A 110,722-nucleotide genomic window follows, 5' to 3' on the forward strand; every position below is an offset into this window, starting at 1 on the left:
CGCAAGCCCCGGAGAAGGCGGCCTGGGGCGTCGCTCTCGGCCTGACCGTCACCCTGGTCTGGCTCTACGTCGAGATCCTGCGACTGCTGACGTACTTCCAGAACGACTAGGCGTACCTCCGCCTTCCGCTCGGCCATACGCGGGCTGATGAGGACTCCGTCCGGCTGCATCACTTAGTGGCCGCGGTCGGACATCGCGGATGAACGCAAAGGCGGCCGCCGGGAAATCCCGGCGGCCGCCTTCGTCGTGCTGGGGAGCGTCAGCTCAGCCGCTCGATGACCATGGCCATACCCTGGCCGCCGCCGACGCACATGGTCTCCACACCGAACTGCTTGTCGTAGGTCTGGAGGTTGTTGATGAGCGTGGTGGTGATGCGGGCGCCGGTCATACCGAACGGGTGGCCGAGCGCGATGGCGCCGCCGGACACGTTCAGCTTGTCCTCGTCGATCTTCAGCTCGCGGGCCGAGCCGAGCACCTGTACGGCGAAGGCCTCGTTGATCTCGAACAGGTCGATGTCGTCGACCGTCTTGCCCGCCAGCGCCAGCGCGCGCTTGACGGCCTCGATCGGGCCCAGACCCATGATCTCCGGCGACAGGCCGGAGACGCCGGTGGACACGATGCGCGCAAGCGGGGTCAGGCCGAGTTCCTTGGCCTTGGTGTCGCTCATGATGACCAGCGCGGCGGCGCCGTCGTTGAGCGGGCAGCAGTTACCGGCGGTGATGGTGCCGTCCGGGCGGAAGACCGGCTTCAACTGGGAGACAGCCTCGTAGGTGACGCCGGCGCGCGGGCCGTCGTCCGTGGAGACCACGGTGCCGTCCGGAAGGGTGATCGGGGTGATCTCGCGCTCGAAGAAGCCGTTCTTGATGGCCTCCTCCGCGCGGTTCTGCGAGCGCACGCCCCAGCGGTCCTGGTCCTCACGGCTGATGCCGGTGGAGGAGGCGACGTTCTCGGCGGTCTGACCCATCGCGATGTAGGCGTCCGGGATCAGGCCGTCCTCGCGCGGGTCGTGCCAGACGCCCGCGCCGCCCTCGGCGGTCTTCGCGGTCCGGGCCTGGGCCTCGTCGAACAGCGGGTTCTGGGTGTTCGGCCAGCTGTCGGCCGAGCCGCTGACGTAGCGCGAGACGGTCTCGACACCCGCGGAGATGAACACGTCGCCCTCGCCCGCCTTGATGGCGTGGAACGCCATCCGGGTGGACTGCAGCGAGGAGGCGCAGTACCGGTGCACAGTGGTGCCGGGAACGAAGTCGTAGCCCAGCTGCACCGCGACGATCCGGGCGATGTTGAAGCCCTGCTCGCCGCCGGGGGAGCCGCAGCCGAGGATCAGGTCATCGATCTGGGTGGGGTCGAGCGCAGGAACCTTGTCGAGCGCCGCGCGCACGATCTGGGTGGTCAGGTCGTCGGGCCGCATATCGACCAGCGAGCCCTTGCGGGCCCGGCCGATGGGGGAGCGGGCGGTCGAAACGATAACTGCCTCTGGCATGAGGGCTCCTTCGTACGTGCTGCTCAGTTTTGTACTGGCACCTCTATGTGTACCGAACCTGTCGAGCGCCGGGAACGCCGCCCCGGCCATTGCGCGCTTCGGCGTCGTCCGCCTCGATGACGCCGGATTTCTGAGCAACCAGCCCGCGTAGCCGAGCCGCGAGTCCGCGGAGCGGGCCGCGCGTGTCGCGGTCGGTGCGCAGCCCGCGCTGTTCGAGGGCGGTGAGCAGGGCCGGAAGCACCCGCGCCGCGGCGAGTTCGTAGCCCGCGGCCGAGGGGTGGAAGCCGTCGGCCGAGAACATCTGCTCGGGGGCGGTGCGGAATTCCGGACCGAGCTCGCCCAGCACAACCGGGTGCCCGCCCGCCGCGGTGGTGACCGCGAACTGGGCCCTGGCCAGTCGCACGCTCCAGTTGCGCACGATGGTGCGCAGCGGTTGCGGGATCGCGGACACCGCGCCCAGATCGGGACAGGTGCCCACCACGACGACGCTGCCCGCCAGGTGCAGCCGGGCCACCGCGGCGCCGAGCCTGCGCGCCGACGCGCTGATGGAGTGCTTCTTGGTGATGTCGTTGGCGCCGATGAAGATCACCGCCGCGTCCGGCGGCGGTCCCGCGACGAACATGGCGTCCACCTGACCGGCAAGGCCCTTGGAGGTGGCGCCGGAAATCGCCTTGGTGCTCAACCGGATTCGCTTCCCGCTGGCGTCGGCGAGTGCCCGGGCGATACGCACGCCGGGCACCCCGTCCGCGGTCACGCAGCCGACACCGGCCGCGGTGGAGTCGCCGAAGATCATCAGGTGCAGGTCGGCGTGCTTACCGGTGCGCCACGGCTCGGGCGCGCCGCAGCCCGCGGTGTAGACGCCGTCCGCCTCCGGCGGTTTCGAGGTGTCGCGACCGATCACGCCGCGCGCCACGCCCGCCTGCGCCATGAGCAGCCGATAAGCGGCCCACGATGCGGTACCCGCCCCGGAACCGGCGAGCAACGTCGCAGTACCGGTGACGGCGGCCGTGCGCAGGCTGATCCGAGGTGCTCCCACGCTCCGGAATTTTACGGGTTGATCTACGGCCTCGGCGGGAACGAGTCCCCGAGGCCCCGGATCATGCGACGTCGAAGACGCCCCGCGCGGGGATGCTCAGTGCGTCGGTGGTGACGGTGACCTCGATGCGGCCCGGCCCGGTGTCCTGGAACAGCGCGTACTGAATGCTGCCGTAGATGCCGGTGACCACCGTGTTCTCGTAGGCGCCCGTCGCCCCGGTGTTCAGATTGCGCCACGCCACGGTGGTGCGCACCTCGCACAGCGGCGCCAAGGGGTGCTTGCCGGGGCCGATGCCCGCGACCGGCGGCGCGCGAACGTTCAGGATGGCGCGGCCCGGCCATTCGGGGCTGGTGTCGGCCCAGGTCTGGATAGTGGTCGAGCAGAGTCCGCCGTGCGCCATGGTCGGCACTTGCGGGAACGACACGGTGCCCGCGCTGGCCTGTGCACCGGTCCCGATCAGCGTCGCCGTCGCCGTCGCGGCGAGGACGATGGCGGCTCGGGTGATAGTGGGCTGCCTCATGTTTCCAGATCTTAAGGGCGGTCCGCCCGCCGCATGGCGTGTCGCCGACCTGACGCTCCGGACGGATGTGCGTGAATTCACAGCGCCCGGCATCGGCGCCCTTCCCGGGTCTCCGCGCGGTCGCGCCGCGCGACCGCCCTCCGGGACCGTCGCGCAGGTCACGGGGCGGCTTCTGCAACGATAGGGCTATGCGCATCGCGGATCATGTCGTGGACCTCATCGGCAACACACCCCTGGTCCGGTTGAACAGTGTGGTGGGGCCGACCGACGGACTCGTCGCGGCCAAGATCGAATACCTCAATCCGGGCGGCAGCGCCAAGGACCGGATCGCGGTGAAGATGATCGACGCCGCCGAGAAGGCCGGACTACTGAAGCCTGGCGGCACCATCGTCGAGCCGACCTCGGGCAACACCGGTGTCGGGCTGGCCTTGGTCGCGCAGCAGCGCGGCTACAAGTGCGTGTTCGTCTGCCCGGACAAGGTCTCCGAGGACAAGCGCAACGTGCTGCGCGCCTACGGCGCCGAGGTCGTGGTCTGCCCGACCGCCGTGCCGCCGGACCACCCGGACAGCTACTACAGCGTCTCCGATCGCTTGGTCCGCGAGATCGACGGCGCGTGGAAGCCGGACCAGTACTCCAACCCCGGCGGCCCGCAGAGCCACTACGAGACCACCGGCCCGGAGATCTGGCGCGACACCGAAGGCAAGATCACCCACTTCGTCGCGGGCGTTGGCACCGGCGGCACCATCACCGGCACGGGCCGCTACCTGAAGGAAGTCTCGGGGGGCAAGGTCAAGATCATCGGCGCCGACCCCGAGGGGTCGGTGTATTCCGGCGGCACCGGCCGCCCGTACCTGGTGGAGGGCGTCGGCGAGGACTTCTGGCCTTCGGCCTACGACCCGGCCGTGCCGGACGAGATCATCGCGGTCTCCGACGCCGACTCCTTCGACATGACCCGCAGGCTGGCCCGCGAGGAGGGCCTGCTCGTCGGCGGTTCCTGCGGTATGGCCGTGGTCGCCGCCATCGAGGTGGCGCGCCGCGACCCGGACGCCGTCGTCGTGGTGCTGCTGCCGGACGGTGGGCGCGGTTACCTCTCCAAGATCTTCAACGACGAGTGGATGAGCTCCTACGGTTTCCTGCGCAGCCGCCTCGACGGCAGCCCGGAACCGCTGGTCGGCGATGTGCTGCGCGGCAAGTCCGGCGAGCTGCCCGATCTGGTGCACACCCACCCGTCGGAGACGCTGCGCGACGCCATCGAGATCCTGCGCGAGTACGGCGTCTCGCAGATGCCGGTCGTCGGCGCCGAGCCGCCGGTGATGGCGGGCGAGGTCGCCGGCAGCGTCACCGAGCGCGACCTGCTCTCCGCGGTCTTCGAAGGCCGCGCGCAACTCACCGACTCGGTGGCCGAGCACATGAGCCCGTCGTTCCCGCTGATCGGCTCCGGCGAGCCCATCTCCGCGGCCACCAAGGCGCTGTCGGACACCGACGCGCTGATGGTCGTCGAGGACGGCAAGCCGGTCGGCGTCATCACCCGCCACGACCTGCTCGGCTTCCTGAGCACCGGCCGCATCGGCAACTGACCCGCGACACCGCCGCGTCCGGTTGACGCCACACAGCGTTCGAACGCCTCACAGCGTCGGTGCCTATGTGTGGCGTCTACGGGGTGTGTGCGACGTCCGTGGGCAGCCGCCGCCGCAGCACCCGCTCGGCGACGGGTGAAAGTGTGCTCTAGATCACATTCGATGTCGATGGGTATGGCTGCTGCCCATCGTCGCGCGGCGTGCTGGCAATGGGATCCGGTTCGCCCGAGGAGCTCTCGTCGGCGCGACCGCGGGAGCTCGGTCCCGAGGGTCGTCGAATGGCCTTCGACGCCGAATTCGACCGCCGTGGCGCGCCGGGCAAATTCTTCGCAAATAACGGATTTCCGGTGCCACTCGGAGGTATAACCGGGCCTGGACATTGCCACGGCAATCGCCATGGCGTAATCGGATAGCGAAGGGAATGGCGCGGTGAACACCTCCAGTTTGGCTATCGATTTCCAGCAAGGACTTTCGGACGCGTGGAGTTCGATCGCGACGTTCGTGCCCAAGCTCGCCGGTTTCCTTGTCATCCTGCTCATCGGCTGGGTCGTGGCCAAAGTGGTGGCGACGATCGTCGGCAAGGTGCTCGAACGAGTCGGCTTCGGCCGGCTCGTCGAGCGCGGCGGGGTCGAGCGGATGCTCGCGCGCAGCAAGTACGACGCCTCGAATCTGATCGCCAAACTCGCCTATTACGCGATCCTGCTGATCGCGCTGCAACTCGGCTTCGGCGTGTTCGGTCCGAATCAGGTCAGCGACGTGCTCGATGGCATCGTCTCCTGGCTGCCGCAGGCCGCGGTCGCGATCGTCATCGTGGTCGTCGCCGGCGCGGTCGCCCACGCGGTGCGCGAGATGATCGCCAGCATGCTCGGCGGCCTGTCCTATGGCGCCGTGGCCGGGAGGCTGGCGGCGATGTTCGTCTGGGGCGTCGGCATCATCGCGGCGCTGAACCAGATCGGTGTCGCCACCTCGGTGACCGTCCCCATCCTGATCGCGGTACTCGCCACCGTCGGCGGCATCCTGGTGGTCGGCGTCGGCGGCGGCATGATCCGGCCGATGCAGCGGCGCTGGGATGCCTGGCTACGCAATCTCGAGGCGGAGATGCCCGCGGTCAAAGGCCACGCGGACGCCTATCAGCGCGGCCGCGAGGACGTTTCCCGCGAACAGCAGTGGGCGCGTCGGCCCGTGCCGGCTCAACAGTGGGTCCAGGAAGCGGCCATGACGGGTGGACGTTCGCAGGGCGGCTACTCGCAGCAGCGGGCCGGTATGACTCAGGCCCCGAGCGGTGGCTACGGCCAGGGCGGTGGCTATCAGCAGGGTGGCGCCCATGCACTGGGCGGTCAGGCCGGTGGCTACGCCGACGGGTATCCCGAGGACGGCAATTACGCCGAGGGCGGGCAGCGCGGTTACCCCCAAGGGCAAGGCGCGAACAACCCGCAAAGCGGCGGCTACCCGCAGGGCGGGAACTACTCGCATGGCAACTACACCCAAGGCGGCGACGAGTTCACCGACTACAACACCGAGCCGCGCGACATGCGGTAGGACCGGCGATGGAAACGTCCGCCTCGGGTGATGCCTGGGGCGGACGTTCTTTCAGCCCTGTCGATCCGCGTCGTGCAGGCAGACTCCGGCGAGGCGCAGTTGCAGCCAGTCGGCGTTCAGCCAGCCGTGCGCGTCCTCGGGTGCGGCGCTGACGAACGGGTCCGCGGGGCCCGCGTGGTCGAGCAGCCCTCTGACGTATCCGGCGAGCAGCACCGTCGCGGGAACCGCGCTCGCCCCTTCGATGCCCATGTCGAGAATGTCGCGTACGGCGGCCGCGTGCTGATCGAGCGCCGCCGAGACCGAAGGAAACTCCGCGGCGGCGGTGCGGGCCCCGGCCCCGTGCGTCGTGTGCAGGCGGTTCAACAATCTGCGTGCCGACACTTCGAGCAACGCGGGGCCGAGCAAAAACACTCGTTCATGCTAGCAATCGGCGAGAATCCACAAAACTGCGCTGTCGCCCAATTGCTGGCATGGCTCCGCGGAATTTCTCAGCAAATTACCCGCTCGACCTCAGCGGAATGCGTTCGCGTCGGTGAGCGCCTTGCCGAGCACGAGCTGGTGCACCTCCGCGGTCCCCTCGTAGGTGAGCACCGATTCCAGATTGTTGGCGTGCCGCAGCACCGGGTAGTCGAGGGTGATGCCGTTGGCGCCCAGAATGGTGCGGCACTCGCGCGCGATGGCGATGGCCTCCCTTGTGCTGTTCAGCTTGCCCGCGCTGATCTGTTCCGCGCTGATCTCGCCGCGATCCTTCAGCCTGCCGAGGTGCACCGCGAGCAGCTGTCCCTTGCCGAGCTCCAGCGCCATGTCGGCAAGCTTGCCTTGGGTGAGCTGGTAGGCGGCCAGCGGCTTGTCGAACACCTCGCGGGTCCTGGCGTATTCGATGGTGGCGCTCAGGCAGTCGCGGGCCGCGCCGAGCGCGCCGAAGATGATGCCGAAGCGCGCCTCGCTCAGACAGGCCAGCGGCGAGCTCAGCCCGCGCGATGCCGGCAGCACCGCGTCGGCGGGCAACCGGACGTCGTCGAAATCGAGTTCGGCCGTGATCGATGCGCGCAGCGAGAGCTTGCGGTGCATCTCCCGCGCGGTGAAGCCCGGCGTGCCCGCGGGCACCAGGAAACCGCGGACCACGGGCTTGGCGTCGCCGTCCTCGGCGTAGGCCCACACCACCGCGACATCGGCCACCGAGCCGTTGGTGATCCACATCTTCGACCCGTTGAGCACCCAGTCGTCGCCGTCGCGCTTGGCCCTGGTGCGCATGCCGCCCGGGTTGGAGCCGAAGTCGGGCTCGGTCAATCCGAAACAACCCAGCGCGGCGCCCGCGGCCATCTCCGGCAGCCACCGCTGCTTCTGCTCCTCGGAGCCGAACTTGTGGATCGCGGTCATCGCCAGCGACCCCTGCACCGACACCATGCTGCGCACGCCGGAATCGACCGCCTCCAGCTCCTGGCAGGCCAGGCCGTACGCGGTGGCGGACATCCCCGCGCAGCCGTAACCCTCCAGGTGCATGCCGAGCAGACCGAGCTTGCCGAGCTCCGGCGCGACCTCACGGGCCGGGAACGTGCCCGCCTCGAACCAGTCCGCGATATGCGGGCGCAGCCGCTGCGCGGCGAAGGCCGCGACGGTATCCCGTATCTCCCGCTCCTCCCCGGAGAGCAGGGAATCGATCGCGAACAGTTCTTCGACAGTCACCATGCGCCCAGCCTAAGTCGCGGCGCCGCGCGCCCCGGGCGGATGCTCCGAAAGTGCCTCCCTTTACGCTGTCCCCATGAGTGAGCTGGGATTCTCCACACGCGCCGTGCATGCCGGATTCGATCCCGACCCCCAGACCGGCGCGGTCAACGTGCCCATCTACGCGAGCTCGACCTTCGCTCAGGACGGCGTCGGCGGCCTGCGCGGCGGCTACGAGTACGGGCGCACCGGCAACCCGACGCGGACCGCGCTCGAAGCGAACCTGGCCGCGCTCGAATCAGGCCGGTACGGAAGGGCTTTCGCGTCCGGCATGGCCGCCACCGACTGTGCGCTGCGCGCCACGCTGCGTCCCGGCGATCACATCGTCATCCCGGACGACGCTTACGGCGGCACCTTCCGGCTGATCGACAAGGTGTTCAGCCAGTGGGGAATCGAGCACTCGCCCGCGCACGTGTTCAACACCGACGAGATGCGCGCGGCGATCCGCCCGAACACCAAGCTCATCTGGATCGAGACCCCGACCAATCCGCTGCTCAGCATCGGCGACATCCCCGCGCTCGCCGACATCGCGCACGCCGCGGGCGCGAAGCTGGTGGTGGACAACACCTTCGCGACCCCGTACCTGCAGCAGCCGCTGCTGCTCGGCGCCGACATCGTGGTGCACTCGACCACCAAGTACCTGGGCGGACACTCCGACGTGGTGGGCGGCGCGCTGATCACCGACGACGCGGAGCTGGACGCGGCGTTCGGCTTCCTGCAGAACGGCGCGGGCGCGGTGCCGGGCCCGTTCGATTCGTTCCTCACCATGCGCGGCACCAAGACGCTCGCGGTGCGCATGGAGCGGCACTGCGACAACGCGGAGACCATCGCCGAGTTCCTCGCCAAGCATCCGGCCATCTCCCAGGTCATCTACCCCGGCCTGCCCGAGCACCCCGGACACGTGGTCGCCGACAAGCAGATGCGCCGGTTCGGCGGCATGATCTCGGTGCGCCTGCACGGCGGCAAGGAAGCGGCGCACGACTTCTGCTCGCGGACCGAACTTTTCACCCTCGCCGAGTCGCTTGGCGGCGTCGAATCGCTGATCGAGCATCCTGGTGCCATGACGCACGCGTCCACCGAGGGCTCGCTGCTCGAGGTGCCCGCCGATCTGGTGCGGCTCTCGGTCGGCATCGAGGACATCAGCGACCTGCTGGCCGACGTCGAGCAGGCGCTCGCGAAATAAGGACAGAAACAGGAATGGATACGACGAAGCGGCCGCACTCGGGATCGAGTGCGGCCGCTCGCGTATCGGTCGGGTTTTCTCGGTCCGGATCCGGTCGGCGACCGGATCGGCGCCCGCGCGCCGACGAGGGGCGCGCGGCGGGATCAGCTGTGGTACGGCTCGGCGCTGACCAGCGTCACCTTCATGGTGTTGCCGTTCGGCAGCGTGTATTCGCGGGTCTCGCCGACCTTCGCGTCGATGAGCGCGCCGCCGAGCGGGGAGTTCGGCGAGTACGTCTCCAGGTTGGAGTTGCCGCGCAGGCCCTCTTCGCGGGTGGCGATGAGGAAGGTCTCGGTATCGGACTCGTCGCCGTCGTAGTAGACCTTCACGACCGAGCCCGGCAGCGCGACGCCGGACTTGGTCGGCGCGACGCCGACCTTGGCGGTGTTCAGCAACTCCTGGAGCTGGCGGATGCGAGCCTCCTGCTGGCCCTGCTCCTCACGCGCGGCGTGGTATCCGCCGTTCTCCTTGAGGTCGCCCTCTTCCCGACGTTCGTTGATCTCCGCAGCGATGACCGGACGGTTGGCGATGAGCGCGTCGAGTTCGCCCTTGAGCCTGTCGTGCGACTCCTGGGTCAGCCAGGTCACGTTCGTCTCAGTCATCTCGATCACTCCCTAGTAGTTGTTCCCGGCGGGCCGGGATTCCCTGAGCACTGCTGCATTACCCACCCGAGGGCAGGCATGCACCAGCCGACGGCTAGAGCCATCCTGGGGGGTGGTCCTACGAACCCCGACAGGCCCGGCTCCGGGCAAACCCGAAAACCCGGAACGCGCAGCGCTGGCCGCCAATGCAGCAAACACGGCTCCGGGGTACGGAACCGTGTATCACGCCATTTTAGCATGAATCACAAACATGCAGGTCGGAGTTCATTTTGTCGGCGTCACGCCGCCGATTCGCCCCGCGAGACGACGATATGGACGGGCGATCACGCCATTCGGAGGCGTTGAATCACCGGCGCGGGGGCGTGGAAAAACCCATTGCGGAGCGCTGAATCACCCGGCGCGGAGATATTCGGGGACCTTGTCGGTGCATCCGTAGACGTCGCCCGCGGCGGCTCTCGCGGACGAGCGGACCGTAGTGGTGAGTTCGATCGTCCCGCTCGCCGACGGGCCGATCAGCACCTCTCGGCGGCCCACCTCGGCGCCGTCGCGGTCCATCGCGCGAACGAAGCAGACCACCGGTTCGCCGGGCTCGTCGCGGGTGACCTTCATCCGGATGCTCAGGGTGGAGTCGTCGACGATCGTGTAGCCGAGCTGCTCGGCGTCGATGTCCTCCGGACCGAACTTCTGGAACCCGAGAAACGCGACGCCCAGGCCCGCCGCAACCACCACGACGCCGAGCGCAACGGCCAGCCTGCGCCGCGGCGTGCGCGGTTTCGTCCCGTAGCGGTCGGCGTGTCGCCGCGCCTGCTCGGCGGCCGAGTCGCCGCTGCGCTCGGGCGTGGGATCGCTCGTCACTGGTCGCTCCCGGGGGGTACGTCGGAACAAAAGACGGTCGAATGGAACTATAGGGAACGAAGACCAGACACCCGCGACCGAGAGCGATGGTGAACGAGACGTGAGTGGCCTTCGCCTCATGGCGGTGCACGCCCACCCAGACGACGAATCCAGCAAGGGTGCCGCGACGACCGCCCGATACGCCGACGAGGGCCACGAGGTCCTCGTCGTGACGTTGACCGGCGGCGAACGCGGCAGCATCCTCAACCCGGCGATGGACACACCCGGGGTGCTGGAGCGCATCGATGAGATCCGGCGCGAGGAGATGGCGGCCGCGGCGCGGGCGCTCGGCGTGCGACAGACCTGGCTCGGTTTCGTCGACTCCGGCCTGCCCGAGGGTGACCCGCTGCCCCCGCTGCCGGAGGGCTGCTTCGCGCTGGTGCCGCTGGAGGAGGCGACCGAGGCGCTGGTGCGCGTGGTGCGTGAGTTCCGGCCGCACGTGATGACCACCTACGACGAGACCGGCGGCTACCCGCACCCGGACCACATCCGCTGCCACCAGGTATCGATGGCCGCGTTCGAGGCAGCGGGCGACCCGGAGCGCTTCCCCGACGCAGGCGAGCCGTGGACCCCGCTCAAGCTCTACTACGACCACGGCTTCAGCATGAAGCGGCTGGAGCTTTTCGCCGCCGAGTACGAGCGGATGGGTGAGCGCTTCCCGCTGCAGGAGTGGCTGGATCGCATTCGCGCCTACGCCGTGGAGCGCGGCGACGTCATGTCCAGGGTGACCACGCAGATCGAATGCGGTAAGTACTTCCCGCAGCGCGACGACGCGTTGCGCGCGCACGCCACACAGATCGACCCGAACGGCGCCTTCTTCGCGATCCCGCTGGAGATGCAGCAGCGGCTGTGGCCGACCGAGGAGTTCGAGCTGGCCAAGACCCGGGTGAGCACCGCCATCCCGGAGACCGACCTGTTCGCGGGCATCGAGGACGCGAACCGGTGATGTTGGAACTGCTCGCGCAAACCCCTGGGACGCCGACCGGCCCCGAATTCGGCAAGGCTTCGCCGCTGGGCCTGGCCATCATTCTGCTGCTGCTCGCAGGCACCTTCCTGCTGGTGCGCTCGATGAACCGGCACCTGAAGAACCTGCCGCCGACCTTCGAGCCCGAGCATCCGGAACCGGATCAGGAAGCCGACGAGGGGACCGATCACGGCGCTGTCCGCCGCCCCGACGGGCCCGACGACGCCGGCGCCGAGGGGCGACCGCAAGCCGGTTGAGCGCACCGGAGGACGAAAGGTTCTACCGGTGGGAGGAGACCGGCGTTGCCCTCTGCGCCCTGGTCTGCCGCAAGGTCTTCGCTGAGGCACATCCCGTCCCGCTCTCGAGGCGTGTCGGTGACAGCTCGATCGGGCGAAACATGAGCCTGCGACCACGCACGAGGCTCTGGCGCTGGTCACCGCATTTGCGCTACCACTGGTGCGTTCCTCTGCGACGGACGACAGTGGATAGAGCGGGGCAGTGCACGACACTGACCAGAACAGCCCGAACGGATTCCTGAACCGTCGACGGGTTCGACGCGCGTCGACGAGTTGGGCTGTGACCCACCCCCTCGATCAGGAAGGTCTCATCATGACCGTCACCGCGATCCAGATCGGGCTCGACCCCGACGTCATCGACTACGACTCGCCCGGCTTCGCCCAGTTCGCGGGCCTGACCAAAGCGACGTTGCGCAAAGCCGGCGACGATAATGTCGCCGCGCTCCGCGCGGCGGGCTACGACGCGGGCAACTGTCTCATCGACTTCGGCGAAGCTGGTGCAGAAAAGGCACGTCAATGGCTGACCGCCAAGCACTACGACGCGGTCCTGATCGGCGCCGGCGTTCGGCTCGTCGCCGGCAACACGCTGCTGTTCGAGTCGATCGTCAACGCCGCCCACAGCACTCAGCCGGGCTGCCGGTTCGTGTTCAACTACTCGGCCACCCCGACGCCGGACGACATCCGCCGCTGGTACCCCGACCCTACCGACGCCACCCCGTCGCATTGACCACCGAAGGCATCGCCCATGGCCACCCAGCACAGCGTCGACGTGCTCGTCGCCGGGGCCGGGCCGACCGGCCTGACAGCTGCCGGTGACCTCGCTCGGGCCGGCCGGACCGTCGTCGTTCTCGAACGATGGCCAACCATGAACCCCGCCAGCCGCGCGTTCGCCACCATGGCACGCACGCTCGAAGTGCTCGACGCCCGAGGGCTCGCCGACGATCTGCTCGCGCAGGCACACCAGGCCGGCGAAGTCAGACTCTTCGCGGGTGCCCGGCTCGACCTGACCCACCTGCGGTCGCGCTACAAGTTCGCGATGATCAGCCCGCAGACCAACGTCGATCGAGCACTCGTCCGCTACGCCACCGCGCAGGGCGCCGACATCCGGCGCGGTACCGAGGTGATCGCGCTCGACCAGGACCGCGACGGCGTGACGGTGACCGCACGGCCGAAGGACGACGACGCTCCTGGACGTCACAGCGTCTGGCGAGCCGCCTACGTCATCGCCGCCGACGGCGCGCACAGCACGGTCCGCGGTCTCCTCGGGGTGGACTTCCCCGGGAAGACGATCCTGTCCTCGGTCGTCCTCGCCGACGTCAAGTTGGCCAACGGGCCGACCGACGGCGGACTCACCCTCGGCAGCAACCGCGAAGTGTTCGCGTTCCTCGCCCCGTATGACCGGCACGATTCCGATGGCTCCTGGTACCGGGCGATAGCGTGGGACCGCAATCATCAAGTCGCCGACACCGTGCCTGTCGATGACATCGAGGTGATCGACATCCTCACCCGGGCGATGCGCACCGACCTCGGCGTCCGCGACATCGGCAGGCTTTCGCGGTTCCACTGCGACGAGCGGCAGGTCACGCGATACCGACACGGCCGGGTCTTCCTGGCCGGCGACGCCGCGCACATCCACTCGCCGATGGGCGGCCAGGGCATGAATACCGGCATCCAGGACGCGGCCAACCTGGCCTGGAAGATCGACGCCGTGCTCGGCGGCGCGCCCGAGCGGATTCTCGACACCTACCAGAGCGAACGACACCCCATCGGCAAACGTGTCTTGCGGCAATCCGGACTGATTTCCCGTGCCGTCACCGTCAACCCGCGCGTCGCCCGCGGCGTGCGCAACCTGATCGCCCCGGCGCTGTCGCACCTGCCTCCGGTGCGCGACGCGGTCTCGGGCAGCTTCGCAGGCACCTCCCTGCGGTACGCCCGCCGACGCGGCGGCAGTCGCCTGGTTGGCACCCGCGCCACCGAGATCCCGCTGGTCGAAGGCAGACTCACCACGGTGCAGCGCACACCGGGCTTCGTGCTGATCCGCGAGCACACCGCCCCCTCGATCGACACCGCGGAACTGCTGCAGGCCCGGCGAGCCGATCGAGGACCAGCCGTCCTCGTCCGGCCAGATGGCTACATAGCATGGGTGGGGGCATCGGCCGACCGATCCGGATGGTGGAGCGTTCTCGGCGCATGGACCGGGCAACAGAACGCCACCTCGCCGCGGCGAGACACACGTTGACCGATCGAGAACGACTGTCCCCGGTCTTCCTCCGGCGCTCGTGCGCGCTTTCGTCACCGACACGCCAACGCGGGCAACATCTTCCGATCCACCCCAGCTCACGGCGCCGCACAACGGCGCCCACAACTCGAACCACTTTCAATCATGGGCTAGCGCGAATTCGCCCGTCGAGCCCGGGATTTCTGTGTTCGGGCGAGGGTTGTCGAGTGGACTGACGCCCGATCGGGTGCCGAGTTCGTCACAGCGCCGGCGGGAACAGGTTTCCGAACCGGTGCTCCGGCTATCACTTCGTTGATGTTCAGTTCTGTTGTCGCACAATGCTTTTACCGAGGTAGATGCGATCGGGAGTGGTCGCCGATTCGCGACAGTCGTCGGGGCGCAATCGTTTTCGCCGCGGTTCGGGGTGAGCGCACCGCCTTGTGCGTCGGCCGACACCTGTCACCCGGTCGTGCTATCAATGCTCCAACTCCGCTCGACCGAAGGATGCCCATGGACACTCTGATCGGCCAGATCGACCGCGCTCTCGACATGACCGGCGCGATCGTCGCCGCAGTCGACGACGACCTGCTCGCCGCGCCGACGCCGTGCAGCGACTGGGATGTGCGGGCGGTGCTGAACCACACGGTGGGTGGGATGCACACCTTCGCGGCCGCGCTGAGTGGGAACGATCCGCGCGGCGCGCGCGGCGACGACTGGCTGGGCGGGGACCCGCAGGGCGCCTACGCGGCCGCGGCCGAGGTGGATCGTGCCGCGTGGGGCAGGCCCGACGTGCCGACGGCGACGGTGCAGATCGGCCTCGGCCCCATGCCAGGCCCGGCCGCGGCGATGATCCACCTCACCGAGGTGCTGGTGCACGGCGTCGACATCGCCCTGGCGATCGATCGGCCCGACCTGGCCGACGATGCGCTGTGTGCCGAGCTGCTCGCGACCATGCGGGCCATGGGCGGCATCGATGTCTTCCGTACGCCGGGGATCTACGAGGCCGAGGTGCCGATTCCGGACGACGCCCCGCCGCATCGCAAGCTGCTCGCCTACACCGGCCGGAAGTGGTGAATTCGGCGCGCGGACGATAGACCGCTGGCAGGCTGACGAACGGCAGCGCGGTCGATCAGCTCGACCGCCGCACCGGCTGACGAAGGATTGTCCTGGTGCGGCTGTCCGGACTCTTGTTCGGATCGGTCAGATAGATCTCGTGGTGCCGTCCGTGCGGGGTGAGTGCCTCGGCCACCATGAACGCCTCCATCCGCGCCAGCGTCTCCGGCTCCGTCGCGTAGGGCCCGGCGTGCAGCGCCTGCACCGAGTCGCCCTCGACCAGGCGCTCGAAACGCACGGCCCCCTCGCCGAGCATCGCCGCGGTGACCGCCTCCGGCATGCGGATCATCATGGTCCAGTGCCACTGCTCGCGCGGCACCGAGAGCGGCGGCTCGTCGGACTCGACCCACCACAGACCCTCGAGCTTCGGCACCACGAAATCCCGCCCGTCCGCCTTCGCGATCTTCTTGGCGCGGTAGGCGGCCTGATAGAGCAACTTGACGGCGTCGGTGTACGCCGGGCCGGTGGGCGCGCCGGAGCCGGTGATCATGGCGTAGTCGTAGCCGTCGAACGCGCGTAGGACCGGGTCGGCCGGTGCGGTGTAGTACTGCTTGTCGCTCTTGGCAAGATCGAGTTTCACGATGTCTCCTCCTGTCGGACTCGGATCGAGCCTCCGGTCTCCAGCTGCGGGAGAGTCAAGCGACGCGGTGAACGTAGCCGTCGGCAGCGCCTTGCACATCCGAGCGGCGGCGGTGTGCCGCCAGTCCATGGCGGTCTGCATGAGTCGAACTCTTGCGCGTAGGCCAGACACCGCAAACGGAGCGGCGCGCGGGGGCCGGATTGTGAGACCGTGGAAGATATGAACCGGCTCGGGAAAGCGACCTCACCGTATCTGCGCCAACACGCGGACAACCCGGTGCACTGGTGGGAGTGGGATGCCGACGCGCTCGCGGAAGCGCGGCGGCGCGACGTGCCGATCCTGCTCTCGATCGGCTACGCCTCCTGTCACTGGTGCCATGTGATGGCGCACGAGTCGTTCGAGGACGAGGCGACCGCCGCGCTGATGAACGACCACTTCGTCTGCGTGAAGGTGGATCGTGAGGAGCGCCCCGACCTCGACGCGGTCTACATGAACGCCACCGTCGCCATGACGGGCCAGGGCGGCTGGCCGATGACCAGCTTCCTCACCCCCGACGGCGAGCCGTTCTACTGCGGCACCTACTACCCGAAGCATCGGCGCGGCGGGATGCCCTCGTTCGCCGAGGTGCTCACCGCCGTCGGCGACACCTGGCGCAACCGGCGGGAGGACGTCGACAAGGCGTCGGCGCAGGTGGCCGAGGCCCTGCGCGCGCAGGCCGCCGGTCTGCCCGATGCCGACCTGACCATCTCCCCCGAACTGCTCGACCACGCGGTGGCGGCGGTGCTGCGCGACGAGGACGCCGAGCACGGCGGGTTCGGGAGGGCGCCGAAGTTTCCCCCGTCCGCGCTGCTGGAGGGACTGCTGCGCAGCTGGGAGCGCACCGGCGACCAGACCGTGCGCGACGTCGTGCAGCGCGCGGCCGACGCGATGGCGCGCGGCGGCATCTACGACCAGCTGCGCGGCGGCTTCGCCCGCTACTCGGTCGACAATCGTTGGCTCATACCGCATTTCGAGAAGATGCTGTACGACAACGCGCAATTGCTGCGCGCCTACGCGCATCTGGCGCGCCGGACGCCGCATGCGCAGGACTCACTCGCGCTGCGGGTCACTTGCGAGACCGCGCATTTCATCCTCGACGATCTCGGGACCGAGCACGGCGGGTTCGCCTCCGCGCTCGACGCCGACACCCACCTCGAACCGGGCGGTCCTGGCGTCGAGGGCGCGACCTACGTGTGGACGCCCGCGGAACTGGTCGGCGCGCTCGGTCCTATCGACGGTGCCTGGGCCGCGGACGTTTTCGGCGTGACGACGGCGGGGAACTTCGAGCAGGGCACCTCGGTGCTCACCCGCTACCGCGATCCACGGGACGCGGCCGAACAGGAGCGGTTCGACCGGATCAGGGAGACGTTGCGCGCCGAACGCGACCGCCGCCCGCAGCCGGCCCGCGACGACAAGGTGGTCACGGCGTGGAACGGCCTGGCGATCACCGCGCTCGCCGAGGCGGGTTCGGCAGTGGGACGGCCGGATTGGGTGGCGGCCGCGGATCGCTGCGCGCGGTATCTGCTCGCCGAGCACGTGGTCGACGGACGGGTGCGGCGGGCCTCGCTGGGCGGTTCCGTCGGCGCCTCGGCGGGCGTGCTCGAGGACTACGCCTGGCTGGTCACCGCCCTGCTCGCGCTGTATCAGGCCACCGGTGACCCGGAGCGGCTCGACCAGGCGCAGCGGCTGCTGGACACCGCCGTCGCACGCTTCGCCGATGCCGAGGCGCCCGGCAGCTGGTTCGACACCGCCGACGACGCCGAAACCCTCGTCGCCCGTCCGCGCGACCCGATCGACGGCGCAACCCCGGCCGGTGCGTCGGCCCTCGCCGAGGCGCTGCTCACCGCCGCCGCGGTCAGTGATGTCGAGCGGGCGGCGCGCTACCGCGAACTCGCGGAGGCGACGCTCCAGCGCGGTGCGGTCGTGCTCGCCCGCGCGCCGCGCTCGGCGGGCCAGTGGCTCACCGTGGCTGAGGCCGCGCTGCGTGGTCCGATCCAGATCGCGGTCGCAGCGGCGGCCGAGAATGCCGACACCGCAACGGAATTGCTGGCCGTGGCGCGTGAGCTCGCGCCGGGCGGCTCGGTCGTTCTGGCCGGAGCGCCGGATTCCGCGCCGCTGCTGGTCGATCGGCCGTTGGTGTCGGGTACGGCGGCGGCCTATGTCTGCCGCGGGTCGGTCTGCGACCTGCCGGTCACGACGGCGGAGGATCTGCGGGAGTCGCTGGCCCGCAGCTGAATTCGTGCAGCGGCTCCGAATCTCTGCGCCGCTCACCGCTGCTCGGTAAGACGTCTGCCGGTCGGCGCAGGCTGCTCAGGCGGGGACGGACTCCGGGGCGGCATCGTCGAAGGGCGGATAGCTGTCGCCGCCCATGCGCTCGGCCGCATCGATGTAGTCGGCAAGAGCGTCGCGGGATCGAGTGAGCCGGTCCATCTGATCGTTCAGTCGTTGCAGCCGCGACCGCATCGCGGTCAGCAACTCGGGACATCCGGGCAGCTCGGGCGCCTCGCCGACCGCGCACGGCAGTAGGTACGCGATGTCCTCGGAGGACAGACCGGCACCGAGCAGGTGCCGGATCTGCTTCACCCGCAGCACGGCGCTCTCGTCGAACTCGCGGTAACCGTTCGCGCCGCGGTCCGCCTCCAGCAGACCCTGGGCCTCGTAGTAGCGCAACTGGTGAGCGTTGACGCCCGCCCGACGACTCAATTCCCCGATCCGCATCGAATCCTCGCTTGACCTTCACACCGGTATCAACGTTGACGATGTTGCCATGAACAATACCGATACACCCGTGACAGTCATCGGACTCGGGCTGATGGGCCAGGCGCTCGCGGGCGCGTTCCTCAAAGCCGGGCACCCCACGACCGTGTGGAATCGCACGACCTCCAAGGCCGATCGGCTGGTGGCCGAAGGAGCCCGGCTGGCCCCGACGGTCGCCGACGCGCTCGCGGCGAGCTCCCTGACGATCCTCTGCGTCACCGACTACCAAGCCGTGTACGAACTGCTCGGCGGAAGCGAAATCGACCTGGGCGGAACGACATTGATCAACCTGACTTCGGGCAGCTCGGCCCAGGCCAGGGAGGCCGCCCACTGGGCCGGGCAGCGCGGCGCGCACTACCTCGACGGTGCCATCATGGCCATCCCGCCCGCGATCGGGACCGCCGAGGCGGTGATTCTGCACAGCGGTCCCCAGCCGGACTTCGACGCGCACAAGCCGGCACTCGACGCGCTCGGCACGATCACCTATCTCGGCGCGGACCACGGGCTGGCTTCCCTGTACGACGTGGCCGGGCTGGCCATGATGTGGAGCGTCCTGAACGCCTGGCTCCAGGGCACCGCCCTGCTCAGGACGGCCGGTGTCGACGCGGCGACGTACGCGCCGTTCGCACGGCAGATCGCCGTCGGTGTGGCCGAGTGGCTGCCCGGCTATGCCGAGCAGATCGACAGCGGCTCCTTCCCCGCCGAGGTCTCGGCACTGGAGACCGACGCGCGGGCGATGGCGCACCTGATCGAGGAGAGTGAGGCGGTGGGTGTCAACGCGGAACTGCCGATGTTGATCAAGGCGATGGCCGACCGCGCGATCGCCGCCGGCCACGGTGGGGAGCAGTATCCGGTGCTGATCGAAGAGTTCGGCAAACCTCGCAGCGCCTGACAGATACCGGCACCGGGATCGACCGCGCGCAGCCGGGCGGCGGTCTACTCGGCTTCCGTTGCGGCGCTGCGTATCTCGGTCATGGCGCTGATCGGTGCCGGGTCGTCGGTGTTATCGGCGGAGGGTTTGGGGGCGGTGTCGGCGACCCGTTCCGGGGCGGAGTCTTCGGTCGCACGGCTGTCAGCGCCGCCGAATACGGGTTCCGAGGTAGCGTCGGTGGGCGCGAGGTTGTCGGTGCCGCCGAGTGCGGTTGTCGGGGAATCCTCGCCCTGGGGCGCGGGTTGCTCGATGTCGGTCCAGCAGGCCGTCGGTTCCTGCATGCCGCGCAGCAGGATGCTGTCGTACCGGGTCCACTGCTCGCGTTCGTGCGGGGCCGCGGCCTCGATCACCGCGCCGCTCACCAGGATTCGGCGGGGCGCCTCCTTGGCCTCGGTGGTCAGGCGGGCGGCCTCATTGACCGCGTCGCCGATGACGGTGAACTCCAGGCGGGTGTCGGTGCCGACGTCTCCCGCGAACACCTGGCCGTGCGCGACGCCGATGCCGACGTCCAGCTCACCGCTCGCGGTCACCTCGTCGCGGATCCGGCGGGCCGCGCGCAGCGCCGGAGTCGCGTTGTCCCGCAGCGCGATCGGCGCGCCGAAGATGCACAGCGCGGCGTCGCCCTCGAATTTGTTGACTAGGCCGTCGTTCTCCTCGGTCGCGGCGACGACGATCGAGAGCAGCCGGTTCAGCTTGGCGACGAACTCCTGCGGCGACAGGCCGGTGGACAGCGCGACCGATCCGGTCACGTCAACGAAGAGCGCGGAGACGACGCGCACGTCACCGGTCAGGTCCATGCCTCCGGTGAGCGCCCGCTCGGCCACCTGCGCGCCGACGTGCCTGCCGAACACGGCGCGCATCCGTTCGCGTTCGCGCAGATTCGCGGCCAGCTCGTTGACCGAGTGTTCGAGCCGCCCGACCTCGCCGCTGCTGCCGACGGGCACCCGGACGTGTGTCTCGCCCCTGCTGATCAGATCCAGCGCCAGCCGCAGCGTTCGCATGGGGCTGGCCACCGCGCGAGCCAGGATGGCGGTGGCCAGCGCGCCGACGCCGATGCCCACCGCGGACAGATAGATGGCGGTGGGGATGCGGTCCGACGCGGGCGTGGCCGGGTCGGCGAGCACGACGATCAGCATGGCGAGCGGCATGGCGCCCGCGACAGCCCACGTCACGATGACCCGGACGAGCACCGAGGAACTCCAGTGCACGGTGTCGCTCAGCACCGCGGACACCACCGGAATGGTCGGCCGGATCAGCCGGTCCACGATCAGGAAGGTCACCGCCGCCGACTGCAACGCGCCGAGGGTGAACAGCGACGCCGTCACACCAGGGGTGTCGATCTCGGTCAGGTGGGTGAAGGTGGCGGTCACCACGACCACCCCCGGTATCCAGAGCGCGAGCGCCCGGACGGTGATCGCGATCGGCAGCCGCAGCAGTCTGCGCGCCTCCTCGGGCGTCGGCCTGCGCGTCTGGTCGAGCCAGCCGAAGTACCTGCCTCGGTCGCGCATGGCCAACCCGACACCGGCCAGGAGGCCGATCGCCGGATAGATCGCGACCAGGGCCATGGTGCGCATCCAGTCTTCGCCGAGCCTGCCGAAGAACCCGCTCAACCACAGCCCGATGACGATCACGGCGAGACCGCTGAGATTCGCGGTGATGATCACCGCAGACAGACCCCAGCGCGCCTTCAGCGCCCAGACGACGAGCTTGGCGATCACGACGCGCGACCACCTACCGAGGACGTCGACCGGGTACAGGTGGCGAGAAGTGACACGAAAGAGCAGCTTATCCGGCCGAATAGTGCCGGAGGGGCGGCAATGCGAAACTCGGCGCAGCGCGCTCTGCATGACTCGACGCAGCGCGCTCTGTAGAACTCGGCGCAGCGCGCTCTGTAGAACTCGGCGCAGCGCGCCCCGCAGAACTCAGCGCAGCACGACCAACCAGATCGCGACGTAGTGGCTCAGCGCCGCGAGCACCGTCGCCGCGTGGAAGAACTCGTGGTGCCCGAAGACCGTCGGCCACGGATTGGGCCACTTGGTGGCGTAGAGGATCGCGCCGCCGCTGTAGATCAGGCCGCCGATCAGCAGCAGGATCAGCGGCGCGATGCCGATCTGGTCGTTGAGCTGTCCGGCCACCGGCACGATCGCCCACCCGAGCAACAGATAGAGGGGCACGCCGACCCAGCGTGGCGCGGTCGGCCACAGGAGCTTCAGCGCGACGCCGGCGAGCGCACCCGCCCAGACCACCGCGAGCAGCGTCTGCCCGGTGCTTCCCGGCAGGCCGAGCAGCGCGAACGGTGTGTAGCTGCCCGCGATGAACAGGAAGATCATCGAATGGTCCGCGCGCTTCATCCTGATCCGGGTGCGCGGGGTCTGCCACGTGATGCGGTGGTAGACGGCGCTGATGCCGAACAACCCGCATACCGTGAGGCCGTACACCAGGGTTGACCAGCCCGCCGTCGCGGACACGGTGGCGGCCTCGGCGACCAAGGTGATCACCGCGATCGCGGCGATGCCGACCGCCCAGGTGTGGATCCAGCCGCGCATCCGCGGCTTCACCAGCGCGGCGAGCGCCTCGGCCGGCGAGGTTCCGGCCAGCTCCGCGTCGGCGGCGCCGACAGATTCGGACACGTGTGAGACCTCCTGGTTAACTGGCGAGTAACCTACGCAAGCGTAGGTTGACTCCGGCTGTCACTGTACCGGGGAATCGCGGCCGATGCCGTGATCGTGCCATCGAGGCGTACTGTTGGACGCCGTGGAGCTTCGGAGTCGGGTGCGTGGTCTGCCCTACCGCATCTACGAGGCGCGGCTGTCCAAGCAGCTGGCCGATAAACAACACCCACGACACGTCGCGGTCATGTGCGACGGCAATCGCCGGTGGGCCAGGGAGAACGGTTTCACCGATGTGAGTCACGGCCACCGCGTCGGCGCGCTGAAGATCGCGGAGCTGGTCGGCTGGTGTTCGGAACAGGGCATCGAGATGGTCACCGTCTACCTGCTCTCGACCGAGAATCTGCAGCGCGACCCCGACGAGCTGGAAACGCTGTTCGAGGTGATCACCGATGTGGTCGAGGAGCTTTCGGCGCCGGAACGGGATTGGAGCGTGCGCATCGTCGGTTCGCTCGACGGGTTTCCCGAGCTGATCGCCAAGCGTTTGCGCACCGCGGCCGAGCGCACCGAGGGACGCAAGGGTGTGCACGTCAACGTGGCGGTCGGATACGGCGGGCGTCAGGAAATCACCGACGCGGTGCGTTCGCTGGTGCGCCAGGAGATGGCGGCGGGGGAGACCGGCGAGGATCTGGTGCAGTCGATCACCGTCAACGCCATCGGTCAGCATCTCTACACCTCGGGTCAGCCGGATCCGGACCTGGTCATCCGCACGTCGGGTGAGCAGCGGCTTTCGGGCTTCCTGCTGTGGCAGAGCGCATACTCGGAAATATGGTTCACCGAGGTCTACTGGCCGGAGTTTCGCCGGGTGGATTTTCTCCGCGCCTTGCGCGATTACGCGGCTCGACATCGCCGTTTCGGGTTCTGAAACGGCCACATCCCAGTACCGTCCGGTCTGTGCATGTTCTGACGCAGACCCCGCCGACGCCCGCCCCGGCGCCGACCGGTGACGGACCGGGTCGGCAGCTGAGTTACGAGGAGTTCGGCCGCCGCTTCCTCGAGTACGCGGTGTCCGAGGAGCGCGTCGCCGCCGCGTTCGGTGAACTGACCGGCGCGGCCTTCGACGTCGGTCCCCTGCGTGTCGGGCCCGCCGGGCTGGCCAAGGTCGTCGCCCATGTGCGCCTTGGCATTCCGCGTGTGCACCGCCGCCTCGATGAGGTCATCACCTTCGAGCTGGTCCTCCCGCTGCGTGTCGGCATACTCGTCGACCTCGGCATCGACCGGCACCGCTTCGAGGTGGACGGCACGGTCCACCTGCACCTCACCGCCCGCACCGCCGAACCGCTCCGCGTACTCATCGACATCGCCGAACCCCGGCGGCGCGACGTGCGCGTCAACGTGGCCGCGGGCACCAAACGCGCCCAGTTCCTGCGCGTCCTGGTCGGGGTCGACCACGAGATCCGCCGCTTCGTCGCCCGCTACATCGCCACCGAAATCCGCAAACCGCACATCGCGGCGGTCCTCGACATCGACGTGGCGAGCCGGTTGGACCAAGCCTGGCGGTTGTAGGGGCGCGCGTTCAGAAAGACCCTGTCGCCCAGACGATCATCACGCTCAGTGCCCACATCCCCAATGTGAACGCGACCGCCTCCCGCCGCGCTTGTGGAACGACGAACCACACCGTCGCCGAGATAAGCATCGCAAGCACTGGCGCTGTCCGATACTCCCAGGGGAAGGGTATGAACCGATGCTCGAGTTGGATTTCGGTGTAGATGTGCAGGAACGGATAGGCGGCGCAGAACGCGGCCAGAAACGTCAAGGTCCGCCACAGGATTCGGCCACTGCGCCTCCGCGTTCGTTCGGCGTTACTCTTTGATGATGACAAGAGTTGTCCCGTCAACGTTGTTGTAGTTCATGTTTTCGGGTCGACCCTCGATGCTTCCCGCGCGTCGCGAATGTAGGTGTCGACGCGCTTGCCGGTTACCCTGCCGGCGTTGGCTCGCTTCATGCTTCGTCGTCGCAACGAACCGGATCTACACCCGCAGTGTCGGCCTTCATGTGGCGGGTATATCCAATGTCAGGAGCAACAGCGAAAAGCCAGGGCCGACGACGACGCAGCCAACCATCAATGAACTCGATGCGACTCCGAGCCGCGGAACCGAATACCGCAGGAGCGCGCCGAGTGCCAGCGGCGGCAGCATAGGCACCAACTATACGTCGATGCCGAAAGGCAGGTCTGTGTGAAGTAAGCTGATCTCCGTCTCGAGGACGACGAGGAGTGTGAACGAGTACAGGAATACGCCGATGGTCGCGCCGAAGACAACCTGGGCGGCAGTCTTTCCGATTCGGATGACCGGCGATCGGTGATTTCGAGGCGGTGGCGTCCCTATCGTCAAGGCCCGCCGCCATGTCAAGGATCCCGCCAATTCCCTTCGCGATTTGCTTGCATCGGCCGATCCTCGATTCTGCTTGCTGGCTGAAATTCCTGCACCCCTCGTGATACGCGAAACAAATCAGCGGCGCCACGGTATATCAGAAGTCATTGGTGAGATAGACGCGCAACACACTCAGTGCCACTATCCCAACCGCAAACGATGCTGCCTCCCACCGCGCTCTCTGGAAGCCGAACCACACCGCAGCCGAGACGAGAAGTGCCGCAAGCGGTGCCGTGCGATAGTTCCAGGGGAATGGGACGACGTGAGTATCCGGGTCCGTGTACAGCTGCCAGAACAGCCACGCGACGCAGAACGACATCGGTACTGTCAACAGCCGCCACAATGCTCGACGGCGCTGCACCTCATCACGGCCGGTATCAATCCTTGAGGATGACAAGCGTTGTCCCGTCGACGTTGTTGTAGTCCATGTTGTTCGGGTCGACCAATTTTGCGTCCTGCGCGTAGCGAATGCAGGTGTCGATTATCGCTTGTCTGTTCCCTTCCAGGCGTTCTCCGAGTTCACGGCCAGTGTGGTTGTTCCACTCGTCCATCTGTTTGGAGCCGTGCAGCTTACTCGGTTGGTCCTTTTCGTGTGCGTCGGCCATCCGTTTGGCGAAATCCGCATCGGTGGATTCCGTCATCAGCGCCTGCCAGATGCAATGTCGCGCGGCATCTTGCCGAGTCGACTCAGCGTCGCCGGGAAAAGCCTTCGCGGATTCCGTCCAAGCGATATCTCGGTCTCCGCTGTCGTTGGACTTCTTGCAGTCGAAGGGATTGTCCATGCAGACGTCCTGCTCGTTGTACCCCATCTCGCCGAGCTTTTTGCGCTCCTCGTCATAGGGCAACGCTTGCGGTTGTCCTACTGGCGTTCGTTCGGAACCAGGCAGATCATCGAAGGCATTGGTAATCGCTTGTGTGGCTGCAGTGTCAGCCGTGTTCGCTTGTGCGATGAGATTTTTGATCGTTGTCGTCTGTGTATCGGCATCGATCTCCAGTGCTGCCATTGCCATCTGGAGTTGACCCGCGTCGCTCACTGTGCCCAGCAGGGTCTGCTGTGTCGCAGCTGTAGGAGTGCATGTGCCGTCCTCTCCTACGGTATAGCCCTTTTCCTCGGCCACCCGTACCGCCGCGGAGAGACCAGCCTGTGCCGCGGCTAGCTCGGCAGCCCCAGTTCGCGCGGCTCCGGCACCAGCTTCCAGCGCGTTGCGGAGTTTTCCGGTGTCGGAGTGGAGTAGTTCGTATTGCTCGCGCATCGCATTGCCGGAGTCTCCCTGCCAGGTGCCAAGAGACCGGTCCACCGCACGGTACTGAATGTCCAAGGCTTCGGTCAGTTCGTGCGCCTGCTGCTCCCAGCGGTCGGCTTGAGCAGTCAAGGCGTCTGGCAGAAGCGTGAGAATCTGCGATTTCGTCAGCATCGTCACGGCAGATCCAGCCCGGTGGTGGCTATTTCGGCAGCGCGATCCCCGTCTTGGCTCAGGAATTGAGTAACTGTGGTGCTGGTAGCATCGCCGAGCGTCTGCATGCCGGCGGCAGCAGCGAGCACCGCGCCGAAGACAGCGGTGATGGCGTTATCGCATGCTCCGAGCACACGAGTTGCGGCTAGGCCGTAGGTGACGCCGTCAACGGGTCTGTTTGCCTTGCCCAGCACGCTGATCGTGGACGTCGTCGTGGCGAAGGTATCCGCCAGTCGTCGGACGTCGTCCGGGTCGAAGTGGAATTGCTCGAGCTTGCTCATCGTACCCCCCTGTCGCACATGGCGTTTCGTAGCGTCCACTATAAATGCCGCAATCTGCGCGTGCGATCGTCGTCGCTAGCGCTGCCCCACATCCCAGTCGTCCCAGGAGTCATAGAGTGGATAGAGGTCATCGTCGCCGCGGAGTTCGGGGAAGCGCGGTTCGAGCCACTCTGGCACGGCGGGTGGCTCGCCGGTTTCGGGGACCGGATCGGTTGGCGGACAGGAGGTCGGCGGATCATGCGCGAGGTGGGAGCGCGGAGGTGGTAGGGAAGTCCGATTCGGTTCCGGAACCGAGGTGGTTTCGGCGGGTGGCGGTGTCTGCCGAGGTCGCGGGCGCTGCGGTGTCGCGGTGAAGTAACAGTCATCGTCATCCGGACCAGCGAATGGCTGAATGACGTGGTGCATCGAATCGTCCTGTGTGGCACCATTTTCGATCCCAGGGGTGACTCCGGCAGGGTCTAAGCCGGAATTCGAGTCGGCGTCTGGGCTGTAGCCAACACCGGGAGGCGAGCCCGGATCGGGTTCGGCACTGGTGCTCGAGTCGCGAGCCGCAAGCGTGTCTGGTAGCAGACCATCCTCTGCGCCCAAGTTGGGCATCCGGCTCGAGCCGGAGTCGGAGGTGGTATTTCGGTTGGCCCTGTGATCTGTGTCGGCGCAGGAACGCGACCGCGAGTTACCGTTGTCTTGACGAGCAGCGTCCTCGGACGAGCCGTCCACTGTCTCCGCAGCCTCGCCGAGACCGGCGTCGCCTCCGGAGTCGGCCGCATCGTCGGCCGACCCGGCACCGTCGAGTTGCTCGACAGCCTCTCGTACCGCGTCTCCCGCTCGCGTGAAGGCGAGCTTGTGCAACTCCACCACGACATCGGCCAATCGGTGCACGCTCAGCGTCGATGAATCGCTCACCGTGATGGCGTGCAGTACGCCGTTCGCGCCGACCACGACGGTGACCGACCCATCCGCGGACGAGGCCGTCCCCCGAGCGCGCGCCATCGCGTCCTGCAGCCGCTCGATCCGCGCCGTCGCCGGTCCTTGATCCCCCAAGTCACCCCCTGATATCTGACCCGAGTTTAGTTGCGGGCAGCGCGGATTGGAATGCGAGCTGACTGGATTGGTGGTTGGGCTACTCTGGCGCGGGCAGACCAAGGTTCGTACAAGGGGGATAGTCGATGAGTCCACTGGAGAGCAGCCACCCGCATCCCGATGACGCGCGCATGCTCGCGGGTGCTTTCACGGCAGCGGGTTTCCGGGTTGCCGCCGCGGGTCGCCCGCCTGTCGAGGACATGCCGACCGCGTTGCCGGACACGGCGGTCCTGGAATCCTGCGGCGTCGCGGTGCGACTCGTGGATCGTGCGCTCCGAGAGACGGCCGCCCGACTGCAACGCTCAGGTGCAGCAAGCTTGCGCGGGGCCGACGCGGGAGGCGACTTGTCCCGCTATCCGTGCTGCTTCTGAGCATTGTCGGGCCGCAACGGCTGAAGCCCGTTGTGGCGACGAGTCACAACTTCCGCAGCCGGAGGCGGTTGATGCTGTGGTCGGCGTCCTTGCGCAGGACGAGGGTGGCGCGGGGGCGGGTGGGGAGGATGTTCTCGACCAGGTTGGGGCGGTTGGTGGAGTTCCAGATCTCCTTGGCGGTGGCGGTCGCCTGGTCGTCGGTGAAGCCCGCGTAGTGGTGGAAGTGGGCGGCGGGGTCGGCGAAGGCGGTCTCGCGCAGGGTGAGAAACCTTTGCACATACCAGTTTTCGATGTCCTCGATACGCGCGTCGACGTAGATCGAGAAATCGAACAGATCCGAAACCATCAGGCGCGGACCGGTTTGCAGCACATTCAGTCCCTCGACGATGAGGATGTCCGGCTGACGCACGCAGTGGAATTTGCCGGGCACGATGTCGTAGGAATTGTGCGAATACACCGGAGCGCACACCTCGGGCGCGCCCGATTTCACCTCGGTGACGAAGCGCAGCAGTTTGCGCCGGTCGTAGCTCTCCGGAAAACCCTTGCGGTGCATGATGCCGCGCCGGGTGAGTTCGGCGGTGGGATAGAGGAACCCGTCGGTTGTGACCAAATCCACACGCGGATGGTGGTCCCAGCGGGCCAGCAATGCCTGTAGCACACGCGCGGTAGTCGATTTTCCGACCGCGACACTGCCCGCGACGCCGATCACGAACGGCACCTGCTGATCCGGATGCTTCTCCCCGAGGAAGGTGGCGGTCGCGGCGAACAGGCGTTGACGGGCGGCCACCTGCAGGTGGATCAGACGAGCGAGCGGCAGATAGACCTCCGCGACTTCCTCGAGGTCGATCTGTTCGCCGAGGCCGCGCAGACCGATCAGCTCTTCCTCGGTGAGCACCAGCGGAGTCGATTTGCGCAGCGTTCGCCACTGCTTACGGTCGAATTCCACATAGGGACTCGGCTCGCTCATTCGTGCCACTTACCCGACGCTCCGTTTCGGCAAACACGCACACAAGCCGGTTCGGCCCTGTGAGATTCGATCTAGCTCTCGCCGCATGGTCGAATTCTCCTCCGCTTCACCAATGTGTGAAACGGGGGGTGCCGCTACCGACTGGTAACCACCTCGATACCGTGCGTTGCGCCCGCTAGTCTCGGCTGGCATGGAAGCGCATCCGCTCGTGACCGAGTACCTGCGACTCGGCTTGGCCTTCGACCGGCTCGAGGAAGGTTTCGTCGACGCATACACCGGCGATCCGCGGCTGCGCCGCGAGATGGACAACGCCCCCGCGCCGCAGCCCAGCGACCTGGCCCGGCGCGCCGCCGACCTGCGCGCCGCGCTGCCCGACGCGGGTCTCGCGCCGGAGCGCACCGAGTTCCTCGACGTGCACCTGCGCGCGCTGGAGTGCTCGGGCCGCAAGTTCGCCGGCGAGGACATCGGCTTCGTCGACGAGGTGCGCGCCTACTTCGACGTCGACATCGCGCCCGGCGATATCGAGGACTACCGCGACGCGCACCGCCAGATGGACGAGGTGCTCGGGGGCGACGGACCACTCGCGGAGCGGGTCGCCGCGCACCGCAAGGCCGACGAGATCCCGCCGGAGCGGTTGCGCGACTGCGTCGAGGCATTCTCCGGCGCGCTGCGCGAGCGGGTGCGCGAACGCTACACGCTGCCCGACCACGAGCACGTCACCTACGAAGTGGTCGGCGACAAGCCGTGGTCCGGATTCAATTACTACCTGGGCAACTACCGCTCTACGGTCGCGATCAACTCCGATCTGAGGCAGCTCATGGCGAACCTGCCGCACCTGATCGCGCACGAGTCGTACCCCGGCCACCACACCGAGCACTGCCGCAAGGAAGCCGGTCTGGTGGCGGCCGGGCAGGCCGAGCAGACGCTGTTCCTGATCAACACGCCCCAGTGCCTGATGGCCGAGGGGCTCGCGGATCTGGCGCTGCGCTCGATCGTCGGACCAGGCTGGGGCAAGTGGGCGCAGGAGATCTACGCCGACCTCGGTCTGCGTTTCGACGGCGACCGCGCCGAGCGCCTGTCCACGGCCTCGGCGAAGCTGCTCGCCGTGCGCCAGGACGCGGCGCTGCTGCTGCACGATAGGCGCCGTGACGAGACCGAGGTCGCGGAGTTCTTGCAGCGGTGGAATCTGGTGACGCCGGAGCGGGCGCGTCAGTCGCTGCGGTTCCTCTCCTCGCCGCTGTGGCGCGCCTACATCAGCACTTATGTGGAGGGCTACCGCCTGCTCGGCGGCTGGCTCGACCGCGCCGTAGACGCCGACGACCGCGCCGACCGCTTCCGGCGTTTGCTAGACGAGCCGCTGACCCCCGGCGCACTGCGCGCTCTGTGAGCGCGCCCGCACCTCCACTGGGCGCGGGCGCGCCTTTCGTCACTGGATGACCGCGCACCCTTCCCCGGAGGACAGGGAACACATCAGCAGGGACAGCGTCCGCAGCAGCGCATCGATCGGGTTGGTGGGGACGGAGATGAAATGCGGCATGGTGATTTCCTCGGTGGCTCGACGGGGACAACGTCACCCGTGAAACCGGTCCGCACCGTGCGCCTCGTTACGGGCCGTGTAGCCCCCAAAACCAGTGGCGGGGTTTACCGCACGGTCCGCGCGGCTCAGGCGGCCGAGAAGGTGACGCGCACCGAGATCGGTTCGGTCTCCAGCGCCTTGATCGTCCACGCCAGAACCGGCCGGGCGAACCTGCCGGTGGCGAAGCTGCGCGCCCTGGCCACCACGTCGTCGTCGGGGACGAACGCCGCGGTGCCGGTGTACCAGCGGTCACCACGGCGCAGCCGGACCCGAGGGTCGGCGGTGATGTTGCGCGCCCAGCCCGCACGCGGGCCGTGCTGGCAGATGATCCAGGCGCCGGTGTCGTCGAACGATGACCCGCTCCGGCGAGCCGGAGGACTGGGTCGGCGCGCTGGTCGGCTGGTGGAAGCAGGCATTGGAGTCCAGCGGCTACACCGACGGTTGCCCGGTCGTCGGCGCCGCGCTGGCCGCATCCGAGCCCGGTGTGCAGGCCGCCGCGGGCAACGCCTTCGCGGGCTGGACCGAAGTGCTGGCCGCCGCCCTGGCCGGCCGCGGCGTCGACGCCGCGCGAGCGAGCTCACTGGCGAGCTTCGTGATCAGCGCCGTGGAGGGTGCGATCGTCCAGGCGCGCGCGACGAGATCGACCCGCTCGCTCGACGACGTGCGGGACAACCTCCTGATCTTGCTGCGCGTCGACGAGGGGCCCCGCCAACCCCCTGCCGGGAGCCCGACCCTGCCCCAATAGACTGAGGCCCGTGACGCAGACGACCGCCTCTGTCAATACCCAGTCCCTCGGTGAGCTCGATCCCGAGCTCGCTGCCGCGATGGCAGGCGAACTCGCCCGCGAGCGCGACACCCTCGAGATGATCGCCTCCGAGAACTTCGTGCCGCGCGCCGTGCTGCAGGCACAGGGCAGCGTGCTGACCAACAAGTACGCCGAGGGCTATCCGGGCCGTCGCTACTACGGCGGCTGCGAGCACGTCGACGTCGTCGAGACCCTCGCCCGCGACCGCGCCAAGGAACTGTTCGGCGCCGAATTCGCCAACGTGCAGCCGCATTCCGGCGCGCAGGCGAACGCCGCGGTGCTGATGGCGCTGATGAACCCGGGTGAGAAGCTGCTCGGCCTCGACCTCGCGCACGGCGGTCACCTGACCCACGGCATGCGGCTGAACTTCTCCGGCAAGCTCTACGAGGTGCATTCGTATGGGGTGAGCAAGGAAGACCACCGCGTCGACATGGACGAGGTGCGCAAGATCGCGCTGGAGGCGCAGCCGAAGGTGATCGTCGCGGGCTGGTCGGCCTACCCGCGTCACCAGGACTTCGCCGCGTTCCGCGAGATCGCCGACGAGGTGGGCGCCTACCTCTGGGTGGACATGGCGCACTTCGCCGGTCTGGTCGCCGCCGGTCTGCACCCCTCCCCGGTGCCCTACGCCGACGTCGTCTCCTCCACCGTGCACAAGACCCTCGGCGGTCCGCGTTCCGGTCTGATCCTGGCCAAGCAGGAGTTCGCCAAGAAGCTGAACAGCTCGGTGTTCCCGGGCCAGCAGGGCGGCCCGCTCATGCACGCGATCGCCGCCAAGGCCGCCGCGTTCAAGATCGCCGCCACCGACGAGTTCCGCGACCGCCAGGCGCGCACCCTCTCGGGCGCCAAGATCCTGGCTGAGCGGCTCAACGGCGCCGACGTCAAGGACAAGGGCATCAGCGTGCTCACCGGCGGCACCGACGTGCACCTGGTGCTCGTCGACCTGCGCAACTCCGCGATCGACGGCCAGCAGGGCGAGGATCTGCTGCACGAGATCGGTATCACGGTGAACCGCAACGCCGTTCCGTTCGACCCGCGCCCGCCGATGGTCACCTCCGGCCTGCGCATCGGCACCGCGGCCCTGGCCACCCGCGGCTTCGGCGATGCGGAGTTCACCGAGGTCGCCGACATCATCGCCACCGCGCTCGTCGGCGGCTCCGACGCCGAGACCCTGCGCGGCCGCGTCACCAAGCTGGCCCAGAGCGTCCCGCTCTACCAGGGCCTGGAGGACTGGCGCCTGCTCGGCTGAGCCGTACCTTTCGCGAACGCCCTCGCGGGACACCGTGGGGGCGTTCTTTTTTCGGCTCTGTCTCATTTTCGGTGGTGACGGACCGTGCGCTATGCCAAGTCGAGTCGGGCCGACTCGGCCACATACTGGGCGGTGACGGCGCCGGGGCCGGTCCTCTTTCACTACTTTTTCACCAGGTTTTTCGCGGTCATGCTCTGCGCGGCGGTGATGATGGCGTCCTCGGGGTTGCGCGTCCGCCAGCCAAGTACGCGGCGGGCCTTCTCGTTGGAGGTCTTCTTGGCGTAGCCGAGGTCGGGCGCGACAGAACGCAGTTGTGTGGAGAACACGGCGCCGATCCGCACGATGATGTTCGGGATGCTGCGGGTCGGGACGTTGTCGGCTGCGTCGCCGAGGTGTGCCCTGATAGTGGCGGCGATCTCCTTCATCGGGATCGCCGGCCCGTTCGAGAGCAGGAAGCGCTGGCTGGCGGCATCCGGCGTCGTCATCGCCAGGATATGTGCCGCGGCCACGTCGCGTACATCGACAATCGGGATGAAAAGGTTTGGGAGGCCGGGCATTTCGCCGCCCAGCAGCGCCTGGATGAGGTGGTTCGAACCCGAGACGTCCGCGCCCATGACAGGCCCCATCGTGGCGACGGGGAGCAACGTGGACAGTTCCATCGAACCCCCCTCGGCGGCGATGAAGTCCCAGGCGGCACGCTCGGCGAGGGTCTTGCTCTTGGCGTACGCGTCGACGCCGGGGCCGTTGAGGAGGGTCCAGTCGGCCTCGGTGAAGACGTGGTCGTCGTGCGGGTGGCCCCAGCTGACGGCGTGGAACGCGGAGGTGAGGACGACGCGCTCGACGCCGGCGTCGCGGGCGGCGCGCAGGACTCGCAGGGCGCCTTCGCGGGCTGGGAGGACTAGGTCGTCCTCGTTGTGGACGTGTCCGGGTTGGACGGGGGAGGCGACGTGCAGTACGAAGTCGACATCGGCGACGGCTTCGGCCCAGCCGGCGTCGTCAGTGAGGTCGGCGGCCGCGAAGCTCAAGTTGTCGCCGCTCGCCATGCCCGCGTCGGTGAGCACGGATCGCACGGCGGGCTCGCGGCGCAGGGACCTGACCGTGGTGCGAACGCCGTAGCCCTGTTCGAGGAGTTGGAGGATGCAGTGACCGGCGATGAAGCCCGATCCGCCGGTGACAAGCACGAGTTGCTGGGTCATGGCCGCTATGTTTCGTGCCGGTCAGGCCGACAGCCAGCACCTTCGCGTTCCTAGGGGTGTCAGGACCAGTTACGTACCGGCCTCGCGGATTACGGTGGGGACGTGACCGGTGAACAGAACTTGCTGGGCGATTACCTGCGCGCCCGCCGCGAGCTCGTGACCCCTGAGCAGGTCGGGATCCCCGTCCTGGGTGTGCGGCGGGTCCCCGGCCTGCGCCGCGAGGAGGTCGCCATGCTTGCCGGCATCAGCGCCGACTACTACCTGCGCCTCGAGCAAGGCCGCGACCGCAAGCCTTCGGTCCAGGTCCTCGAATCCATCGCCCGCGTACTGCAACTCGACGAGGACACGAGCGCTTACCTGCTCGGGCTCGCCGCCGACAAGCCCCGACGCCGGCGGCGACCGGTCAAGGAGACCGTGCCACCCAGCATCGTGAAGCTTCTCGGAACGCTTCCGCTGCCAGCGTTCGTAGAAGGGCGCTACCTCGACGTCCTCGCCGCCAATCCGCTGGCCACGGCGCTGTCGCCGCGCCTCACGGTCGGAGCCAACAGGCTGCGCGACGTGTTCCTCGACCCCGCCGAGCGCTCCCTGTTCCCGGACTGGGAGATCGCCACCGAGGGTCTGATCGCGGGCTTCCGACAGTCGGTCGGCACCGACATCGACGATCCCCGCTTCATCGAGCTCGTCGGCGAACTCTCGCTCGCCAGCCCCCGCTTCCTCCGGCTCTGGGCCCGGCACGACGTCACACCGCGATAGGGCACGCTCATGCGCTTCGACCACCCCCAGGTCGGCCGCCTGGTTCTCAACCGCGAGAAGCTCCTCATCACCAGTACCAACGGAATGATGCTCGTCATGTACCACGCCGACACCGGAAGCGACGACGCCGACAAACTCGCGATCCTCGCCTCCGCCGCCCTGCCCCCAGCAACAGCTCGTGACGTGGCCACCGGCAAGGGTGCGGAAGCAGCTACCTGACCCGGCTGTTGACTACGCCGGCCACGGCACGAAGCCTGTTCGCCGCGTTCGACATCGCCGACGGCACTGTGATCGGCGAACTGTACCGCCGCCACCGCGCGACCGAGTTCCGTAAGTTCCTCACCAGCATCGACAAAGCCGTGCCTGCGCATTTCAGGCGACACTAGCCCGCAGGCATATCGATGCCCTTGGCTGCCGCGAGTTGCGTGAGCTTCTCCGTCTCGTCGATGGCCACCGCGACGTAGGTGTGCAGCCGTTCGTCGTCGCGCCGCAGCAGGTATTCGTAATCGCCGTCGGTGAGCAGGTTTCCGTCCCCGTCGTAGAAATGCCAGCGCACCCGCACCCGCGCGATGAGCGGCGTCAGGTCGATGTGCTCGAGCAACGTGTGGCCGACGCGAGCCAGTCCGAGCGCCTGATAGAAGGGATACGACTGCGCCAGCCCCTGCGCCATCTCGGCATGGCTGGACAATGTGCCGACGAAACCGTCACTGAGGATGGTGCCCGGCGTGCCCCACAGCGCCGCCGACCGTTCGGCGTCGAACGCGCTCAACGCGGCCTGATACTCGTCGAGAAACGACTCGATCTCATCCCGGGTTGTCATCCCTCCAAACTAGGCAAGCCGGGCGGCATCCATCGGAAAACCACCGCACATCCCGACGGAGTCGGTCAGGCCGACCGTCCGAAGCCCTCTACCGGCCGCCATGGTTGGTGCGCTCGGCGATGAGCGATTATCCGTCCATGCGGGCCCGCGACCGGATTATCGATTCGTCCAGATAGCGGGTGATGTCGGCGCTGGAGCCGGGGCGAATCATGAGAGCGCGGTTGGCGGGGATCTCGCAGTAGCGCCCGTCGTCGGTGTCGATCCAGCGAAGTTTGCCGGTGCGCAGCGGGTCGGCGTTGCGGGGGCCGAGCAGGACGGTCACGGTGCCGCGGGTGGTGCACGACTGCCGCCAGAAGCGGCGGTAGCGGTCCCTGGTCGCGGCGGCAGGTGCGGAGCCGAAGGGGTCGGGGCGGTCGTCGGCGAGATCGTCCAGGAGATAGGTCCTTTCGGCGACGGTGCCCGGTTTGTGGTCGGGAAGCAGCCGGACGAGTTCGGTGGCGAGCTGGTCGGTTCGGCAGCGGCGCAGGCGGATCTTCCCGCCGTCGGGTGCCGGGTTCTGCAACGCGACGACGCCGGATCCGCCCCGGTGCGCGCAGCCGACGGCGCGCAGTTCGGCCCCGCCCCGCCGGTTGTCGATGCCGAAAAGCTCGATGCGCCAATCGGGCCGGGCCAGCACGTCGATGGCGCGGCGCAGCGGCATGTGCTCGTCGTGATCCAGCTCGGTCCGGAAATCACGCTGGTAGGCCTGGTACTCGCGGAGGCCGGGATAGCGGCTGGTGAAGCGGAAGGGAAACGGCATCCGGTCGAGGCCGGTGCCGAACCACACCGCCGCGAACTGTTCGGCCGAGAGTGTCCACTGCCCCATCAGTCGGCTCCCAGCGCTGGCGGTACGGTCTTCGGCGTCTCGCCGATCAGTTCCTGGCCGTGTTCCTCGGAACGCAGGTACCTCGCCGTCCTATGTTCGCCGTCCTCCTCGGTGCGAGTCCGGGGAGCGGACGGCATCACGCCCGCGTAGCCGGTGGCCCCTGGACCGCCCGGGCGGGCCGGGACGCCCGGTGGCGGTGCCGTATTCGGGGTGGCCGCGGGCTGGGCGGGCACGGAGGAACCGGGTCCGGGCGGCGGTGTCGCCGGAGCGTTGGGTCCGAGGGGGATGGGTGCGGCGGGGCGCGCCGAGGCTTCGTGGAGCGCGCCGGGAGCAAGGGGAGACGGCGGACTCGCGACGGGAGATGCGCCGAGTGGTGTGGTGGGCGTGAGGGGAGTGGTCGGCGTCGAGAAGACGGGTGCGGGAGACGCCGAGGAGGGTGTAGGCGAAAGGGTCGGCGGTGCCGATGGGGCGTTCGTCTGTGACGAGACGGACTGCGCGGCGACGGAATCCGGGTCGGCATGGGGTTGCCGCGGAGCGTTCTCGCCGGACGACGGTTCATGGTTCGACTCGTCTCCCCGACCGGTCGCCGTCTCCGGCTTCGTCACCGCCGACCCGTGCGCTCCGGTATCCGAAGGCGCTCCGCTTTCGGGCTCGCCTCCATCGTCGGGCCGGGTTCCCGGTTCGGGCGGCGCGTCGCCCTCGGGCTGCGCCTCGGGCCGGGTACCGGTCGCCGATTGCACACCGGTCTCAGGCTGTGCTCCGTTCCCAGGTTGCGTACCACTGCCAATCGGGTCGCCCGCTCCGGGGTGTACTCCCGCGCCGGGGTGTGCGCCGTTGCCGGTTCGATCGCCCTGCGTACCGGCACCGGACTGCGCACCCGTGGACCCCTGCCCGTCGGCCCCGTGATCCGACGACGTCGACGAGCCGACCACCTCGTCGCGTTGCGACCCCGAAGCTCCGTCCGCCGCTTCGGTATCGGTGACGGGATGCGCTCCATCCGGCCGCCTCGCCCCGGGCGACGAGGACCCCGGCCGTCCATTCCCGCCCAGCAGTCCATCCATCAATCCCCCGCCGCTCGGACCCACCGGCGACGGCAACGTCGGAATGCGCGGCGCCGTCGCGCCGTACGGCTGGATGTAGAGCCGGTGCATGTCGTCACGCGCCTGCTCCTCGCGCGCGTTGCGATCCTCGGGCGCCGTCGAATTCCCGTTCGCCGCATCCGGTATGGCCGCTTTGAATTGGGCGGCGGCGCTGCCGGCCGCCGTGAGCGGCTCGGACTGCTTGCCGAGCGCGACTCCCAGTTCCCCGAGCTGCGCGACGAAGTCACGGACGCCGCGCACCGCCGCGTCGGCCGCCGCGCCCTCCCACCGCTGCTCGACCGCGCGTTGCAGCGCGGAGCCGAACTGTTCGCTCGCCGTACCGACCGCGGCGGACAGCGCGGACCACCCGGCATGGGCGCCCTCCAGTCCGGTGGGATTCATTCGGTCGGCGGCCTGTTTGATCTCTGAGTGGGAAAAGCTCTGCGCGTTCTCGGGATTGGTGATCGCGCGGCCGTCGGTGTCATGCACTGCCATCGCGGTGGCCCCTTCCGTCAGTGCTGTTTGAACGTAATAGACGCGCTCGCGTGCGGAGCGGTTCCATCGAAACTCGCGAAATCCGTTCAGCGGGCCGCCAGCAGGGCGGGGTAGTCGCGCAGGTCGATGTCGTTGGCGGCGTTGTCGCCGTACTTCGTCATCAGCGTGAACAGCCGCGATTCCAGGAACCAGTTGCGCAGCCGGATGCCGAACGCGGTGGTCGGTGCGAGAAACCGGCCCGCGTTGGCGTTGCCCGCGATCTTGGCGTATCGGCGCATGATCGTGTCGTAGCGGGCGAAGGCCGTGGCGTGGTCGCCGTCGGCGAGCGCGAGTTCGCCCGCGATCACGTACGCGCCCACCACCGCGAGCCCGGTTCCGAAGCCGCCCAGGGTGTTTCCGTACGCCGCGTCGCCGACGAGCGCGACCCGGCCCGCGGTGTAGCGGTCCATCCGCACCTGGCCCATCGAATCGAGGTACACGTCGTCGAACTCGGCCAGTTCGGCGAGCATCCGCGGCACCTCCCAGCCCAATTCGGCGTAGCGCTCGACGACGATGCGCCGCTGGGCCTCGGCGTCGTCGCGCGCGTAGTCCAATTCCGGTGCGGCGAAAAGGTACAGCTGCTGTGCCTTCGAGCCGCCGCTGATCGCGAGCAGTCCTGGCGCGTTGTAGCCGTAGGAGACGGCGCGCTCGCGCGGCGTCGCCGAGCCGGTCCACGGGCTCGCGCCCGCGACACAGTAGTAGTGCCCGAGGTGCCGCACGAAATCGCGCTCCGGTCCGAACGCCAGACGCCGGACCTGGGAATGGATTCCGTCGGCGCCGAAGACGAGGTCGAAGGTGCGCGCCGGTCCGCGCTCGAAGGTCACGTGCACGCCGTCGGCGGTCTCGGTGAGCCCGGCGATCGAATCCCCGAAGACGTATTCGCAGTCGCTCGCGCTGCGGCGGTACAGGATTTCGGCGAGGTCGCCGCGCAGGATCTCGACGTCGCCGCCGGTGAAATCGCCGGACATGACGGCCAGCCGCGCGCCGCGCTCGTCGACGAACACCACGTCGGAGGCGCCGGTGCGGTGTGCCTGGATCTCCTCCCAGACGCCCATCCGCTCCAGCACGGTGCGATGCGTGCGGCCCTTGAAGTCGATGGCCTGCCCGCCGGGACGTGGTGCTGCGGCGCGCTCGACGACGGTGACGGCGAAGCCGTAGCGGCGCAGCCAGTACGCGAGCGAGGGGCCCGCGATGCCGGCGCCGGAGATGAGAACGGACAGGTTGCGCACGGTTTCTCCCAAGTCAGAAATTGAGTCCGACGTATTCTGTTTCCGGCGGACGCAGATTAGCTTATGGTAGACACAGTTCCGAGTCAACGCGTCGGTTCTGGAGGATTCGCCAATGTCGTCACCGACCACCGTCGAACTGCTGTGGGGCACCAGGCAGCCGCCTCGGCGCGGGCCGAAGCCCTCGCTCACCCTGGGCGGGATCGTCGGCGAAGCCATCGCGCTCGCCGATGCCGAGGGCTTGGCCAACCTGTCCATGCAGCGCCTCGCCGAACGGCTCGGCTACACGAAGATGTCGCTGTACCGGTACGTGCCTGGCAAGGAGCAGCTCATCGCCTTGATGCTCGACGCGGCGCTTGGCGAGCCGCCCGAACCGCCCGGGGACGCCTCCGTCCCTGCGCGCTGGCGGGAGGCCCTGCGCGCCTGGGCGCTGGCCATCTTCGAGCGCTACCGCGCACACCGGTGGACGCTCGAGCTCGCGGTCGGAGCGCGCCCGATCGGCCCCAACGAGATGGGCTGGCTGGAGACCGCCGTGACCGCGATGGACGGGATGGGGCTCACCGGCCCCGAACGACTGGACACCGTGGTGTTGCTCAATGGCCACGTGCGCAGCCTCGCGCAGCAGGTCGGCGCGAGCGGGGACGCCGACCTCGCCGAGCAGGTGCTGCGGCAGTTCACCGAGACGATGGAGGCGGCCGCCGATCGCTATCCCGCGGTCAAGGCGGCTTTCGCGGAGGAGGCGGCCCGCTCGGCGCACCCGCCACACGCAGGCGATCCAGGCGACGCACTGTCCTTCGGGATCGAGCGCGTGCTCGACGGCCTCGCCGTCCTCGTGGCGCGCAGGGCCGCCGAAAACGACACCCCCACCGGCGGCCCGGCGGCCTAGAGTCGAAGCATGTCCGACGACGAACCCGAACTGCAGCAGGACGCGATCACCACCGTGCGGGAATTCTTCGCCGCGCTGGAGCTCGGCGCGGTCGGCGAGTCGCTGGAGTTGCTCGACCCAGGCATCGTCTGGAAGAACACCTCGCTACCGGACGTGCGCGGCATCCGGCGCGTCGGCGGCGTGCTGCGCGGGCTCGACCGGCCGCTGTTCGGCTTCCGGGTCGACATGCACCACATCGCGGGCAACGGTGACATCGTGCTCACCGACCGCACCGACTACCTGCACGTGGGCCCGGTGGAGGTCGGATTCTGGGTGACCGGCACCTTCGAACTGCGCGACGGCCGAATCGCGCTGTGGCACGACCACTTCAGCTGGGAGAACTTCCTGCGCGGCACCGCGGTCGGACTCTTCCGCGCGGTGTTCGCCCGCCGCTGAATCCGCGCTCGCCGTTGTCGATTCGCCCGGCGCGCAGCGGCTTTCGGCGCCGATTGCCGGACGATCGCGGCCGCGTCGTCCGTGGCCGCCCGGGTCAGGAGTGCGCGATCAGGTAGTCCAGATAGAACGGCCGCAGCTGCTCGGCCACCGCGCCGTCGCCCGCGTGGATGTAGTTGTCGAGCAGCGGCAGCACGTACTTGATATCCGCCTCGCTGTCGCCGACGTTCCCCGCGGCGGCCTCGGCGGCGGGAATGCGGGTGAGCAGCTGCCACAGGTACTTGATGTCACCGCGGCGCACGGCCAGCCGCACCGCCCGGTCGTGCAGCTCTTTGGACGACAGGTTCTCGAATTCCTCGTTACCGGCCATGCTTCGACTTTAGTCGGCGCAGCCGGACGAAGTCCGCCGAAAAGCTCGCGTACGGCCGAAGCGGAAGCGGTGGTGCGCCGAGTCGACACAGTCCGTCGAAGACCCCGCGCGCGGCCGCGGCGAAGGGGGAGATAGGCCGAGTCGGCAGGGTTGGACGCATTCTGGCGAAAACCCGCGAATGGCCGGGGTGTAGACGGCGGTTCGCCCCCGGTGAGCTGCGGCGACAACGGATCCGGCGACCGAGCTGAGGCGGGCGTTAACGGGATCTTCACCGACACGCCTCGCGGTCCCCGAGCGCAGACCGGCCAGTCGGCGGTAACTTCGGAGATGCGGACCGCGTCGGTGTGGTTCGTACGGGAGGTCCTGACCGTGACTGAGCTACTCAGTACGAGGGGGCCGGCACCCGGCCCTCGCGGCATCTGACGCAAGTCGGATCCAGAAGGACGGACCGGTCCAGCGAGATCGTTCACGCGGGTGCCGTGTGGACACAAAAGGAGCCCACCGTGACTGCTGCACGCTCCGTTTCCGCCCCCTCGGCGCACTCCCGTTCTGCTGGCACAGGAAAGCGCGCCGCTGTCTCCTCGGACACGAAGGGGGCCCGCCCCTCGCTCTCCCACGCATCCGGTGCCAAGACCTTCGTCATCGACACCTCGGTCCTACTCTCCGATCCCTGGGCGTTCACCAGGTTCGGCGAGCACGACGTCGTCCTCCCGCTGGTCGTCATCAGTGAACTCGAGGCAAAGAGGCACCACCACGAACTGGGCTGGTTCGCCAGGGAAGCCCTGCGCAACCTGGACGATCTCCGGCTCCAGCACGGCAGGCTGGACGAGCAGGTGCCGATCGGCACCGAGGGCGGAACGCTGCAGGTGGAACTCAATCACACCGACCCCACGGTTCTCCCGGTGGGCTTCCGCACCGACACCAACGATTCCCGGATTCTGGCCTGCGCCTTGAATCTCGCGTCCGAGGGCCGCCAGGTCGTCATGGTGTCCAAGGACATTCCGCTACGCGTCAAGGCGAGCGCGGTGGGTCTGCACGCCGACGGATACCACGCGCAGGACGTGGTGACCTCCGGTTGGTCAGGAATGGTCGAGATCGACATCGCATCCACTCGGATCGATCAGCTCTACGCCGAGTCGGTGATCGACCTGGACGAGGCGCGGGAACTGCCGTGCCACACCGGAATCCGGCTGCTCGGCACGAGCTCGAGCGCGCTGGGCCGGGTTACCCCGGACAAGCGCGTGCAGCTGGTGCGCGAGCGGGAGGCCTTCGGGCTGCACGGGCGCTCGGCCGAACAGCGGATCGCGTTGGATCTGCTGCTGGACGAGAGCGTTGGCATCGTCTCGCTCGGCGGCAAGGCGGGCACCGGCAAATCGGCGCTGGCGCTGACCGCCGGTCTGGAGGCGGTGCTCGAACGGCGCACGCAGCGCAAGGTCGTGGTGTTCCGTCCGCTCTACGCGGTCGGCGGCCAGGACCTCGGCTATCTGCCCGGCAGCGAGAGCGAGAAGATGGGTCCGTGGGCGCAGGCCGTCTTCGACACCCTCGACGGCCTCGCCTCGCCGGAGGTGATGGAGGAGGTGCTCAGCCGCGACATGCTGGAGGTGCTGCCGCTCACCCACATTCGCGGTCGCTCGCTGCACGACTCCTTCGTGATCGTGGACGAGGCGCAGTCGCTGGAACGCAACGTGCTGCTCACGGTGCTCAGCCGACTGGGCACCGGCTCGCGCGTCGTGCTCACCCACGACGTGGCCCAGCGCGACAACCTGCGCGTCGGCAGGCACGACGGTGTGGCCGCGGTGATCGAAAAGCTCAAGGGACACCCGCTTTTCGCGCACATCACGCTGACCCGCAGCGAGCGCTCGCCGATCGCGGCGCTGGTCACCGAGATGCTGGAGGAGTACGGCCCGAACGCCTGAGCCAGGGCGTGGAAACACCCTAGCTAACGCATAGGGTGTGTTTCTCCTCACGTCGAGTGGGTAATATCCGCCGAGTTACCAGTTGGGCAGCGGCCCGGCGCGTCGCAAAGCGATTCGCCGGGCTGTTGCCGATCATCGGCCTAGGCTGCGCGCGGCGCCGGTGTCAGGGGCGCCGTCCGAGCCACACTCGAGAGGGGACGACACATGCACCACGCTCGACGCACGGCTGGATTCACCATCGCGCTGGCGGCATCGGCACTGTTGGTCGCGGGTTGCGGTGACGACAGCGACAGCGACTCCAACTCGGTCCTGACCACCCCCACCATGGGCATGACGACCGGTGCGATGGCCACCACGCACTCCGAGGCGCACGACACCCAGCGCACCGGCGCCCAAGGCACCGGCACCCCGGAGCGTGACGAGACCCCGGACGAGACCAGGATCCCCACCGCGGGCGGCGCGGAGGTGACCGTCTCCGGCGACATCTACGACAAGTACATGGAGGCGGGCGGCCCGACCGGCCCGCTCGGCGCGCCGCTGGAACCGGTGGAGAACGCCCCGGACAACGGCAAGTACCAGGACTTCGTCGGCGGCACCATCTACGAGCCCGAGGAGGGCGAGCCGCACATCGTGTGGGGCGAGATCCGCAAGGCGTGGGAGGAGAACGGCGGCGCGGCGGGCCAGCTCGGCTACCCGACCAGCGACGAGACCGACATCCCCGGCGGCAAGCAGAGCGAGTTCAGCGGGGGAACGATCACCTGGGTGAACGGGCAGATCACCGTCACCATGAAGTAGTGAATCGACACGGCGCCCGAGGTCGCGCATCAGCGCGCCTCGGGCGCTGTTCCCATTCCATCGGTAGAGTCCCGCGGCGCGGGCCGAACGGCTAGGTTGTCATGGTGCAAAATCACTTGACCGACCGTGAGTTGCTCGAGGCGCTCTCGCTCGAGGTGGAACTGAATCTGCGGCGCCACATCGCCGTCGCCGACGGATGGCAGCCGCACGATTACGTCCCGTGGGACGACGGCCGCAACTTCGCCTTCCTCGGCGGCGAGGACTGGACCCCCGAGCAGTCCGAACTCGGCGAGATCGCCAAGCTGGCATTGACGGTCAGTGTGCTCATCGCGGACAACCTACCCTCCTACCACCGCGAGATCGGCAAGTACTTGCGCACCGGCCCGTGGTGGCGCTGGGTCGGTCGCTGGACCGCCGAGGAGAACCGGCACGAGATCCTGATCCGCAACTACCTGATGGTGACCAGGTCGGTGGATCCGGTGGACCTGGAACGGCAGCGCATGGCGCACATGACGGCCGGCTTCCGCCGTCCCGCCCTGCATCTGCTCGACGTCCTCGCCAACGGCGCCTTCGAGGAGGCGGCCTCCGCGATCCGGCACCGCAACACCGCGGCGCTGAACGAGAACCCGATGGTCACCGCCATCGCCGCGCGCATCGCGGCCGACGACGAGCTGCAGTCGGAGTTCTTCGCCGACCTGGTCGCCGCGGCGTTCGCCATCGCGCCGGATCAGACGATGCGCGCGATCGCCGACCGGGTCGCCGGTTTCGAGGTGCCCCGCGTCGCGCTGCCGGACGGCCGCAGCAGCGACGAGGTGCTGGCCGAGGCGGGCATCTACGACCGCGCCAAGGAGGGCGAGCTGGTCTTCGCTCCGCTGCTGCGCCGGTGGAACGTCTTCGACCGCGCCGACCTCGGGCCCGAGGGCGAGCAGGCTCGCGCCGAACTGGAGCACCTGCGCGCGTTCTCGCCCGCCTGACTTCGCGGGTCCTGAATTACCCGGTGCGCCGGGCGGTTTCGATCCGCCCGGCGCACCGTGGTTGCTATTTCTCGTCTTCCACCTTGGCCATGGACAACACGTCCAGACGGCGGTCGAGCTCCGCCTCGGTGAGCCGGTCGCCGAGCAGACCGCGATCGATCACCGTCTGCCGGATGGTCTTCTTGTCCTTCAGCGCCTCCTTGGCCACCGCGGCCGCCTCCTCGTAGCCGATGGCCGAGTTCAGCGGCGTGACGATGGAGGGGGAGGACTCGGCCAGCGTGCGCAGCCGCTCCACGTCGGCGGTGAGCCCGCGCACGCACTTGTCGGCGAAGAGCCGGGACACGTTGGCCAGCAAGCGAATCGACTCGAGCACGTTGCGCGCCATCACCGGGATGTAGACGTTGAGCTCGAAGGCGCCGTTCGCGCCGGAGAAGGCGACCGTCGCGTCGTTGCCGATGACCTGCGCCGCCACTTGCGTGACCGCCTCCGGCAGTACCGGATTCACCTTGCCCGGCATGATCGAGCTGCCTGGCTGCAGGTCCGGCAGCTGGAGTTCGGCCAGGCCGGTGAGCGGGCCGGAACCCATCCAGCGAATGTCGTTGGCGATCTTGGTGAGACTCACCGCTACGGTGCGCAGCGCGCCGGACAGCTCGACCAGACCGTCGCGCGCGGCCTGCGCCTCGAAGTGGTCGACGGCCTCGGAGAAGGCGTCGATATCGGTCGACTTGACCAGTTCGGCAACGACTTTCGCACCGAAACCGGCGGGCGCGTTGAGGCCGGTGCCCACCGCGGTGCCGCCGATCGGCAGCTCGCCGAGGCGCGGCAGCGTCACCATCAACCGGTCGATGCCCGCGGCGACCTGGCGGGTATACCCGCCGAACTCCTGGCCGAGCGTCACCGGGACGGCGTCCATGAGGTGGGTGCGGCCCGACTTCACCACGGTGCGCCACTCCTCGGACTTGTCCAGCAGCGCGAGCCGCAGGTGCTCGAGCGCGGGGACCAGATCCTTGATGACGCCCTCGGTAGCCGCGACATGCGTGGCGGTGGGGAAGGTGTCGTTGGACGACTGCGACATGTTCACGTCGTCGTTGGGGTGCACGTCGACGCCGTTGGCCTTGGCGATCGAGGCGATCACCTCGTTGGCGTTCATGTTGGAGCTGGTGCCGGAGCCGGTCTGGAAGACGTCGATCGGGAACTGATCGTCGTGCTTGCCCGCGGCGATCTCGCGCGCGGCGGCGATGATCGCGTCCGCCTTGCCGGGGTCGAGCAGGCCGAGATCCCTGTTCACCTGGGCGCACGCGGCCTTGAGCAGTCCGAGCGCGCGAATCTGCGCGCGCTCGAGGCCGCGCCCGCTGATCGGGAAGTTCTCCACGGCCCGCTGGGTCTGTGCCCGCCACAGTGCGTGCGCCGGGACCCGTACCTCGCCCATGGTGTCGTGCTCGATGCGGTATTGCGTCTCCTCGGTCATGATTCCGACCCTATGCCGCACGAGGGCGCCGTGGGGCCGCCACGCCTGAGCGGAATCCCACACCGGTCCGGCGGAATACCGTCCGCCGGACCGGCGACGCCGGCATCAGGAGGAGAACAGCATCTTGCCGAAGGAGTTGTGCCGATGCCCGTGCCCGTGCCCGTGCCCGTAGTGCGGGGCGGGCGCGCCCCACCCGGGAGCGGGAGCGGCCGGGGGCGGCGGCGGTGCGGCGTAGCCCGCCTCGAGCCGGGTGAGGTTCTCCAGCTCGCCGTAGTCCAGGAAGATCCCCCGGCAGTTACCGCACTGTTCGATGTGCACCCCGCTGCGGTTGTACGTCTGCATCAATCCATGACATTTCGGACACTGCATTTCGGCCACGCTAGTCGATTTCCGGAAACCATGCGGGCATCACGATAAGTCCGATGCCATGGCTATCCGCTGGCACGCGTCCACCAAAGCCGTATCCAGATCATCGAGTTCGCGGCCATCGCGTCCGGCGGCGACCACTGCCAGCGCGGCCGCCTGCACCGCGACGGCGCGCGCCGGGATGTCCAGCGCGGTCCACTCGTCCGCGCCGCGCGGCACCGCGACTCCGCCCGCTGTGCGATAGGCGCCGAGGAACCGCAGCCAGGTCACCGGCTCGAGAATGCCCGCGGCGAAGAGCGCGGCGGGCCGGGCCAGATCCCACGCCGGATCGCCGACGCCGAGGTCGTCGATATCGATGAGCCGCCACGGGTCGGCCTCGCCGCGCGGCTCGCGCACCAGCTGACCGAGATGGAAGTCGCCGTGCACGAGCGTGCGCGCGGTCGCACCCGATTCGGGAAGTGTGGCGAATGCTCGGCACACGACCGCGGCGGCCGCTCGATTCGCGACATCGCTCGCGGCACCCAGCCTGCGCATCGCGCGGCGGACCCGCGCCGGACCGCCCGCTTCCGGCAGGCTGTGCGCAGGTACGGGTAGTGCGTGCAGCCTGGCGAGCAGCGCTGCGGCGGGTTCCCACGGCGCGGCGTCGGGGTCGTCGGGATCGACGGGCTCGCCGTACGGCCAGGCCGTGATCGTCCGGCCCGCGTGACACGTCAGCAGCGCGTCGCCGATCGGCAACGGCGGCAACAGGATGTCGCGCCAGAGCGGTGCGCTCGCCAGCCGAAGGCGGGAAAGCAGCGCTGTCGCATCGGTTTCCACCGGGTGGGCTTTGACGACGACGTCGCCGACCCGCAGCACCAGCACGTCGGCGCGCTCGATCAGCACCACCGGGGGCGCTTCGGCCGCACCCGCCCGTGCGGCCGCCGCGGTCATCGGCGCCATGAGTTCGGTTGTGCACCACGGCGATTCCTGGCCGGTATCGATCACCACCGAGACATCGTCCCCTATCCGCGAGTGGGTGCTCCCGAGGATCATGTTCGGGCATACGCGTGCGGCCGCACCCGAAGTTCCGGATGCGGCCGCGCGGTGCGAGCGGATCAGGGCATCGGCGGGGCCGCGTGCTCGTCGCCGTGGAAGTCGACCGAGGAGTACTCGCGCAGCTTGGTCAGGCGGTGGTAGGCGTCGATCATGCGGACGGTGCCCGACTTGGAGCGCATGACGATCGAGTGCGTGGAGGCGCCGCCACCGTAGTAGCGGACGCCGCGTAGTAGGTCGCCGTCGGTGACGCCGGTCGCGCAGAAGAACACGTTGTCCCCGGCCACCAGGTCCTCGGTGGTGAGCACCCGGTCCAGATCGTGTCCCGCGTCGATGGCCTGCTGCCGCTCGGCGTCGTCCTTCGGAGCCAGCATGCCCTGCAGCGCGCCGCCCATACAGCGCATGGCCGCCGCGGCGATGATGCCCTCGGGGGTGCCGCCGATGCCGACCAGGATGTCGGTGCCGGAATCCGGGCGGGCCGCCGCGATGGCGCCCGCGACGTCGCCGTCGGAGATCAGGCGGATGCGGGCGCCCGCGTCGCGGACCTCCTGGATGAGGTCGGCGTGCCGGGGCCGGTCCAGGATGCAGACGGTCAGGTCGGACACCGCGGACTTCTTCGCCTTGGCCACCCGGCGGATGTTCTCGCCGATCGGGACCGAGATATCGATCACGTCGGCGGCCTCGGGGCCGACCGCGATCTTGTGCATGTAGAACACCGCGGATGGGTCGAACATCGCGCCGCGCTCGGCGACCGCGAGCACCGAGATCGCCCCGGGGGAGCCCTTCGACATCAGCGTGGTGCCGTCGATCGGGTCGACCGCGAAGTCGAGTTCCGGACCGGTGCCGTCGCCGACGGCCTCGCCGTTGTACAGCATGGGCGCCTCGTCCTTCTCGCCCTCGCCGATCACCACGATGCCGCGCATCGAAACCGAGCTGACCAGCTGCCGCATCGCGTCGACAGCGGCGCCGTCGCCACCCTCCTTGTCACCGCGGCCGACCCAGCGCCCGGCGGCCATGGCGCCCGCTTCGGTCACCCGGACCAGTTCGAGCGCGAGATTGCGGTCCGGCGCCTCGCGGCGGCTAGGTGCTGGCGAAGATGCCGTCATGGCGGGGTGCCTCCCTCGGGTTGTAAGTACGGGACGATTGTCTCATTCCGCGGTCACCCGTCCGAGCACCCCTGGTCCAGGCCACGGGGGTGCCTGGCCGCGCACCTGCCCACCGAGTGGATACTGAGAGCGTGTCCTACCAAAAGCCACGCATCCTGCACGACTACAAGGATCTGTTCTTCTCGCTGATCCCGCTGGTGCTGATCGCCGTGGTCTTCGCCGCGCTGGCCAGCCAGTGCAGCTTCGCCGCCAAGGGGCCGACGCCAGGCCAGATTCCCCACTTCGACGTGAACGCGGCGCTGAAGACCGACGCGCGCACGCTGGCGTTCCCCATTCGCAACCCGAGCGTGCCGGCCGATTGGACCCCCAACTCCGGAAGCCGCGACACGGTCACCGGCGAGGGCGGCGGCCCGCTGAGCACCGTCGGCTACATCACCGGGCAGGGCACCTACATGCAGCTGACCCAGAGCAGCGCCACCGAGGAATCGCTCGCGCGCTTCGTGCTCGGCTCGCGCTACGCCAGCGGTGCGGAGCGGATCGGCGACCAGAAGTGGATCGTCTACGCCGAGCCGACCGAGGAGACGGCGTGGATCGCCGACCTGGGCGGCGTCCGCGTGTTGATCAAGGGCGCGGGGAACGAGGCGGCGTTCGAGGCGCTGGCCAAGGCGGTCACCGCCGCGCAGCCGCTGGCTCGCTGAGGTCGGTCGGCGCAGAAGCCTGGTGCCCCGGGGTTCGGTGCCCGTTCTGCCTCGATCCGGGTGCTGGAGAAAGCCGGGTTCCGGCGCACCGGCACGGACCAGGACATGCGGCGATTCGAGGCGTTCGCGCGCGACCTTCAGTAGCGCACGCCGTCGCGGCCCAGGTGGGCGACGACGTTGACGATCGTTCCGCTCGGATCGCGGACGAAGAATCGGCGCACGCCCCACGGCTCGTCACGGAGTTCGTAGACGATGTCGGCGCCCTTCGCGGTCATCGCCGCGTACACGGCGTCGACATCGTCGACCTCCACGCTCATGCCGGGCTGCGGCTGCTCGACCTCCGGCCCGACCAGCAGCACCTGGGCGGTCGGGTTGGCGGGCGAGGCCATGGTGACGGCCCAGCCGAGGTCCATCGCCTCGGCGAAGCCGAGCAGCCGGTAGAAATCGCGGCTGCGTTCCATGTCGTCGGTGCGGATATCGGGTGTCGCGCGGCGGACGGTCACAACGCCTCCTTTGCGGTGTCCGGACCTCGGGTTCACTCGTCGTCGTCGTCGTCGGCAGCGGCGCGCGCGAGCGCGTCCTCGACCCGTTTGCGCGCGCCCGCCAGGTGTTCCTCGCAGCGGTTGGCCAGCGCCTCGCCGCGCTCCCACAGCGCCAGCGAATCGTCGAGGTCCATGCCGCCCTGCTCGAGCATCTTGACCACGTTCACCAATTCGTCGCGGGCGCGTTCGTAGCCGAAGCCCGCGATCTCGGCCAGCTCGTCCTTGCCGGCTTCGGCCAAGGTCATTTCCCTCCTGTGCGTTCCTCGTCCCGGCGGGCGCCGGAATCCGCGGTGCGACCGCTCGGCGTGCGCGCGCCGAGCGCTTGGGTGCCGAGCGCGGCCGCGGTCACGGCGCCGTCGGCGACCCGGATGCGCAACTGACTGCCCGCGGGCGCGTCCTCGATGCTGCGTACGACGTGTCGTTCGGAGCCGGTCACCCGCTGTACGACAGCGTAACCGCGGGCCAGCGTCGCGGCCGGACCCACGGCGGTGAGCTTCTCGCGCAGGTGGCGCGTCGCGGTGGCCTCGGTGCCGACCGCGTGCTCGGCGCAGCGCCGCGCGGACACACGCAGCCGTTCGATCTCCTCGGCGCGCCGGTCGATCTCGCGCAGCGGGGCGGCCAGGACCGGACGCGAACGGAGCTGTGCCAGCGCGCGGGTCTCGCGCTCGACCCAGCCGCGCAGCGCGGCCGCCGAACGGGCGCGCAGGTCACGCACGCCGGACAGTTCCGCAGCGGCGTCGGGCACGATGCGCTTGGCCGCGTCGGTCGGCGTCGCGGCGCGCAGATCGGCGACGTAGTCGGTGAGCGGGTTGTCGGGTTCGTGGCCGATCGCGCTGACGATCGGGGTGGTCGCCGCCACGATGGCGCGGCACAGCGCCTCGTCGGAGAAGGGCAGCAAGTCTTCGACGCTGCCGCCGCCGCGGGCCAGCACGATCACGTCGACGGCGGGGTCGCGGTCGAGTTCGGCCAGTGCGTCCAGAATCTGCGGCACCGCGGTAGGTCCTTGCACCGCGGTATTGCGCACCTCGAAACACACTGCGGGCCAACGGTTTCTGGCGACCGTCAGGACGTCGCGCTCGGCGGCGCTCGCCCGGCCGGTGATCAGGCCGACGGTGCGCGGAAGGAACGGGATCGGTCGCTTGAGCCGGGGATCGAAGAGCCCTTCGGCGTCGAGCAGCGCCTTGAGCCGCTCGATCCGGGCGAGCAACTCGCCGACCCCGACGGGCCGAATCTCGATGACGCGCAACGACAGAGTGCCGCGGCCGGTGAAGAAGGTGAGTTTGCCGTAGACCACCACCCGACTGCCCTCTTGCAGCGGGATCGAGGAGCGGCGCAGCAGATCGGGGTCGCAGGTCACCTGGAGGGACATGTCGGCCGACGGGTCACGCAGCACCAGGAACGCGGTGCGCGCTCCGGGGCGCAGGTTGATCTGGGTGATCTGCCCCTCCACCCAGATGGAGCCGAGCCGGTCGATCCACTGCATGACCTTCACGGCGACGGAGCGCACCGGCCACGGGTGCTCGGCGGAGTTGGCGGGGGCCGCGCCTGCCTCGGCGGACGGCTGCTGACCGCTCTGTGTCATACGGACAGATATACGCGGCGGGGTTGGCCGGACCGAGCCCGGCCAACCATCTGCGAGGTCGTCGCGGGTGCGGTCACTGGGCCCGGACGGTGGCGATCCGGTTCGTCAGCATGGTCACGAACGGCGCCCTTGCGCGGGTCTGCTGTTCGTAGTCGAGCAGCACCGTGAGGTCGTCGAGGGTCAGCATGCGCAGGCGGGCGCGCAGCTGGGCGAGGGTCATGTTCGCGTAGTCGTAGCGGGCGGCGATCTCCGGCTCGGCGATCTCGGCCTGCTCGTCCGCGGCGGGCGCTTCGGTGGCAGCGGACGTCTCGGCGGCAGCGGACGTCTCGGCGGCAGCGGACGTCTCGGCGGGCTCGGAGTCGGTGATCTCCGGCACGGTGATGGTCTGCACGGGGGCGATGTATCCGTTGGTGGAGCTCGCAGGCGGCTCGTCGGCGGTGTACAGGTCGAACCGGCTGCTGCGGCCCGCGGTCGCGACGTCGTCGCCGGAGGATTGCTCGTCGCCGAGATCCTCGTCGAACGTCGCCCATTCCGGCTGTTCCACCGGGCTGTTGGACAGTCGCTCGAACACCGCGTCGCCCTTGAGGGCGAGGCTGGTCACGAACTGCTGCATGTGCATCGTGGTCTGCAGCAACTGGCTGATCGCGGTGATCGGGAAGTTCATCGCGGCCGTCGGTAGCCGACGGGTTTCTTCGAGGGCGTAGACGGCGGCCCCGGCGGCGACCCGGGCCAGAAACGGAGGTCGGAACATGGTCATAGCCTGCCCGATACCGCGTGATCTGCAAAGAATTAGTGCGAGACGTCCTGCGTGTTCGCTGGTCATGTTGTCATTCGCTGTCACAGACAGATTGTCGCTCAACGCCCGGCCGATGGCCGGTCAGGCTCCACCGCCCATCATGGACTCGCCGCGCGCACGTATTCTGGGGGACATGTCTTCGGCCATCCCTTTGAACGTCGGAATCGCCCGCTCGGCGGGCGCCGGAACAGCCGATGCCGACGGTGGTAAGCGCGTGCTGCTAGCCGAGCCGCGCGGATACTGCGCCGGCGTCGACCGCGCGGTGGAAACGGTGGAGAAGGCGCTGGAGAAGCACGGTGCGCCGATCTACGTGCGCAAGGAGATCGTGCACAACAGGCACGTCGTGGAGACGCTGCGCGACCGCGGTGTCGTCTTCGTCGACGAGACCGACGAGGTGCCGAACGGCGCGGTCGTGGTGTTCTCCGCGCACGGCGTCTCCCCGGCCGTGCACGAGGCCGCCGCGGCGCGCGATCTGCACACCATCGACGCCACCTGCCCGCTGGTCACCAAGGTGCACCAAGAGGCCAAGCGCTTCGCGCGCGACGATTTCGACATCCTGCTGATCGGCCACGAGGGCCACGAAGAGGTCGAGGGCACCGCGGGCGAGGCGCCCGATCATGTCCAGCTGGTCGACGGGCCCGGCGCGGTCGACCGCGTCACCGTGCGCGACGAGAACAAGGTCATCTGGCTCTCGCAGACCACGCTGAGCGTCGACGAGACGATGGAGACGGTGCAGCGGCTGCGCGAACGCTTCCCCGCGCTGCAGGACCCGCCGAGCGACGACATCTGCTACGCCACCCAGAACCGCCAGGTCGCGGTGAAGGCGATGGCGCCGGAATGCGATCTGGTCATCGTGGTCGGCTCGCGCAACTCCTCGAACTCGGTGCGGCTGGTCGAGGTGGCGCTCGGCGCGGGCGCGCGGGCCGCGCACCTGGTCGACTTCGCCCGCGAGGTGGACCCGGCCTGGCTGGAAGGTGCGCGCACGATCGGCATCACCTCCGGCGCGTCGGTACCGGAGATCCTGGTGCGCGGTGTGCTGGACATGCTCGCCGAACACGGCTACGCCGACGTGCAGCCGGTGACCACTGCCAACGAGACGCTGGTCTTCTCGCTGCCGAGGGAACTGCGCACCACCCGGCGCTGAGTTTCCAACTCGCGCGGAGCTTCTACTCGCGCTGAGCTTCGAACTCGCTCAGAGGCTTTCCGGCTTGCGTCGCTGGGTGCGGCTCGAATCGCGTTCGCGGTAGCGCACATTCGGCTGCGGATGCGGCGGTACCTCGGCCCTGCCGCGGGCGCCGCGCGGCGGTTCGGTTTCCCCGCGCGGCGCCGCTGCCGGACGCGGGCCGCGCCCAGCCGGTCGGCCATCGCGGCCTCGGCCGCCCGAACCCACCCGGGGCGGGGCGTCGGCGACGGCATTGGACGGACGGCGGCCGGGGCGCGGCGGTTCGTACTTGTCGGTCACCGGATCCTCGTCCACCTCCGGCTGCGGTCGCCGCGCGCGGCGACGGGCAGGCTCGGCGGGTGCCTCCTCATCGCGGCGCTGCACGGCGCTGCGCCCCCAACTCGAGCCGCGGCGAGCCTCCTTGGAGTGTTCCGCGGCCGACTCGCGTTTGACGGCCATGATGCGCGCGCCACCGATGGCCAGCACAAGCGCGGTGGCGAGGATCATCGTCGGGAACCGGTTCACCAGCGGGATGGCCAGGTTCAGCAGGATGTCCTTGAGCCCGGTGGAGATCCGGCCGGTCAGCTGCTGATACGCCAGCGGAACCGCGAGGAAGAGCAACAGCGGCGGCAACACCATCGTGGTGAAGATCCCGCGCAATCGCACGGCGAGCACCGCGGCCACACAGCCGACGATATACAGCGTGGCGAAGCTGGCGGTGAGTTCGGCGCTGTCGCCGATGGCATCGATCAGGAACCCCAGCAACGTGCACGCGACCGCGATCAGGACTGCCCCCCAGGCCGGGATTCCCGGCACCGAAGGCAGGACCGAACGTTGCGGCGCGGGCACCCGGGATCGCACACGTTGGGTAGCAGCCACGCCATGAACACTAACTGCCGCACCGTTCGGTGGGGTTACGGCGGGGCCGTTGCTCCGTTAACTGGCGCGGCCGGAGGCGGCCCGTCGCCGGCCGCGCGTGGCCGGATCGCAGGCGGAAGTCCGCTAATCGTCGGCGTCGGCGAACCCTACGGCGCGTGGGCGCGAGTCCACCCGCTGGATCGCGGGCGTCTCCTGCTCGGCGATCTCGAGCTCGTGCAGCTTGCGGGCGGTGACCATGACCCGCGACTCCACCGAGGAGACCGCGTAATTGAAAGCGTCCACCGCCTTGCCGAGTTGGGCGCCGAGCCGGTCCAGGTGCCTGCCGGTCATGCCCAGCCGCGCCGACAGCTCCCTGCCCAGTTGCTGAACCGTCGCCATATCGCGGGACACCGCCTCCTGCCGCCACCCGAAGGCCACCGTGCGCAGCAATGCGATCAATGTCGTCGGCGTGGCTAGGATCACGTTGCGGCCGAACGCGTACTCAAGCAGTCCCGAATCGGTGGTCAGCGCGGCGTCCAGGAACGGGTCGCCGGGCACGAACAGCACGACGAACTCCGGCGCGGGATCGAAGGCCGCCCAGTACGCCTTGTCGGCCAGCTGATCGACGTGCGCCCGCAGCTGTTTGGCGTGCCGTACCAGCAGATCGGCGCGCACGTCGGGGTCCTCGGCGGTGCTGGCGTCGAGGTACGCGGTGAACGGCACCTTGGCGTCGACCACGATGTGCCGTTCGTTGGCCAGATGCACGACCAGGTCCGGCCGCACCGAACCGATGCGGTCGAGGTCGCCGTCCCCGCGCACCGCTTTGCTCACCTGCGTGGAGAAGTCGCAGTGCTTGGTCATCCCGGCGAGTTCCACCACGCGCTCCAACTGGATCTCGCCCCAGCGCCCGCGCACCTGCGGCGCACGCAGCGCCGCGACCAGCTGACCGGTCTGGCCTGCGAGCTGATATGAGGTGCGCTGCATGTTCGCCACCTGCTCGCGCAGGCCCGAGTAGGCGTTGATGCGGTGGTGCTCGACCTGCTGGATGTGCTGCTCGAGCGCTCCGACCGCCGCGCGCAGCGGTTCCACCATGGCGCCGACGGCGTGCGAATGCCTGCGCGCCGCATCCTCGTTCGCGGCGTGCAGCGACTGCCGTAGCAAACGCTCGTTGTCGGCCGAGGCCGACAGTCTCGCCGCCGCGACGGCCGCCCGCTGCCCGGCCCGCGCGGTATGCCCCAACCAGCCCACTCCGACTCCAGCGGCGAACACCAGCAGCAGCGCAACGAGCATCGGTGCGGTCATAGCGCAGATAGTGCCGTACACCACCGACATCCGAGCAACCAGGCGGCGCACATGGAGTCGTCAGCTCGCCGGGCGCCGAATCACCCGCAACTGCCACACTTTCCCAGCCATGCCGGGGGTGAGCCCCACGAGCCCGTTCGCGGCAGTCTCGCGTCGGGGCCGTCGAAGCGCATACGACGCAGTCGCGAGTCTCGGCCGCCCGGACGCGAGACATAAGGGGCCGCGAACACGCCGCGCCGCAGGCGAGGCGAATCGAACCCGACACGCCGCGCGGCGGGCGAGGCGAATTGAACCCTGTCGGTGCGTGGCTCTACGGTTTCTGGCCATGCGGATGCTGCACACCTCGGACTGGCACATCGGGCGCACCTTTCACGGCGTCGATCTGCTTGCCGACCAGGCACGTTCGCTGGCCGCCATCGCCGAGCTGGTGGCGGCCGAGTCGGTGGACGTGGTGGTCGTGCCCGGCGACGTCTACGACCGGTCGATTCCGAGCGCGGACGCGATCGCGGTCTGCAATCGGGGTTTCGAGGCGATTCGCGACGCGGGCGCGGTGATCGTCGCGACCTCGGGCAATCACGATTCGCCCGCGCGGCTCGGCGCGGGCGCGAGTTTCGCCGCTGCTGGCGGACTGTATCTGCGCACCACCGTCGCCGCGGCCGATCGGCCGGTCCTGCTGGCCGACGAGCACGGCGAGGTGGCCTGCTACGGCATCCCGTACCTGGAGCCGGAGATCACCCGTACCGAACTCGGTGTCCCGCAGGCACGTTCGCACGCGGAGATCCTGGCGGCGGCGATGGGCCGGATTCGCGCCGATCTCGCGGGCCGGCCCGGCGCGCGCGCCGTGGTGCTGGCGCACGCGTTCGTCGTCGGCGGCGAGGCGACCGGTTCGGAGCGGTCCATCTCGGTCGGCGGCGTGGAGACGGTGCCGCTCGCGGAGTTCGACGGCATCGACTACGTGGCGCTCGGTCACCTGCATTCGCCGCAGACGTTGTCCGGGTCGGTGCGCTACTCGGGGTCGCCGCTGCCGTACTCGTTCGCCGAGAGCTCGCATCGCAAGGCCGTGTGGCTCGTCGACCTCGACGCCGACGGCCTGTCCGACGTGCAGCGGCGCGACCTGCCGGTGGTGCGCGGGCTGAGCCGCCTCACCGGGACGCTCGACGAGCTGCTCGCGGACCCGGCGCACGACGCGGCCGTCGACCATTACGTCTCCGCGACCCTCGTCGATCGAGCTCGTCCGATCGACGCGCTGCGCAAGCTGCGCGAGCGCTTCCCGCACGCCGTGCACGTGGAATGGGTGCGGCCCGACGGCAATCCGGAGCTGCGTTACCGTGAGCGGGTGCACGGCCGCCGCGACACCGAAGTAGCGCAGAGCTTCCTCACCGACGTGCGCGGCGCGCCGAGCGAGGGGGAGTTGACGTGGATCGAGCGAGCGCTGGCCGCCGCGGTCGCCGAACCCGAGCGGGTGTCCTCGGTGGCCGCCGAGTTGCCGCTCTCTGGCGAGCTGAGCGCATGATCTCGGGGAGCGGACGGGGCGGCGCCGCGCTGAGCGAATGGCGCGCGACCACGCCGAAGGTGCGGCGCGAGGCCGCCGCATGAGACTGCATCGGCTGGAGATGACCGCCTTCGGCCCGTTCGCCGACACCACGGTCGTCGACTTCGACGCGCTCGGCGCGGACGGGCTGTTCCTGCTGCACGGGCAGACCGGTGCGGGCAAGACGACCGTGCTCGATGCGATCGCCTTCGCCCTCTACGGCCGGGTGCCCGGCGCGCGCGGTGAAAGCAAGCGCCTGCATTCCGATCACGCGCCGGAGCAGACGCCGCCGCAGGTCGTGCTGGAGGCGACGCTGGGCGGACGACGCTTGCGGCTCACCAGGATTCCGGAGTTCGAGCGGCCCAAGCTGCGCGGCACCGGCATGCGCACCGATCCGCCCAAGGCCACGCTGACCTGGTTGGACGGGCGCGGCGAGAACCTCTCCCGCATCCCCGACATCGGTGACGAGATCATCCGCCTGCTCGGCATGAGCGCCGACCAGTTCTTCCAGGTTGTGCTGTTGCCCCAGGGCGATTTCGCGCGTTTCCTGCGGGCCGACAACGAGGATCGCGAGAAGCTGCTCGAAAAGCTTTTCGACACCGAACGTTTCGGCACCGCCGAGCACTGGCTCGCCGACAAGCGCCGTGCCTCGGCGACCGAACTGGAGTCGCGCAGGCAGGGCATCGAACGGCTGATCGCGCAGATCCGCGGCGCAGCAGGCCTGAGCGTGACGGAGTCGGTCGGCGTGTTGGAGGCTGTGAGCTGGTCGCAGGATCTGCTCGCCACCGCCCGCGCCGACCTGACCGAGACGACTGCGGAAGCCGCGCTCTGCCAACAGGATTCGTCCGAGTTGCGAAAATTCGCGGACGAGCAGCGGCGGCTCGCGGAACTGCGACGCAGGATGATCGCCGCCCGCGGTCAGCTCGACGACTACGCCGCGAGCGCCGAGCACCGCGCCGCGCTGCGTGCTGAGCTGGCGGCCGCTCAGCGGGCTCAGCCGGTCGCGGAGGCCATCGATGAGGCGCGCGCCGCGGTCATGACCTCGCGTCGTCGCGAGAGCGAGGCGGCCGCGGTCGCGGCGCGATTGGCGGGCGCGCTGCGCGATCCCGCGGCGGCCGATCTCGGCGGTGCGACACTGATCGCGTCGGAAAGTGCTGGTGCGGAAGAAGATCCGGCCCAGGATCGATCGGGTCCGATGATTCGCACGGACGCCGATCTCGACGCCGTCGTCCGTCGCTGGAGCGCCCAGATCGGCGCGCTCGACGAGGTGCGTGCCGATGCCGCCGCCGACCGGCTGCGACGGGAGATCGACGAGCTGCGTACCGAGTCGGCGGCGCTGACCGAACGAATGGCCGAGCTGACCGGCCGCCGCGAGCGCCTGCCCGCGACGATCGCCGCGGCCGAGGCCAGGGTCCGCGAGGCGGCCGAGGCCGCCGCCACACTGCCTTCGCTGACCGCCGAGTGCGAACGGCTCCAGGCGGCCGCCACCGCCGCCGTCGACTTGGCGGGTCGCAGAACGGATCTGGACCGCACCCGGATCGAATTCGAGACCGCGCGGACCGTCCACAACGACGCCAAGGAGCACGTGCTCGACCTCCGCGAGCGCCGCCTGGCGGGGATGGCCGCCGAACTGGCCGGTCAGCTCGTCGACGGGGAACCGTGCGCGGTGTGTGGCGCGGCGGAGCACCCGTCGCCCGCCGAGCCCGCGCCGAGCGCGGTCTCCAAGGAGGTCGAGGACGCGGCGGTCGCCGCCGAGCGCACCGCCGAGGAGAACCGCGACCGCGTCCATACCCGAATCACCGATCTGGAAAGGGAGATCGAGGCGCTGACCGCCCGCGGCGGCGACACCGACCGCGTGGAGCTCGCGGCCGCCCTGCGCTCGGTGACCCACCGCTACGAGGACGCCGCCGAACTCGCCGCACTGGTCGACGGGTCGACCGCCGAACTGTCCCGGCTGCGCACCGAGGAAACCCGCCTGCACGACGACCTACGCGCGGCCGAGGCGGGCGCGAGCACCGTCGCCACCCGCATCGCAACGTCGGTCGCCCGCCTCGGCGAACTCACCGAACGCCTGCGCGCCGCCGCGGGCGCCGACGACACCATCGATCGCCGCCGTGCCCGGCTGAACGGACTGGTCACCGACGCCACCGCGCTGCGCGCCGCACGCACCGCGGCGGTCGCGGCGCACGAGCAGGTCACCGTGATTGCGGGTCGCGTCGAAAGTCTCGCGCGCGCAGCCGGGTTCGTTCCGGAAGATGAGCTCGGCGCCGACGACGTCGCGCTACTGACTGCCTTCGCCCGCGTCGTCAACGCCGCCTCGCGGACCCCGCAGCGGCAGCAGGAGATCGACGCCGAACTCGTCGCCGCCGAACACGCCCGCGCGCACGCCGAGAAGGTGCTCGCCGAACCCGAGATCCAGGCCGCCGCCACCGCCGAACCCGGCGATTCCGCCGAGCTGGAGCGCAGGCTCGCCGACGCGCAGACCAGGCTGAACGCGGCTGTCGCCGCGCAGGCCGAGGCGGGGCGGCGGGTGCAGCTGCTCGAGGAACTCGGCGGTCAGCTGTGGACCGAGGTCGACCGGATCGCGCCGCTGCAGCGCACCCACGAAGAGCTGGCCGGGCTCGCCGACGTGGTCGCGGGACGCGGCGAGAACAACCGGCGCATGTCGCTGCGCTCCTACGTGCTCGCCGCCCGCCTGGAGGAGGTGGCCCTCGCGGGTTCCGTGCGGCTGCGCCGAATGTCCGGCGGCCGTTACGAATTCGTGCATTCCGACAAGGCCGGTCCGCGCGGCAGGCGCGGCGGCCTCGGCCTCGACATCCGCGACGACTACACCGGCGCCGTGCGTCCCGCCAAGACCCTCTCCGGCGGAGAGACTTTCATGGCGTCCCTCTCGCTGGCGCTCGGCCTTGCCGACACCGTCGCCGCCGAATCCGGCGGTCTGGTCCTGGACACCCTCTTCATCGACGAGGGCTTCGGCGGTCTGGACGCCGACACTCTCGACGCCGTCATGGGCGTCCTCGACGAACTCCGCGCGGGCGGCCGCGTCGTCGGCCTGGTCAGCCACGTCGACGAAATGCGCCAGCGCATCCCCAGCCGCCTGCACGTCGTGCGCGGCCGCACCGGCTCCCGCCTCCAGACCACCGTCGCCTGATCCGCGTCTCCGGACGAGTCCATCTCGGCCGCGCATGGCAGAGAGGCGGAGGTGCGCCTATCGACGAAGATTGTCGGGATGGGTGACCGAATGGACGTCGATCAGACCGCTCAGACCCTCGAAGTCGTCTGGGTTGACAGTGAACAGCGGCAATCCATGGACCGAGGCGATTGCCGCGATCATGAGATCTACCTTGCGCGGCTTGGGATTTCGTCCTGCGGCGAGGATCGTCGCGATGACGTGGCCGTAGCGACGCGCCGCTCGCGTGTCAAAGGGGAGCGGCTCGAAGATGGCCTCGGCGTTCTGGAGACGCTCGATTCGCCGTGCACGCTCCTCGGGATCACGCGCATAGTGCGGCCCGGCGGCGAGTTCCGCCATGGTGGGGGCGCTCACGATCATCTCTGCGGGAAGCTCGTCGGGCGCGAGAGCATCGGTAAGGATGAGCACATTGGTGTCGACCAGCCCGCGTTCCGGGGTGGGGATCATTTGTTCTCGTCCGCCGCGAACTCTCCGACCCGGCGCGCTCGGTCGTACGGGTCGTAAATCGAGTCGTCCACCAACTCGGCCGATTCAGTCGCCCAGTCGTGGGTGGAGGGCGATAGTCCGACGAAGGCCGCGAGCACCTCATTTCGGGGGACCGCGGTTCTGCGGGTGACCCGGCGGTGCGGGATCAGGTCCGCTACCGGCGTGCCATCCACGGTGATGGTGTAGGACTGCCCGGCGCTGACATCCCGCAGCACACGACCGGCGTTGTTGCGGAGTTCGCGCTGCGGGATCTCGGGCAGTTCAGCGGGGGCGGACATGCTTCCAGGTTAGCCGACCCGCTGCTTGACCGCTACGGAATTGCTACACCGCTACTACGCAGCGCTGATCAGGACTTTCCGGCATGTGATGCCCCCATCGACGAGTCGTTGATCGCGCTGTCGGACACCGCGTTTCGCGTCCGCCGCAAGGTAAGGGTGAGCAGCACCCCGAGGGCGGCCAAGCCTGCGGCGGTGGCGAATGCCGCGGCGAGCCCGGTGCGATAGGCGCTGTCCGGGGCTGTGGTGGCGCGGGTGGTGATCAGGTCGGCGAGGAGGAGCAGGGCGGTCACGCCGAGGCCCGAGCCGACGCGTTGGGCGGTGTTGACGATGCCGGCGGCGATGCCGGTGTCGGCGGTGTCGACCGAGGTCACGGCCGGTGCGGTGACGCCGACGAAGGCGGCGGGGAGGCCGATGCCGAGCAGGATCGCGCCGGGGAGGATGTCGATCGGGTAGTCGGCGTGCGCGGGGAGGCGGGCGAACCAGCCCATGGCCAAGGCTTGGAGGCCGAGGCCCAACGCGAGCACGCGCGCCGCGCCGAGTCGGTCCATGAGGTAGGGGATGAGGGTGCGGGAAGCGAGGATGTTGACCGCCGCGACCGGGAGCACCGCCAGACCCGAGCGGGTCGGGCTGTAGTCCTGGGTGTTCTGCAAATACAGCGCCAGCAGCGCGAAGGTCGGCACGTGTGCCGCACCGACCAGGGCGTTCACCACCGCCGAGCCGCTCACCTGGCGAATCGTGAAGAGCCGCAGCGGCATCAGCGGATGCGGGCTGCGCGCTTCGACGGCCACGAAGCCAGCGAGCAGCGCCACCCCGAGCACGAGCAGACCGGCCGCGACCGCGCGGGTGTCGGGAGAGCCGAGCGCCCCGATCGCGTAGCCGATCAGCAGCAGCGCCGTGGTTCCGGTGATCGCGCCGGGGATGTCCAGTCGGCGCACCCCTTCGGACGGACGCGCGGAGTCGCGCGGCAGCAGCCGGACGCCGGCCAGCGCGACGAGCCCGACGGGCACGTTGACCAGGAAGATCGACGGCCAGCCGAACGCGTCGGTGAGCGGCCCGCCCACCGCGGTGCCGATCGCCGCGCCCGCCGCGCCCATCGCGCTCCACACCCCGAACGCCCGGTTCCTGGCCGCCTGCGCGGTGAAACTCGCAGTGAGCAGGGCTAATTGGGCCGGAATCAATACAGCGGCCCCGACGCCCTGAAGGGCGCGCGCCGCGATCAGCATCGCGGCGGAGTCGGCGAAGCCTGCCAGCGCCGACGCAACGGTGAACACGATCAACCCGCCGGTGAACACCCGACGCGGTCCGATCAGATCGGCGGCGCGCCCGCCCAGCAGCATGAACCCGCCGAACGCCAGCAGGTAGGCGTTGGTGATCCAGCCGAGCCCGGCCTCGCCGAGTCCGAGGTCCGCGCCGATGGCGGGCAGCGCCACGTTCAGCACGGTGGTGTCGAGAAACACCACCAGCTCCACGACGGTGATCAGCAGCAGGACCAGCCGGTCCCTGCGGTCGAAGACTCTGTCGGCCATGAGCCGTCCTCTCACTAGAGTTTAACTCTAGTGAGAGTGTCACTAGAGTCGAACTCTAGTCAAGGGCGCTCGGCCGAGTCTTCGCCCCGATCGGCAACCGCCGCGGCGGAGACCTCGGTATGTCCGGCGCGCGGTGAGCAACGCCACCTCTTTCGTCCTCGTAAACGACAACGCGCCGGTCACCCAATCGGGCGACCGGCGCGTTCGAGCCGGGCGAAAGCTCACGCCTCGTGATCGAGCAACCACCTCTTGACGTCCAGCCCCCACCGGAATCCGCCGAGCGCCCCGCCGATCCGCAGCACCCGGTGGCACGGCACGAACAGCGCGGCCGCATTGCGCGCGCACGCGTTGGCCGCGGCGCGGGTCGCCTCCGGTCGTCCGGAGATGGCGGCGAACTCGGTGTAGGTCACCGGATCGCCCGCGGGGACCTTCCGCAGCACGTCCCAGGCCTGCATGAGGAATTCCCCTGACCGCTGGCGCACCGGAACGTCGTCGATGGCGTGCACGTCGCCGCGGTGATAGGCGAGGATGGCTTCCGAGACGGCGCCGAGCGAATCCCGTTGGCGCAGTACGGCCGGACGCAGCGTCGGGTGGATCAGCAGGCGCAGGTTCTCCGCGTCGGAGGTCCAGCCGGAGGCCAGCACCGCGCCCTCGTCGTCGGCGATCGCCGTGAACGGGCCAATGGGTGTGTCGACGACGCTGAAGTCGGCGGCGCGGGTCGATTCGATGCTCATGGTGTGCTCGCTTTCGATGGTGCGGCAGGGTGGGTCAGTCGGTCTTGCGTGCCGAGCGGGCCGGTCGCTTGGGTGCGGCGGCGCGCCTGCTCAGCGCGGTTTTCCACAGGTGCATGGAGAGATAGGACCGCCAAGGCGCCCAGCGCGCGGTATCACTCAGGTCGATGCCGAGCAGATCCGCGCCCTGCCGGACGACTAGGTCGGTGTCGAGCAAGATATCGGGATCGGCCAGGAGGCGCATGGTCACGTAGTCGGCGGTCCACGGCCCGACGCCGTCCAGTGCCAGCAGATCGCGGCGCAGGTCGGGCGCGGTGCGACCGGCGTGCAGTTGCAGATCGCCCGCCGCGAGCGCGGCCGCCGCGCCGACGATCGAGCGGATGCGCCGCGCCGGACCGGTCAGCACTTCGGCCCCTCGCTCGGCGATGACGTCCGGCGTCGGGAATAGCCGCGGTACCGGCCCCTCGACCGTTTCGCCGAGTGCCTCCACCAACCGGGCCGTGTGGGTGGCTGCGGCCGACACCGAGATCTGCTGCCCGATCATGGTGCGCAGCAACAGTTCCGGGCCGTCCAGGCAACCGAGCACTCGAATGCCGGGGGTGAACACCACCCGGTCGGCGCCGGTGTGCGGCATACCCGCCCCGACGGTGGCGGGCGCGCTGCCCACATCGGGCAGGGTCGCGGTACGCACCCGGCGCGCGTCCTCGATGTCGAAGGCGTCGGCGGCGGACCCGCGCCTCGCCGACGTCGCGCTGCCGTCGAGCGCCGTCGCGCCGAGCACCTCATCGATGCCGACCGGATCGGCGTCGAGGTCGAGCAGGTGACGCACCCGCGCGACCGTCGGCGCGAGATCACGCATGTCGTGCAGCGCCAGTTCCGCGCGCACGTGATCGCCGCGGAAGCTCAGCCGAGCCGTCGCGTGCCCGTGCGGCGTGCGCAGGTTCCTGGTGTAGGTGTGGTCTTCCCAGAGCTCCATGCCGGGCGCCACGTGCGAGGAGAGGAACCACTCCAGCCAGGCGTGGTCCAGCGGCTCCCGGAACGGAAGCCGGAGCGAGAGTGTGCCGTTCACCGTCGGCGCGGTCTGCGCCGGGTCCTTGCGGGCGCGTTGCGCCTCGGTCCGCATGGTCGTCGGGCTGACCGCGAACACCTCGCGCACCGTGTCGTTGAACTGGCGGATGCTGGCGAAACCCGCCGCGAACGCGATATCCGACATCGGCATCGCGGTGGTCTGGATGAGCAGCCGGGCGGTGTGCGCGCGGTGCGCCCTGGCCAGCGCCAGCGGCCCGGCCCCGAGTTCGGTGGTGAGCACCCGGGTGAGCTGACGCTGGGAGTAGCCGAGCGTGGCGGCCAGCGCGGGCACCCCGCCCCGTTCGATGACGCCGTCGCCGATCAGCCGCATGGCCCTGGCGGCCAGATCGGCCCTGGTGTTCCACAGCGGCGAGCCGGGCGCCGCGTCCGGCAGGCAGCGGCGGCATGCCCGGTATCCCGCGTGCTGCGCGGCGGCCGCCGTCGGCAGGAAGCTGACATTCGCCCGCTTCGGCGTGATCGCCGGACACGAAGGGCGGCAATAGATTCCGGTGGTACGCACCGCCGTGAAGAACTGTCCGTCGAAGCGCGAGTCGCGCGTCGACACCGCCCGATAGCACTGCTCGAAATTCAACGCCGTGATCGTCACGCAATCCACAATGTCAGCTCCCGCCGCACCGTGCTAGCGGAAATCGGCCACCATCCCGGCCATGGTGCGCCCGCCGTCGCCGCACCCTCGGAAGCACGGCCACCACATCCGGTACCCACCCGCGAGACGCCGGTAATGGAGGGCAACGGCCGGAGCGCCCAGGGGCGACGCGGGTTCCCACACACCTTCCATACGCCTCACAAAGCCGGTGCCTATGTGTGGCGTGTGAACGGTCTGTGGCGAGTGGGTGAGGTCAGCAGCAGCGGTTGGTGGGGCTGCGGTCGGCTTCGGCGTGGCGGTCGCGCCAGTACTGGCGCTCGGTGGGGATCGGCCGGTCCGGGTGGTTGCGCCGGAGGTGCGCGACGTACCGCTGGTAGTCCTGGCCGCCGAGGATCGAGTCGAACCACCAGACGACCGCGCGCACCGCGTCGAGCGCACGCCGCGGGAGGGCCGGTCGCGCTGACCTGCCCTCCCGCGGCGCGAGCGATTCGCCCATTACGCGGGCGCTTCCGCCTTGGCTGCGCCCTGCGCGTGGGCCGCGCCGGGTGCGCGGACCTTGCCCGTCGCGATCAGCTCGTCCCACTCCTTCTGCACGGCCTTCTCCGTCGGGGTGGCGAGGAACCCGCTCGGCGCGAAGATCTTCGACGGCTCTTCCGGCGACTCGGTCGTCGCACCGCCGCCGGAGCGCCAGGCGCGCAGGCACACCACTGCGCCGACCACCGCGACGACCAATACCAGCACCGCGAACACAATCGAGAGCGTGCCCTGGATGAAGGTGTTGCGGATGACGGTGTCCACGTCCTCCGGTGTCTTCGCCGTCAGGCACAGTTTGCCCGCCTCCTGCGCCTGCTGGCAGAGGCTGTGCTGCTTCCAGTAACCCACCTTCGGGTCGGCGGAGAAGATCTTCTGCCAGGACGCGGTCATCGTCACCAGCAGGTCCCAGGCCAGCGGAATACCCGGAATCCAGGCCCACTTCGCCAGGCCCTTCTTCACGATGATGGTCATCACGACGGTCAGCGCGACGGCGGCGAGCAGCTGGTTGGCGATGCCGAACAGCGGGTAGAGCGCGTTGATGCCGCCGAGCGGATCGGTGACGCCCATCAGCAGGATGGAACCCCACGCCGCGACCACGACGAACGAACACAGCCACGCACCGACCCGCCAGGACGGATCCTTGAACTTGCCCAGCGGGCCGCCGAAGTTGCCCAGCGCGTCCGAGGTCATGAACCGTGCGACGCGGGTGCCCGCATCGATCGTGGTCAGGATGAACAGCGCCTCGAACATGATCGCGAAGTGGTACCAGAACGACTTCATGCTCTCGCCGCCGAGGAACTGGTGGAACACCTCGGAGATGCCGACCGCCAGCGTGGGCGCGCCGCCGGTGCGCGAGATGATGGTCTTCTCGCCGACGTCCGCTGCGGCGCCCGCGAAGGTCTCCGGTGTGGCGGGCGGACCGGCCAGGCCGAGCGAATTCGTGTACGCGGCAGCCTTTTCCGGGGTGCCACCGGTCAGGCCGAGCGGCGCGTTCATACCGAAGTACAGGTGCTGGTCGATGATCGAGGCGGTGATGATGGCCATCACGGCGACGAACGACTCCATCAGCATGCCGCCGTAGCCGATCATCCGCGCGTGCGATTCCTTCTCCAGCAGCTTGGGTGTGGTGCCGGAGGAGACGAGCGCGTGGAAACCGGAGAGCGCGCCGCAGGCGATGGTGATGAACAGGAACGGGAACAGGCTGCCCGCGAAGGCCGGACCGGTGCCGGTGGAGGCGAAATCGGAGATCGCGGGCGCCTTCAGCACCGGCATGGTGATCAGGATGCCGACCGCGAGCAGGCCGATGGTGCCGATCTTCATGAACGTGGACAGGTAGTCGCGCGGGGCGAGCAGCAGCCAGACCGGCAGCACCGAGGCCAGGAAGCCGTAGGCGATCAGCAGCCAGGCGATGGTGGTCCGCGAGAGCGTGAACCAGTCGGCGCCCCATTCGGTTTCGGACACCCAGCCGCCGGAGACGATGGCGAGCAGCAGCAGCGCGATGCCGATCGCGGACACCTCGCCGACCTTGCCGGGACGCAGGAACCGCAGGTAGACGCCCATGAACAGGGCGATGGGGATGGTCATCGCGATGGAGAACACGCCCCACGGGCTCTCGCCGAGCGCGTTCACCACGACCAGCGCGAGCACCGCGAGCAGGATCATCATGATCACGAGAATCGCCACGATGGCGGCGATCCCGCCGACCACGCCGAGCTCGTCACGCGCCATCTGGCCGAGGCTGCGGCCGCGCCGCTTGGTGGATGCCCACAGCACCAGATAGTCCTGCACCGCTCCGGCCACGCAGACGCCGACCACGATCCAGATGGTGCCGGGCAGATAGCCCATCTGCGCGGCGAGCACCGGACCGACCAGCGGACCAGCGCCCGCGATGGCGGCGAAGTGGTGCCCGTAGAGCACCCGCCGGTCCATCGGCATGAAATCCTTGCCGTTCTCCAGGATTTCGGCGGGCGTCGCGACGTCGTCGCGCGGCTTGGTGACCTTCCACTCGATGAATCGTGCGTAGAAGCGGTAGGCGATGAGGTAGGTACACACCGCCGCGATGACGATCCACACCGCGTTGACGTTCTCGCCGCGCGCGATGGCGAGGATGGCCCAGGCGACCGCGCCGAGTATCGCGATTCCGGCGAAGACAGCCTTCTTGGCCGGGGTGATCGGGGACCTGTCCACCACGCCGACGGGCGGCAGGTCGGGGTCGGTCCGCAGATATTCGATTGTCGCCATCTGCCTACTCTCCTGTGAAACGCGCAGGATCTCGACGTGCGAGATCTTGCTGAAACACGAGACAACGTAGCGGATGCCCGATCGCTGCTGCGCGGATTCCGGCCATCGATGGACGACCGTTAAATATTGTTCGTGTGTCGGATGCCACCTCGGTCATAGCCGGACGTATGCTGCGGTGCTGTTCGTCACACTCCATGTCCGCCCGAGGAGGGCTGTGCTGGATCCGACCCCGCGTTCGCCCAAGCCGTGTTCGGCCGCGCGCCCTCTGGAACGGCCGAAGGTCGAGGACGCGCCGCGCGGAATTCGCAGGCGCACCCTGCTCGGCTCGGCGCTCGCCGCCCCGTTGCTGGCGAACGCGTGCGGCTCCGGCGACGACGCGCTGACGTTCTTCTTCCAGGCCCGCCCCGAAGAGGCGCGGGTCCGGTTGCGGATCATCGACGAGTTCCGGAAACGGCATCCCGACATTCCGGTGCGCACCATCATGTCGGGCCCTGACCCGTTGCAGCAGATGCTCACCTACTGCGCGGGCGGCAAATGCCCCGACGTGCTGATGGCATGGGAACTGCTCTACGCGGGACTCGCCGAGCGTGGCGTTCTGCTCGATCTGCGCACGCTGCTCGATCGGGAACCGGAGTACGCCGCCGCGCTGCGGCGCGACAGCTTCCCCACGCTGTACGACACTTTCAGCTACGGCGGCGGCCAATACGCACTGCCGGAGCAGTGGTCCGGCGTCTTCCTCTATTACAACCGCGCACTGTTCGCCGAAACGGGGCTGACGCCGCCGGTTCGATGGCGCGACGCGTGGAGTTTCGACGAATTCCTGGACGCTGCCCGCACGCTCACCCGCCGTGACGCCGACGGCGGCACCAGGCAGTGGGGTTTCGCCGACGCCTGGGTGCCCTACTTCTCGGCCGCCTGCTTCGGAATGAACAACGGCGCGGAATGGTTCACGCCCTCGGTGAATCCGACCCGCACCAACCTCGGTGACCCCCGTTTCGCGGAGGGGTTCCAGTTCTACGCCGATCTCGCGGTGCGGCATCGGGTCGCGCCGAGAGTCGCCGACCAGCAATCGGTTTCGTCCCCGGATCTGTTCCGGCGCGGGCGCGCGGCGATGGCGCTCGGCGGGCACTGGCTGTACTCCGAATTCGCGGGCAACGAAGGCGTTCCCATCGACCTGACCGTGCTTCCGGTCGGTCCGCACGGCGGACCGGGAGCGATCACCGACGTCGGCTGCACCGGCCTGTCCATCGCCGCCGACAGTCCGCGCATCGAACAGGCCTGGGAATTCGTGAAATTCGCGACCGGACCGGTCGGGCAGGCGATCGTCGCCGCCTCCGGACTGTTCGTGCCGGTGCTGAAATCCGCCATGGCCACACCGGGATTCGCGGCGGCGCACCGCGAGATCCGGAATCTGGAGGTGATGACCGAAGGTCCGGACAGTTCGCGTCCGCTGCCGGTGACGCCGGTGTGGGGCAAGGTGTCGGCGCTGCTCGAACGGGGCGGGAACCGGGTGCTGCGCGGTGCGGCGACCGCGCAGTCGGTGAGCGGACGGCTCGCAGGCGACGTCGACGCGTTGCTGGCGGCGCGATGAGTACCTCCGTCGACGACGCGGTGCTCGGCGAGGCGGTGGCGACCCCGCCGCACAAGACGGTGCACCGAGCGCGTCGCGGTCGGCTCGCGCGCAGGCGCGAGCGGGCCGGATGGTTGTTCGTCGCGCCGAATCTCGCCGCGGTACTGGTCTTCCTGCTCTTCCCGCTGGCCTTCTCGTTGTATCTCAGCTTCCACTCGTGGGATCTGTTCAGCCCGCCGCGGTTCGTCGGAACGGCGAACTATCGGCGGCTGTTCGGTTCCGATCCGCTGTTTCCGATAGCGATGCGCAATACCGCGGTGTTCACCGTGCTGACCTTGCTGCCGACCGTCGCGATCGGCTTGGTCGTCGCGGCCGTGTTGAATCGAAAGTTGGCTGGTATCGGGATGTTTCGCACCTTGGCGTTCTTGCCGCTGGTGGCTTCGACGGTGGCGATGGCGGTGGTGTGGCGGTTCATCTTCACCACCGACGATGGGTTGCTGAACCTCGTGCTCGGATGGTTCGGCGCCGGCCCGGTGCCGTGGCTCACCGACCCGGACTGGGCGCTGGTCTCGCTCAGCATCGTGACCGTGTGGAAGAGCGTGCCTTTCGCCACCGTCATCCTGCTCGCCGCCATGCAGGGCGTGCCGGAGACGCTGTACGAGGCGGCGAAGATCGACGGTGCGGGCGCCGTGCGCCGATTCCGTTCGGTGACATTGCCGCTGATCCGCGGGCCGCTGTCGTTCGTGTTCGTGATCACCGTCATCAACTCGGTGCAGGCCTTCGATCAGGCATACGCGCTGACCGGCGGTAACGGCGGACCTGAGACCGGCACGTATCTACTCGGGATCATGCTGTTCCAGCACGCGTTCGGGTTCTACGAGGTGGGTTACGCCTCCGCGCTGGCCTGGGTGATCTTCGCGATCCTGTTGGCGCTGACGGTTCTTCAGTTACGTCTGTCTCGGCGTGCGGAGACGGAGTTGTGAAGGTGTTCAGGGGAATTCGGCGGGTGCTGCCAGGCGGTCGTGGTCGCGGCGCGAGCGGTGGCACGCCCGCGAGTGCTCGGGAGAACCGTGCGGCGGGGAGCGCTGAGAAGGTAGGGGTGGGTGGTGCCGATGCGGGCGTGAATGCGACGGGCGCGCGTCTCGGTGGTGAGGCGCAAGGGGGCGAGAGTGATGCCGTTGCAGGCGTGAATGCGGCGGGTGCGCGTGCCGGTGGTGCGTCGCACAGCCGCGCCCAACGGGCCGTCGTGCGCAGGCTGGTGCGGGGCAGCGGCATCTATGCCGCGCTGGTCGGCGTCGCGTGGTGCGCGCTGGCGCCGATTCTGTGGGCGCTGTCGGGTTCGCTGAAGCGCGACGGCGAGATCACCGAACCGACCTTGCTACCGGAGGATCCACAGTGGTCGAACTTCGGCCGGGTGTTCGAGCTGTTGCCGATGAGTCGCATGCTGCTCAACACCACCGTCTACGCCGTGTGTGTGACCGCGGGGCAGGTGTTCTTCTGTTCGCTGGCCGGATATGCGTTCGCGCGCTTGCGTTTTCGCGGTCGCGAGGCGTTGTTCCTCGCCTACTTGGCGACGCTGATGGTGCCGCTCACCGTCACGGTCATCCCGCAGTTCCTGCTCATGCGGGCCTTCGGCTGGGTGGACACCGCGTGGTCGATGATCGTGCCCGGTCTGTTCGGCAGCGCCTTCGGCACCTATCTGATGCGTCAGTTCTTCCGCACGCTGCCAATGGAATTGGAGGAGGCGGCCATTCTCGACGGTTGTTCCACCTGGCAGGTGTACTGGCGCGTGCTGCTCCCGCACACCCGCCCGGCGCTCGTGGTGCTCGCGGTGCTCACCTGGATCACCGTGTGGAACGACTTCCTCTGGCCGCTGGTCATGATCCAGCGCAACGAGCTGGCGACGGTCACGCTCGGGCTGGTCCGCTTGCAGGGGCAGTACTACTCGCAGTGGCCGCTGCTGATGGCGGCCGCCGTCGTCATCCTGCTGCCCCTGCTCGCCGTCTACGCGATCGGTCAGCGCGCCTTCCTGCGCGGTATCGCGATGTCGGGCTTCGGCGGACGGTAGCGCTATTCGCCCCAGTAGGTGCCGAAGCTCCAGAGGTTGCCCTCGGGATCGCGGACGGTGAAGCCGCGCGAGCCGTAGTCCTCGTCGCGCAGGCCGCGGACCACTTCGGCGCCCGCCGCGGTGGCCCGCTCGAAGAGATCGTCGGGCTTGTCGCAGACGACGTAGATCGAGTCGGTGCCTGGCTTGCGCTGACCGAACGGGGTGTCGTCCTTGCCCGCGCTGCCGAACATGATGCCGCCGCCGAGCGGCCAGCGCAGTTCGCCGTGCTCGACGATCGACGGTTCGTCCTCGCGGGCGTAGCTGGCCGAGACCTGGAAGCCGAAGGCGTTCACCAGGAAATCGGTCATCGCCCTGGCGTCGCGGAAGGCGAGGCAGGGCCAGATCGCGGTGCGGGTGGTGGTGTCCGCTGTCGTGGGATTCGTCATGGTTCCAGCCTCATCCGCCGACCCCCGGCTCGTCTTGGACGGATGGAATCTCCTCGGCCAGCCAGCGGGTCGGGCTGCACCCACCGAGGTCGAGGAAGTCGCGATTCAAATGCGCCTGGTCGTAATACCCGCAGGTGGCGGCGACCTGGGCGATGGAGACGAACGAGGGCGTGTGCTCGAGCATTTGCCTGGCTCGCTCGAATCGGGTGATGCGGGCGGCGAGCTTCGGGCTCAGACCGAACTCCGCGCCGAACTTGCGGGTCAGATGCTGGCGGGACCAGCCGATGCGATCGGCCAGCGGACCGACGCTCGCGGTGCCGCCGCTGGCGACGACGGCGCGCCAAGCCCAGGTGAGTTCGGGGGTGACGAGCCGGTCGGGGCAGGCCATGCGGGTGAGGATCTCGTCGCAGACGGCGAATCGCCGCGCCCAGGGCGCCTCGCCTTGCAGACGCTCCCACAGCTCGTCGCCGGTCGGGCCCGCGAGTTCGGAGCATTCGAGCGAGGTGTTCCAGATCTCGGCGGCGGGCAACCCGAACAGCGTCCGGCAGCCGAGGGGTGTGAGTGCGATGGCAACGCCCTCTTGATTTCCGGTGTGCGCGATGGCGGCCGAACTCGCCTGCAATCCGCTGAGGACGCAGCGGTAGTCGCGCGGACGCTGGGCCGGGTCGGTCTGCGCCACCACATCGATGGTCGGGCCGATGGCGACGATGAACGTCAGATGGCGCGACGGCATGCCGCGGTGCAGGCCGGGCTCATATCCCGTCATCCGATAGCCGAGGTAGTGATCGATGAATGCCGCCAGCGCGGGCGCCGGTCGGGCCGTCACCACCTCCGTGGTCGGCTCCATACGGGTCACGGTACGCCCGCGCGGGTCATCCGCCCAACCGATCTCGGTGCGCGCGAACGTGGCACACGCCGCGGTTCCAGGTGCGGTGAGATCGCGCACACGGGCGGTCTGGAGTATGTGAGTTCGGGTTGCTGCCCGGTTACCGTTACGCCTTCAGATCAGGAGTGGAGGTGTCATGCGTCGAATCCGATACGAGCGCAGTGGTGGTCCCGAGGTGCTCGAGCTGGAATCGGCCGAGACACCGGCACCCGGGCCCGGCGAACTGCTGGTGAAGGTGCACGCGATCGGCGTGACCCTGCCGGTGGTGCGGAAGGTGCGCGAACAGCGCGAGCCCATCCCGCTGGGCGGGGAGATCGCGGGCGAAGTGATCGCTGTGGGTGAGGGCGTCACCGCCTTCGCACCCGGCTACCGCGTCACCGGTCTGTGCTTCGGCCACGGCTACGCCGAGTACGCCCTGCTGCGCCAGGAGATGGCGTCGCCCGTTCCCGACGGCGCCTCCGCCGTCGACGCGGTCGCGCTGGTACGCAGCGGTCTCGTCGCGCTGGGTGCGCTGGACGCCGCGAAGCCCGCGTCCGGTGAGTCCGCGCTGGTCACCGCCGCGGCGAGCGGTATAGGGCACCTGGCCGTCCAGCTGGCGCGGGTGCGCGGAGCCAAGCGCGTGGTCGCCGCCGTCTCCGACGCGGCCAAGGGCGAGTTCCTTCGCGAACTCGGCGTCGACGACGTGGTCGTCTACGGCCAGTCGTGGGGCGAGCCCGTCGACTACGTCCTCGACGCCGTCGGCGGCGAGCTGCTCGGTCCCGCTCTCGCCGCCCTCGCGCCCGGCGGACGTCTCGTCGCCTACAGCTCCGGCGGCGGCACCATCCAGGCCTACGACCTGCTGGCGGGCGCCAAGTCGGTGATCGGGTTCCAGATGGCCCGGGTCGCGCGGGAGACACCCGAGGTGTACGAGCACTGGCGGCAGGAGCTGTGGCAGTACTTCGCGTCCGGGCAGGTGCGGCCCGTCGTGCACGGGGAGTTCGCGTTGGAGGACGCGGCGGAGGCGCATGCGTTGATCGAAAGCCGCGGGAATCTCGGCAAAGTCGTGCTGCTTCCCTGATCTAATCGCTGATCACCTGTCGGCCGCGCCGGAAATGTGCGGCCGACATCCTGCTCGCTGCCCCTGATCGGACGGCCGCACCGCCCGTGCCGGGCCGACGCGTGCCCGTCAGCTCGCGACGTTGACGTGCCGGTGGATCGTCCGCGGATCGGCGGCCAGATCGAGCATGCACGAGGCCAGATCGTCGCGACTGATCCTGATGCCGAAGGTGACGTTGCGGTCCAGCGCGGTCCGATACGAACCCTTGCCGGTCTTGTCGGTCAGCTGAGGCGCGCGGACGATGGTCCAATCCAGGTCGGTATCGCGCACCACCTGCTCGGCCGCGGCCATGTCCGCGAGGCTGTGCCGCAGCAGTCGGCGCAGGATGAGCGGTTTCACCACGAATCGGGTGAACCAGTCGTCGCCCGGTCCGGCGATCCGCGCGCTGTTGCTGACCAGGATCAGGCGTTGGACCTCCGTCGTCTCCATGGCCTTCGCGATGGAGAGCGCGGCATCGGTGGAAATCGTGGTCGGTCCGGTGTCACGCGATCCGATCGAGTCGAGTACGACGTCCGCGCCTCGGATAGCCGCCTCGATATCGCCGGGGTTCATCACATCTGCCGTAACCACGCGCAGCTCGGGGTGGTCCGGAAGGTCGTGCGCCGCGCGAACCACCGCCGTGACCTGATGTCCGCGTGCCAGTGCTTGGTGGACGAGGCGTCCGCCGGTGCCTCCGCTGGCCCCGAAGATGGTGAGTCGCATATCTGGCCCCTTTGTGGTTGGTGAGTATTTACTCACTCATATTGAGTGAGTACTTACTAACCTGTCAAGAGGGAGATTCGTGGGGACTCGCTCGCGTAGCCGCAGCGGATGGCGGCGCATCGGGACGCGATGAGCAGGCACGGCGCGGGTCCAGGGAAGGCAATCGAGGGCATCGCGGCATACCTGCATGCAGAGCAAGGGCTGGGTCGAGTGGGCGACACCGTCGAAGTGGCGACGGTCGCGGCGTTACTCGACGGCACCTGCTTCCATCAGGCGTTCCTGCGGTACTACGAGGCTGGACCCGAGGCGGCCGCCGCGTCGGACGAACTGGCCCGTAGCCTTGCGCGAACGCTGGCTCGCGCTCTGTAGCACGCGGCGGGCGCAACCGTCCGACGGCCGCCGCAACGATGCGGCAGGCGCGAGCAGGGCGCTGGTCCGCGACGCGTAGACTCTCTACCTCGTGAGTCTCACCCTCGGAATCGTCGGCCTGCCCAACGTCGGAAAGTCGACGCTTTTCAACGCGCTGACCAAGAACGACGTGCTGGCCGCGAACTACCCGTTCGCGACCATCGAGCCGAACGTCGGCGTGGTTCCGCTGCCCGATCCGCGGCTGGGCCAGCTGTCCGAGATCTTCGGTTCCGAGCGCATCGTGCCCGCCACCGTGTCCTTCGTCGACATCGCGGGCATCGTGAAGGGCGCCTCCGAGGGCGCGGGCCTCGGCAACAAGTTCCTCGCCAACATCCGCGAGGCCGACGCCATCTGCCAGGTGGTGCGCGTGTTCGCCGACGACGACGTGGTGCACGTCGACGGCCGCGTCGACCCCTCCGCCGACATCGAGGTCATCGAGACCGAGCTCATCCTCGCCGACCTGCAGACCCTGGAGAAGGCGGTCGTGCGGCTGGACAAGGAAGCCAAGGTCAAGAAGGACCGCAAGCCGGTCGCCGACGCCGCCAAGATGGCCCAGGAGATCCTCAACGGCGGCAAGACCCTCTTCGCCGCGCAGGATCAGGTGGACACCGAACTGCTGAAAGAACTTTCGCTGCTCACCATCAAGCCCTTCCTCTACGTCTTCAACGCCGACGAGTCCGTCCTCACCGACGAGGCCAAGGTCGCCGAACTGAAGGCCTCCGTCGCCCCCGCCGACGCCGTCTTCCTCGACGCCAAGGTCGAAGCCGAACTCCTCGAGCTCGACACCGAATCCGCGATGGAACTCCTCGAATCCATCGGCCAGACCGAACCCGGCCTGCGCGCCCTCGCCCGCGCCGGCTTCCACACCCTCGGCCTGCAGACCTACCTCACCGCAGGCCCCAAGGAATCCCGCGCCTGGACCATCCACCAGGGCGACACCGCCCCCAAGGCGGCCGGCGTCATCCACACGGACTTCGAACGCGGCTTCATCAAAGCCGAGATCGTCGCCTTCGACGACTTGGTCGAGGCGGGGTCCATGGCCGCCGCCAAGGCCGCGGGCAAGGTGCGCATGGAAGGCAAGGACTACATCATGACCGACGGCGACGTGGTCGAATTCCGCTTCAACGTATAGGTTTTCGGAAGAAGTAGACCGCTGCTGGTAGAGACTCCGCTGAGCCCACATCCTCTGTCTGGATGGGGGCTCAGTCGTTTCGCTGGCGCCGAACTTGGCCGGTTCGGTCAGCGCGGTATGCGACAGTCCAGCGCATTCCTTAGTACGCCGGTGGGCGGGGAACGGCTTAGCTGACGCGGTTCTGTCGTTCCGGCTAGTGCTTGGGCGTTGTCCTACAGGCCGTCAATCGCCGTGCCGAGATCCGCGCCGTAGCTGGACCAGCAGAAGATCGGCTCCCCTGGTTCGCCCCGATCGCCCATGTACCACTCGCCGTCATCGACGCAGCGCGCGAGGCACAGACCGGTGAAGCCGATAATCAGATCGACTTTCAAGGAGACTCCTTGGCTGGGTTCGAGTGGCGCCAGGAATACCGGGGTGCTGGGATCCAACAACTCCACAGTGCTGTCCTGCGCTCGTCGCCGCACCTCCTCGAGGGTCCACTCATTCGGAAGCGTGCCCTTGTCCACCACCTGATTCTTGCCGAAGCGACGCCCTACTCCTCGTCCGGGTGGACGAACCAACCCTTGATTCACCTGGAACCGACACCAGAAGCCAACTGCCTATCCACACCGTGCCGCACAACACGGCCAGCACCAATTGCCAGGGGCGGACGGACTTCGTTCCTACACGTCTTTCGTCGCAGCAGATTGGCATCGCAGCGGTAGCTGGACCTGGGGCCGACTTGCTCCGGAGAAGCCCTGGCCACAACCCACAGCCCGTACCCTGTGCCTAGCATCGGTATCCATGTCCGAGCATGAACACGTCCTTGACTGGTTGCAGAGCTGGTACAGCGCGCAGTGCGATGGCGACTGGGAACATGGATGGGGTGTTCGGATCGGGACACTCGACAACCCGGGCTGGACCGTCACGATCGATCTCGCGGAAACGGCGCTGGCGCACCGGGAGTTTCGCCGGAAGCAGGTCGATCGGGGTGAGCACGACTGGGTACACGCATGGACCGACGAGCGGGCATTCCATCTCGCGTGCGGTCCGGGAAACCTGACCGAGGCGCTCATGCTGTTCCGCGCCTGGGCAAGTGATAGCCGGGGGTAGGCGCATCTGCGACGTCGCGAGCAGCGGCGTCGCGGGTCTCGGCCCGATATTCTTCAAGGCGTCGCTCATGACCGAATCGAACCGGATCCCGTTCAGGATCGAGTCCAGGTACCTGGTGGGAGGCTCCCTCAGCGGCTGCCCTCCGGTCTGGTTTCGGTGTGGCTCACTAATGGCTTGCGGCCCCACCGGGTTGCCGTGCGGGCGTGGCTGGAAAGGGTCTGCCCTGGCATACCGATGAGCTAAATGCCGACCGACGTATGCGGCATGTGCGGATGTCTGTGATGCTGGTGTCTTGGACGGAGCGATCGACTGCTCGAAGGCTAGAGTCGGATTCATGAAAGACCGGCCTGTCCTCGTCGTGGCCCTGATCGGGGGCTTCATCGGCGCAATGCTGTCGAGTCCGTTGGCCGTTTACTTCGGCTTCGGCACTCCTGCGCTCGCTACCGCCATTGTCGGCGTGGGAATCTTGCTGGCTGGAGTCATAATGCTCGGCGGCCTCTGCGCTGCACTGGCATGGGCCGTCAGGGCCGATCGGCGTAACGGTGGTTACCGCTGTCGCGGTGCGAGCCGGGCATAACTTTCCGAAGCTACGGTCTGGCGGCGGTACGGCCAGCAGCCGTAGAGGACGCGGTAATCGGCATTTCAGGATGTTCGGCGGTGGTGCCGGCCGCAGTGCTCACCGCCAGAGGCTATTCGGCTTCGGAACTTGACCACGGTGGCGTCGAATATTTGCACGTCAAACACCCTGCTCACCCCCCGACTCGCGTTCCGGAACCGAATAACCTCTGCGCTGCATCCACCGGTCCAACCGCGGCCGGTCCCGCATCCACTGCCACTTCGCACAGCTGGCTCTAGTGAGCTCGAGTGCGCGCTCATGCCGAATTGAGTGACCTCGTCGAACCGCTGTATAAGGGTGGCCTGTCCGCCGTGTTGACCTCGGCGTCGGACAGTGACCACTCGCGGCAGGTTCGGGCTCGCGCTATGGCAACGTGAATTCGATTCTCGACAATCGGTCGTCGTCCGCAACCGCGTTGATCTCGGTGATGCGCTCGCCCGCGAATCGGAAGGTCATGACCAGCATCAGTGTGCCGTGCGGGGCAAGCACCATGGCCGGTTCACCGTCGAGCAGGATCGCGCGGGCAGGCTGCGCCTTTCCGCAGAACGCTTCGGCGAGGACTCGGCCACCGTCGAGGTCGGTCCCTGCTCCCAGCAGGCGTGCGGCCTCGTCCGGACGATAGGTCACGTCCGGGTCGAGCAGCGCCAGCAGCGCCTCGAACTCGCCGTTCTGCGCGGCCCGCAGGAATGCCTCGACCGCTCGGTATCGCCGCATCCGGTCGTCGCTGGCCGATCCGGAGTTCCCTCGCACCCGCTGCCGCGCCCGGCTGGCGATCCGCTGGGTCGTCTCGGGGGTGCGGTCAAGGATCGGGGCGATGTCGGCGAACGCTACGGCGAACAGGTCGTGCAGGACGAAAGCGATACGTTCGGTCGGCGATAGCTTGTCCAGCACCACGAGCAGCGCCAGGCCGACGGAGTCCGCCAGCAGGGCCTCCTCCTCGGGATCGGTTCGAAGCCGCGCGCCGGGGCCTGCGCCGTGTTCGTCGAGGAAGTCCTCGCGACGCGACTCGCGGGACCTGAGCATGTCCAGGCAGACCCGGCTCACCACGGTCGTCAGCCAGCCGGCCAGGTTCGCGACGCCGCCGGTGTCGGCCCCGGCGGCCTTGAGCCAGGTCACCTGGACGGCGTCGTCGGCCTCGCTGAGCGACCCCAGCATCCGGTAGGCCACCGCCCGCAGGTGGCTCCGATGTTCTTCGAAGTGCTTCGCGAGCAGTTCGTTTCCGTTCATGTGTCTGGTTTCCTCGCCGTCACCCGTCAGAGAAGCAGGAAGCCGTTCCGACATGAGTATTTGGAGGTAGTGAATCATGAACGTCGCTCTGTGGATCGTCGCCGGAGTGCTGGCGGCCGTGCTCCTGGCCAGCAGCGCCAAGCTGGTGATCCCGAAAGAGAAGATTCTGACCGCCGGTGAATACGCCTCGTGGGCCGAGGATTTCAGCCCGGCCGCCCTGAAAGCGCTTGGGGTCGTGGACCTCTTGGGCGCGGTGGGGCTGATCCTGCCCGCCGTGCTCGGCATCGCGCCGATCCTGGTGCCGGTGGCGGCGTCCGGCACGGCCTTGCTTTTCGCCGGGGCGATCATCGTGCGGATCCGGCGCGGTTTGTGGACTACGGCCGTCGCCGAGGTGCTCTACCTGGCCATGGCCGTCTTCGTCGCCTGGGGCCGTTTCGGCATCGAGCCCTTCGCGTGACCCAGCTTCCTGATCGCCATGAGCAATCCGAACCGGTCGCGCACCTCGCTGTGACGATGCCGGGACCACCACATAGGAGAAACCACATGACCACGGCCCCGCAACCAACCTCGGCGCTGATCACCGGCGGTAACAAAGGACTCGGCCTGGAGACCGCCTGCCGCCTCGGAGAACAAGGCTGGACAATCTTTCTCGGCTCACGTGACCGTGGACGAGGACAAACTGCCGCCGACCAGCTGACCGCCCGCGGCGTCGACGTAACCATGATCCCGCTCGACGTGACCTCGGACCGGTCCGTGGCCGACGCTGTAAACCTCGTCCGCCAGCACACCGACCGGCTGGACGTACTCGTCAACAATGCGGGCGCCGCGGGCGCCATCATGGCACCCGCGGAGGCAACGGTCGAGGAGGTTCACTCCGTGTACAACACCAATGTTTACGGGCCGATCAGGGTCACCAACGCCTTCCTCCCCCTGCTACGGGTCGCCGACAACCCACGGCAGCGGGCCGCACTTGCCACCCCTCGAAGTCGCTTGTCGTTCATCGAGTGACTGACGAGCACGGTCCCGCCTATGGCCATCGGGCGGGGCCGCTGCCGTGCAACGCACTCACATACCGCATACCGCGCTGATCGAACCGGCCAGCGAGCGGTGCTGACGGAACGACAAAGCCGCCGCCCGGACACCGTACGGGCGCTCAGCAGAGTCTCTACCAGCAGCGATACGCGCGCTGACCTACTTCTTCGCAGAGGCTGATCCGCTTCGGAACTCGACCCTCGTGACATCCGCCGGAAGGCGTGAATTACCACCCACTTCCGCAGGCCCGGAGCGCAACAAGCAATCGGCGGAATGAGCGGGTGCAGACCTGCCTGGCTGATGCGAGACGGGAGTCGGCCCAGGTGTGCCGATCCCGTACTTTGTCCAAGCTGCACGCCTCCCCGGAGGGACGGGTCTGCTACTGGCGTAGGGAGAGGTATGAAGGTCGAGAAGTTCAGTGACGGCATGGTCGATGTCAGCGGTTCTGCGGAGGAATTCGAAGGTCTGGCCGCTGTGGTGGCCCGGGGCGACGGGACGTTCGAGACTGAGGGTCTCGCGGCTGTAGAAGTCCGCTCGGACGCCGGTCGTCGACTGCTCATCCAGGTCGTCGAGCAGCGCCGGGTCTTGTTGCTGGTGGGGGACCGAGTGAGCCGAGCGCTCTTCGCGGAAGACCTCCGTGGGGTGGGGTCCATGACGGACGGCGGGCATCAGCACATCGAGTACTACGAGGACTTCGGCTACCTGAGGAAGGGTTCGGCGCCTCTGGTGCTCAATAGTCCGCACGGGGGCATGCCGCGGCCGTAGAGCTGATCCGCAGACGCGCTCGGGGTCATTATCTGTGACTACGAACCAACGCACGGTAATCGGACAGCGTGCTCAGCGAGCGCGGGCGAAGGCCATGCGGTTCCCACGTTCCAAAGCTGGGCGACCGTACTAGACCTGCGGCGCGGCGGCCGTGATGGATATGCCGACAGTGTTATTCGGACCCCGGAGTTTGCCCGTCCAGGCGACGAGTGCACCTACGATGCCGTACTTCTTACGGATCAACGTACGCGCACGCTCGGTCCCGACGGTATCCAAGATCTCGGCGTGGCCGTCGACCACATCTCCACTGGTCGCCGTGCCCCTGGCGTTGCAGAGCTGCAGAGTCACGTTCGGGTTGCGCCGGATGCGCTTGATCTTCCAGCTGTCGGCGTTGGCGGCCACCACGATTCGGTCGTCGTGCTGAGCCAGCCATACCGGTGATCCGACCGGACTTCCGTCCTTCTTGTAAGTGGTCAGCATCGTGTATTTTCCTGCGCCGATCTCACTCCATGTCATACCTGTCTCCGGGTTCGTCGCATTCATGGTTCAGACCTGTTCGGTAGGACGGTCAATCCGTTTTCGTCGCCGGTCCTGTCACGAACCGGAGCGCGTCTTGGCTGGGTGGAGCGCCGAAGACACGGCGGTACTCCCGGCTGAACTGGGAGGGGCTGTCGTACCCCACGAGGTATCCGATGTGGGCCACATCTTTGGGATTCGCTGCCAGCAGGAGACGGGCCTCTTGAAGTCTGATCTTCTTCTGATACTGGATGGGCGTGGTTCGGGTGATGGCCTGGAAGTTCCGATAGAAAGCCGAGGGGCTCATTCCGATGCGCTCCGCCAGTTCCTCGACCCGAAACGGTTGGCGATAGTTCTGCCGAATCCATTGCACCGCTTCGGCGATCGGGGAGAAGCGGGGGTCGGTGAGCCCGATCTGGCGGACGGTTGGGCCGTGCTCGCCGGTGAGCAAGCGCCACAGCATCTCTCGTTTGACGAGGGGAGCCAGCACATCCCGATCGCGTGGCTCGTCGAGCAGGCGCACCAACCGCACCGTGGCGTCGAGGAGTTCGGTGGAGGCGTCGGCGAAAATGACTGCGGGCGGGGCGATCTCGTCTTCTTCGGGGAAGGTGCCGCGAGTGGCCTGCAGCATCGTCTCGGCGACTTCCGAGGGATGCAGGCGCAGGCACAGACCCAGTACCGGCCGTTCCGGGGTGGCCTCGATGAAGTGGCACTTGAGGGGCATGACGACGGATGCCACGAGACATTGCCCGGCACGGTAGTCGTATACCTGCTCGCCGTACGCGAGACGCTTCGCTCCTTGGGCGATCAGCGTCATGCGTGTCCCGACCGTGGGCGGCGGTGGCGGCGGTGCCTCCGACTCCTCCCGGCCGATCATCAGATCCGTGATCGCGGTTGTCGCGTCGTGTCGGGCATGGCGGGCCAGCAGCACGCAGAGCTCGTCGAGCAGCATGGCCGCTGCCTGGTTCGCCGACATGATCATGATCCTCCGTGATGTTCAGATCTGCTCAGTAGGGCGAACGAGTAGTTCGGCGATGGCCACATGCCGCGGGCGGGTAACGACATAGCTCACGGAATCGGCAATGTCGCGGGCTTGCAACCGCTCGATGTCGCCGAAGGCGGCGGCGAGCTGCTGCTGGACCGCTGCCGAATTATGTTCCCGCAGTTCGGTATCGACGCTGCCGGGCTCGATGACGGAAACGCGGACATGTTGCCGCGCCAATTCCTGGCGCAACGCCTCGCTGAAGGCACCGACGCCGAACTTCGTCGCGCTGTACACCGCGGACATGGCGAACGCGCTGCGACCGGCGAGCGAGCCGATGTTGACGATGTCGGCAACCCGGCGTGGTCCTTGGGCGGCCGCCTCGACCAGATGAGGGATGGCGGCGTGAGCACAGAACATCAGGCCCATGAGATTGATGTCGATCATGCGGCGCCAGTCGTTCAGGTCCGCGCGGGGAGCGGGCCCGAGCAGCATCAGACCGGCATTGTTGACCAGGGTGTCCAGGCGGCCCAGGCCCTCGACGGTCCGTTCCACCGCCTCCGCGGCGGCTTGGGCGTCGGTGATGTCGGCGGGCACGATCAAGGCGCGCCCACCGGCGTCGGTGATTTCCGTGGCGAGCTCGGCGAGCCGATCCTTGCGCCGACCGACCAAGGCCACGGATGCGCCTTCACGGGCCAGCTCCGATGCGGCGGCGCGGCCGATGCCGCTGGAGGCCCCGGTTATCAGAGCGACGGTTCCTTCGAGACGAGCAGTCATGGTTCGAGCCTTTCGTTGAACGTCCTCGGTGCTGAGGGGCCGTGACGGACCATTCAACCAACATGACCTGCGAAAACGTTAGAACGATACTCGCTCACTCTTGCACAATACTCGCAAGTTCGAAGTGCCCGGACCGGTGTTCGGCGGCGGTGCTCATCGTCAGAGGTAATTGGCTTCGAAATGCACCCCAGCGGGGCGCCGCCGCTTCAGCTATTTGCCTAGGTCACCTGAAGCTGTTGTGTCACAGTATGTTTTATCGAAGGCATGGCCCACTCAAAGCATGTGAAGGGGCGCACGGCTCCCGTCGAATGTCAGGAGGGTCGAATTCCGCTTCAACGTCCGAGTCTCTCGAAGAAGTAGGTCGTCTGATCGATCGCTGTCGGTAGAGACTCTGTCGGCGGTGAGATCAGTCGGCAATTCGGCGCGTAGCCCGATCCGGCAGGATCCCGGCCCGGACGAGTTCCTCGTAGATCCGCTGCTGCTCATCGTCGAGATTCGAGTACAGCATGTCGTATGCGAGATCTTCCTCGGCGAGCACCGCGACCGGATCCCAGTCGTCACCGAGCGCCGCGACGACGGCGCTGCGCCGTCGTACCTCGTCCAGCGTGAGGTCGTAAGCAAAATTGTGGTCGGCCATTTAGGCAATCTCCAGCCAGGTTCTTTCCAAAAACGAATTGACGATGCCCAACTACGCCTTCTCGGGCAATGACCTGAATCACGTTCCACGGCTGGACTTCGTCACATTCGATGCCCGCGCGCGGACTGGACCACGGAGTAAATACGTCCACATAATCGCCACGACACGTCCACCGCTGAAATCGGGCACGGCGACGCCATATCGCCACGCCGCCAACAGAGCGGAACTCGCCAATGGCCGTCGCTGGCGCCTGCGTGCGGTTGCCGGTCACTCCGGTGCTATTCACCCCGACGTGAACACTCCCGCACCGATCGAACCCGAAATGGGCCGACGCTGTGCTGTTCGGGATCGATCATGAAGGAGAAGCCGATTTCAGCGTGATTGCTCGTTGTCCCGCTGCTGGGCTGCTGGTGGATCGGCAAGTCCGGTGGAGTGAGCCAGTGCGTTGTACAACCAGTCGTGGGTTGGCCCTACAGTGACACGAGTTCCGAAGAATTGTTCTGTCAGAGCCCAGTAGCGGTGAATCCGGTGGTCGGAATCGGTTGCGTCGATCAGCAACTGCTCGCGGAAACGCGCGGAATCACGTTCCCCTCGCGCGCGAGCGTGGGCGTTGACGAACCGATCGAGTTCGCTTCCGGCATACGGTCGCACGCCTTGCGATACGAGTGGCACCACGTCCCTCAACACGTCGTCTACGTCGATGTATAACCTTCGACGGTCGCGGATCGGCTCCGACTGATTTCGCCAGTACTGCTGTCGTACGGCACCATTCATGTCTGGATCGGCGACGAGAGCGGCCAACTCGGCATACGCGACGACCTCGTCGATGGACGGATCGGCAGGCGGCTCCGGGACATTCCAGTACACCCACATGTCGATGTCGCGCCGGGGTATCGGTGCGAGGATGCGCCGCCAGAACTGGACGAGGCAATCGTGCACGACGCCACCGTCCTGCGCGGCGGCCAGAAGCGCGAGCCGTTCGGCTCGCTGCGTCGGGGCAGCCGTCTCGATGGCCCGCAGTGACGCCCGCCGCCACGAAAGCGACTTGAATTCGATATCGAGTCGCGCACTTTCGGTGGCGATGGCTTCGGCGATCGACCGTTCGCCGTGCAGCACATCGATGATCGAGCTCAGCCCGAGACCGAGCGCGCGCAATCGCCGCACCAATAGCAGTCGTTCGGTGGCGCTGTCGGCGTCGAATATCCGATGCCCGCCTGCGCTGCGCTGGGATTCCAGAATGCCTTCGTCGCAGTAGAACCGGATCGTTCGCACCGCAAGCCCGGTGCTGCGCGCCAACTCCCCGATGCTCACCAGCGCGCCCGCCTGTGTGTTGTCTGTCACAACCTGTTGAACCTCCACCCCGGTGGAGCTTTTAGCGTACTGGCACCGCCGCGCGACCCTCACAGACGGGAACCAGTGCCGTAGTGGGAGACGAGTGGCGTACAGCGGATATGTGATTGCACCGAGGAAGGGTGATTCGTGGCTACCACGCAGGAAGAAATCGTCGTCGGCATCGCGGAGATTGTCGAGGAGGTGACCGGCATCGACGCCTCGGAGGTGGTGATCGAGAAGTCCTTCGTCGATGACCTGGACATCGACTCGTTGTCGCTGGTGGAGATCGCCGTGCAACTGGAGGACAAGTACAGCGTGAAGGTCCCCGACGAAGACCTGGCGAGCCTGAGAACCGTCGGCGACGCAGTCGTCTACGTCCAGAAGATGGAGGCGGAAAGGCCCCAGCTCGCGGCGGAAATGGAGGCGAAATTCAAGGAAGGCCAAGCGAATTGAAACCAGTGCCGCTGAGCAGTCCTCGGCGCCCGTCGAGGTGGTGCCAGTGATCGCTGATCCACTGTTGAATCCCGCTGCGGTCGAGCTCAGCAGCTTCTTCCCACAGCCACCGGACGCCGTGTGGCGCGCGTTGACGGAGCCGGATCTCCTGGAGCGGTGGCTGCTTCGACCGACCGGGTTCGCCGCCTCGGTCGGAACGCGCTTCCGATTCACCAATCCGGACTCATCGATCGGTGGGATCGTCTGCGAAGTGCTGGCGGCCCGGCCGTGTGAACAGTTGACCTACAGCTGGATATATCCGCAGGCCGAGCATCCCGCCCGGTGGATTGTCGACTGGACGATACGTCCGCAGGGTCGCGGCACGCGACTTCTGTTGACTCAGACAGGTTTTGACGTTGAGGATCGTCGGCAGAGGATGGTGCGCAACGCCACGGAGCGAAGCTGGAAGCGTCTCGTGCTCCCGCGGCTCGGTGAGGTGATCCACCACTAACCCGATCGAATGCGATGTACACAAACGAGTGAGTCCCATCCGTAGATCGGCGGATTTGGGGGTCGTCGCGACGCCGCTGCTAGTCGGTGGTGGACAAGAACATAGCCAGGCGCTCGGTTGGGGTATCCCAGCCGAGCGTTTTGCGTGGGCGGGCGCTAGTTCGGCGGCGACGGTGTCGAGGTACTCATGGTGTCATCGCGATGCTGATGACTGCGGCGGCATCGCGGAGAGTCCGCGTCGCCGAGCAGGTCAGTCCGCCTGTGGAGGATCGGTGTCACCGCTGCGGCCATTGTCCTGATCACCGTCGGTGCCGGATCCCTCGCCTGCGCTGGGTCGAATTCTGCGCGGTCTGGGCATGCGGCGATTGCCGGCGGCTGGGGCATCGTCACCAGCTCGTTTCCGCCGCAATGCGTCGAGATCGATGACACTCCCATGATGCTCGGCTGCGCCCGAATCATCCTCCGGAGCGGAGTGCCACGCCTGGCCGGGGTCGACCGGCCACCACCCTGTCTCACGCTGCAGTTCTGAGCGCATAACGGGCCTGGTCGGTGCGGGGTCGTAGACGGGACCGCCTTCCGAACGCCAAGGTTGGTGGGGACGCTCGTTGGCTTCTTCCGTAATTCGCCGCGGGCGACGCGGCAGCCGGGTGACTTTCGACGTGCCGTCCTTCGCCTCGGGGGAATCGGTCTCGGCAGCCTTCGTACCTTCCAGCTTTCTGCGCAACCGTTCCACCGCATCGAACCTCGACCCGCCGGGCTCCGGCAGGGATCCTCGTCCCGGCAATTCTCGGTCCGACATCGCGCTAGCAGCCGACGGCTGTCGTGGCTCCCGTCGGCGCCACGCCAGCAGGTACCCCGAGCTGATTTCTGAACTTGTTCCTGATTGCGTCGATCACGTCCGTATTCTCCCTCAGGACCGCCACACTAGTTTCCTGCTCTGACCCACTGAGCGCCGGAGCCAGGCCGGGGCGCCATCGCCCACGTGATGAATCAACGATAACCGGCAGGTTCGCGCCGATGCCCTGCCCCGAGGCTCGATGGGGCACCAGGATCCCGTGCACCACGCGGACCAGTGCCTGTTCGTCGCCCCTGACCAGGCCGAACACCGTGTCAGCGGGTCTGTCAGGCTGGCGTCAGGCCGGTGTCAGCCGGGCTGGCGACAGTATTCATGTGAACAGCGCAGCAATTGCAGCTTCCGGGCTGTGGAACAAGACGACCCTCGATGGCTTCGATCTGACCATCGGTGCCGGCCCCTACCCGATGCTGCACACGGAATGGCTCGACCGGCTCGCCCGCGGGATGCGGTATCTGCGCAGTGATCACACCTTCGCCCAGTTGATCCGCTTTGCCCTGGTCGGCGGCGCCAGCAACATTGCGTACGTCCTGCTGTTCATGGCCATGAATGGGATCGGCCCGCTGGTCGCCAATATCGCGGGCTCGATCGTCAGCACGGTGATCGCGAACGAACTGCACCGGCAGCTCACCTTCCATGCGGCCGGCCGGGTCGGCTGGTTCACCGCACAGTGGGAAGGCGGAGGGCTGGCGCTGATCGGCCTGCTGATCAGCACTGCGGCGCTGGCCGGCCTCGACTCCTGGGCACCCGGCCTCGGCGAGATCGCACAGGCGGGCGCTGTGATCGCCATCATGGCGGCGGTCGGCGGTATGCGCTTCCTGGCACTGCGCGGCTTCGTCTTCTGAAAAGCTGTTCGCCCGAGGTCTATGGCTGGTTCCTATGCTGTCGGCATGTCAACGGATCTGGGGTTCCTCTGCTCGAGCTGCGGCCAGGAACACGATGGGCTGCCATTCAGCTACGGCACGGTCGCGCCCGCCTACTGGAATGAGGAACTGGACGGAGGCTCGGGAAACATCCTCGGCGACGAGCAGTGCGTGATCGGCGGGGAACACTTCTTCATCCGAGCTCGCCTCGTCCTGCCGATCGTTGACTCGGAGAACGACTTCGAATGGGGGGTGTGGGTTTCGCTGAGCGAGTCGAGCTTCTCTCGCGCGACGGAGTTGTGGACCAGTCCGGACCGGGTACAGGAACCACCCTATTTCGGCTGGCTGTCCACCGAGTTGCCCACTTACGAACCGACGACTCTGAACTTGAAAGCCAAGGTGCACAGCCAGCCAGTGGGGGTTCGTCCGACGGTGGAACTGGAACCTACCGACCATCCGTTGGCGGTGCAGCAGCGAACCGGAATCACTCGTGCCCGGGTGCAAGCCATCGCGGAACTGCTGCTGCACCCTCGGCGGTGACGACGATCGGCGCTGACGGTGGTGTGCGGACGGCGCGATAAGCCGCATTCGATTGGGCTCGGTCGTTTCGCGCGCCAACTGTGTTGCGGCCGTTCCGAACACGCGGCCCGCGACATGTGGATGTTCGACAGGTGTCGCGATCGCCTCGGTTGCTACTGCGAAATCCGCGATGATTTTTCGATACGTGCGACAGCCGCGTCGAGGGCGAGGTTCATCGCGTACTCGTACTCGGCCTGGCTGTCGAACCGCGCCAGGTAGGGAGCGGCCTCGGCGACGGCGGGTAGTCCCGAGCGCTCGAGGACGGCTTGGCGGTCGGCGATGCCCGCGGTGTCGCTGGTGCCGTAGGTGGGGCCCGCGTTGACTTCGCGAAGCAGGGTGCCGATGAGAGTGGCGAGCAAGGTGCGCATCAGGTGGACGGCTTCCTGTGGGGCGCAACCTGCGGCACGCAGGATCTCCAAGACCCGCTGAATCGGCGCCAAGCCCTCGAACGAAGCCAGTTGCCGGGTGAGCACCAGCGCTGCGGCTTCCGGGTGTAGCAAGGCGCGGTCGCGGAATGCGTCGGCGATGGCGCGCAGATCGCCGCACAGGTCGCCCGTGACGGGCGGTAGTGCGATCGAGCCGAGGAGGTGCTCGGCGACGGCGTCGAGCAGGCCGTCTTTGCCGTCGACGTGGTTGTACAGGCTTTTCGGGTCGACTCCGAGCACGCGTGCGACGGCTCGTATCCCGACGCCGCCCACCCCGTCGACGCCGATGACTTCGAGGGTCGCCTCGACGATTCCGGCGCGGGTGAGCTGGGCCGCGCCTTTCGGCGGTCGACCGCGGCGGGCGGTGGGGGCGGGGGTGGCCATACCGTCATCTTTCCGCACCCCCTTGATTAAATCCACGTCGTGGGTATAAGTTCGTCATCACATTAAACCCACACTGTGGATATTGGAGATGCGAATGCGCTTTCCCTGGGGTCCGACAACGGTCGACGACCTGCCGACAGTGGGGGACCGTATCGATGCCTTCGACGCCACGAAGGACAGTCCCGGCGCCCGGTTGCGAATAGTCCGGGAACGGGCGCGCTCGTTCCGCCGCGAGTTCCCGAGCACCGGCACGCCGGACAGCGTCACGACATGTGACCTGGTGACGCTGCCGTACCCGACACGGTTCGGTCTGTTCCGGGCTTCGCGGGCGATCGCGCCGTTCCTGTCGATCACCAACCGCATGCTGGTGATCCGCTGGCACGATTCCGCGCAGCGCCGCCGGACGCTGCTGTTCGAGCCATCGGATGTCGAATTGGGCAGGTACACACCGTATTTCGCCAACCTGTCGGAACGGACGCCGCGAGTGCTCGAGCGGCAGGTCGTTCGCGAGCACGGCACGGTGCTCGGTCATCTCGCGCGGTTGGGGATCGCGCCGGAGGAAGTCGACTACCTGATGTTCGACCACCTGCACACTCAGGATTTGCGCAGGTGGGTCGGCACGACGGTCTATCAGGACGATCTCGCGTCCACGCCGCGGGCGATCTTCCCGAACGCGAAGGTGATCGTCCAGCGTGACGAGCTGGCCGCGATGGCCGAACTGCATCCGCTACAGCGGCCGTGGTACCAGCCCGCAGCCTACCGTGACGTACCCGCCGAGGCGTTCCTGCCCATCGAGGGATCGATTGTGCTCGGACCGGGCGTCGCTGTCGTCAAGACGCCCGGGCACGTATTCGGCAACCAGAGCCTGGTGCTCAACACCTCGACCGGCATCTGGGTCAGCAGCGAGAACGTGATCGCCGCCGAGGCGCTGACTCCCGAGCACTCCCGGTTGCCCGGCCTGGCGGCGTGGGCGGCTCGGTGGCAACAGGAGGTCGTGCTCAACGCCAACACGATCGAGACGACCGCCGAACAGTACAACTCGATCATCGTCGAGAAGACGCTGGCCGATCCCAGCCAGACCGACCCGCGATTCCTGCAGTTCTTCCCCTCCAGCGAGCTCACCGGCGCATGGACCAACCCGGGCACCCGGCCCACATTCAGCCACGGGCGGATCACCCACGGCCCGAGTCTTTGAGGAGCACTTCCATGTCGGAACGATTCACCCTGCCGCCCGAAGACGTCCTGCGCGCACGAGAGAAGTTGGTGCTCGACCACTTCCGTGACGAGGTCAGTCAGGACTGGGACGCCACCCTGTCGACGTTCCCGCACCCGCACTACGAGCTGATCGCGCAGATGCGCGTGCACGACGGGAACAGCGAAGTGCGCGACTACTACCACGACACCCGCGTCGCCTTCCCCGATCAGGATCACGAGCTCATCGCGTTCCGGCACAGCCACGACGCGGTCATCGTCGAATTCTGGTTGCTCGGAACGCATCTCGGCCCGCTCGGCAAGATCCCTCCGACCGGCTCCCGGCACCGCACCAGGATGACGGCCTACTTCGTCTTCGACGAGCACGAGAACCTCGTGACCGAGCGGATCTACTTCGACCAGCTCACCATCCTCAAACAGCTGGTGGGCGGGCTCGACAAGCGCGATCCGCGCGACCTGCTCAAACTCGGCCGCGCCGTCGCCGGAGCCCTCGCCATGGCAGGGGCGGAACCGGACCCGCGCCTGCTGGCCACCACGCCACCCGACCTCGGCGACTGACCGCCGTCGACGACACCGACCCACCGTAGGAGAAGAAACGTGACCATGCGCGCACTCGTCGGCGGCAAAGGATTCCGCCATGGAACGAGTCGTCGCTCACGATCCGGTGCTTCTTCACCGAGCGCGGCAACTCGACACCGCCACGCAGGAATAGTGAACCCTGCGGGACAGGAGATGCCGAAAACCACTCGGCGGACGAGCATGTGTCCTCGTTGCGTCCGTCGAGCGCTGTCCTGAGCTCCGCATTGCCGGATGCCGTGCGCCGCAGTCGGTCTCGATCCAGGCGAGATCGTCGGAAGATGTCGGTCCCCTCTGTCACTCTCTGGGTGGGGAGATTACTGCGGCCGAAGGAGTGCGAGATGGCCGAGATCGATGACCGTCCCGAGATCAGGCTGGTGGCGCATTGCCGCCGTTGTCACGGCTGGTTGGTGTCGGCGGAATCGGTCGCGCAGGGGATCGGGCCGACGTGTGCTATCCGTGAGCGCGCCGAACAGCGCGCCGCCGCGGCGCGGGAGCTGACGCTGTTCGACATCGTGGCCTGAGACGCGGGCCAATGACGCCGCCAGGCTGACTACCGGCGGTGATTGGCGGGCCACCGCGGGTACTCGGGGCGTGTCCTACCGTCCTGTTACTCGGTAAAGGAGGACCTCGCAGGCCCCCGGATCAACACTCGAACGGAAGGAATGAGCATGAAGATCGTCGTCATTGGCGGTACCGGGCTGATCGGCTCGAAACTTGTCGCTCGTCTGGGGGAGTACGGCCATGAAGCGGTTCCGGCCGCGCCCAGCACCGGGGTGAACACGCTCACCGGTGCAGGGCTGAAGGAGGTACTGCAAGGGGCTGAGGTACTGGTCGATGTCTCCAATTCGCCGTCGTTCGCCGACGACGACGTCATGAAGTTCTTCCGGACCTCCACCACGAACCTGCTCGCCGCCGCCGAGGCGGCAGGTGTCGGCCACTACGTCGCCCTGTCGGTGGTCGGTACGGAGCGGTTGCCGGAGTCCGGGTACTTCCGGGCGAAAGTGGCGCAGGAGGAGCTGATCAAGGGATCGGGTCTGCCGTACTCGCTCGTGCACGCGACGCAGTTCTTCGAGTTCGCGGGCAGCATCGCCGACTCCGCGACCACCGACGGCACAGTGCGGCTGTCCGGCGCCGGTGTGCAGCCGATGGCCGCCGACGATGTGGCGGCCGCCGTCGGGCGCACCGCCGCGGGCACGCCGGTGAACGGCGCCGTCGAGGTCGCAGGGCCCGAGGTATTCGGCCTCGACCAGTGGATTCGCACGGTGCTGACGGCGCGTTCCGATCCGCGCGAGGTGATCACCGATCCGCAGGCGCCGTACTTCGGCGCGGTGCTGGAGCAGCAGAGTCTGCTGCCCGGCGAGGGCGTGCAGGTCGCCCCGACCCGGTTGTCGGAGTGGCTGGCCCGCCAATGACCCTGGGGAAACATCGTTGGTCCATTCGGCCGAACGTCAGATCGTGCCGTCGGTACTCGTGATCGGCACCGGCGGCGCAGGCCTGCATGCGGCTGGCGACCTGGCCGAGCGTCGCGTGGACGTGCTCATGCTCGGCAAACGGCCGAAGACGGACGCGCACACTACGAGGTGCCGGTCTCGTCGCGGAATCGGCGGATGAGGGTTCGGCGGGAGAGATTGCAATGTGCAGATGCGGGCGCTCCGTGCGGGCAGATGGAGGCTGGTAGGCTCCATCCTGTACGATATGTTGTACGTATCGATCAAGGGGCTTCAGATGACCGCGCTACCGATCTCCACCGCACGTCAGAACCTGTTCAAGCTGGTGCAGCAGGTCAACGACGACCATGACACTGTCACGGTCGTCACCAAGAGCGGTCAGAACGCCGTGTTGGTCGCCGAATCGGATTGGAATTCGATTCAGGAGACGCTCTACGTGCTCGCCACGCACGGCGGTGTCCGACTGCTCGAGTCGGCGCAGGAGGCGCGGCGTGGCGATGTGGAGGTTCGCGAGCTGATTGATCCCGATGCCTGACCGTAAGCTGGCGTTCACCGCTTACGGGTGGGAAACCTGCACGTCCTGGCTGGCCCGCGATCGCACCATCTTGAAAGCGGCGAACAAGGTGATCAACGCCGCGCTGTCCGACCCGTTTGCCGGTATTGGCAAGCCCGAGCCGCTGAAGCATCAGCTCGCCGGTCATTGGTCTCGGCGGATCACTCGCGAGCATCGACTTGTCTACTACGTCACCGACAGCGAACTGGTCGTGATCGCTGTGGGTGGGCACTACGACGACTGACTTCGAACGTCGTCCGAAGATGGGTTCGAGCTGAGCCCATGATCGAGGGCTTCGGTGTGCGGCTAGCGCACGGGCGGTCGCTCCATGCGATCGATGGGGCTGGATTCCTTGTAGTTCGAATTACGAATGTTTCTGTGGCACAACGATGTCGGCTGCATCTGCGCCTGGGCGGATTTCTCTGTCCTGCACCGCTTCACGGTCCGCCTGCCGTCATCGCGGCGAGTTCTGGACACCTCCCCGCTGGGCTCAGCTCGCCTTCTGAAGTCCAAAGATGCTCGGTGGCAACGTGTTCGCGCGGTGCAGTGCGCAGTGGTAGCTGCTCGAAGACACAGGCGCGAAACGAACCCTGCACCGCGAGCCTTCCGCATTGTGGGCAACCTAATTACGCAACGCGAAATGACTAAAGTCCCTTAACTACCGGTAGGTTTGAAATACCGGAGGGTATTCTTTTCGCGTATCCGGGGGAAATGTGTTGTGTGCTGAGAAATTTCCCGTCGATAGCTGTACAGATCTCCCGGGCCGTGTGTAGCGTCGGGACTCGCTAAAACCCTCACAGACAAGCGGTGGCACGGTGATCGGAATCGAGGGCTGCTTGAAACGCATCATGGACATTCCAGGTGCGTGCAGCGTGACTATGGTGGACGGGGCGAGTGGTCTTGCGATCGCGGCGGCCGGGGAGCACGATCTGGTCGATCAGCACGAAGATGCTGCGGCCACAACGGATGTGGTTCGTACAGTGCTCGGCTGCTCGGCGCTGACGACCGGTCGGGAAGGGGACGATCTCACCGAGATCATCGTGTGCGGATCCCGCGGATTTCACTTGCTGAATCTGGTGGACGGCGACTTCGACGGCCGGATTTTCGTGCACGTGATGTGCGACGTCGACACCGGAAATCTGGCGATGGCGCGATTTCAGCTTCGGGCGATTCTCGCGGAATTCGCCGAGGACGGTTATGGGCGTTGAGCTCGCCGTCGAACTGCGGCGGTTGGAAAAGGAAGGGAGTACGGGTGTCTTACGCGCCGGTGATGGCGCATTTCATCTCACCGGCGGAGTGATCGCCTCCGCCGATTGTCGTAGAACGACCGGGCTGGACCGGCTGGTGGTGGAGGCGGGCGTGGCGACAGCGGAGGATTGGCAGCGGGCCGGCGCGGGGGATCCAGGACAGGTGCTGGCGCGGCCGCGGCTGGAAACCCTTGCGCTGCTATCTGTTTTCGATGCGGCATACTTCTTGCTCGCTTCCTCCGCAGTTCCCGAGTTCCGGCCCGCGCCGCCGCACTGGCTGGCCTCGGTCTGCCACATCACGCCGCGTGCGCTGGTGCAGGAATGCGAGCGGCGCGGCGATCCCGAGTCCGGGCCGTGGCCCGCTGAGCTGGTGGACCGCGTCGCGGTGGTGCCGGTACGCCGCGTCCGGCGACGCCACGTGGTGCTCACGGCGAGCCAGGCGGAGGTGCTCGCTGCGGTGGATACCCAGCGCAGCATCACCGGTATCGCCCGTGACCTGGGCCGCACCACGTACGGCTGTCTGGAGGCGGTGCGGGAATTGACCGCGGCGGGCTTGATCAAGCCGCCCGCCTCGATGGTCGTCGAGCCCGGTCGCCACGCCGCCCCGTGGGGCTTCGCTCCCCACAGCGGACCGCGAGAAGACGGGGCTCCCGCACGAATCGAGTCGCGAAACGGCAAGCACTCCAAGCTGACCGGGCCCCGCGTCACCGAGCCGGCGGCGTGCGCCGAGGCGGGGACCGTGCCGCCGTCGGCGCCGGGAGAGCCCACCGTCCCACCGCTACGCCGTCGGGTGCGCACGGCCCCGCCGCCGTCCGCGGAACCGTGGGAGCCCGTTGACCGCGACGTGCTGGTTCGCCTGCGGGCGGCGTTGGAGGAGCTTGCGTGACCGCGCGAAAGAAATTGCTCTGGATGGGAAGGTTGACCAAGGTGGCGATGTCCGGACCCGAACCGAACGCGGCGGTGCTGGCGGAACTGAAAATGCTGCGGGATCGGGTGCCACAGCTGACCGGCGCGCTGGTCGCATCCGGCGACGGGCTACTGATCGCGCACGACCTGCCCGCGCACATCGAACCCGACGGAATGGCAGCGCTGTCGGCTTCGCATCTCGCGCTGTCGTACCGGCTGACCGCAACCGCCAACGGCGGCGGCTTCCACGAGGTCGTTGTGCGCGGCACCGAGGGGCACGTGGTGATCTACACCGCGGGCTGGGCCTCGCTGACCGTACTGGCCGGACCCGAAGTGAACGTCGGCCGGCTCCATCTGGAGTCGCGCCCGGTGGCCCGCGCGATCGTCGACCATCTGGCGGCGATGACGCACAAGCCCGGCAGGGACCGGGCAACGCACACCCATCGAAAGGAATGAAATGTCGAATCTCGATCTGGCACTGAAGGACATGATGGTGATCGACGGTGCGATCGGCGCCGCCGTCGTCGATTACAACAGCGGTATGGCCCTGGGAATGCTCGGCAGCTCAAAGGCTTTGGACCTCCAGATCGCCGCGGCAGGCAACACCGAGGTGGTGCGCGCCAAACTGCGCACCATGGAACAGCTCGGCCTCAAAGAAGACATCGAGGACATCCTCATCACGCTCTCCAGCCAGTACCACATCATCAGGCCGATGACCGGCCGAAAATCCAAAGGGCTCTTCCTCTACCTCGCCTTGGACCGTGGCCGGTCCAACCTCGCGCTGGCCCGGCACCACCTCAGGGGCATCGAAGAGGAATTGGAGGTCTGATCGGCCGGGAGGAACGCCGGCGGAGTGCACCCGAGCAGGCGCCGATGAAGGCTGTCGCACGGTTGTCAGCCGACTGTGCGGTCGGGGCGGAGAGCGCGAAGGCGGCCCTGATCGCACTTGCGTGGGTCCGGTGAGCGGCGAACGATTGACTATGCGGCGGCGGCGTCGGTGGGCCGTGCGACGTCTCACGCTCGGTGGACCGCGACGCGTCGGCACCGCGAGATTCTCGAGCGATCGCTCCACACGAGGAGGACCAGATGTTCATCCAAGTGATTCAAGGCAAAGTATCCGACGCCGACCGGCTGAACCGGTGCATGGATCGGTGGACGGCTGAACTCGAGCCGGGCGCCGTCGGATATCTCGGCACGACGTACGGACTGTGCGACGACGGCACGTTCATCGCGCTTGCCCGTTTCGAATCCGAGGATGCGGCGCGCCGTAACAGCGCGCGACCAGAGCAGGGCGCCTGGTGGGCCGAGACGGAACAGTGCTTCGACGGGCCGGTCACCTTCATGGACTGCCCTGAGGTGACGCAGTGGATGGGCGGCGGCTCCGACGAGGCGGGCTTCGTGCAGGTCATGGAGGGCCACACGACCGATGCCCGCCGCATGCGGGAACTGCAAGCGCTGACCGACGATCGTTTGCGCGAAGCGCGTCCGGACATTCTCGGCGGCACGTTGGCGACCTACGGCGCCGACGGGTACGTCGAGACGGTGTACTTCAGGTCCGAAGCCGAGGCCCGCGAACACGAGAAGATGGAGCTTCCCGACGATTTGCGGCCGCTGTTCGAGGAAGAGAGCAGGCTCATGGGTGAAGTCACGTACTTCGACCTACACGAGCCGATGCTGGTTTCGGCACGGAAGTAGACGGCCATTGACCGCGGAGCACCGGTCCGATCGTCGATGACCCCGCTGTGGTCTGACTGGTACGCAGGATCTCAGCGATGTCTCCTTGCCACCAGGACGGTGTCGCGAAGCTCGATCTGGTGACTGCCGTGCGTCATCATCCGAGATCTGTTCTCCGCCACCGTGATTTCCCAGCGGTCGGGTTGCAGCGCTGCCGCCAGATCCTCGGCGGTGACGTGCACGCCGGACGCGTGCGCGGCGGAATGCGCGTCCGACGGATGGTGGCCGACGAGGAGAAGTGTGCCGCCGGGGGCGACGGCGGGAGCCAGTCGGCGAAGCAATGTTTCGGCTCCCGTGACGGGGTGGGCGTAATGCGAGCAGACGAGGTCGTAGCCGTTCTCTTCTGGCGTCCACTCCGTCAGATCCGCTGCCAGCCAATCGATTCGGCCCGCGATCTCCGGACCGCGGAGGTCGGCCAGCTCGCGGGCCCGATCCAGGGCGGCGGTGGCGAAATCCACCCCGGTCACCCGCCAGCCGTGTGCGGCGAGCCAAACGGCTTCCGCGCCTTCGCCGCAACCCGCGTCCAGCGCGCGGCCCGGGGTCAGGTTCGCCGCCTCCACCGTGAGGTGTGGATTGGGTTGCGGGTGCCGGGTGGTCGAATGGGCTCGATAGCGGGTTTCCCAGAAGGCGTGGTCGAGTTGTTCGGACACGATGATCCTTTCGTGTTCAGAGGCCGTGGCGGCCGTCGTCCGCCGCCGCGCACAGGCGGGCTTCGGTATCGGGTGAGAACGGATAGGCGGCGACGGCGTTCCGGGTGTCCTCGGCGACCAGGTCGGCATTGATGTGTCCTCCGGCGGTGGCGCCCGCGGCGGCGGCCGTGCCGACTTGGGCGGCCAGGTCGGTGACGTTCCCCGCCGCCCACACGCCGGGGACCGCGGTGCGGCCGGTCGGATCGGCGTCGATGAATTCGCCCATCGGATGTTCGGTGGGGCGCAGCCCGAGCGTCGCGAGGAAGTCCGCCCGCGCCACCATGCGCGACCCGACCGCGACGATCTCGCGTTCGATCACGGTCCCGTCGCTCAGGCGGACGCCGGTGATCCGATCGTCGGCGATCTCCAGTCCCGCGACCTCGCCCTCGACCAGCCTGACGCCGCGAGCCGCCAGCTGCACTGCCTCCTCGAGCGTCGGTGGCGTGGTGCCGGCGAAGAACGTGACGTCGGCGCTCAGCTGCCGGAACAACAGCGCTTGGTGCACCGACATCGGACCCGTGGCGAGCACGCCGATGGGCCGGTCGCGCACCTCCCAGCCGTGGCAGTACGGGCAGTGCACCACGTCCCGGCCCCAGCGTTCGCGCAGGCCGGGAATGTCGGGCAGCTCGTCGGCCAAGCCGGTGGCGACCAGCAGCCTGCGGGCTCCGACGGTCCGGCCGTCGGCCAGGGCCACGACGAAACCGTCACCGTCACCGTCGCGGCTCGCGCCACGCACTTCGCCGGACGTGAGCCGAACGCCGTACCCGCGGACCTCTGCGCGGCCGCGTTCCAGCAATTCGGCGGGCGGCGTTCCCTCCCTGGCCAGCAGGCCGTGCACGCCCTCGGCCGGAGCGTTGCGCGGCGCGCCCGCATCGATCACCAGCACCGAGCGGCGCGATCGGCCGAGCATCAGCGCGCCGCTCAACCCCGCGGCGCCGCCGCCGATCACCACCACGTCATAGCTGTCTCTCCGCTGATCGGTCACCATGACCACCTCCTGCGACGACTATGCGAGCCCATCGCCGGGAACGGCAACTTTCTTTGCCAATCTGGCAAACTGGTCAAATGGACGACGACCTCGACCAAGCGCTCGACGCGGTCGGTCCCCGACTACGTGCCCTGCGGCGGCAGCGCGAAACCACGCTGACCGAACTGTCGGCGACCACCGGGATCTCCGTGAGCACCCTCTCCCGGCTGGAGTCCGGCGAGCGCCGCCCGACGCTCGAGCTCCTGCTGCCCCTCGCCAGGGCGCACGGCGTCACGCTGGACGAACTCGTCGACGCACCGCCCACCGGTGATCCGCGTGTCCACTTGCGGCCGGTCACCCGGAACGGCATGACCATGGTTCCACTGACCCGTCGCGCCGGCGGCATCCAGGCGTACAAGATCGTCCTCCAGCCCGCCGACCCCGGCGCGGAACCTCGCCTCCAGACCCACGAGGGCTACGAATGGCTCTATGTGCTGAACGGACGCCTCCGCGCCGTCATCGGCGAGCACGATCTGGTGCTCGTTCCCGGCGAAGCAGCCGAATTCGACACCCACATACCCCACTGGTTCGGCGCCGCCGACCGAGAACCTGTCGAATTCCTCAGCCTCTTCGGCAAACAGGGCGAGCGTGCCCACCTACGCGCCCGTCCGAAATCGAAACGCGAAGAGTAACCCTCGGCTGTGGCCCAGGTCGGCGGGATGAGTGCCCAAATTAGCTGTGGTGCAGGCTGTTTCGATCAGCGCGTCATCGGGTTCGATCGCCGGCAGTGCGGAATCCGTCGTCGACGGAGTGGGATCTGCGGGCATCGGATCCGAATCATCCAACGCCGGACGCGTATTCATCCAAGCGCCGACGAACATCAATCCCGCTCCGATCCCTTGCAGAGGCGCGATGGATTCACCGAGGAACGCCCACGCGCACGTCAGCCCGAAGGCCGGGACGAGGAACATGGCGGACGTCGCCGTGGTGGGGCCGACCCGGCCGACCGCGTGGTAGTACAGCACGTAGGCGAGCGCGGTCCAGCGCGCCGAGATATGCCTGGTTGAGCCAAAATTCGAGGCCGAGCGCGGACCAGCGGACGTCGGCGAACGCGGGGGCGGCGAGCAGTCCGAGGGCGGTGGCGCCCGCGGCGGTCGCGTAGACGGTGACGGTGGCGGCGGGCAACCGGCTCAGTAGCGGCGCGCCGAGCAGGGTGTAGGCCGACCAGCAGGCTGCGGCGCCGAGGAAGAGGAGGTCGCCGAGCAGGCGGGTGTCGCCGGTGTCGGGAATGCCGAGGAAGAACACGACGCCGCCGGCGGCGGCGGCGAGCGCCAGCCCGAGCATTCGCGCACCGGACAATCGCACGCGCCCGAGCAGGACGCCCGCCGCGACCGTGCAGACCGGGGCGGCCATCGGCACGATCACGCTGCCGTCCGCCGCGGGGGCCAGGGAGAGGGCCAGAAAGAACAGCGCGTTGTAGCCGAACACGCCGAACATGCCGACGCCGGCCACGCGCGGCACTTCGGCGGCGGGCAGCCTCGGCGCGCGCAGCACCACGAGCAGGACGAGGGCGCCGATGAGGAAGCGCAGGAAGCCCGCCACCTCGTGCGGGACATCGCCGACGGCCGCCTTGGACGAGGCGAACGCGCTGCCCCAGAGGGCCATGACCAGGATCAACAGCAAACGGATACGCACGCTTCGATACTCGGCCTGGCCCGCCATGAGGTATTGAACGCTGGTGCGGTGGAATAGAGCGGTGAGCGAGTGGGTCGAGTATCGGCGGATGCCGGATCGCCCGGTGGAGGTGATGCGCGCTCACTTCGAGCGGCACGTCTATCACTTGCACGCCCACGAGACGTACTCGTTCGGGCTCACCGATTTCGGTGCGCAGAGTTTCGACTGCCGGGGCGCGGCCAGGGTAAGCGCGGCGGGCATGGTGATGGCGTTCAACCCGGACGAGCCGCACGACGGGCACAGCGCCACCGAGGCGGGCTTCACCTACCGGATCGTGCACATAGGCACAGAGCTGATCACCGATCTGCTGTCCGACCGTGCGGGTCGCCCGGCGGGCCTGCCGCTTTTCGCCGAACCCGTGCTGCATGACCCGCTGCTGGCGGGCGCGCTCGGCAGGCTGTACGCGAGCCTGACCTCGCACGCCACCGAATTGGCAAGGGACGAGGCACTATCCGCCACGGTCGCGGCGCTGGTACAGCGCGGCGCTCGCACCCCGCGCGAAAGAACGGTGATCGGCGGCGGCCACAGCGCGATCGCGCGCCGCGTGCGCGATGTGCTGGACGAGCGCTACCTGGAGACGCTGTCGATGGACGATCTCGTCACCTGCACGGGCGCCAGCCGCTTCGCACTCTACCGGGCCTTCCGCGCGAATTACGGTCTGGCGCCGAGTGATTACCAGCGCATCCTGCGTCTGCGGGCGGCGCGACGGTTGATCGCGGCGGGCCGTCCGGTCGCCGAGGCGGCGGTGGCGGCGGGCTTCGCCGATCAAGCGCACCTGACCCGCTGGTTCCGCCGCTGCTACGGCATCACGCCGGGCGTGTATTCGCGCGCGGGCTGACCGTCAGGCCGTCGCGCGCGCCCAGCGTCGCTTCGCCCAGCGGCGCATGGTCGGGCTCACCAGCAGCGCGGGCAGCAGCACGATCGAACCGAGCAGCATGCCGACCAGCACCAGCCCCGCGAACAGTTCGCCGATCGCCTGCACCGCGGCCGGCGTGGCGAACAGCACCGCGAACGCCGCGACCGCGAGGGCGGGCGGATGGTGCCCGGCTTGGGCGAGTATCGCGGCCGCCGTGCCGAAAGCTACGGCGAAGGCGAGTCCGACGACGCCGATCAGGTAGTTGTCCCAGGCGAACCAACTCGGGCGGACCGTGCGGTGGCGCCGGGAATGCCGAAGTTCTCCCATCGTCGGGAGCTTAACGGCCCCGCGGCGCCGCGCAGCGGATTCGGCGAAGTCGGTCGCGAGTCAGCGTGCTGCTGGCGGGCGCGGCCACGGATTGTGCTCGATGTGTTCGATGGATTCGTTGAAGCGGGCGACGAGCACGCCGAGCTGCTCGATGTCCTGCTCGGACCATTCGGCGACCACGGCCCCGATGCCGTCGTGGCTCTGGGCGCGGTCGGCGGCGAGCAGATCCAGCCCCTTGGCACTGGCCCGTATCTTGCGGGCGATGCCGCCCTCGGGGTCCGGAACCCGTTCCACCAGGCCTTGTTTCAGCATCGCGCCGACCTGCCTGTTGATGGTGGAGACGTCGAGGCGGAAGGCGTCGGCGAGTTCGCGCAGGCTGAGCGGGTAGTCCATTTCGAGCCTGGTGAGGAGCAGGAAGGCCGAGCGGTCCAGCTGAAAGCCGGGGCGGCGCAGCACCGAGGCGGGGAAGTGCCGGGAGAGCAGCGTGAGCTCGAAGACGAGGCGCGTGAGCGCTGCGTGGTCGGCGGGTTCCCGGTCTGACATGGCAGACACTATGTCGCGCGGATCACTTTTATAGCAAATTGTGCAGCATACACAGGATGTGTAGCGTGCACATTCATGTCCCTTGCCGCGTCCTCAGCCGTCACGGACGCCGAGACCCGGCGCCGCCCGACTCCCGCCTTGCTCATCGCGACGCTCGGCATGGTCGGCGTCGTGGTCTCGCTGATGCAGACGCTGGTCATCCCGATCATTCCCACGCTGCCAACGCTGCTCGGCACCTCCGCGTCGAACGCGTCCTGGGTGATCACATCGACCTTGCTGGCGGGCGCGGTGTTCACGCCGATCAGCGGTCGCCTCGGCGACATGTTCGGCAAGCGCCGCGTGCAGTTCGCGAATCTGCTCGCCCTCATCGCCGGTTCGGTGGTCTGCGCGAGCTTCTCCTCGCTGCTGCCGGAGATCGTCGGTCGCTCGCTGCAAGGCGCCGCCGTCGGCGCGATTCCGTTGGGCATCAGCATCATGCGCGACGAACTGCCTGCCGAGCGGGTCGGTTCGGCCATGGCGATCATGAGCGCGACGCTGGGCGTCGGCGGCGCGGTCGGCCTGCCGGTGGCCGCGGCGATCGCGCAGAACGCGGACTGGCACGTGCTGTTCTGGAGCTCGGCGGCGCTCGGCGTTGTCTGCGCGGCGCTGGTCTTCCTCTTCGTGCCGGAATCGCCGGTGCGCACCCCGGCTCGTTTCGATTTCGGTGGGGCCGTTGGACTTTCGATCGCCCTGTTGGCGCTGCTCGTGGCGATCACCAAGGGCGCGGACTGGGGTTGGTCCAGCGCCTCGATCCTCTCGCTGTTCGGTGTCTCACTGGTGGTCTTCCTCGGCTGGGGCTTCTTCGAATTGCGGCAGCGCGCACCGCTGGTCGACCTGCGGGTCTCGGCGCGGCCGCGGGTCTTGTTCACCAACATGGCCTCGATCGCCGTCGGCTTCTCGCTGTACGGCATGTCATTGACCTTCCCGCAGCTGCTGATGGCGCCGGAGGAGACCGGCTACGGTTTCGGGCTGTCCATGGTGAGCGCCGGATTGGCCCTCGCGCCAACCGGTTTGGTGATGATGGCGCTCTCGCCCGTCTCGGCGCGGCTGTCGGCGGCGCGCGGTCCCAAGCTGACGCTGATGCTCGGATCGGCGGTGATCGGCGTCGGTTACCTGTGCGCGGTGCTGTTGATGAACAGCGTCTGGGAAATCATGCTCGCGGCCGTGATCGTGGCGGGCGGCGTCGGTCTGGCCTACGCGGCGATGCCCGCACTGATCATGGGCGCCGTGCCGATCACGGAGACGGCCGCCGCCAACGGGCTCAACTCGCTCATGCGCTCGATCGGCACCTCCACCTCTTCCGCGGTGATGAGCGTGGTGCTCGCGCACATGACGATCTCGCTCGGCGCGCACCTGCTGCCTTCCCGCGACGGCTTCCACACCACGTTCTTCATCGCGATGGCGGCCGCGATCGTGGCCATCGCGCTGACCGCGTGCATTCCGATGGGCAAGAAGGACTGACCGGTCAGGCCGGTGCGTCGCGGACCGAGTCGGTGTAGCGGCGGGCCAGCGTCCGCAGGTGCGCGACGAGCTCGGGCGGGCCGTCGACGCGAAAGTCCATCATCAGCATGCTCAGATAGATGGCGATGGTCTCCAGCGCGTCCGCGCCGGTATACAGCAGGCAACTGTTCTCGTCGACCGGCTCGACCACCCCGACCGCGGGATTGATTCGCGCGATCACGACCTCGGCCGGCGCCAACACTTCGACTTGGGCATGCACCCGCCACCCCGTGCTGGCGACATCGCGCATGACGAAAGCGACGAGGTCGTCGTCGGGCAGCGTGCGGGCAGCGAAGCGGCGGCCGGTCACGGCCGCGCGGCGCACCCCGGCGACGGGGATCGCGCGCCAGGTGTGGGTATCGAGAACGTAGCCGACCAGGTACCAGCGACGTTGCCAATTGATCAGACGATACGGCTCTGCCTCGATCGGGTCGACGAATTCCGATGCGGCGGTGGCGATGTCGAGCCGCACCGCCGCGCCGTCCCTGATCGCGCCCGCCAGGACGGTGAGCACTTCGGCGGGGACGGGTGCGTCGGGCTCGCGGGAGCCGGTGGTCGCCGGGCCGATCGCGGTGGCGCTGCGCAGCGCGGTGACCTTGCGCTGCAAGCGTTTCGGCAAGATCTGCTCGAGTTTGGCCAGCGCGCGGCCGACATGCTCGGTGATGTCGGCGATGCCGGTCGCGCCGTCCTCGGCCAGTCCGACCGCTACCGCCACCGCGACGGCCTCGTCGTCGTCGAGCAGCAGCGGCGGCATGGTGGAACCGCGCCCCAGCCGGTAGCCGCCGATCGCGCCGCGCTCGGCGTGCACGGGATAGCCGAGTTCGCGCAGCCTGCGAATGTCGTTGCGCAGCGTGCGATCCGTGACGCCGAGCCGGTCGGCCAGCTCGCGGCCGGAATAGGCACGAGCCTGGAGCAAGGCCAGCAGACGCAGCACGCGGGTGGTGGTCTCCGCCACGATCGCCTCCCGAACTATTAGGAACGAAAGCAGCCTAATGGGCTCATAGGCTCGTAGTCAGCACCGCAAAGCACAACCGAAAGGCCTGCCATGCAAACCGATGTCGCTCTCACCGCTGTCTGGCGCGAGACCCTCGCCGTCGCGCACCGCGCACTCGCCGACGTCGTCGCCGGAATCCGCGCCGACCAGTGGAGCCTGCCCACGCCGTGCGCGGAATGGGATGTGACGCAGGTGATTCAGCACGCCGCGGGCGATCAGCTCGCGTACGCGAAGTGCCTCGGCATCGGGAACGGCCCGATGGACAACCCCTTCGCCCCGTCGGGTTCGATCGACGGTTCGCCCGTCGCCCTGGTGCGCGACGCGATCGAGCAGACCGCCGCCGCGTGGGCGACCGTCACCGACGAGACCGCCGAGGTGCCGACGCCGCTGCCGCACGGCGCACTTCCGACGCCGGTGGCGGCCGTGCTGTGCGCGCTGGACGCGGCGGTGCACGCGTGGGATCTCGCTATCGCCACCGGCCAGGCCTCGCCGCTCGGCGAGGACCTGGCCCGAGCTCTGCTGGCCGCGGCGCGCACGACCAATCCCGCGCCGGGCGGCGGGCCGGAGCTGGAGATCGTGGAACCGCTGCGTCAGTGGGGCGCGTACGCCCCGGTGATCGACGGTGCGCCGGACGACGACGCGGTCACCGCACTGCTGCGCTATCTGGGGCGCGAACCGCGTGGGTGACCCGAAGATCCGGCGCGTGCGGCGGCACGGGGATGCCGCCGCAGGAAGCACTGGTTCACCGGTGACGGGAACCGTGCGGCGCGGCCGTTCGTCCTAAGGATGAGTGGTCGTACAAAGTGATTGGGGGAACGGCGTGTCCGTACCGGAAAAAACCCGGGCGCGGCTCGGTCTGCTGCTGGCACTGGGGTTGGTCGTCGTGGCCGCCGTCGCCGCGGGCGCGCTCTGGTGGCGGACGAGCTCCGATCACCCCGCCGTGATCGGCGAGAGTCCCACCGCCTTCCCCGACATCGACCGGTCCGCCCTCGATCCGGCGCAGGCCAGGCTGGTCGCGGTGCTGGAGCGCGAGTTCGCCGAGCCGGGCGGGGGCCCGAAGTACGCCGAAGGCTTGGTCGAACCCTGGTGCGCCGATTTCGTGAGCTGGACGATGCGGGAGGCCGGGCATCCGCTGTCGAACCCGAACTCCGGATCGTGGCGGATTCCCGGCGTCTACACCCTCCAGGAGTACTACGAGGGAATCGACAGGTTCGCGCCCGCGGGCAGCGGGTACCGCCCGCGCACCGGTGACGTGCTGCTCTACGGCCAGGAAAGCCAATTTTCCCAGCACACGAATATCGTGCTCACGGCGGCCGACGGAGAGGTGACCACGATCGGCGGCAACGAATTCGGCGAGGTGCGCATTCACCGGTTCCGGATGGCCGATGTGAAGGACGTCGTCGGCTACGGGCGCTTCTGAAAATCATTGCCGCTCAGACCGTCCCATTCGGCGCGTGCGATGCTCGGCGCGTCTCCCGCCGAGCTTTAGTATGGAGACGACAGCGCCCGGCAGCGCTGTCGTATCGGGCCCTGTCCTGCTACCCCCTCATCAGCAGGACAGGGTTCCCCGATCGTTCGGATATTCAGAAACTTTTGTCGCGTACCGTGTCGGTTGTCCGTTGAAAGCCGAGGGTTTCGGAATCTCTGATGCAGCCGACCGAAGAAACGACGAACGACCCGTCCTGGATCGACTACGCCGACTTCGGCGAACGCTTCGTCACTCACGCGGTGACCGAGAAGCGCATCGTGGCCGCGGTGGCCTCCATGGCCGGGCGGGGGATGGCCATCGGACCGTTCAACATCGGCCCTCCGGGACTGGCCGGATTCATCGCCGAGGGCAAGGTCGGCGAACCCACGGTGCTCCGCCACGATCCGCACGTCGTCTTCCAGGTGACGGTGCCGCTCACGCTCGCGGTGAAGGTGCGGCTCGGCGGAAGGAAGCTGCGTTTGGCGGCGGTCGTCGAGATCGATCTGACGTTGCACGCCCGCACCGCCGACCCGCTGCTGATCGTCATCGACATCCCGCCCATCACCACCCGCGATGTGAGCTTCGTGCTGCGCGCGCAGACCGTGGAGTCGGCTTGGGAGTGGCTGCTCGATCCGATCGCGGGACTGGTGCAGCGGGAGGTCGCCAACCGGGTCAACGCCATGCTTGCCGAACCCCATGCCAGGAGCGCGCGGGTGTTCGACATCGAGGCCATGGTCGCGGGCGCCCGGTCGCGGCACCGCGAGCAGCAAGAATTCGACTGGATCGACTACGGCGAATTCGGCCACCGATTCTTCGCCCGCATCGTGACGCGGGATCGGGTGTTCGAGGTCGTCGACAAGATGGCCGGACGCCCGATCGCGGTGGGGCCGCTGAAAGCCGGGCCGAAGGACCGGGCCACCGTCACCGTGCAGGGGGCGATCCGGCAGCCGCGCCTGGCCGAACGGGTCGCGGGACCGGATGATCTCGTCGAGTTCGACCTGACACTCCCCGTTGGCCTGGATATCACCGTGCAGGTCTTCAAAGCGAACGAGTACCGCGCCGACGTCGAGATTCCGCTGGTACTGATCGCTCGGGCGGCTGACCCGCTGCTGATCGTCATCGATGTGCCGCCGCCCGCGACCGACGACCTCCGGATGCATTTCAAGGCGCACGGCATGCGCGCGGCGACCCTCGGTGCGCTGGCGGGAATCAGGAAACAGGTGATCGCACAGGTGGAACGGGTGGTGCGCGAGCAGCTGGGCGACATCGCGGGGCGAACCATCGACGTGGCCGCGCGGATCGACGGCATAGCCTGACGCGTAACCCGTGTGGCGAGTGGGAATCATGTGTCCGATGGGTCTAGCGGTTCGCATGTGAAATGTGATGAAATGAGTGGACGTTCGAGGCTCCCGGCGCGCGTGTGAGCCTTGGGGAAGGTGCGCCGGGCACGCTGCCAGCCTATTGGGGGTTGCGCGAAGGAGTCCTGCGATGCGTTCTTTCGATCTGTCTCGGCGCAAGTTGTTCGCCTACACCGCCGCGGCCGCCGCGCTCGGCGTGACAAGCTCCGCCGGCCCCGCCGCCGCGACGGGAACCTTCGGCACTTTGATCGACTACTCCGGTGGCGTGCCCTCGGCCGACGCCATTCTGGAGGCGGGGCACGTCGGCGTCATCCGCTACGTCTCCGACCGACGGCCCGGCGCGGAATGGATGGTGGGCAAGCCGCTGCTCGCCCGCGAGGCCGAGGAACTCGCCGCGGCCGGGCTGAAGATCGTCTCTTGCTATCAGTTCGGCAAGGGGCCGACAGCCGACTGGCGCGGCGGACTGGAGGCAGGTAAGAAGCACGCCGAACGCGGGCTGCAATTGCATCTGGCCGCGGGCGGCCCCGAGGGCAGGCCCATCTACGCGTCCATCGACGACAACCCGACTCCGATCGACTTCGCGACCATGATCGCGCCGTACCTGCTCGGCTGGGAAGCGATCGTCGGCAAAGAAAACGTCGGCGTCTACGCGAACTCACCGACCATCGAGCTCGCCAACGCCGCGGGCCTGGGTTCCTGGTACTGGCAGCACAATTGGGGCACCCCGGAGGGTTTCGTGCACCCAGCCGCCCACCTGCACCAGTTCGAGATCGACAAGCGCGCCATCGACGGCATCGGCATCGACCTCAACGACATTCTGAAGCCCGAATACGGTCAGTGGTGAGCGGCGGCCGAGGGCGCAACGCCTAGCTCGCCCAGCCGGGCGGAGTCAATTGATAGCCCCCGAGCATGGCCAGTCCTGGTTCGGGCCGTTCGGCGGAGTCCGTCCGATAGCCCACGCACATGACTGGAGCGCACGCGGGGGACGCCGAGTTGGCGCGGTCGGGTGGTATCTGTCGATAAGCCCTCGTCCGGCCGGAGCGAATGCGCAGGTCACGGCGAGTTCACGCAGCAGGCTGAGGTCCGCCGACAGCCCCGCGTATGGCCGACGGGAATGCGGAAGTCTGGTTCACGAAGCCGGAGGTGCCGCAGATAGTGCCCGCGCATGGCCGGAGCGAAGGTGGGAGGTACGCCTGGTTCACGCGGCCAGACGGAGTCCGCCGGCCACGCAGCGGAACGAATACGCGGGTACGCCTATGTCTGGCAGTGGCAGACCGGGGCGACGCGCAGGTCTGGTTCGTCGTCCGGCACCACGCGCAGGTTCGGGCGGGTCTCCGGCGCTTCGTGATTGCCCATCCAAGACAGCAGCGACCAGCGCGACAGGCCGGAGAGGGCCGAGCCGATGCTGGCGAAGGAGGCCGAGGAGATCACCGAGCCGAACGATCCGACCGACCCGATCGAGAGCACCGAACCGACGCTGCCGATGGAGAGAATCGAATAGGCCGACCCGATGGACAGGATCGACCCCTCGGAACGGATGGACAGAATTGATCGGCGCGAGCGCCGGCTCCGAATCGAGCGGGGTCGTACCGTTCCTTCGGCAATCGACATGTTCTCGGTCTACCACAACTGCGACCGGGCTGGGGAATATAGCCGCTATGCGGCGGTGTGTTGGTGCGGCACACCGATTCGAAGGCGACTCGAGCGCCGAGCAGGAGCCGGACATGCAGAAGCCCGGCGGTCGCGAACGACCGGCCGGGCTTCGGAATATCAAGCGACGGTGAAGAAACCGAGCGTCGGCAGGAACGAGCAGGTCCGCGGCTCGGCGTCGGGCGCCTTGGTGGTGAGCGAGCCGCCGACCACCGCGACGACCCGGCCGCGGCCGGTGTTCACGATGGCGGACAGGGTCGCGGGGCCGTCCGGGTTGATCTTCGCCTCGTCGGTCAGCGCCTGCACGCCGGACTGCTGGGTGTCGAGGTTCAGCCACTGCACGGTCATCGGCGGGTTCTGCACGGCGGTCGGCGCCTTGGTGCCGAGCGCGGTGAACACGAAACCGGTCTGACCGGCCTCGGGGCCGGGCGGGGGCAGCGTGGCCGGGCCCGCGACCGCGAGCGCCGTGCCGACCGAGTCGGCGGTCGGGCTGATGCAGCCCCTGCCGATGGTGGGGTAGAGGAACTGCGCGATGACCGGGCCGTCCTGCGGCAGTTCGGGACCGCCGCCGCCGCTGCCGTCGAGGAACGTGATGATCCGTTCCAGGGTCGACTTGATCTGCGGCGGCAGGTTCAAGGTGTTGAGCAGCATGCGTGCCTGGTCGAGGATCGCGGACTGCGGCCCGGCGACATCGGCCGGACCGGCGACGGCGCCGACGATGGCGGGGGTGAGCGCGGCGATCGCGTCCACCGGGACGCCCTCGGGCACCATCGGAACGCTGTTCGAAACCGCGGTGTGGGCGGGCGCCGGTGCCGCTAGGGCGGTCGGCGCGGCGAGCGAAGCGCTCGCCGCCATGGCGAGTGCGGTCAATGCGATCCGCGATCCTCGGGTGCGAAGCACTGGTCTAGCCGTCCTTTAACCTCGGGTACATCTGGCCAATGGATGAAAACCCATTGTTTCGGGGGTCACTCTAAGGACACGACCACCGAGTTGTACAGCGGTGGTCGTTATCACGTTGTGCTGTGGACGATCAGTGTTACCAGACGGTAGTGCGGCGGGGTGTTACCGATGTGAAAGGTGATGCAAATGTTATCGGTGTTGCGTAGTGCGCACGGGATCGATCGGCGCTCCGGTTAATCTAGTCGCAGCCTTCGGCATTTGCCGCCGACACACCGGACACCGGCGGGTCGCGGCCCGCGACCGCATCCCCGACCCCGAAAGCCCGCGACTTGAACCGAGACAGCGCTCGGTCGGACCAGCGTCCGGCCGTTGCCCACCTGCGACTGGCGGTGTTGCTGCTCGGTCTTTCCGTTCTGGCCCGGCTGCTGTGGATGCTGGTGTCGCCGAATGGGATGAATCTGGTCGACCTGCACGTCTACGTGGACGGTTCGGCGGCCCTGCTCACCGATCGGCTCTACGACTTCACGTACGCGGAGAAGACGCCGGATTTCCCGCTGCCGTTCACTTACCCGCCGTTCGCCGCTCTTGTCTTCTTCCCGCTGCATTTCCTGCCGTTCAAAGTGATCGCGGTCGGCTGGCTGCTGGCCACTGTCGCGGCGCTCTACGGCGTGGTCTGGATCGCGCTGGAATTGATCGTCGGTGCGGAGCGGTTGCGCGAACCGGGTTGGCGCGCGGCGGCGGTCGGCTGGACGACGGTAGGCGTGTGGCTCGAGCCGGTGCGCACCACGATCGACTACGGACAGGTCAACGTCTTCCTGGTGCTCGGCGCCATGCTCGCGGTGCGCAGCTCGCGATGGTGGTTGTCGGGCGGGTTGGTCGGCATCATCGCGGGTATCAAGCTGACGCCGGCGATCACCGGGCTCTACTTCGTCGCGCGGCGGCGCTGGGGGACCGCTCTGTGGTCCGCGGTGGTTTTCGGCGCGACGGTCGGCATCAGCTATCTGATCAACAACCATGAGGCGACCCGCTACTTCGGCACGCTGCTCGGCGACGCGGACCGGATCGGCCCGGTCGGCTCGGTATGGAATCAGTCGCTGCGCGGGACGTTGAGCCGCATCCTCGGCCACGACGTGGAATCCGGACCGGTGTGGATCGCGGCGGTGCTCGCGGTCGCGGTGCTCGCCTTCTTCGCCTGGCGGGCGCTGGAACCGGACGACCGGATGGGCACGCTGCTCATGGTGCAGCTGTTCGGGTTGTCGATCTCGCCGATCTCGTGGTCGCACCACTGGGTGTGGTTGCTGCCCGCGGTGCTCTGGTTGGTCTACGGGCCGCTGCGCAGCGTGCCCGGCGCGCGAATCCTGGCCGGCTACTGGCTGGTGACCATGTTGATCGGCGTCCCGTGGGTGCTGTCGTTCTTCCAGCCGACGATCTGGGAGATCTCCCGG

118 protein-coding genes and 4 pseudogenes (2 of these 122 cut by a window edge) are annotated in these 110,722 nt (G+C 68.1%); 61 read left to right on the forward strand and 61 right to left on the reverse strand.

What is annotated here, in order from left to right:
* Positions 1-110 carry the end of a Bax inhibitor-1/YccA family protein gene (locus AB0H50_RS16120; RefSeq protein ID WP_357452438.1) on the forward strand. It extends 745 nt beyond the left edge of the window, so 110 of the gene's 855 nt are visible here — the last part of the coding sequence; the start codon falls outside the window, past its left edge; the stop codon is at positions 108-110.
* 149 nt (positions 111-259) lie between these two features.
* Here the strand turns inward: AB0H50_RS16120 and AB0H50_RS16125 are convergent, their stop codons facing one another.
* The 3 genes from AB0H50_RS16125 to AB0H50_RS16135 form a co-directional block, all read right to left on the reverse strand.
* Complete coding sequence (locus AB0H50_RS16125) at positions 260-1,480, reverse strand: acetyl-CoA C-acetyltransferase (protein ID WP_357452440.1); 1,221 nt, start codon at positions 1,478-1,480, stop codon at positions 260-262.
* A 43-nt stretch (positions 1,481-1,523) separates the two neighbouring features.
* A complete protein-coding gene (locus AB0H50_RS16130) occupies positions 1,524-2,516 on the reverse strand; it encodes an SGNH/GDSL hydrolase family protein (protein ID WP_357452442.1) in 993 nt (330 codons plus the stop codon).
* Positions 2,517-2,577: 61 nt separating this feature from the next.
* Positions 2,578-3,036 (reverse strand): hypothetical protein, encoded by a 459-nt coding sequence (locus AB0H50_RS16135; protein ID WP_357452445.1) that lies wholly within the window; start codon positions 3,034-3,036, stop codon positions 2,578-2,580.
* Positions 3,037-3,224: 188 nt separating this feature from the next.
* Here AB0H50_RS16135 and AB0H50_RS16140 point away from each other — a divergent pair, with 188 nt between their 5' ends.
* Together AB0H50_RS16140 and AB0H50_RS16145 are read left to right on the forward strand one after the other, a co-directional pair.
* Positions 3,225-4,613, forward strand: coding sequence for a cystathionine beta-synthase (locus tag AB0H50_RS16140; protein WP_357452448.1), 1,389 nt, complete (start codon positions 3,225-3,227; stop codon positions 4,611-4,613).
* A gap of 429 nt (positions 4,614-5,042) precedes the next feature.
* Positions 5,043-6,152 (forward strand): hypothetical protein, encoded by a 1,110-nt coding sequence (locus AB0H50_RS16145; RefSeq protein WP_357452451.1) that lies wholly within the window; start codon positions 5,043-5,045, stop codon positions 6,150-6,152.
* A gap of 51 nt (positions 6,153-6,203) precedes the next feature.
* On the opposite strand, the gene AB0H50_RS16150 is transcribed toward AB0H50_RS16145, so the two are convergent.
* Together AB0H50_RS16150 and AB0H50_RS16155 are read right to left on the reverse strand one after the other, a co-directional pair.
* Complete coding sequence (locus AB0H50_RS16150) at positions 6,204-6,563, reverse strand: DUF6401 family natural product biosynthesis protein (RefSeq protein ID WP_357452454.1); 360 nt, start codon at positions 6,561-6,563, stop codon at positions 6,204-6,206.
* 99 nt (positions 6,564-6,662) lie between these two features.
* Positions 6,663-7,841, reverse strand: coding sequence for an acyl-CoA dehydrogenase family protein (locus AB0H50_RS16155; RefSeq protein ID WP_357452457.1), 1,179 nt, complete (start codon positions 7,839-7,841; stop codon positions 6,663-6,665).
* Positions 7,842-7,914: 73 nt separating this feature from the next.
* On the opposite strand from AB0H50_RS16155, the gene AB0H50_RS16160 reads away from it, so the two are divergent.
* Positions 7,915-9,060 (forward strand): cystathionine gamma-synthase, encoded by a 1,146-nt coding sequence (locus AB0H50_RS16160; RefSeq protein WP_357452460.1) that lies wholly within the window; start codon positions 7,915-7,917, stop codon positions 9,058-9,060.
* A 143-nt stretch (positions 9,061-9,203) separates the two neighbouring features.
* Here AB0H50_RS16160 and greA read toward each other — a convergent pair whose 3' ends face one another.
* Complete coding sequence (gene greA / locus AB0H50_RS16165; protein WP_355001973.1) at positions 9,204-9,701, reverse strand: transcription elongation factor GreA; 498 nt, start codon at positions 9,699-9,701, stop codon at positions 9,204-9,206.
* A 390-nt stretch (positions 9,702-10,091) separates the two neighbouring features.
* Positions 10,092-10,556 (reverse strand): DUF4307 domain-containing protein, encoded by a 465-nt coding sequence (locus AB0H50_RS16170; RefSeq protein WP_357452463.1) that lies wholly within the window; start codon positions 10,554-10,556, stop codon positions 10,092-10,094.
* A 100-nt stretch (positions 10,557-10,656) separates the two neighbouring features.
* Between AB0H50_RS16170 and mca the strand changes: the two genes are divergently transcribed.
* The 5 genes from mca to AB0H50_RS16195 all read left to right on the forward strand — a co-directional run bounded on the left by mca (position 10,657) and on the right by AB0H50_RS16195 (position 15,147).
* Positions 10,657-11,541, forward strand: a complete 885-nt coding sequence (mca, locus tag AB0H50_RS16175) for a mycothiol conjugate amidase Mca (RefSeq protein ID WP_357452466.1) — start codon at positions 10,657-10,659, stop codon at positions 11,539-11,541.
* On the forward strand, positions 11,541-11,816 hold the full coding sequence (locus tag AB0H50_RS16180; RefSeq protein ID WP_357453408.1) for a hypothetical protein: 276 nt from the start codon (positions 11,541-11,543) through the stop codon (positions 11,814-11,816). The genes mca and AB0H50_RS16180 overlap by 1 nt, the downstream gene beginning before the upstream one ends.
* 352 nt (positions 11,817-12,168) lie before the next feature.
* Positions 12,169-12,582 (forward strand): hypothetical protein, encoded by a 414-nt coding sequence (locus AB0H50_RS16185; protein WP_357452469.1) that lies wholly within the window; start codon positions 12,169-12,171, stop codon positions 12,580-12,582.
* 18 nt (positions 12,583-12,600) lie between these two features.
* Positions 12,601-14,094 carry an FAD-dependent monooxygenase gene (locus AB0H50_RS16190; RefSeq protein WP_357452471.1) on the forward strand — a complete coding sequence of 498 codons (1,494 nt, stop codon included), beginning with the start codon at positions 12,601-12,603 and terminating at the stop codon, positions 14,092-14,094.
* A 489-nt stretch (positions 14,095-14,583) separates the two neighbouring features.
* Positions 14,584-15,147 (forward strand): TIGR03086 family metal-binding protein, encoded by a 564-nt coding sequence (locus AB0H50_RS16195; RefSeq protein WP_357452473.1) that lies wholly within the window; start codon positions 14,584-14,586, stop codon positions 15,145-15,147.
* Between the two features lie 55 nt (positions 15,148-15,202).
* On the opposite strand, the gene AB0H50_RS16200 is transcribed toward AB0H50_RS16195, so the two are convergent.
* Complete coding sequence (locus tag AB0H50_RS16200; protein WP_357452476.1) at positions 15,203-15,766, reverse strand: GyrI-like domain-containing protein; 564 nt, start codon at positions 15,764-15,766, stop codon at positions 15,203-15,205.
* A gap of 219 nt (positions 15,767-15,985) precedes the next feature.
* On the opposite strand from AB0H50_RS16200, the gene AB0H50_RS16205 reads away from it, so the two are divergent.
* Positions 15,986-18,040, forward strand: a complete 2,055-nt coding sequence (locus AB0H50_RS16205; protein WP_357453410.1) for a thioredoxin domain-containing protein — start codon at positions 15,986-15,988, stop codon at positions 18,038-18,040.
* Positions 18,041-18,115: 75 nt separating this feature from the next.
* Here the strand turns inward: AB0H50_RS16205 and AB0H50_RS16210 are convergent, their stop codons facing one another.
* Positions 18,116-18,523 carry a MerR family transcriptional regulator gene (locus AB0H50_RS16210; RefSeq protein WP_357452478.1) on the reverse strand — a complete coding sequence of 136 codons (408 nt, stop codon included), beginning with the start codon at positions 18,521-18,523 and terminating at the stop codon, positions 18,116-18,118.
* Positions 18,524-18,572: 49 nt separating this feature from the next.
* Here AB0H50_RS16210 and AB0H50_RS16215 point away from each other — a divergent pair, with 49 nt between their 5' ends.
* On the forward strand, positions 18,573-19,454 hold the full coding sequence (locus AB0H50_RS16215) for an NAD(P)-binding domain-containing protein (RefSeq protein ID WP_357452481.1): 882 nt from the start codon (positions 18,573-18,575) through the stop codon (positions 19,452-19,454).
* A 44-nt stretch (positions 19,455-19,498) separates the two neighbouring features.
* Here AB0H50_RS16215 and AB0H50_RS16220 read toward each other — a convergent pair whose 3' ends face one another.
* Positions 19,499-21,211, reverse strand: coding sequence for an adenylate/guanylate cyclase domain-containing protein (locus AB0H50_RS16220; RefSeq protein WP_357452484.1), 1,713 nt, complete (start codon positions 21,209-21,211; stop codon positions 19,499-19,501).
* 204 nt (positions 21,212-21,415) lie between these two features.
* A complete protein-coding gene (locus AB0H50_RS16225) occupies positions 21,416-22,090 on the reverse strand; it encodes a hemolysin III family protein (RefSeq protein ID WP_357453413.1) in 675 nt (224 codons plus the stop codon).
* Between the two features lie 148 nt (positions 22,091-22,238).
* On the opposite strand from AB0H50_RS16225, the gene AB0H50_RS16230 reads away from it, so the two are divergent.
* Positions 22,239-23,027, forward strand: a complete 789-nt coding sequence (locus AB0H50_RS16230; protein WP_357452487.1) for an isoprenyl transferase — start codon at positions 22,239-22,241, stop codon at positions 23,025-23,027.
* Positions 23,028-23,065: 38 nt separating this feature from the next.
* On the forward strand, positions 23,066-23,668 hold the full coding sequence (locus AB0H50_RS16235; RefSeq protein WP_357453416.1) for a hypothetical protein: 603 nt from the start codon (positions 23,066-23,068) through the stop codon (positions 23,666-23,668).
* A 10-nt stretch (positions 23,669-23,678) separates the two neighbouring features.
* On the opposite strand, the gene AB0H50_RS16240 is transcribed toward AB0H50_RS16235, so the two are convergent.
* The 5 genes from AB0H50_RS16240 to coaA form a co-directional block, all read right to left on the reverse strand.
* Complete coding sequence (locus tag AB0H50_RS16240) at positions 23,679-23,918, reverse strand: hypothetical protein (RefSeq protein ID WP_357452490.1); 240 nt, start codon at positions 23,916-23,918, stop codon at positions 23,679-23,681.
* A 993-nt stretch (positions 23,919-24,911) separates the two neighbouring features.
* Positions 24,912-25,955 (reverse strand): hypothetical protein, encoded by a 1,044-nt coding sequence (locus AB0H50_RS16245; RefSeq protein ID WP_357452493.1) that lies wholly within the window; start codon positions 25,953-25,955, stop codon positions 24,912-24,914.
* Positions 25,952-26,269: a hypothetical protein gene (locus tag AB0H50_RS16250; protein WP_357452496.1), complete on the reverse strand. Its 318-nt coding sequence runs from the start codon at positions 26,267-26,269 to the stop codon at positions 25,952-25,954. The genes AB0H50_RS16245 and AB0H50_RS16250 overlap by 4 nt, the downstream gene beginning before the upstream one ends.
* 75 nt (positions 26,270-26,344) lie before the next feature.
* The gene (locus tag AB0H50_RS16255) at positions 26,345-27,259 is read right to left on the reverse strand and encodes a YbaB/EbfC family nucleoid-associated protein (RefSeq protein WP_357453419.1); all 915 of its coding nucleotides are present in this window, start codon (positions 27,257-27,259) and stop codon (positions 26,345-26,347) included.
* A gap of 504 nt (positions 27,260-27,763) precedes the next feature.
* The gene (gene coaA, locus AB0H50_RS16260; RefSeq protein WP_357452499.1) at positions 27,764-28,696 is read right to left on the reverse strand and encodes a type I pantothenate kinase; all 933 of its coding nucleotides are present in this window, start codon (positions 28,694-28,696) and stop codon (positions 27,764-27,766) included.
* Positions 28,697-28,877: 181 nt separating this feature from the next.
* On the opposite strand from coaA, the gene AB0H50_RS16265 reads away from it, so the two are divergent.
* The gene (locus AB0H50_RS16265; protein ID WP_357452502.1) at positions 28,878-30,074 is read left to right on the forward strand and encodes a DUF885 domain-containing protein; all 1,197 of its coding nucleotides are present in this window, start codon (positions 28,878-28,880) and stop codon (positions 30,072-30,074) included.
* A 275-nt stretch (positions 30,075-30,349) separates the two neighbouring features.
* Here AB0H50_RS16265 and AB0H50_RS16270 read toward each other — a convergent pair.
* A pseudogene (locus tag AB0H50_RS16270) lies at positions 30,350-30,613 on the reverse strand (nitroreductase/quinone reductase family protein); the annotation flags it as partial.
* Between the two features lie 2 nt (positions 30,614-30,615).
* Here AB0H50_RS16270 and AB0H50_RS16275 point away from each other — a divergent pair.
* Positions 30,616-31,008 carry a hypothetical protein gene (locus tag AB0H50_RS16275; RefSeq protein WP_357453518.1) on the forward strand — a complete coding sequence of 131 codons (393 nt, stop codon included), beginning with the start codon at positions 30,616-30,618 and terminating at the stop codon, positions 31,006-31,008.
* A gap of 10 nt (positions 31,009-31,018) precedes the next feature.
* A complete protein-coding gene (gene glyA / locus AB0H50_RS16280; protein ID WP_357452505.1) occupies positions 31,019-32,314 on the forward strand; it encodes a serine hydroxymethyltransferase in 1,296 nt (431 codons plus the stop codon).
* Between the two features lie 161 nt (positions 32,315-32,475).
* Here the strand turns inward: glyA and AB0H50_RS16285 are convergent, their stop codons facing one another.
* On the reverse strand, positions 32,476-33,510 hold the full coding sequence (locus AB0H50_RS16285) for an aldehyde reductase (protein WP_357452508.1): 1,035 nt from the start codon (positions 33,508-33,510) through the stop codon (positions 32,476-32,478).
* A 156-nt stretch (positions 33,511-33,666) separates the two neighbouring features.
* Between AB0H50_RS16285 and AB0H50_RS16290 the strand changes: the two are divergent.
* Positions 33,667-34,482: pseudogene (locus AB0H50_RS16290) on the forward strand (helix-turn-helix transcriptional regulator).
* A gap of 10 nt (positions 34,483-34,492) precedes the next feature.
* Positions 34,493-34,631 (forward strand): annotated as a pseudogene (locus tag AB0H50_RS16295) (IS630 family transposase); the annotation flags it as partial.
* Positions 34,632-34,645: 14 nt separating this feature from the next.
* On the opposite strand, the gene AB0H50_RS16300 reads toward AB0H50_RS16295, so the two are convergent.
* The 4 genes from AB0H50_RS16300 to AB0H50_RS16315 form a co-directional block, all read right to left on the reverse strand.
* Positions 34,646-35,083, reverse strand: a complete 438-nt coding sequence (locus AB0H50_RS16300) for a hypothetical protein (protein WP_357452511.1) — start codon at positions 35,081-35,083, stop codon at positions 34,646-34,648.
* 127 nt (positions 35,084-35,210) lie between these two features.
* Complete coding sequence (locus tag AB0H50_RS16305) at positions 35,211-35,948, reverse strand: ESX secretion-associated protein EspG (protein WP_357452513.1); 738 nt, start codon at positions 35,946-35,948, stop codon at positions 35,211-35,213.
* The gene (locus tag AB0H50_RS16310; protein WP_357452516.1) at positions 35,948-37,522 is read right to left on the reverse strand and encodes a hypothetical protein; all 1,575 of its coding nucleotides are present in this window, start codon (positions 37,520-37,522) and stop codon (positions 35,948-35,950) included. The genes AB0H50_RS16305 and AB0H50_RS16310 overlap by 1 nt, the downstream gene beginning before the upstream one ends.
* An 86-nt stretch (positions 37,523-37,608) precedes the next feature.
* Entirely contained in the window at positions 37,609-38,790 is a 1,182-nt protein-coding gene (locus AB0H50_RS16315) for an FAD-dependent monooxygenase (RefSeq protein ID WP_357452519.1), read from the reverse strand.
* Between the two features lie 112 nt (positions 38,791-38,902).
* Here AB0H50_RS16315 and AB0H50_RS16320 point away from each other — a divergent pair, with 112 nt between their 5' ends.
* Positions 38,903-39,673, forward strand: coding sequence for a TetR/AcrR family transcriptional regulator (locus AB0H50_RS16320; protein ID WP_357452522.1), 771 nt, complete (start codon positions 38,903-38,905; stop codon positions 39,671-39,673).
* A gap of 9 nt (positions 39,674-39,682) precedes the next feature.
* The gene (locus AB0H50_RS16325; protein WP_357452525.1) at positions 39,683-40,108 is read left to right on the forward strand and encodes a limonene-1,2-epoxide hydrolase family protein; all 426 of its coding nucleotides are present in this window, start codon (positions 39,683-39,685) and stop codon (positions 40,106-40,108) included.
* Positions 40,109-40,202: 94 nt separating this feature from the next.
* Here AB0H50_RS16325 and AB0H50_RS16330 read toward each other — a convergent pair whose 3' ends face one another.
* A complete protein-coding gene (locus AB0H50_RS16330) occupies positions 40,203-40,475 on the reverse strand; it encodes a hypothetical protein (RefSeq protein ID WP_357452528.1) in 273 nt (90 codons plus the stop codon).
* A gap of 641 nt (positions 40,476-41,116) precedes the next feature.
* Here AB0H50_RS16330 and AB0H50_RS16335 point away from each other — a divergent pair.
* From AB0H50_RS16335 to AB0H50_RS16345, 3 genes are all read left to right on the forward strand, one after another.
* Positions 41,117-42,391 carry a PhoH family protein gene (locus AB0H50_RS16335; RefSeq protein ID WP_357453422.1) on the forward strand — a complete coding sequence of 425 codons (1,275 nt, stop codon included), beginning with the start codon at positions 41,117-41,119 and terminating at the stop codon, positions 42,389-42,391.
* Positions 42,392-42,595: 204 nt separating this feature from the next.
* Complete coding sequence (locus tag AB0H50_RS16340) at positions 42,596-43,186, forward strand: esterase (RefSeq protein ID WP_357452531.1); 591 nt, start codon at positions 42,596-42,598, stop codon at positions 43,184-43,186.
* A 101-nt stretch (positions 43,187-43,287) separates the two neighbouring features.
* Complete coding sequence (locus AB0H50_RS16345) at positions 43,288-44,160, forward strand: acyl-ACP desaturase (RefSeq protein ID WP_357452534.1); 873 nt, start codon at positions 43,288-43,290, stop codon at positions 44,158-44,160.
* Positions 44,161-44,224: 64 nt separating this feature from the next.
* Here the strand turns inward: AB0H50_RS16345 and AB0H50_RS16350 are convergent, their stop codons facing one another.
* From AB0H50_RS16350 to glpX, 4 genes are all read right to left on the reverse strand, one after another.
* Positions 44,225-45,628, reverse strand: coding sequence for a class II fumarate hydratase (locus AB0H50_RS16350; RefSeq protein ID WP_357452537.1), 1,404 nt, complete (start codon positions 45,626-45,628; stop codon positions 44,225-44,227).
* Between the two features lie 105 nt (positions 45,629-45,733).
* Positions 45,734-45,997 carry a zf-TFIIB domain-containing protein gene (locus tag AB0H50_RS16355; protein ID WP_357452540.1) on the reverse strand — a complete coding sequence of 88 codons (264 nt, stop codon included), beginning with the start codon at positions 45,995-45,997 and terminating at the stop codon, positions 45,734-45,736.
* A 39-nt stretch (positions 45,998-46,036) separates the two neighbouring features.
* Positions 46,037-46,981, reverse strand: a complete 945-nt coding sequence (locus tag AB0H50_RS16360; RefSeq protein ID WP_357452543.1) for a phosphotransferase — start codon at positions 46,979-46,981, stop codon at positions 46,037-46,039.
* Positions 46,982-47,088: 107 nt separating this feature from the next.
* The gene (glpX, locus tag AB0H50_RS16365; protein ID WP_357452546.1) at positions 47,089-48,132 is read right to left on the reverse strand and encodes a class II fructose-bisphosphatase; all 1,044 of its coding nucleotides are present in this window, start codon (positions 48,130-48,132) and stop codon (positions 47,089-47,091) included.
* Positions 48,133-48,263: 131 nt separating this feature from the next.
* Between glpX and AB0H50_RS16370 the strand changes: the two genes are divergently transcribed.
* The gene (locus tag AB0H50_RS16370) at positions 48,264-48,830 is read left to right on the forward strand and encodes a DUF4245 domain-containing protein (RefSeq protein WP_357452549.1); all 567 of its coding nucleotides are present in this window, start codon (positions 48,264-48,266) and stop codon (positions 48,828-48,830) included.
* Positions 48,831-48,967: 137 nt separating this feature from the next.
* Here AB0H50_RS16370 and AB0H50_RS16375 read toward each other — a convergent pair whose 3' ends face one another.
* The 4 genes from AB0H50_RS16375 to AB0H50_RS16390 form a co-directional block, all read right to left on the reverse strand.
* Positions 48,968-49,333 carry a VOC family protein gene (locus tag AB0H50_RS16375; RefSeq protein WP_357452551.1) on the reverse strand — a complete coding sequence of 122 codons (366 nt, stop codon included), beginning with the start codon at positions 49,331-49,333 and terminating at the stop codon, positions 48,968-48,970.
* Positions 49,334-49,365: 32 nt separating this feature from the next.
* Positions 49,366-49,611, reverse strand: coding sequence for an exodeoxyribonuclease VII small subunit (locus tag AB0H50_RS16380; protein ID WP_357453425.1), 246 nt, complete (start codon positions 49,609-49,611; stop codon positions 49,366-49,368).
* A gap of 2 nt (positions 49,612-49,613) precedes the next feature.
* Complete coding sequence (xseA, locus tag AB0H50_RS16385) at positions 49,614-50,954, reverse strand: exodeoxyribonuclease VII large subunit (RefSeq protein ID WP_357452554.1); 1,341 nt, start codon at positions 50,952-50,954, stop codon at positions 49,614-49,616.
* A gap of 73 nt (positions 50,955-51,027) precedes the next feature.
* Complete coding sequence (locus AB0H50_RS16390) at positions 51,028-51,705, reverse strand: lipid droplet-associated protein (protein ID WP_357452557.1); 678 nt, start codon at positions 51,703-51,705, stop codon at positions 51,028-51,030.
* Positions 51,706-51,883: 178 nt separating this feature from the next.
* Here AB0H50_RS16390 and AB0H50_RS16395 point away from each other — a divergent pair, with 178 nt between their 5' ends.
* Complete coding sequence (locus AB0H50_RS16395; protein WP_357452560.1) at positions 51,884-52,894, forward strand: 4-hydroxy-3-methylbut-2-enyl diphosphate reductase; 1,011 nt, start codon at positions 51,884-51,886, stop codon at positions 52,892-52,894.
* Positions 52,895-52,942: 48 nt separating this feature from the next.
* Here AB0H50_RS16395 and AB0H50_RS16400 read toward each other — a convergent pair whose 3' ends face one another.
* Both AB0H50_RS16400 and AB0H50_RS16405 read right to left on the reverse strand, forming a co-directional pair.
* Positions 52,943-53,791, reverse strand: coding sequence for a DUF6542 domain-containing protein (locus tag AB0H50_RS16400; RefSeq protein WP_357452563.1), 849 nt, complete (start codon positions 53,789-53,791; stop codon positions 52,943-52,945).
* A gap of 123 nt (positions 53,792-53,914) precedes the next feature.
* Entirely contained in the window at positions 53,915-55,072 is a 1,158-nt protein-coding gene (locus AB0H50_RS16405) for a DNA recombination protein RmuC (protein WP_357452566.1), read from the reverse strand.
* 325 nt (positions 55,073-55,397) lie between these two features.
* On the opposite strand from AB0H50_RS16405, the gene AB0H50_RS16410 reads away from it, so the two are divergent.
* Together AB0H50_RS16410 and AB0H50_RS16415 are read left to right on the forward strand one after the other, a co-directional pair.
* Positions 55,398-56,585, forward strand: coding sequence for an exonuclease SbcCD subunit D (locus AB0H50_RS16410; RefSeq protein WP_357453428.1), 1,188 nt, complete (start codon positions 55,398-55,400; stop codon positions 56,583-56,585).
* Positions 56,586-56,664: 79 nt separating this feature from the next.
* Entirely contained in the window at positions 56,665-59,754 is a 3,090-nt protein-coding gene (locus AB0H50_RS16415; RefSeq protein WP_357452568.1) for an SMC family ATPase, read from the forward strand.
* A 57-nt stretch (positions 59,755-59,811) separates the two neighbouring features.
* On the opposite strand, the gene AB0H50_RS16420 is transcribed toward AB0H50_RS16415, so the two are convergent.
* The 7 genes from AB0H50_RS16420 to AB0H50_RS16450 all read right to left on the reverse strand — a co-directional run bounded on the left by AB0H50_RS16420 (position 59,812) and on the right by AB0H50_RS16450 (position 67,264).
* The gene (locus tag AB0H50_RS16420) at positions 59,812-60,240 is read right to left on the reverse strand and encodes a type II toxin-antitoxin system VapC family toxin (protein ID WP_357452571.1); all 429 of its coding nucleotides are present in this window, start codon (positions 60,238-60,240) and stop codon (positions 59,812-59,814) included.
* Entirely contained in the window at positions 60,237-60,557 is a 321-nt protein-coding gene (locus AB0H50_RS16425) for a type II toxin-antitoxin system prevent-host-death family antitoxin (RefSeq protein ID WP_357452574.1), read from the reverse strand. The genes AB0H50_RS16420 and AB0H50_RS16425 overlap by 4 nt, the downstream gene beginning before the upstream one ends.
* A 68-nt stretch (positions 60,558-60,625) precedes the next feature.
* Positions 60,626-62,083 carry an MFS transporter gene (locus AB0H50_RS16430; RefSeq protein WP_357452576.1) on the reverse strand — a complete coding sequence of 486 codons (1,458 nt, stop codon included), beginning with the start codon at positions 62,081-62,083 and terminating at the stop codon, positions 60,626-60,628.
* Positions 62,084-62,304: 221 nt separating this feature from the next.
* Positions 62,305-62,817, reverse strand: a complete 513-nt coding sequence (locus tag AB0H50_RS16435; protein ID WP_357452579.1) for a methylated-DNA--[protein]-cysteine S-methyltransferase — start codon at positions 62,815-62,817, stop codon at positions 62,305-62,307.
* 34 nt (positions 62,818-62,851) lie between these two features.
* On the reverse strand, positions 62,852-64,498 hold the full coding sequence (locus AB0H50_RS16440) for an Ada metal-binding domain-containing protein (protein WP_357452582.1): 1,647 nt from the start codon (positions 64,496-64,498) through the stop codon (positions 62,852-62,854).
* A gap of 244 nt (positions 64,499-64,742) precedes the next feature.
* Positions 64,743-64,913 (reverse strand): YbdD/YjiX family protein, encoded by a 171-nt coding sequence (locus AB0H50_RS16445; RefSeq protein WP_357401695.1) that lies wholly within the window; start codon positions 64,911-64,913, stop codon positions 64,743-64,745.
* A gap of 71 nt (positions 64,914-64,984) precedes the next feature.
* Entirely contained in the window at positions 64,985-67,264 is a 2,280-nt protein-coding gene (locus AB0H50_RS16450) for a carbon starvation CstA family protein (RefSeq protein WP_357452585.1), read from the reverse strand.
* A gap of 301 nt (positions 67,265-67,565) precedes the next feature.
* Between AB0H50_RS16450 and AB0H50_RS16455 the strand changes: the two genes are divergently transcribed.
* From AB0H50_RS16455 to AB0H50_RS16465, 3 genes are all read left to right on the forward strand, one after another.
* On the forward strand, positions 67,566-68,855 hold the full coding sequence (locus AB0H50_RS16455; protein WP_357453431.1) for a sugar ABC transporter substrate-binding protein: 1,290 nt from the start codon (positions 67,566-67,568) through the stop codon (positions 68,853-68,855).
* Entirely contained in the window at positions 68,852-69,817 is a 966-nt protein-coding gene (locus AB0H50_RS16460; RefSeq protein ID WP_357452588.1) for a sugar ABC transporter permease, read from the forward strand. Before AB0H50_RS16455 ends, AB0H50_RS16460 begins: the two co-directional genes overlap by 4 nt.
* A gap of 263 nt (positions 69,818-70,080) precedes the next feature.
* Positions 70,081-70,902 (forward strand): carbohydrate ABC transporter permease, encoded by an 822-nt coding sequence (locus AB0H50_RS16465; RefSeq protein WP_357453434.1) that lies wholly within the window; start codon positions 70,081-70,083, stop codon positions 70,900-70,902.
* A gap of 2 nt (positions 70,903-70,904) precedes the next feature.
* Here AB0H50_RS16465 and AB0H50_RS16470 read toward each other — a convergent pair whose 3' ends face one another.
* Both AB0H50_RS16470 and AB0H50_RS16475 read right to left on the reverse strand, forming a co-directional pair.
* On the reverse strand, positions 70,905-71,327 hold the full coding sequence (locus AB0H50_RS16470; protein WP_357452591.1) for a VOC family protein: 423 nt from the start codon (positions 71,325-71,327) through the stop codon (positions 70,905-70,907).
* 10 nt (positions 71,328-71,337) lie between these two features.
* Entirely contained in the window at positions 71,338-72,174 is an 837-nt protein-coding gene (locus AB0H50_RS16475) for a helix-turn-helix domain-containing protein (RefSeq protein ID WP_357452594.1), read from the reverse strand.
* A 175-nt stretch (positions 72,175-72,349) separates the two neighbouring features.
* Between AB0H50_RS16475 and AB0H50_RS16480 the strand changes: the two genes are divergently transcribed.
* Positions 72,350-73,270 (forward strand): zinc-binding dehydrogenase, encoded by a 921-nt coding sequence (locus AB0H50_RS16480; protein ID WP_357452597.1) that lies wholly within the window; start codon positions 72,350-72,352, stop codon positions 73,268-73,270.
* Positions 73,271-73,378: 108 nt separating this feature from the next.
* Here AB0H50_RS16480 and AB0H50_RS16485 read toward each other — a convergent pair whose 3' ends face one another.
* On the reverse strand, positions 73,379-74,011 hold the full coding sequence (locus tag AB0H50_RS16485) for an NAD(P)-binding oxidoreductase (RefSeq protein ID WP_357452600.1): 633 nt from the start codon (positions 74,009-74,011) through the stop codon (positions 73,379-73,381).
* Between the two features lie 108 nt (positions 74,012-74,119).
* Between AB0H50_RS16485 and AB0H50_RS16490 the strand changes: the two genes are divergently transcribed.
* A complete protein-coding gene (locus AB0H50_RS16490; protein ID WP_357452602.1) occupies positions 74,120-74,380 on the forward strand; it encodes a hypothetical protein in 261 nt (86 codons plus the stop codon).
* Positions 74,381-74,471: 91 nt separating this feature from the next.
* Positions 74,472-75,551 carry a redox-regulated ATPase YchF gene (gene ychF, locus AB0H50_RS16495; protein WP_357452604.1) on the forward strand — a complete coding sequence of 360 codons (1,080 nt, stop codon included), beginning with the start codon at positions 74,472-74,474 and terminating at the stop codon, positions 75,549-75,551.
* A 212-nt stretch (positions 75,552-75,763) separates the two neighbouring features.
* On the opposite strand, the gene AB0H50_RS16500 is transcribed toward ychF, so the two are convergent.
* Positions 75,764-76,057 (reverse strand): hypothetical protein, encoded by a 294-nt coding sequence (locus AB0H50_RS16500; RefSeq protein ID WP_357452607.1) that lies wholly within the window; start codon positions 76,055-76,057, stop codon positions 75,764-75,766.
* 277 nt (positions 76,058-76,334) lie between these two features.
* On the opposite strand from AB0H50_RS16500, the gene AB0H50_RS16505 reads away from it, so the two are divergent.
* On the forward strand, positions 76,335-76,643 hold the full coding sequence (locus tag AB0H50_RS16505; protein ID WP_357452610.1) for an immunity 53 family protein: 309 nt from the start codon (positions 76,335-76,337) through the stop codon (positions 76,641-76,643).
* Positions 76,644-77,622: 979 nt separating this feature from the next.
* Here AB0H50_RS16505 and AB0H50_RS16510 read toward each other — a convergent pair.
* Positions 77,623-78,486 carry a sigma-70 family RNA polymerase sigma factor gene (locus AB0H50_RS16510; RefSeq protein WP_357452612.1) on the reverse strand — a complete coding sequence of 288 codons (864 nt, stop codon included), beginning with the start codon at positions 78,484-78,486 and terminating at the stop codon, positions 77,623-77,625.
* A 76-nt stretch (positions 78,487-78,562) separates the two neighbouring features.
* On the opposite strand from AB0H50_RS16510, the gene AB0H50_RS16515 reads away from it, so the two are divergent.
* The 3 genes from AB0H50_RS16515 to AB0H50_RS16525 all read left to right on the forward strand — a co-directional run bounded on the left by AB0H50_RS16515 (position 78,563) and on the right by AB0H50_RS16525 (position 80,283).
* Positions 78,563-78,943 (forward strand): DoxX family protein, encoded by a 381-nt coding sequence (locus AB0H50_RS16515; protein ID WP_357452615.1) that lies wholly within the window; start codon positions 78,563-78,565, stop codon positions 78,941-78,943.
* A gap of 86 nt (positions 78,944-79,029) precedes the next feature.
* Positions 79,030-79,494 (forward strand): SDR family NAD(P)-dependent oxidoreductase, encoded by a 465-nt coding sequence (locus AB0H50_RS16520; RefSeq protein ID WP_357452617.1) that lies wholly within the window; start codon positions 79,030-79,032, stop codon positions 79,492-79,494.
* A gap of 423 nt (positions 79,495-79,917) precedes the next feature.
* Positions 79,918-80,283 (forward strand): hypothetical protein, encoded by a 366-nt coding sequence (locus AB0H50_RS16525; protein WP_357452620.1) that lies wholly within the window; start codon positions 79,918-79,920, stop codon positions 80,281-80,283.
* 129 nt (positions 80,284-80,412) lie between these two features.
* Here AB0H50_RS16525 and AB0H50_RS16530 read toward each other — a convergent pair whose 3' ends face one another.
* The 6 genes and pseudogenes from AB0H50_RS16530 to AB0H50_RS16555 form a co-directional block, all read right to left on the reverse strand.
* Entirely contained in the window at positions 80,413-80,826 is a 414-nt protein-coding gene (locus tag AB0H50_RS16530) for a PPOX class F420-dependent oxidoreductase (RefSeq protein WP_357452624.1), read from the reverse strand.
* A 25-nt stretch (positions 80,827-80,851) separates the two neighbouring features.
* Positions 80,852-81,775 carry an AraC family transcriptional regulator gene (locus tag AB0H50_RS16535; RefSeq protein ID WP_357452627.1) on the reverse strand — a complete coding sequence of 308 codons (924 nt, stop codon included), beginning with the start codon at positions 81,773-81,775 and terminating at the stop codon, positions 80,852-80,854.
* A 21-nt stretch (positions 81,776-81,796) separates the two neighbouring features.
* Positions 81,797-82,558, reverse strand: a complete 762-nt coding sequence (locus tag AB0H50_RS16540) for an SDR family NAD(P)-dependent oxidoreductase (protein ID WP_357452630.1) — start codon at positions 82,556-82,558, stop codon at positions 81,797-81,799.
* Positions 82,559-82,964: 406 nt separating this feature from the next.
* On the reverse strand, positions 82,965-83,195 hold the full coding sequence (locus tag AB0H50_RS16545) for a DUF6400 family protein (protein WP_357452633.1): 231 nt from the start codon (positions 83,193-83,195) through the stop codon (positions 82,965-82,967).
* 372 nt (positions 83,196-83,567) lie between these two features.
* Positions 83,568-84,311 carry a hypothetical protein gene (locus AB0H50_RS16550; RefSeq protein ID WP_357453521.1) on the reverse strand — a complete coding sequence of 248 codons (744 nt, stop codon included), beginning with the start codon at positions 84,309-84,311 and terminating at the stop codon, positions 83,568-83,570.
* Positions 84,312-84,599 (reverse strand): annotated as a pseudogene (locus AB0H50_RS16555) (MerR family transcriptional regulator); the annotation flags it as partial.
* A gap of 75 nt (positions 84,600-84,674) precedes the next feature.
* Between AB0H50_RS16555 and acpM the strand changes: the two are divergent.
* The 4 genes from acpM (at position 84,675) to AB0H50_RS16575 (ending at position 87,725) form a co-directional block, all read left to right on the forward strand.
* Positions 84,675-84,980, forward strand: a complete 306-nt coding sequence (acpM, locus tag AB0H50_RS16560; protein ID WP_357452636.1) for a meromycolate extension acyl carrier protein AcpM — start codon at positions 84,675-84,677, stop codon at positions 84,978-84,980.
* A 46-nt stretch (positions 84,981-85,026) separates the two neighbouring features.
* Positions 85,027-85,470, forward strand: coding sequence for an SRPBCC domain-containing protein (locus AB0H50_RS16565; protein ID WP_357452639.1), 444 nt, complete (start codon positions 85,027-85,029; stop codon positions 85,468-85,470).
* A 1,259-nt stretch (positions 85,471-86,729) separates the two neighbouring features.
* The gene (locus AB0H50_RS16570; protein WP_357453437.1) at positions 86,730-87,167 is read left to right on the forward strand and encodes a GtrA family protein; all 438 of its coding nucleotides are present in this window, start codon (positions 86,730-86,732) and stop codon (positions 87,165-87,167) included.
* 45 nt (positions 87,168-87,212) lie between these two features.
* Positions 87,213-87,725 carry a DUF2199 domain-containing protein gene (locus AB0H50_RS16575; protein ID WP_357452642.1) on the forward strand — a complete coding sequence of 171 codons (513 nt, stop codon included), beginning with the start codon at positions 87,213-87,215 and terminating at the stop codon, positions 87,723-87,725.
* Between the two features lie 152 nt (positions 87,726-87,877).
* Here AB0H50_RS16575 and AB0H50_RS16580 read toward each other — a convergent pair whose 3' ends face one another.
* Positions 87,878-88,573 (reverse strand): TetR family transcriptional regulator, encoded by a 696-nt coding sequence (locus tag AB0H50_RS16580; RefSeq protein WP_357452645.1) that lies wholly within the window; start codon positions 88,571-88,573, stop codon positions 87,878-87,880.
* A 94-nt stretch (positions 88,574-88,667) separates the two neighbouring features.
* Between AB0H50_RS16580 and AB0H50_RS16585 the strand changes: the two genes are divergently transcribed.
* The 12 genes from AB0H50_RS16585 (at position 88,668) to AB0H50_RS16640 (ending at position 96,213) form a co-directional block, all read left to right on the forward strand.
* Entirely contained in the window at positions 88,668-89,768 is a 1,101-nt protein-coding gene (locus tag AB0H50_RS16585) for a hypothetical protein (RefSeq protein WP_357452648.1), read from the forward strand.
* An 11-nt stretch (positions 89,769-89,779) separates the two neighbouring features.
* Entirely contained in the window at positions 89,780-90,343 is a 564-nt protein-coding gene (locus tag AB0H50_RS16590; RefSeq protein ID WP_357452650.1) for an ester cyclase, read from the forward strand.
* Positions 90,344-90,702: 359 nt separating this feature from the next.
* The gene (locus AB0H50_RS16595) at positions 90,703-90,885 is read left to right on the forward strand and encodes a DUF6011 domain-containing protein (RefSeq protein WP_068060305.1); all 183 of its coding nucleotides are present in this window, start codon (positions 90,703-90,705) and stop codon (positions 90,883-90,885) included.
* Between the two features lie 147 nt (positions 90,886-91,032).
* Positions 91,033-91,776 (forward strand): SDR family oxidoreductase, encoded by a 744-nt coding sequence (locus AB0H50_RS16600; protein WP_357452652.1) that lies wholly within the window; start codon positions 91,033-91,035, stop codon positions 91,774-91,776.
* 58 nt (positions 91,777-91,834) lie between these two features.
* On the forward strand, positions 91,835-91,975 hold the full coding sequence (locus AB0H50_RS16605) for a hypothetical protein (protein WP_357453440.1): 141 nt from the start codon (positions 91,835-91,837) through the stop codon (positions 91,973-91,975).
* A gap of 84 nt (positions 91,976-92,059) precedes the next feature.
* Positions 92,060-92,347 (forward strand): type II toxin-antitoxin system Phd/YefM family antitoxin, encoded by a 288-nt coding sequence (locus tag AB0H50_RS16610; protein WP_357452655.1) that lies wholly within the window; start codon positions 92,060-92,062, stop codon positions 92,345-92,347.
* Positions 92,340-92,609, forward strand: a complete 270-nt coding sequence (locus AB0H50_RS16615; RefSeq protein ID WP_357452658.1) for a Txe/YoeB family addiction module toxin — start codon at positions 92,340-92,342, stop codon at positions 92,607-92,609. Before AB0H50_RS16610 ends, AB0H50_RS16615 begins: the two co-directional genes overlap by 8 nt.
* Before the next feature lie 571 nt (positions 92,610-93,180).
* Positions 93,181-93,573, forward strand: a complete 393-nt coding sequence (locus tag AB0H50_RS16620) for a hypothetical protein (protein WP_357452661.1) — start codon at positions 93,181-93,183, stop codon at positions 93,571-93,573.
* Positions 93,563-94,498 carry a hypothetical protein gene (locus AB0H50_RS16625; protein WP_357452663.1) on the forward strand — a complete coding sequence of 312 codons (936 nt, stop codon included), beginning with the start codon at positions 93,563-93,565 and terminating at the stop codon, positions 94,496-94,498. Before AB0H50_RS16620 ends, AB0H50_RS16625 begins: the two co-directional genes overlap by 11 nt.
* Positions 94,495-94,974: a roadblock/LC7 domain-containing protein gene (locus AB0H50_RS16630; RefSeq protein ID WP_357452666.1), complete on the forward strand. Its 480-nt coding sequence runs from the start codon at positions 94,495-94,497 to the stop codon at positions 94,972-94,974. The genes AB0H50_RS16625 and AB0H50_RS16630 overlap by 4 nt, the downstream gene beginning before the upstream one ends.
* A gap of 1 nt (position 94,975) precedes the next feature.
* The gene (locus AB0H50_RS16635) at positions 94,976-95,347 is read left to right on the forward strand and encodes a hypothetical protein (RefSeq protein WP_357452669.1); all 372 of its coding nucleotides are present in this window, start codon (positions 94,976-94,978) and stop codon (positions 95,345-95,347) included.
* A gap of 257 nt (positions 95,348-95,604) precedes the next feature.
* Positions 95,605-96,213, forward strand: a complete 609-nt coding sequence (locus AB0H50_RS16640; protein WP_357452672.1) for a hypothetical protein — start codon at positions 95,605-95,607, stop codon at positions 96,211-96,213.
* Between the two features lie 71 nt (positions 96,214-96,284).
* On the opposite strand, the gene AB0H50_RS16645 is transcribed toward AB0H50_RS16640, so the two are convergent.
* Positions 96,285-96,902, reverse strand: coding sequence for a class I SAM-dependent methyltransferase (locus AB0H50_RS16645; protein WP_357452675.1), 618 nt, complete (start codon positions 96,900-96,902; stop codon positions 96,285-96,287).
* Between the two features lie 16 nt (positions 96,903-96,918).
* Complete coding sequence (locus AB0H50_RS16650) at positions 96,919-97,929, reverse strand: NAD(P)/FAD-dependent oxidoreductase (RefSeq protein WP_357452678.1); 1,011 nt, start codon at positions 97,927-97,929, stop codon at positions 96,919-96,921.
* Positions 97,930-98,006: 77 nt separating this feature from the next.
* Between AB0H50_RS16650 and AB0H50_RS16655 the strand changes: the two genes are divergently transcribed.
* On the forward strand, positions 98,007-98,600 hold the full coding sequence (locus AB0H50_RS16655) for an XRE family transcriptional regulator (protein WP_357452681.1): 594 nt from the start codon (positions 98,007-98,009) through the stop codon (positions 98,598-98,600).
* Here AB0H50_RS16655 and AB0H50_RS16660 read toward each other — a convergent pair.
* Together AB0H50_RS16660 and AB0H50_RS16665 are read right to left on the reverse strand one after the other, a co-directional pair.
* On the reverse strand, positions 98,565-98,933 hold the full coding sequence (locus AB0H50_RS16660; protein ID WP_357452684.1) for a DMT family transporter: 369 nt from the start codon (positions 98,931-98,933) through the stop codon (positions 98,565-98,567). The genes AB0H50_RS16655 and AB0H50_RS16660 overlap by 36 nt on opposite strands.
* Positions 98,827-99,603, reverse strand: coding sequence for a DMT family transporter (locus tag AB0H50_RS16665; protein WP_357452687.1), 777 nt, complete (start codon positions 99,601-99,603; stop codon positions 98,827-98,829). The genes AB0H50_RS16660 and AB0H50_RS16665 overlap by 107 nt, the downstream gene beginning before the upstream one ends.
* Positions 99,604-99,664: 61 nt before the next feature.
* On the opposite strand from AB0H50_RS16665, the gene AB0H50_RS16670 reads away from it, so the two are divergent.
* Positions 99,665-100,480, forward strand: a complete 816-nt coding sequence (locus tag AB0H50_RS16670; RefSeq protein WP_357452690.1) for an AraC family transcriptional regulator — start codon at positions 99,665-99,667, stop codon at positions 100,478-100,480.
* A 3-nt stretch (positions 100,481-100,483) separates the two neighbouring features.
* Here AB0H50_RS16670 and AB0H50_RS16675 read toward each other — a convergent pair whose 3' ends face one another.
* Positions 100,484-100,825: a hypothetical protein gene (locus AB0H50_RS16675; protein ID WP_357452693.1), complete on the reverse strand. Its 342-nt coding sequence runs from the start codon at positions 100,823-100,825 to the stop codon at positions 100,484-100,486.
* 60 nt (positions 100,826-100,885) lie between these two features.
* Positions 100,886-101,368 (reverse strand): MarR family winged helix-turn-helix transcriptional regulator, encoded by a 483-nt coding sequence (locus AB0H50_RS16680; protein WP_357452696.1) that lies wholly within the window; start codon positions 101,366-101,368, stop codon positions 100,886-100,888.
* A 75-nt stretch (positions 101,369-101,443) separates the two neighbouring features.
* Here AB0H50_RS16680 and AB0H50_RS16685 point away from each other — a divergent pair, with 75 nt between their 5' ends.
* A complete protein-coding gene (locus AB0H50_RS16685; RefSeq protein ID WP_357452699.1) occupies positions 101,444-102,868 on the forward strand; it encodes an MFS transporter in 1,425 nt (474 codons plus the stop codon).
* Positions 102,869-102,872: 4 nt separating this feature from the next.
* On the opposite strand, the gene AB0H50_RS16690 is transcribed toward AB0H50_RS16685, so the two are convergent.
* The gene (locus AB0H50_RS16690) at positions 102,873-103,862 is read right to left on the reverse strand and encodes a WYL domain-containing protein (RefSeq protein ID WP_357452702.1); all 990 of its coding nucleotides are present in this window, start codon (positions 103,860-103,862) and stop codon (positions 102,873-102,875) included.
* A 90-nt stretch (positions 103,863-103,952) separates the two neighbouring features.
* Here AB0H50_RS16690 and AB0H50_RS16695 point away from each other — a divergent pair, with 90 nt between their 5' ends.
* From AB0H50_RS16695 to AB0H50_RS16710, 4 genes are all read left to right on the forward strand, one after another.
* Entirely contained in the window at positions 103,953-104,588 is a 636-nt protein-coding gene (locus AB0H50_RS16695) for a TIGR03086 family metal-binding protein (RefSeq protein WP_357452705.1), read from the forward strand.
* A 133-nt stretch (positions 104,589-104,721) separates the two neighbouring features.
* Entirely contained in the window at positions 104,722-105,321 is a 600-nt protein-coding gene (locus AB0H50_RS16700) for a CHAP domain-containing protein (protein ID WP_357452708.1), read from the forward strand.
* A gap of 227 nt (positions 105,322-105,548) precedes the next feature.
* Positions 105,549-106,685, forward strand: a complete 1,137-nt coding sequence (locus AB0H50_RS16705) for a hypothetical protein (protein ID WP_357452710.1) — start codon at positions 105,549-105,551, stop codon at positions 106,683-106,685.
* 172 nt (positions 106,686-106,857) lie between these two features.
* On the forward strand, positions 106,858-107,571 hold the full coding sequence (locus tag AB0H50_RS16710) for a DUF1906 domain-containing protein (RefSeq protein WP_357452712.1): 714 nt from the start codon (positions 106,858-106,860) through the stop codon (positions 107,569-107,571).
* A gap of 410 nt (positions 107,572-107,981) precedes the next feature.
* Here AB0H50_RS16710 and AB0H50_RS16715 read toward each other — a convergent pair whose 3' ends face one another.
* Both AB0H50_RS16715 and AB0H50_RS16720 read right to left on the reverse strand, forming a co-directional pair.
* Entirely contained in the window at positions 107,982-108,338 is a 357-nt protein-coding gene (locus tag AB0H50_RS16715) for a hypothetical protein (RefSeq protein ID WP_357452715.1), read from the reverse strand.
* A 159-nt stretch (positions 108,339-108,497) separates the two neighbouring features.
* Positions 108,498-109,232: a hypothetical protein gene (locus AB0H50_RS16720; protein ID WP_357453443.1), complete on the reverse strand. Its 735-nt coding sequence runs from the start codon at positions 109,230-109,232 to the stop codon at positions 108,498-108,500.
* Between the two features lie 374 nt (positions 109,233-109,606).
* Here AB0H50_RS16720 and AB0H50_RS16725 point away from each other — a divergent pair, with 374 nt between their 5' ends.
* On the forward strand, positions 109,607-110,722 hold the 5' portion of the coding sequence (locus tag AB0H50_RS16725; protein ID WP_357452718.1) for a mannosyltransferase. The gene runs 150 nt beyond the window's last position; the window shows 1,116 of its 1,266 coding nt (coding positions 1-1,116); the start codon lies at positions 109,607-109,609; its stop codon lies off the right edge, out of view.

This window comes from Nocardia sp. NPDC050793, assembly GCF_040654065.1.
Lineage (GTDB): Bacteria > Actinomycetota > Actinomycetes > Mycobacteriales > Mycobacteriaceae > Nocardia.

What these genes read in the sequence shown, in the direction of transcription:
- AB0H50_RS16585 (WP_357452648.1), top strand. Translation starts at nt 88,668, where the DNA reads ATGCGCTTTCCCTGGGGTCCGACAACGGTCGACGACCTGCCGACAGTG.
- AB0H50_RS16650 (WP_357452678.1), bottom strand. Translation starts at nt 97,929, where the DNA reads ATGGTGACCGATCAGCGGAGAGACAGCTATGACGTGGTGGTGATCGGC.
- AB0H50_RS16210 (WP_357452478.1), bottom strand. Translation starts at nt 18,523, where the DNA reads ATGCGGATCGGGGAATTGAGTCGTCGGGCGGGCGTCAACGCTCACCAG.
- AB0H50_RS16135 (WP_357452445.1), bottom strand. Translation starts at nt 3,036, where the DNA reads ATGAGGCAGCCCACTATCACCCGAGCCGCCATCGTCCTCGCCGCGACG.
- AB0H50_RS16255 (WP_357453419.1), bottom strand. Translation starts at nt 27,259, where the DNA reads ATGGCGCGCGCTCGGGGGACGGCCTCGTCCGCGGATGGGTCGGTCACC.
- AB0H50_RS16305 (WP_357452513.1), bottom strand. Translation starts at nt 35,948, where the DNA reads ATGGGGCAGTGGACACTCTCGGCCGAACAGTTCGCGGCGGTGTGGTTC.
- AB0H50_RS16320 (WP_357452522.1), top strand. Translation starts at nt 38,903, where the DNA reads ATGTCGTCACCGACCACCGTCGAACTGCTGTGGGGCACCAGGCAGCCG.
- AB0H50_RS16215 (WP_357452481.1), top strand. Translation starts at nt 18,573, where the DNA reads ATGAACAATACCGATACACCCGTGACAGTCATCGGACTCGGGCTGATG.
- AB0H50_RS16480 (WP_357452597.1), top strand. Translation starts at nt 72,350, where the DNA reads ATGCGTCGAATCCGATACGAGCGCAGTGGTGGTCCCGAGGTGCTCGAG.
- AB0H50_RS16420 (WP_357452571.1), bottom strand. Translation starts at nt 60,240, where the DNA reads ATGATCCCCACCCCGGAACGCGGGCTGGTCGACACCAATGTGCTCATC.
- AB0H50_RS16185 (WP_357452469.1), top strand. Translation starts at nt 12,169, where the DNA reads ATGACCGTCACCGCGATCCAGATCGGGCTCGACCCCGACGTCATCGAC.
- AB0H50_RS16680 (WP_357452696.1), bottom strand. Translation starts at nt 101,368, where the DNA reads ATGTCAGACCGGGAACCCGCCGACCACGCAGCGCTCACGCGCCTCGTC.
- AB0H50_RS16140 (WP_357452448.1), top strand. Translation starts at nt 3,225, where the DNA reads ATGCGCATCGCGGATCATGTCGTGGACCTCATCGGCAACACACCCCTG.
- AB0H50_RS16460 (WP_357452588.1), top strand. Translation starts at nt 68,852, where the DNA reads ATGAGTACCTCCGTCGACGACGCGGTGCTCGGCGAGGCGGTGGCGACC.
- AB0H50_RS16330 (WP_357452528.1), bottom strand. Translation starts at nt 40,475, where the DNA reads ATGGCCGGTAACGAGGAATTCGAGAACCTGTCGTCCAAAGAGCTGCAC.
- AB0H50_RS16530 (WP_357452624.1), bottom strand. Translation starts at nt 80,826, where the DNA reads ATGAATGCGACGAACCCGGAGACAGGTATGACATGGAGTGAGATCGGC.
- glpX (WP_357452546.1), bottom strand. Translation starts at nt 48,132, where the DNA reads ATGACGGCATCTTCGCCAGCACCTAGCCGCCGCGAGGCGCCGGACCGC.
- AB0H50_RS16505 (WP_357452610.1), top strand. Translation starts at nt 76,335, where the DNA reads ATGTCCGAGCATGAACACGTCCTTGACTGGTTGCAGAGCTGGTACAGC.
- AB0H50_RS16310 (WP_357452516.1), bottom strand. Translation starts at nt 37,522, where the DNA reads ATGGCAGTGCATGACACCGACGGCCGCGCGATCACCAATCCCGAGAAC.
- AB0H50_RS16155 (WP_357452457.1), bottom strand. Translation starts at nt 7,841, where the DNA reads ATGGTGACTGTCGAAGAACTGTTCGCGATCGATTCCCTGCTCTCCGGG.
- AB0H50_RS16395 (WP_357452560.1), top strand. Translation starts at nt 51,884, where the DNA reads ATGTCTTCGGCCATCCCTTTGAACGTCGGAATCGCCCGCTCGGCGGGC.
- AB0H50_RS16675 (WP_357452693.1), bottom strand. Translation starts at nt 100,825, where the DNA reads ATGGGAGAACTTCGGCATTCCCGGCGCCACCGCACGGTCCGCCCGAGT.
- AB0H50_RS16685 (WP_357452699.1), top strand. Translation starts at nt 101,444, where the DNA reads ATGTCCCTTGCCGCGTCCTCAGCCGTCACGGACGCCGAGACCCGGCGC.
- AB0H50_RS16425 (WP_357452574.1), bottom strand. Translation starts at nt 60,557, where the DNA reads ATGTCCGCCCCCGCTGAACTGCCCGAGATCCCGCAGCGCGAACTCCGC.
- AB0H50_RS16625 (WP_357452663.1), top strand. Translation starts at nt 93,563, where the DNA reads ATGGGCGTTGAGCTCGCCGTCGAACTGCGGCGGTTGGAAAAGGAAGGG.
- AB0H50_RS16355 (WP_357452540.1), bottom strand. Translation starts at nt 45,997, where the DNA reads ATGCAGTGTCCGAAATGTCATGGATTGATGCAGACGTACAACCGCAGC.
- AB0H50_RS16410 (WP_357453428.1), top strand. Translation starts at nt 55,398, where the DNA reads ATGCGGATGCTGCACACCTCGGACTGGCACATCGGGCGCACCTTTCAC.
- AB0H50_RS16340 (WP_357452531.1), top strand. Translation starts at nt 42,596, where the DNA reads ATGCACCACGCTCGACGCACGGCTGGATTCACCATCGCGCTGGCGGCA.
- AB0H50_RS16275 (WP_357453518.1), top strand. Translation starts at nt 30,616, where the DNA reads ATGACCCGCTCCGGCGAGCCGGAGGACTGGGTCGGCGCGCTGGTCGGC.
- AB0H50_RS16715 (WP_357452715.1), bottom strand. Translation starts at nt 108,338, where the DNA reads ATGTCGATTGCCGAAGGAACGGTACGACCCCGCTCGATTCGGAGCCGG.
- AB0H50_RS16475 (WP_357452594.1), bottom strand. Translation starts at nt 72,174, where the DNA reads ATGGAGCCGACCACGGAGGTGGTGACGGCCCGACCGGCGCCCGCGCTG.
- AB0H50_RS16515 (WP_357452615.1), top strand. Translation starts at nt 78,563, where the DNA reads ATGAACGTCGCTCTGTGGATCGTCGCCGGAGTGCTGGCGGCCGTGCTC.
- xseA (WP_357452554.1), bottom strand. Translation starts at nt 50,954, where the DNA reads ATGACACAGAGCGGTCAGCAGCCGTCCGCCGAGGCAGGCGCGGCCCCC.
- AB0H50_RS16540 (WP_357452630.1), bottom strand. Translation starts at nt 82,558, where the DNA reads ATGACTGCTCGTCTCGAAGGAACCGTCGCTCTGATAACCGGGGCCTCC.
- AB0H50_RS16300 (WP_357452511.1), bottom strand. Translation starts at nt 35,083, where the DNA reads ATGACAACCCGGGATGAGATCGAGTCGTTTCTCGACGAGTATCAGGCC.
- AB0H50_RS16720 (WP_357453443.1), bottom strand. Translation starts at nt 109,232, where the DNA reads ATGGCGGCGAGCGCTTCGCTCGCCGCGCCGACCGCCCTAGCGGCACCG.
- AB0H50_RS16615 (WP_357452658.1), top strand. Translation starts at nt 92,340, where the DNA reads ATGCCTGACCGTAAGCTGGCGTTCACCGCTTACGGGTGGGAAACCTGC.
- AB0H50_RS16580 (WP_357452645.1), bottom strand. Translation starts at nt 88,573, where the DNA reads ATGGCCACCCCCGCCCCCACCGCCCGCCGCGGTCGACCGCCGAAAGGC.
- AB0H50_RS16525 (WP_357452620.1), top strand. Translation starts at nt 79,918, where the DNA reads ATGAAGGTCGAGAAGTTCAGTGACGGCATGGTCGATGTCAGCGGTTCT.
- AB0H50_RS16510 (WP_357452612.1), bottom strand. Translation starts at nt 78,486, where the DNA reads ATGAACGGAAACGAACTGCTCGCGAAGCACTTCGAAGAACATCGGAGC.
- AB0H50_RS16265 (WP_357452502.1), top strand. Translation starts at nt 28,878, where the DNA reads ATGGAAGCGCATCCGCTCGTGACCGAGTACCTGCGACTCGGCTTGGCC.
- AB0H50_RS16250 (WP_357452496.1), bottom strand. Translation starts at nt 26,269, where the DNA reads ATGAGCAAGCTCGAGCAATTCCACTTCGACCCGGACGACGTCCGACGA.
- AB0H50_RS16125 (WP_357452440.1), bottom strand. Translation starts at nt 1,480, where the DNA reads ATGCCAGAGGCAGTTATCGTTTCGACCGCCCGCTCCCCCATCGGCCGG.
- AB0H50_RS16610 (WP_357452655.1), top strand. Translation starts at nt 92,060, where the DNA reads ATGTTGTACGTATCGATCAAGGGGCTTCAGATGACCGCGCTACCGATC.
- AB0H50_RS16695 (WP_357452705.1), top strand. Translation starts at nt 103,953, where the DNA reads ATGCAAACCGATGTCGCTCTCACCGCTGTCTGGCGCGAGACCCTCGCC.
- AB0H50_RS16575 (WP_357452642.1), top strand. Translation starts at nt 87,213, where the DNA reads ATGTCAACGGATCTGGGGTTCCTCTGCTCGAGCTGCGGCCAGGAACAC.
- greA (WP_355001973.1), bottom strand. Translation starts at nt 9,701, where the DNA reads ATGACTGAGACGAACGTGACCTGGCTGACCCAGGAGTCGCACGACAGG.
- AB0H50_RS16405 (WP_357452566.1), bottom strand. Translation starts at nt 55,072, where the DNA reads ATGACCGCACCGATGCTCGTTGCGCTGCTGCTGGTGTTCGCCGCTGGA.
- AB0H50_RS16205 (WP_357453410.1), top strand. Translation starts at nt 15,986, where the DNA reads ATGAACCGGCTCGGGAAAGCGACCTCACCGTATCTGCGCCAACACGCG.
- AB0H50_RS16520 (WP_357452617.1), top strand. Translation starts at nt 79,030, where the DNA reads ATGACCACGGCCCCGCAACCAACCTCGGCGCTGATCACCGGCGGTAAC.
- AB0H50_RS16435 (WP_357452579.1), bottom strand. Translation starts at nt 62,817, where the DNA reads ATGAGCATCGAATCGACCCGCGCCGCCGACTTCAGCGTCGTCGACACA.
- AB0H50_RS16535 (WP_357452627.1), bottom strand. Translation starts at nt 81,775, where the DNA reads ATGTCGGCGAACCAGGCAGCGGCCATGCTGCTCGACGAGCTCTGCGTG.
- AB0H50_RS16190 (WP_357452471.1), top strand. Translation starts at nt 12,601, where the DNA reads ATGGCCACCCAGCACAGCGTCGACGTGCTCGTCGCCGGGGCCGGGCCG.
- AB0H50_RS16350 (WP_357452537.1), bottom strand. Translation starts at nt 45,628, where the DNA reads ATGACCGAGGAGACGCAATACCGCATCGAGCACGACACCATGGGCGAG.
- AB0H50_RS16470 (WP_357452591.1), bottom strand. Translation starts at nt 71,327, where the DNA reads ATGACGAATCCCACGACAGCGGACACCACCACCCGCACCGCGATCTGG.
- AB0H50_RS16545 (WP_357452633.1), bottom strand. Translation starts at nt 83,195, where the DNA reads ATGGCCGACCACAATTTTGCTTACGACCTCACGCTGGACGAGGTACGA.
- AB0H50_RS16325 (WP_357452525.1), top strand. Translation starts at nt 39,683, where the DNA reads ATGTCCGACGACGAACCCGAACTGCAGCAGGACGCGATCACCACCGTG.
- AB0H50_RS16600 (WP_357452652.1), top strand. Translation starts at nt 91,033, where the DNA reads ATGAAGATCGTCGTCATTGGCGGTACCGGGCTGATCGGCTCGAAACTT.
- AB0H50_RS16590 (WP_357452650.1), top strand. Translation starts at nt 89,780, where the DNA reads ATGTCGGAACGATTCACCCTGCCGCCCGAAGACGTCCTGCGCGCACGA.
- AB0H50_RS16570 (WP_357453437.1), top strand. Translation starts at nt 86,730, where the DNA reads ATGCTGCACACGGAATGGCTCGACCGGCTCGCCCGCGGGATGCGGTAT.
- AB0H50_RS16710 (WP_357452712.1), top strand. Translation starts at nt 106,858, where the DNA reads ATGCGTTCTTTCGATCTGTCTCGGCGCAAGTTGTTCGCCTACACCGCC.
- AB0H50_RS16490 (WP_357452602.1), top strand. Translation starts at nt 74,120, where the DNA reads ATGGCGGCGCATCGGGACGCGATGAGCAGGCACGGCGCGGGTCCAGGG.
- AB0H50_RS16705 (WP_357452710.1), top strand. Translation starts at nt 105,549, where the DNA reads ATGCAGCCGACCGAAGAAACGACGAACGACCCGTCCTGGATCGACTAC.
- AB0H50_RS16345 (WP_357452534.1), top strand. Translation starts at nt 43,288, where the DNA reads ATGGTGCAAAATCACTTGACCGACCGTGAGTTGCTCGAGGCGCTCTCG.
- AB0H50_RS16640 (WP_357452672.1), top strand. Translation starts at nt 95,605, where the DNA reads ATGTTCATCCAAGTGATTCAAGGCAAAGTATCCGACGCCGACCGGCTG.
- AB0H50_RS16180 (WP_357453408.1), top strand. Translation starts at nt 11,541, where the DNA reads ATGTTGGAACTGCTCGCGCAAACCCCTGGGACGCCGACCGGCCCCGAA.
- AB0H50_RS16450 (WP_357452585.1), bottom strand. Translation starts at nt 67,264, where the DNA reads ATGGCGACAATCGAATATCTGCGGACCGACCCCGACCTGCCGCCCGTC.
- AB0H50_RS16160 (WP_357452460.1), top strand. Translation starts at nt 7,915, where the DNA reads ATGAGTGAGCTGGGATTCTCCACACGCGCCGTGCATGCCGGATTCGAT.
- AB0H50_RS16595 (WP_068060305.1), top strand. Translation starts at nt 90,703, where the DNA reads ATGGCCGAGATCGATGACCGTCCCGAGATCAGGCTGGTGGCGCATTGC.
- AB0H50_RS16635 (WP_357452669.1), top strand. Translation starts at nt 94,976, where the DNA reads ATGTCGAATCTCGATCTGGCACTGAAGGACATGATGGTGATCGACGGT.
- AB0H50_RS16390 (WP_357452557.1), bottom strand. Translation starts at nt 51,705, where the DNA reads ATGTTCCGACCTCCGTTTCTGGCCCGGGTCGCCGCCGGGGCCGCCGTC.
- AB0H50_RS16485 (WP_357452600.1), bottom strand. Translation starts at nt 74,011, where the DNA reads ATGCGACTCACCATCTTCGGGGCCAGCGGAGGCACCGGCGGACGCCTC.
- AB0H50_RS16285 (WP_357452508.1), bottom strand. Translation starts at nt 33,510, where the DNA reads ATGACCCAGCAACTCGTGCTTGTCACCGGCGGATCGGGCTTCATCGCC.
- AB0H50_RS16415 (WP_357452568.1), top strand. Translation starts at nt 56,665, where the DNA reads ATGAGACTGCATCGGCTGGAGATGACCGCCTTCGGCCCGTTCGCCGAC.
- AB0H50_RS16430 (WP_357452576.1), bottom strand. Translation starts at nt 62,083, where the DNA reads ATGGCCGACAGAGTCTTCGACCGCAGGGACCGGCTGGTCCTGCTGCTG.
- AB0H50_RS16195 (WP_357452473.1), top strand. Translation starts at nt 14,584, where the DNA reads ATGGACACTCTGATCGGCCAGATCGACCGCGCTCTCGACATGACCGGC.
- AB0H50_RS16655 (WP_357452681.1), top strand. Translation starts at nt 98,007, where the DNA reads ATGGACGACGACCTCGACCAAGCGCTCGACGCGGTCGGTCCCCGACTA.